Raw genomic sequence first — 98,304 nt, forward strand, 5'->3', positions numbered from 1 at the left:
GCGCGCCGAGATCGAGGCCATGCCCACCCCCAACGAGCTCGTCCCCCAGCTGGAAAGACTCACCGCCGAACACCGCGGCACCACCGCGAACTGATCGGCGAGGCCCGCCCGGGGTCCCCGGAGGTCCATCGAGGGCGCACCGGAGGTTCCCGGCACCGGGGGTCCCTGGATGTCTGCCTGGGTCACAGCGGAGATCCGGCTCGGAGGTCCCCGGTGTCAGGGGTGCCCGGCTCGCGGCCGGGGACCCCTGACACCGGGGACAGGCGGGGGTCAGGCGGGGATCAGGTCCGGGCCACGTGCGGGCTGAGCGCCGAGGTGAGGCCGCGGACGCTCTTGAAGGCCCGGGGGTCGATCGTCTCGAACGCCACGTCGATCCCCATCTCGTCGCGGATGTGGCTCACCAGGAGCGCGGTGTTGAGCGAGTTGAGGATCCCCCACTCCAGCAGCGGCGAGTCCTCGCCGAGCTCCCCGCCGGGGTCGCCCGACAGGAACCGCTCCCGGATGAAGGCGAGCAGCCGATCCGATATCTCCCGCTCGGACAGGTCGGTGGTCACGATGGTCTTCTCCTTCACAGCTGGCCGTACGGCGTGGTCCCGGAGCCCAGCGCGGCCCGGTCGATCTTCCCGTTGCGGGTCCTGGGCAGCTCGTCCACGAAACGGATCTCGTCGGCGATCATGTAGGGCGGCAGCCGTTCCGCGCTGTGCCGCTTGAGTCCCAGCACGCCCGGCGTGGCGCCGGGCGCGGGCAGCACGAACGCGCGCAGCCGCGCGTCGGCGCCCTCGCCGCTCACGACCACGACGACGCCCGCCACCTGCGGGTGGCTGCCGAGGACGGCCTCGACCTCGCCGAGCTCCACCCGGTAGCCGCGCACCTTCACCATGTGGTCGCGGCGGCCGAGGTAGTCGAGCGACCCGCCGGGGAGCACCCGCACGACGTCCCCGGTGCGGTACGGGCCCTCCTGGGGCTCGCGTCCCCAGTAGCCGAGCATCACGGTGGGTCCCTCCACGACCAGCTCGCCCTCCTCGCCGACCCCGGCCTCCCGGCCGTCCTGCCGGATCACCCGTACCGTGTCGCCGCAGGCCGCGCGGCCGATCGGCACGGAGCGGTCGCGCGCCAGGTCGGCGGGGACGACCTCGTGGAAGGTGCAGACGTTGGTCTCCGTCGGGCCGTAGAGGTTGAGCAGGCGCGCGCCGGTCCAGGCGGCCAGGTCGCGGACCCCGGCGATCGGGAAGGGCTCGCCCGCGAAGAGCAGCGCCCGCAGCGAGGCGGGCGCGGGCGCGTCGAGCAGGCCGCCGTCGCGCATCATCAGGGTGAGCGCGGAAGGGACGGAGTACCAGACGCTGACGCGCTCGCGGCGCAGGAACTCCACCATCCGGGCGGGCGCGTAGGCCAGCTCGGCAGGGACGGGGCAGACCGTCGCCCCGGCCGAGAACGCCGCGTACAGGTCCAGCACCGACAGGTCGAAGGTGAACGGCGCGTGGTTGGCGAACCGGTCGTCCGGCCGGGCGTCCAGCTCGGCCGCGGCCCAGTCCACGAAGGCGCGGGCGGCGCGGTGAGTGACGCTCACCCCCTTGGGGACGCCGGTCGAGCCCGAGGTGTAGAGCACGTACGCCAGGTCGCCGCCCCCGGCCGGGTGGTCGACCGGGGCGGGCCGCCCGCCGGGCGGGAGGTCCCGGTGCGCGTCGAGGTCCACGGCGCGCACGTCCGCCCCCAGACCCTCGGCGATCGACTCCAGCCGGTCGCCGGTGGCGCACACGGCGCGGGGACGGCAGTCGCGGACCAGGGCGGCCACCCGGGCCGCGGGCGCGGTCTCACCGGCCGGTACGTAGGCGGCGCCCAGGCGCAGCACGGCCTGCATCGCCACCACGGTGAGCGGCGACTTCCCCGCCCAGATCACCACGCGGTCGCCGGGGCGCACGCCCTCGCCCGACAGCGCGTGCGCGAGGGCGTCGGCGCGCCGGTCGAGCTCCCGGTAGGTCATCTCGCCGGTCGGCCCGGCGAGGGCGAGGTTCTCCGGGAAGCGGGCGGCGGCGTCGATGAGGAGCCGGTGCAGGCTCACAGGCCCGACCTTCCTGGGAGCCGGGCGTCGCGGAGGTGTGCCGAACGCAGGTTCACAGTCCTCTCGTGGCGAGGTCTTGGTGTGGGAGCCGGGCGTACCGGGTGCGGGTTCACAGGCCCAGCCCCCTCGCGACGAGTTCCCGCTGGATCTCCGTGGTGCCCGAGAAGATCGTGCTCGGCACCGCGTCGCGCAGCTGCCGCTCGACGCCCGCGGCGCCGAGGTAGCCGGTCGCGCCGAAGACCTGGATCGCGTCCAGGCTGTTGGCGACGGCCGCCTCCGAGACGGCGATCTTCGACAGCGCGGCGTCGGTGGCGGCGCCGGAGTGTCCCTCGTCCAGCGACCAGCACGCCCGGTAGAGCAGCAGCCGCGCGCCCTCCAGCCGCTGCTTCATCGTGACCAGCCGGTGCGAGACCGCCTGGAAGTCGCCCAGGGCGCGGCCGAACTGGCGGCGCTTCCGCGCGTGCTCCACCGCGTGCCGCAGCTGCTCCTCCATCATCCCGAGGTAGACGGCGGGCAGGCAGGCCCGCTCCCACGCCATCGAGCCCTGGAAGACGGCGCTGCCCCGGCCCTCGGCGCCGAGCCTGAACCGGGCGGGCACCCGGCACCCGGAGAACTCCACCCGGCCGGCCGGGCAGCCGTCGAGGCCCATCTTCGCCATCGGCTCGCCCACGCTCACGCCCGGCAGGTCGCGGGGCACCGCGAAGGCGGTGACCCCGAGGAAGCCGAGGCCGGGGTCGGTGGTGGCGTAGGCGACCAGGAGGTCGGCCGCGGGCGCGTTGCTGGCGAACGACTTGACGCCGTCGAGCACGTAGCAGTCGCCGTCGAGCCGGGCGGTGGTGGCGAGCCTGCTCACGTCGGAGCCCGCCTCGTCCTCGGTCATCGCGTTGGCCGCGACCAGCGCCCCGGAGGCCAGGCCGGGCAGCAGCTCCCCGCGCGCCGCGTCGCCCGCGTTGTCGCGGACGGCGACGCAGCACGCCAGCAGGTGCGCAGAGACCGCGAACGCCAGGCCGGTGTCGCCGCTGCCCCGGGAGAACGCCTCCAGGCACAGCGCGGTGTCCAGGGCGCCGAGGCCGCCGCCGCCGTACTCCCCGGGCAGGCACAGGCCGGTGACGCCCAGGTCGGCGGCGGCCCGCCAGCGTTCGCGGGTGAACGGCTCCCGCGGCGGTCCCGGCTCCTCGTGGAGGCGCTTGCGCGCGCCGTCGAACACCGCGTCGCGCCGCTCGCTCCGCGCGCCGCCGAGACCGAACTCCATGGGCCCGTGCCCCCTTTCCGAGTGATGTCCTAGACCCAGGAGGGGGTTTCGAGGATCTTCAGGACCGCGCACGAGATGGTGATGCCGGGACCGATGCCGCCCAGGAGCACGTGGTCGCCGGGACCGAGCTCCCCGGTGGACAGCAGGTGGTCCAGGGAGACCAGGTGGTCGCTGGCGCCGAGGTGGCCGACGGTCCTGGCGTAGTCCCAGCTGGACTTCGACATGGGCATGCGCAGCACCGACATCCACCGGTGCTCGACGGCCTCGGGGGAGAGGCTGGTGAAGATCGTGCGGCTGAGGTCCCCCACCTTGACGTCGGCCTCGGCCAGGGTCCGGCTGAGGACCTGCATCATCCGCTGTTGCACGATGACCCAGGCGAGCGCGAGGTCGCTGTCGGCAGAGCACATCCGGCCGAACTCCTCGGCCCGCGCGCCGAAGTCGACGGCCTCGCCGGTGGTGGCGCTCGGCGGGAAGAGCGGGGTGCCCGCGCGGTGCAGCTCCTCTGCCTCGGGTACGGAGATCGAGCTCACCGAGAGCAGCCGGGCGAAGCCGGGCTCGCGGCCGAGCACCACGGCGCTGCCCGCGTCGCCGAGCACGAAGTCGGGCCCCGAGCACCAGCGGTCCATCCGGGCGGTGCCGAAGTTGTCGGCCGTGACGATCAGCGCGTCCCGGCGGCGCGGATCGCCCGCCATGAACCCGCCGGCCAGCTCCAGGGCGCTCAGCACGCCGTTGCAGCCCTGGCGCATCTCCAGGGCGAGGAGGTCGCCGCCGACGAGGTGGCGCTGCAGGTAGTACTGCGGCGACCAGCCGTCGGGGCCCTGGTGCCAGACGTCGGCGTACAGCATCAGCCCCAGGGCGCCGGTGCCGCCCCCGCCGCGCGAGACGGCCTCCCGCGCGGCCCGCAGCGCCATCTCGGGGGCGGGGATGTCACCCGCCACCGCCGCTCCGAGCATGTCGTGGACCTTGGCGTGCTCGGCCGAGCACAGTCCTTCCGCGACGGCCGACTCCACGCTCACCGTCGGCGGGACGAACGTGCCGATCCCCCGGACGAAGATCTCTGGTGTGCGCACTGCCCTGCCTCTCTGCTCGCTCAGGCCCGGCCGGACGGGGAACCGGAGTGCTGAGAGTCCAGTGGCTCCGGGGTCCCGTTCCGCAGCTGGGAGGTCGCCTCCAGGTAGCGGTCGATCACGGTCCGGTGGTAGCCGGGGCCGAAGCCCATCTCGGTGACCGCGGGCACCAGCCGCCGGAGCTTCTCCACGGAGATGTGGTGGGACGTTCCCTCGTCGATGATCTGCCTGCGGGCCGTGACGCCCAGCCGCGCCTCAAGGTGGTCGACGATCAGCTTGACCGGTACGGACTCGCCGGTGGCCACGTTGACCACCTGCTGGGTGATCCCGGTGGCCAGCAGCAGGTCGATGACCCGCACCCAGTCGGTGATGTCGATGATGTCCCGGCGCGCGCTGCGGTACATCGTGAGATTGTCGGAGCGGATCTGCTCGATGAGCGAGGGGATCAACCGGTTCGCGGGCACGTGCGGGCCGACGACGTAGCCGAGCCGCAGGACGAGGTGTCGCACCCCGGAGTCCTGGATCCGTCCCTCCAGCGCGAGCTTGTGCCAGCCGTAGGGGGTGACGGGCTCCACGGGCTCGTCCTCGCGGCCCCGGCAGCCGGCGCCGCCGTACATGCTCATCGACGCGGTCGAAAGGAAAACGAGGATCCGGTCCTGGCGGCGGCTCTTTTCGATCGCCTCGTCGACCAGAGCGGTTTCCCGTTCGTAGTCGGAATCGGAATTCTTCCACAGGGACACACCGGCGGCGAGAATCGTCACCTCAGGATGCGCGTCGTCGATCGACCGCAGGTGCCTCGCGAGAAAGCCATTTCCGATGATCTCCATTCCCAGCACCGCTTTCCAGCTCTGGAGGTTAACGTATCGGTTCCGCTCGTCACCATATAGCGGAGCTCTGAATAAGAAAGCACCCGCCGCCCGCGGCCGGAAGACGGTTTGTCCCGCCAGCGAGACAGGTATGCGTTCTCCGGCACGGGCGGCCGTACGTTCTCGGGCGTTTTCTCCGGGAGGCGCCGGGAATTCCGGCGCCCGCGCCGCGCACGTCCGGGGGTGGCCGGGTCACGTGCCGGGCCCGGGGAGCGCGGGGGAGGGGGCCTGCCCCTTCTTCAGCGGCTCCCACCAGCTGCGGTTGTCGGCGTACCACCTGGCCGTCGCCGCCAGTCCGTCCGCGAACGGGGTGAGCGGCCGGTAGCCCAGCTCGGCCGTGATCTTGGAGCTGTCGACGGAGTAGCGGCGGTCGTGCCCCGGCCGGTCCTCCACCGGGACGACCATCGACCAGTCGGCCCCGGCGATGTCCAGCAGCGCCCCGGTCAGCTCACGGTTCGTCAGCTCGGCGTTGCCGCCGATGTTGTAGACCTCGCCCGGCCGGCCCCGCCAGGCGACCAGGGCGATGCCCCGGCAGTGGTCGTCGACGTGCGTCCACTCGCGTACGTGCAGGCCGTCGCCGTACAGCGGCACCGGCTCCCCGTCCAGCAGGTTGGTGACGAACAGCGGGATGACCTTCTCGGGGAACTGGTAGGGCCCGTAGTTGTTGGGGCACCGGGTGATCGAGACGGGGAAGCGGTAGGTGCGCGAGAACGCCCGCGCCAGCAGGTCGGCCGCGGCCTTGGAGGCCGAGTACGGGGAGTTGGGTTCGAGCGGGTGGCTCTCCACCCACGAGCCCGTCTCGATGGACCCGTAGACCTCGTCCGTGGAGACCAGCACGAACTTCCCGACGCCGCCGCGCAGCGAGGCCTCCAGCAGCGTCTGGGTGCCGACCACGTTGGTCGCGACGAAGTCGGCCCCGCTGTCGATCGACCGGTCGACGTGGGTCTCGGCCGCGAAGTGCACGACCAGGGAGACGCCCCTGGTCAGCCGCGACATCAGCGAGGCGTCGCAGATGTCGCCCTGGACGAACTCCAGCCGCGGGTCGTCGGCGACGGAGGCCAGGCTCTCCATGGTCCCGGCGTACGTCAGCTTGTCCACGACGACGACCCGGGCGTCCTCGAACCCCTCGTACGCGCCGGAGAGCGCGTGCCGCACGAAGTTCGAGCCGATGAACCCGGCACCGCCGGTGACCAGGATCCGCATGTGGATGCACCTTTGCTGTCAGTTACGCGAGTGATCGGGCGATGTCCATGACGTATTGGCCGTATGCCGACTGCCTCATCTCGGTGCCCCGGTGGTAGCAGGCCTCGGCGTCGATGAACCCCATGCGCAGGGCGATCTCCTCCAGGCAGGCGACCCGCACCCCCTGGCGGCGTTCGAGGATCTGCACGTACTGGCTCGCCTCCAGCAGGGACTGGTGCGTCCCGGCGTCCAGCCAGGTGAAGCCGCGTCCCAGCTGCACCAGGCTCGCCTTGCCCTGCTCCAGGTAGACCCGGTTGACGTCGGTGATCTCCAGCTCGCCCCGGCCCGAGGGCCGCTGCTCCCTGGCGATGTCCACGACCTGCTTGTCGTAGAAGTACAGGCCGGTGATGGCCTGGTCGGAGCGGGGGCGCTTCGGCTTCTCCTCGATGGAGACGAGCCGGCCGTCGGCGTCCAGCTCCCCGATGCCGTACCGCTCGGGATCGCTCACCGGGTAGCCGAACATGACGCACCCGTCCAGCTCGTCCTGGGCCCGGTGGAGCAGGTCGGGGAAGCCCGCGCCGTGGAAGAGGTTGTCGCCCAGCACCAGCGCGCAGGGGTCCCCGTCGATGTGCGAGTCACCCAGCAGGAACGCCTCCGCGATCCCGCGCGGCTCCGGCTGCGGCACGTAGCCGAAGTTCACGCCCACCTGGGAGCCGTCGCCAAGAAGCGCGCGCAGCGACGGAAGGGCGTCCGGCGTGGAAATGATGAGGATGTCGCGTATGCCGGCCAGCATCAGCACCGCGATGGGGTAGTAAATCATTGGCTTGTCGTAGATGGGAAGCAACTGCTTGGAGGTCGCGAGGGTCAGCGGATGCAAACGCGTCCCGTTTCCTCCGGCAAGGACGATGCCTTTCATCGGAGCTCCTGCGTTTTCGTCTGCGGCGGTGCCTGAGACTACTGTTCCGGCTCATCGGGAAATCAACCCCCGGCGTCCCGCGAAATGGTATTGCCTTTCCGCCGATCAAATGTGATAGGGCTTGAGACGCCTCCCGGCGGTGACCGGGGTACAGCCTTCGCCACTTCTGCCACTTCGCGTTCGCGCGCCCGGAAGGACGACCATGCGTATTCTGTTCGCTACCTATGCGGAGAAGTCACATTTCCTGGTCATGGTTCCGCTGGCGTGGGCGCTGCAGGCCGAGGGGCACGAGGTGCGGGTCGCCAGCCAGCCCAACCTGACCGACGTGATCACCCGGTCGGGGCTGACCGCGGTGCCGGTGGGCCGGGACCACGGCCTCTGGCGGGCCAACAGGGCGTTCGGCTTCTTCGACCCCCGCAAGCAGACGCTGCCCTTCTTCGACGTGGTGGGCGACGACCCCGGGCGGCTCACCTGGGACCACCTCAAACAGGGGTACGTCCAGTTCGTCCCCTGGTGGTGCCGCATGGTCAACGAGCCGATGATCGAGGGGCTGACCGAGTTCTGCCAGAAGTGGGAGCCCGACCTGGTCATCTGGGAGCCGGTCACCTACGCCGGGCCGATCGCGGCCAAGGCGTGCGGCGCGGTCCACGCGCGGTTCATGTGGAGCCTGGACCTGTTCGGCCGGATGCGCGGCCACTACCTGCGGGTGAAGGCGGAGCAGCCGCCGGACGACCGCGAGGACATGCTGCAGACGTGGATCACCGCGCACAGCCGCAGGTTCGGCGTGGAGTTCTCCGAGGAGATGACCACCGGCCAGTTCACCATCGACTACACGCCGCCCTCCCTGGAACTGCCGCCCGACCCGGCCTCGGGCCCGGAACCGCACCGCGTCCCGCTGCGGTTCATCCCGTACAACGACCGCGCGGTGATCCCGCCCTGGCTGCGCGCCGCCCCCGAGAAGCCGCGCGTCTGCCTGACGCTGGGGACCACCTCGGCGGAGAACCTCGACGGCTACCTGGTACCGGTCCAGGACATCCTCGACGGGCTCGCCGACCTCGACGTGGAGATCGTCGCCACGCTGCCCGAGAACCACCAGGCGGAGCTGGAACGGGTGCCGGACAACGTCAGGCTGGTCAGCTTCGTCCCCCTGCACGCGCTGCTGCCGACCTGCTCGGCGGTGATCGACCACGGCGGGAGCGGCACGTTCTTCACGACGCTGGCGAGCGGCGCGCCCCAGCTCGTGCTGCCCAACCTGTTCGACGAGCCGCTGCGGGCCCGCTACCTCGCCGAGCGGGGGGCGGGCCTGACGATGCACAGCAGCGAGGCCACCGGCGCCGGGGTGAGGCAGGCGCTCCTGCGGCTGCTTGAGGAGCCCTCCTTCGCCGAGGAGTCCCGCAGGATCCGCGACGAGATGAACGCCATGCCGACCCCCGCCGAGGTGGCGGCCCGCATGGGGGACCTCGTCGACACCTACCGCGCCGCCGCTCCGGCCGCCATCCCGGCCGCCGGCCACTGAGAGGGACGAGAGCATGTACGAGGCCGAGCTGGCGGACGTCTACGACGCGATCTACCGGGGGCGTGGCAAGGACTACGAGGCCGAGGCGGCGACCGTCGCGGAGCTGGTCCGCGAGCGGCTCCCCGGAGCCTCCTCCCTGCTGGACGTGGCGTGCGGGACCGGGTCGCACCTGAGGTTCTTCGCCGGGCTCTTCGACCACGTCGAGGGGCTGGAGCTGTCGGCGGACATGCTGGCCGTGGCGAGGACGCGGATGCCCGGGGTGCCCGCGCACGAGGGCGACATGCGCGACTTCGCGCTCGGCCGCGCCTTCGACGCGGTCACCTGCATGTTCAGCTCCATCGCCTACATGCGCGACGAGCGGGAGCTGGCGGCGGCGGTCGGGCGGATGGCCGCCCACCTGGTCCCCGGAGGGGTCCTCGTGATCGAGCCGTGGTGGTTCCCCGAGACGTTCCTCCCCGGCTACGTGGCCGGGGACGTGGTCACCGTGGAGGGCCGTACCCTCGCCAGGGTCTCGCGCTCGGTGCGGGAGGGCGACGCGAGCGTGATGGAGGTCCACTACGTGGTGGCCGACGCCGCCTCCCCCGCCAGGCACTTCACCGTCACCCACGTGAACACCCTGTTCACCCGGGAGCGGTACGAGGACGCCTTCACCGAGGCGAAACTGCGGGTGGACTATCTGGAGGGCGGCCCCTCCGGGCGCGGGCTGTTCGTCGGGACGCTGGGGTGACCCTCGGGGCGCGGGCCGTTCGTCGGGACGCCCGGATGACCCTCGGGCCGGGCGTACAGGAAGTTCTGGATGATGGGCGGGAGCCGCTCCCTGACCTGGGGCACGCCGTAGACCTGTGCCTGCCGCACGGCGACGGTCAGGTTGGGCAGCTCCGTCTCCAGCCAGGTCCTCGCCTGCTCGGGGCACTCGAAGCGGACGATCGGCACCCCATCGGGCGCGGGGAGCGGCGGGATGATGGGACAGCGCCTCGGGTGCAGCAGGCGCAGCGCGGTGTCCGCGGTCCGCACGTAGTGGCCGAGGACCCGTGAGACGGCCGCCCGCCTCGCCTGATACGGCATCTCGGCCACGGCGCGGTCCTTGGCGTACGCGCGCAGCATGCCGTCGTGGTACCGCAGCCGGTTGCCCGGCGTGACCCGCAGCAGGTGCCCGCTCAGCAGGTAGTCGACGGTCTGCCTCGCCCGCTCGCAACCGACGTCCGCCATGACCGCGGTCGCCGTCAGGTCGAAGGTCGAGCCGTCGTGCAGGCTCATGAGGCGGAACATCTCCGCGGCGTCGTTGGGCAGCGCCCGGTAGGAGGAGGAGAACACCGACCGCATGGACGACTGCTCGTCGGACTCGGTGTCGGGGCTCTCCAGCAGGTCGTCCCGCCCCGGCGGCGTCCGGCCGGCGCTGCTGAGCCCCACGTGGAAACGGCTCGTCATCCGCTCCGCCGCGATCCGCAGCGCGATCGGCAGGTAGTCGCCGACCTGGCAGAGCCCGTCGACGAGGTGGTGCTCGGCGTACCCGTTCGCCTGCCTGATGACGTGCCTGACCAGGGTGGCCGCGTCGTCCTTCGGCATGAGGTCCAGCGTCATCCGCAGGGCGCCGTCGCGGGTGGTGAGCCCCGACAGCCTGTTCCTGCTCGTGACCAGCACCAGGCACGACGGGTCGCCGGGAAGCAGCGGGCGCACCTGCTCCGCCGACCTGGCGTTGTCCAGCACGATGAGGATCCGCTTGCCCGCCACGAGGCTCCGGTAGCGGCTGGAGCGGACCTGGAGGTCCTCCGAGGGCTTGGGAGTGCTCCCCAGCCCGGCCAGCAGGTGGTCGAGCGCCTCGGCCGGCTTCATCGGCTGGCCCGCGTTGGAGAACCCCCGCAGGTCCAGGTGGAGGTGGCCCCCGTCGAAGCGCTCGGCGAGCCCGCGGGCGAAGCGCAGGGCGAGCGCCGACTTGCCCACCCCGGGAGCGCCGCTGATCAGGATGACCCCGGCCTCGTCCAGGATGTCGGCCGCGGAGACGAACCCCTCCAGCCTCTTCAGCTCGCGGAGCCGCCCGGTGAACCCCGGGACGTCGCGGGGGAGCTGGGCGGGGGGCGGCGCGACCGGCTGCGAGACGGCGGCGCCGCTGGAGGTCAGTGTCAGCGGGGAGTCGGATACCGGCATGGGCGAGCGGAGGGTGCCGTTCAGGATCTGGTCGTGGCACCGGCGCAGGTCCTCTCCCGGCTCGATGCCCAGCTCCTTGATGAGCAGGCGCCGCACGCTGTGGAACTGTTTCAGCGCGTCGGCGCGGCGCCCGCAGCGGTAGTGGGCGACCATGAGCAGGTAGTGGAGCCGTTCCCGCAGGGGATGGGTCCGGACGAGGCTGGACAGGTCGCCGATGATCTCGTTGGCGCGGTCGGCCTCCAGCAGGAGCTGCGCGCGGTCCTCGATGGCGGTGAAGCGCAGCTCGTCCAGGCGGATCCGCTCGGCGTCCGCCAGCGGGCCGACCGCGCCGCCGAACGCCGGTCCGCGCCACAGGGCCAGCGCCGTGTCCAGCTTCCGCACCGCCTCGGACCAGGTTCCCGAGCGCTGCAGCTCTCGTACGCTCTCCAGGTGCCTCTCGAAGACCTGGGCGTCTATCTTGCGGGGGTCGAGCTTGAGCAGGTAGCCGTTGCCGTCGGCCACCAGGAGCTCGGAGGGCGCCCTTCGCGGCCGTTTCGGCTCGAAACTACGCCGTAGTCGCGCTATGTAAGTGTAAATACTGCTTTCAACTGTCGTAGGTGGATTTGGGCCCCAGACGGCATTGATCAATTCCTGTCGGCTGAGTGTGGTTCTGGGGCGTGTGGCCAGTACGGCGAACAATGTCCGTTGCGTGGGGGAGCCCAGGTCGAGCTCATGATCGCCCCGCATCGCCCGTACCGGCCCGAGTAGATGTACCTGTAGCAGGTCGTTCAACGACGCTCTCCCAATCTCAGCCCGCCCGGAGATGCGATGGAAGGACTCCTGAGCGCACGCTCAGGACCAAACGCTCGGACCTACGCATATAGCCATATCTGGGGGAACGAAGCGTCGGCAAGGGAGGTTCCTTGGGTGACGTTATTGTTACCTGAGTCCCAGAAGTCACTTCGGAATCCCCGATCACTCCCGTAACAGATGTCTCGCTGGCGGGACATCGCGTTACGCCCTGGCGCCGGGGCGGGACTCCGGGCACCGGCGCGGCGGCCGTGAGGGGCACGGGTGTGGCCGGTCGGGACGCTCCCGGCACCGGGACCGGTCGCGCGGGAGGGTGCGGGACGGCGGGCGGTGAACCGGGTGGCGGCCCCGCTGCCGCCGGCCGGGAAAAAGCGCCCGGCCCTTGTGAAACACCGGCCCCGTGTAATAGAGGATTCGTTCCCGGCTCGTACGAGAAAAAGCGTATCCGAGGCGGTGACGAATCCACCGGCTCTCGGTTACCGTCGAGCCCGGCATCGGATTCCCGAACTTCCCGGTGAGGCGCTGGTGGTCATCGACGACATTCATTCTCCGCGAGGTGCTCCGCTCAAGAGGGTGGTCGTCACCGGTTACGGAGTCATTTCCCCGTTCGGGGTCGGCTGGGAAACCGCGTGGTCGAATCTGATCCAGGGCGCGAGCGGTATTCGCGAGCTTTCCGGAATTGACACCTCCGGGCTTCCCGTGAGCATCGGCGGCCAGATCGTGGACTTCGACCCCGGTGTGTGGCTGCCGGCCTCGCTGGTGCGCCGCACCACGAGACCGGCGCACCTCGCCCTGGTGGCCGCCACGCTCGCGCTGCGGGACGCCAAGCTCGACGTCGACGCCGGGCTCGCGCCGAGACTCGGGGTGACGGTGGGCACGGCCTGCGGCGCGAGCAGCGCCCTCGTCGACGCCGGGGCCGCGTTCGCCGAACGCGGCTTCATGGCGCTGAGCCCGTACACCTTCACCTCCACGGGCGTCGTCACGGTCGCCTCGGAGGTGGCCCTGCACGTCGGCGCGCAGGGACCCACGGCCTGCACGGCGACCGCCTGCGCGACCGGGGCGACCTGCGTCGGCGAGGCGATGCGGCTGATCCAGCTCGGCAAGGCGGACGTCGTCCTGGCCGGCGGCGCCGACGACACCATCACCCCCTTCGACATCGCCGCCGCGGCGAGGGCGAGGGCGCTGTCCCGCCGCCGGGGGGACCCGCGTGCCGCCAGCAGGCCGTTCGACACCGGCCGCGACGGGTTCGTGATGAGCGCGGGGGCCGGGATCCTGGTGCTGGAGAGCGAGGAACACGCCCTCGCGCGCCAGGCCGGCGTGTACGGCGAGGTGGCGGGCTACGCCGCCACCACGGACGCCTACAACCTGACCAGCCCGCACCCGGAGGGGACGGCCGTCGAGAGGGCGGTGCGCCTCGCCCTGGAGGACGCGGGCGTCACCCCCGACGAGGTCGGCTACGTCAACGCGCACGGCACCGGCACCCGGATGAACGACAGCGCCGAGCTCAAGGTGATCCGCCGGGTGTTCGGCGAGCGGGCCACGTCCGTGCCGGTGAGCTCGACGAAGAGCATGACGGGCCACATGCTGGGGGCGGCCGGCGCCGTCGAGGCGATGATCGCGATGGAGGCCCTGCGCACCGGGATCGTCCCGCCCACCGTCAACTGCGACGACCCGGAAGACCCGGAGATGAACTTCGTCGCGCACCGGGCCCAGGAGCACGCGGCCGACGTGGCCGTCAGCAACTCCTTCGGATTCGGCGGCCACAACGCGGTTCTGGTCCTGCGCCGCCGGCGGGACTGATCACCCTGACCGGCAGGGAAAGTCGGAAAAGCCGCCCGGTGTGACCGTGAAGGGATTGCAGAGAATGTCTACGAAGCAACAGGAAATGCTCTCGACTTTGGCCGGGATAGTGGAGAGGGTGGCGGGCGTCCCCGCGGAGAGGGTGCAGCCGGACAAGTCGTTCACCGACGACCTCGCGCTCGATTCCCTCGCCGTCGTGGAGGTCGCCTTCTCCATGCAGGAGGAGACCGGGGTGGAAATTCCGGAAGAGGATCTGGCGCGCATAAGAACGGTCCAGGACTTCCTCGATTTCGTCGAACTCTCCGCGGAGCCGAATTGACCGCCCAGCGAGTTCCGGAACGCGGCGGCGTCGCGCCCGCCGTCACCTACGACGAGGTGACCCCCGCCGAGCTGCTCGGCTCCGGCTTCGCGGCGCCGCGGATCAACGAGAGTCCCTGGCTGGTCCGCTGGGACCTGCTCGGCGACGGCCCGGACGCCGACAGGTTCGTCCTGGACGCGCTGGCGGAGACCGTGGACCTGGAGACCTCGGGCAGCACCGGCCCGAGCCGGTGCTGGCGGCGGACGCGCGAGCAGATGTGGTCGGAGGCGGGCCTGCTGGCCGGCCTGATCGAGCGCGACCGCCCGGGCGCCATCCTCTCCTTCGCGCCGCCCAGGCACGTGTACGGCGCGCTCGCGAGCGTGCTCGTCCCGGCCAGGCTGCGCCTGCCCGCCTGGTACCGCCCGCAGTACTTCGGCGCCATGCCGCCCCCGGAGTCCCTGCGCTGGGCCGTGGTGGCCGTCCCCTGGACCTTCTCCATCCTGCGCAGGCACGTGGCCTGGGTGCGGCGGACGGAGCACCTGACCGTGCTGCACAGCACGGCGACGCTCCCGGCGGCGGCCGAGGCCGTCGTCAGGGAGGCGGGGACGAGGCGGATGCGCGTCGTGGAGGTCTTCGGCTCGACGGAGGCGGGCGGCATCGCCTCGCGCACCTGGACCCCGGACGGGCCGCCGTGGGAGCTCTTCGACGACGTGGAGTTCGCCCACCCCGTCGGCGCGACCGGCGACGCCGCCGACACCTCGTCCGGGGAGCGGCCCGTCGGCGCGACCGGCGACGCCCCGTCCGGGGAGCGGCCCGGTGATCCGTACGAGTCCGGCGACCCGTACGAGTCCGGCGACCCGTACGGGGAGGAGACGCCGCTGGTGGTCCGGAGCCCCCGGCTGGCCTTCCGGCCGGGCGAGGCGCCCGCGGACGTCTGGCGGACCGACGACTACGTGCGGCGGCTCGACGAGCGCAGGTTCCGCTTCGACGGACGGCGCGACCGGCTCGTGAAGATCAACGGCCGCAGGATCGACCTCGACAGGCTGGAGGAGTCGGTGAGATCGGTGCTCCGCTGCGCCGATCTGGCCTTCCTCCCCGTGGCCGACGCCCTCACCGGCGAGAACTTCGACCTGCTCGTGGTGCCGGAGGGCGGGGAACCGCTGTCCGTCACGGAGGTGCGCGCGGCGGCGGGGCGGTTCGACGCCCGGCCGCGCCAGGTGCGCCTGGTCGATCGGATCGACCGCTCCGACACGGGCAAGCTCCGGCGACTACAGCGACCTTCCCTTTCCGACGCGGGAGCAGACACGTGACAGCACTGATCGACGGACGTTCCACCGAGAGCCTGGCCTCGATCGTCCGCAGCACGCACTGGGACGCCCGGGTGGAACCGTGCGATCACGAGGACGCCCACCGCATGCGGGCCAGCGTGGACCTGCTCGCAGAGCGGCTCTCCGGCTCCGACTCCGTGTACGGGGTCACCCACGGGTTCGGCCCCCTGGTGGCGTTCTCCGCGGCCGACTCCCCCATGGAGCAGGGCGCGGGCCTCATCGCCCACCTGGGCTCGGCCCAGGGCAGGCCGCTGGACCCCGAGGTGTCCCGCCTCATCGTCTGGCTACGCCTCAGCAGCATGCGCAAGGGCCACTCGGCCGTGTCGCCCGACTTCTGGCAGACCCTGGCCGACCTGTGGAACGCGGGCTTCACCCCGTCGATCCCGCGTGACGGTACGGTGAGCGCCAGCGGGGACCTGCAGCCGCTCGCCCACGCGGCGATGGCCCACGCGGGCACCGGGGAGGCGTGGGTGCGCGGCGACGGCGGCTGGTCGGTCGTGCCCGCCGCGCAGGCCCTCGCCGACATGGACGCCAAACCGGTCGAGTGGTCGGCCCGCGAGGCGCTGGCCTTCGTCAACGGGACCAGCGTCAGCCTGGCGGTGTGCATCGTGAACCACCAGGCGGTGCTGAGGCTGGTCAGGGCCGTCGGGATACTGACGGCGAGGATCGCCGACATCCTGGGCTCCAACCCGGAGGCCTACCACGCGGGCATCGGCCGGGTCAGGGGGCAGACGGGGCAGCTGACCGTGGCCCGGTGGATCCGCGAGGACCTTCCTCCCGGCATGGAGCGCAACCCGCTCCGGCCGCTGCAGGAGCCCTACAGCCTCAGGTGCGCCCCCCAGGTGCTGGGCGCGGTGCTCGACCAGCTGTACGGGGCCGAGGAGATCCTCGTCCGCGAGGCCATGGGCTGCACGGACAACCCGATCTTCTACGAGGGCGAGCTGCTGCACGGCGGCAACTTCCACGCCATGCCGATCGGCCTGTGCTCCGACCAGATCGGCCTCTGCCTGCAGCAGGTGGCCTTCCTCGCCGAACGGCAGCTCGCCCTGCTGTGCGACCCGTCGTACAACGGCGGGGTGCCGCCGATGCTCACCCCCCGTCCCGGGGCGGGCAGCGGCCTGGCCGGGGTGCAGCTGAGCGCCACCTCCTTCGTCTCCAGGATCAGGCAGCTGGCCTACCCCGCCTCCCTCACCGCGCTGCCGACGAACGGCGGCAACCAGGACCACGTGCCGATGGCGCTCAACGGGGCCAACTCGGTGGCCGAGGCCGTGGAGCTGGCGTGGCTGGTCGTCGGCTCCCTCGCGGTCGGCGTGGCCCAGCGGGGCGCGCTCGCCGGGCGGAACGAGACGGCCGGCGGCCTGTGGGCCGACCTGGCCAGGCTCTCCCCGCCGCTGCAGGCCGACCGGCCGCTCGCGGCCGAGGTGCGCGCCGCGAGCCGCCTGCTGCAGGAGGCCGCGGAGGGACTGCTCTCCAGCGAGGACTGAGGCCACGGGAGCCCGGGTCCCCGCGAGAACCGCGATTCCCCGGGGCTCGCGACCCCACGAGGACCGGGTTCCCGCGAGACCGCGATTCCGTGAGAGCCGCGAATGCACAGGGGTCGCGATTTCGTGAGAACCGCGAATCCGCAAGGGTCGCGGTTCCGTGAGAATCACGAATCCGCAAGGGGCGCGACTCCGCGAGGGCCGCTAATCTCACGAATCTCGTGAATCCCGCGAGAAACGAAACGCCGGGGGCGATGTCCCCGGCGGCGGAAAAGCGTTCCTCCCCCCGGAGGGACGCTCATGCGAATATGAATGTGAATGCGAAAGGTCTGGTAACGACGGTGGCCAAGGCAACACGCCGTGGATTTCTGGGAGCGATGGCCGTCGCGGGAGGGGCGGCCGCGGGGCTGGCCGCCGGTGAGCCGGCGGCGAGCGCGACGACCACGGGCCGGGCGCGTTCCGACTGCGCCCCCCCGCCGGGCGCGGCGACGATAAAGCCGGACGACCCGAGATACGCGGAACTCACCACCAGGGGGTACAACTCCCGCTTCCTCGCGCAGCCGGAGTCGGTCCGTCTCGTCCATTCCGCCGAGCAGATCGTGCAGGTGGTCAACGAGGCCGTACGCGCCGGCAAGAAGATCGTCGTGCGCAGCGGCGGCCACTGCTTCGAGAACTTCGTGGACGACCCCGCCACGTCGATCGTCGTCGACATCTCGGAGATGAACGACGTCTACTTCGACACCGCCCACAAGGCGTTCGCGATCGAGGCCGGTGCCACGCTCGGGAAGGCCTACCGCTCGCTCTACCTCGGCTGGGGCGTCACGATCCCGGCCGGCGGCTGCCCGAGCGTGGGGGCCGGGGGCCACATCGCCGGCGGCGGCTACGGTCCCCAGTCGCGCAGGCACGGGCTCGTGATCGACCACCTCTACGGCGTGGAGGTCGTCGTCGTCGACCGCTCCGGCCGGGCGAAGATCGTCGTCGCCACCCGTGAGGCCCGCGACCCCAACCGGGACCTGTGGTGGGCGCACGCCGGCGGCGGCGGCGGGAACTTCGGGATCGTCACCCGCTACCTGATGCGCTCCCCGTCCGCCCGGGGCAACGACCCCGCGACCCTGCTGCCCAGGCCGCCCGCGCAGCAGCTCGTGGTCTCGGCCAGCTGGAGCTGGGAGGGCATCACCGAGGAGTCGCTCTCCCGGCTGGCCGACAACTACGCCCGCTGGCAGCAGCAGAACCACGCCGACCCCGCGTTCGAGAGCATCGACAGCTCGCTCACCATGTACCACCGCTCCAGCGGGCGGATCGAGCTGTTCGCGGCGATGGACGGCGGCGTGCCCGGCGCGGACGGCATCCTGTGGACCCTGGTGCAGACCGTCGGCGAGGGCGTCGGCGTCGAGCCCACCTTCGACTACTTCAGCACGGCGCCGTGGCTGCGGGTCACCCTCTCCTACGACTCCGGCGCCGGCGCCTACGCGCTCAGGTTCAAGTCGAAGGCCGGTTACCTGAAGAAGCCCTGGACGCCGGCGCAGCTCAAGGTCGTCTACCGGTTCCTGACGGAGGGCGAGGCGGACACCGGGGCCTCGGTCTACCTGATGTCGCTCGGCGGGAGGATCAACGCGGTGGACCCGGCGGCCACGGCCAACCCGCACAGGACCGCGCCGCTCATCGGCTTCTTCGACATCGGCTGGTGGGACCCGGCCGAGGACGAGAGGTGGCTGACGTCGATCCGTGACGCCTACCGGGAGATGCACGCGGACACCGGCGGCGTGCCCGTCCCCGGCGAGGCCTACGACGGCGCGTACATCAACTACCCCGACAACGACCTCGCCGATCCCGCGCTGAACACCTCGGGAGTGCCCTGGCACAGGCTGTACTACAAGGACAACTATCCGAGGTTGCAGCAGGTCAAGGCGAAGTGGGACCCCCGCAACGTGTTCAACCACGCGTTGTCGGTCCGGCTGCCCGGGGCCTCGGACGCGCTGCCCCCGCAGGCCGCTCCCGGGACCGCGCGCAGAGCTGCGGCGGAGCCCAGGAAATACCCCCAGAGGGTGTCTCCGAGGCACGCGAACAACCTGCGCTCGCTCGGTCAGCCCGGCTGAGCGAAGATGCCCCCGCCGGTCCGGCGGGGGCACCTTCGCCGTACCCCTAGAGCGGCGTCAGGAAGACGATCCCGAGGTTGCGCCGCCTGATCGCCTCCGCGAGCTCCGCGCGGGTCGGCGGCCGGTCGACGTGGACGACGATGCCGAGCCGCTGCCGCGCCTCCTTGAGCCCGATCCTCTTGATCAGGTCCTCCATCTCGCCGGCCATGGTGTCGGGATCGTCCATCAGCTCGGCGCGCATGGGGGTGCGCACCCCCATGTCCGTCACCTCGACATCGGCGCCGCCGCGCAGGTTCACCTTCCATCCGGCCTCGGTGTAGACGCACAGCCTGCCGTTCTCGCTCTGCTTCATGACGGGAATCTCGTATCTCTTACCGGTCTTTCTTCCGGTGAAGTGGAGAAGTATCACCCCGGCCACGGAGCGTGCCTTTCCCCTGCGCACCTGCTTACGCATCAGAGGGTTGAAGAGGCGCATCATGAATTTCATCACGATGGGCGTTTCCTTGATGGTCACCGCATGAGATGTGTTTTCCGCCATGACCCATTGTTTCATCTTCGCGGGGATTTAAAGAGGGGTCGCGGCCGATTCGTCGAACGGCGGGCGGTCAGGCCAGACGCCTGCTCTCCGCGTCGGCGGCGTTCACGGCGTTCACGGCGTTCGCGGGATTCGCGCCGTTCGTGGTGTCGCCGGCGTCCGCGGTCTCGTCCAGGCGCCAGCGCGCCCGGCCGCCCACGAAGGTGGCCACGCACCGGCCGGGCCCCTCGTGCAGCAGGAGGGTGTAGGCGTCCCGCTCCCCGGCCTTCCCCGCCTCCCCGGCCTCCCCGGTCTCCACGGCGAAGACGGCGAAGTCCGCGCGGACGCCCCGTTCCAGGGAGCCCAGGCGGCCGGGACCCTCGGCCATGCCCAGCGCCCGCGCGCCGCCCAGCGTCAACGCCTCGACGAGGAGCCGGTCGTGTCCCGGCGCGTGGGAGAGCGCGCGGGCGACCGACAGCGGGTCGCCGCCCGTACGGGTGCCGACGGCGATCGCGCTCCCGCCGTCGAGGAGACCCTCGGCGGCGAACGGCGACGAGATGGCGATCACCGTGCCGCGGACCCCGAGGAGCTTGCGGTCGGCCTCGTCCAGCGGGCCGGAGATCGCGACGTGGCAGCCCGCGCCGAGCACCCCCACCTCGTCGAGGAACCCGACCGGGTGGCGGCCGGGCTCGGCGTGCAGCCGGAGCCCGAACGTCCGCGACAGGACGGCGAGGTCCTCCATGACGTGCGGGTCGGGGGAGTGGGCGGCGATGCCGATGACGCCCGGGTGGTCGACCTCGCGGATCGCGGTGATCAGCCGGTCGCGGCCCTCGTCCTCCCAGCGCTCCTCGTTCTCGCAGCGGGTCTCCAGGTAGGTCACGCCGTCCAGCCCGGTCTCGCCGAGGACGGAGGCGGCGTCGAGGTCCGCGGCGACGCCTCCCGCCGCGGTGACGCCGTGCGCGGACGGCGCGCCTGACACCCTGTCGAGCCGGAGGTGCGCGTCGATCAGCCCAGGAACGATCATGCCCGGCCACTGGACAGGTGACAGGAGGGGGTGGGCGGCCTCGATCTCGGCGCGCGGCCCGACCCGGACGATCCGGTCGCCCCTGACGACGATGGCCCCGTCCCTGATGGGAGGGCTCGCGACGGGCAGGACCAGGGGGGCGCAGTGGACGGAGACGGTACCCCTGGTGCGCGTGCCGATGAGTCGCCCGGCACGCGTCGACATAGGCACTCCTGTAAGTTCGTCCCCTTTGGAGAGGTTAAGGGGCGCGACGTTAGATCTCAAATGCATCTCCGGTAAACGTCTTCCCGCCTTCCTGACAGAAGATTGTTGATCTATCTGAAAACGGTCGATACCGTCTTTTAGCGTGATACGACCCCCCAGGTTGCTGAAAGTGCTGCTCGCCGCGATCGTGTTGATCCCCGTCGGTCTCACCTCCGTCCCCGCCTCCGCCGACCCCGTTCCCGAGCCCGAACACCCCTGGCGCCTGGACCACTGGCCACGGACCCAGCCCTGGCAGCAGGACGCCCCCGAGGCCGCGACCGCGCGCCGGGCCGACCCCGCGAGCCCGGCGGCGATCGACCCGCAGAACTGGAAGAACCCGGACCACATGACGTGGGCCGACTACCGCAAGCCCCCCGGCACCAACTGGGCCGACCCCGCGGCCAAGGGGTCCAAGCGGACCTTCCGCGGCGCGCTCGTGCTGGCCGACTATCCCAACCAGCCGTTCGTGGTCACCCAGCCCCAGGGGTCGACCGTCTTCAGGAACCCCAGCGCCGAGGCCCACGACATCCCCCGCGACCAGGTCGCCACGTTCTACCGGGACTTCCTCAACACCCCCAACGCGCTCAACCGGGGCCACACCATCCACGAGTACTGGATGGAGGACTCGGGAGGCCGCTACGGAGTGGAGCTGACCTCGTTCGGCCCGTACCAGATGCCGGGCAAGTCGCACGAGTACGCCATGGAGTTCCAGGGTGGCACGGCCTGCCCGGCCGGTGACACCTGCAACCGGAACATCAGGACCGACGCGCGGGCGGCGTGGGTCGGCTCCGTCGGCCAGGAGATCCCGGCCGGCTTCGACTTCGTCTTCTACCTGAGCGCGGGCCAGGACGAGTCGGCCACCTGGCAGGAGTTCGGCCCGATCAAGTTCCCGGCCAAGGAGGCGGTGACCGACGACTTCGGCCCGCCCGACCCGGCCCTGCCCAACTGGGCCAGGACCCGCTACGTGGAGTGGACGTCCTGGGCCTCGGCCTCGTCCATCTGGCCCAACGCCGGGGGCGGATCCTCCACCCAGGCCGAGAGCTCCGGGCAGGGCGTCTACGCCCACGAGCTCAGTCACATCCTCGGCATCGGCGACAATTACAACAACCCGTTCGGGGTGCCGCCGCGCCGGGCGTACACCGGCATCTGGGAGATGCTCAGCCGGGGCAGCTTCAACGGCCCCGGCGGCCCGCACAGCCGCTGGCTCATCCCGCCCACCTCGGGCGGCTCGATGGGCGCCCAGCACATGCTCCGCAACAAGATCAAGCTGGAGATGGTGGACGAGGCCAACGTGCTGCGCCTGTCCAGGGAGGCGCTGGCCGAGTCGGGGCTCGTCGTGGCCAAGGTGACGGCCCGGGTGGCCCAGCCGGGGCCCACCGGCCTGTCGGGGGTGAACATCGCCTTCGGCGACGGCGACCGCAGCCCGGCCTGTGACACGAACACCGACCCGTTCTGCGACGGCGGCGGCTACAACAACTACACCGTCGAGGTCGTGGACAGGATGGGCGCCGACTCCTTCACCCCCGACTCCGGCGTGCTGCTGGCCAAGACCAAGAACGAGGACCGGGCGCCGTTCGAGTGGGTCGTCGACGCCAACCCGCAGGACATCGGCATGACCGACTACGTGCTGCCGGACGGCACCGCCGTGCCCATCACGGTCGGCGACTATCGCCAGCTGTCGGACGCGTTGTTCCACGCGGGCACCGGCTCTGGCTCGGAGTTCGAGTACGTGGACCAGGCCAACCGGCTCCACTTCTACGTCCTCGACCTCAAGCGCGACCGCAAGGGCATCCTGTCGTACACGGTGGCGATCCGCTCCCTGGACGGCGCCGGGCCGAACAGGCGCGGCGTGAAGCTGCTCCCGTCCGTCGGCGTCCCGTCGGGCAAGGAGCTGACGTCCTGCCGCTTCCCGCTGTTCAACACCGGGAAGGCCGCGCGGGCGCGGGGACAGCACCCCGAGGACGTGAGCGCCTACCTCAAGGGTGACGTCTACCGGCTGACGGCGACCGTCGACGGCCGCGGCTGGACGGCCTCGCTGCCCAACGAGCTCGCGACCGCCGACTCCGGCGAGAGCACCGTGGTCTCCGTCGACGCCCGGCGCGGGGCGGGCGGCGCCCACCTCGCCAAGGTGACCCTGACCGCCACCTCGGAGAGCGACCCGTCCAAGACCGCCAAGGCGACCTGCCTCGCGCTGGGCCGGTAGCGCGGAGCGCCGGACGCGTCACCCGGGCGCCGTGAAAGGGCCCGGGTGACGCGGAGGCACCCGTGCGAGGCCGGGAGAGACGAGTTCACCCGCCGGTGGCCGCGGAGACACGCGGTCACCGGCATTGCGTCTGGTTGAATCAATCATGAGAGAACGCGCCGGCCGGTACGGGGACCGCGGCGTGCCGTGGTCTTCGCCGAGGGGTGTGGATGGCCGGGCCGTCGAACGTACCTGACCAGCATGGTTCGAGACCGCCGAGACCGCCGAAGCCGCCGAGACGCAGGATCCCGCTGGCCGCGCCCGCCGCGGCCGGTCTCACCGCGGCCGTGGCCAGCGTCCTGGCGACCTCGCTGGACGTGTGGGAGCTGCCCACCGAGGCGAAGGTCGGCGTCACCGCGGTCGCCGGTCTCCTGGTCGGCCTGCTCACCTGGGCCACGGCCGGCTCGCGGTCCGGGGAGCGCGACGCCGGTGTCGCCGGGACGTCGTGGCGCCCGCCCGACCAGTGGCCGCCGGTCTCCGCGCACTTCACCGGCCGTACCGAGTCGCTGGCCGAGCTGCGCGAGGTCTTCGCCGAGCGCCGCCGCGCCCGCGACCACGCGGGGAGCGCCTCGCCGCTGGTCGTCTCGGTCTACGGCAGGGGCGGGGTGGGCAAGTCCATGCTCATCGCCAGGTTCGGGCACGAGATCGCCGGCAGCTTCCCCGACGGACGCCTCTACGCCGACCTGCGCGGCGAGGTGGAGGCCCCGGTCGTCCCCGAGGAGGTGCTGATCGGCTTCCTGCGCGCGCTCGGCGTGCGGCTCACCACCGACCCGGGCGGCCTGGCCGAGCTGCGCACGCTCTGGCTGACCTGGACCAGGGGCAGGCGCGTCCTGATCTGCCTGGACAACGCCCACGACGGCGACCAGGTCAAGGACCTGATCCCGGCCGAGGCCGGCTGCGCGGTCATGGTCACGTCGCGGCAGCCGCTGTTCCTGCTCAACACCTACGACAAGCGGCTGTCGGTGTTCAGCGAGGCGCAGGGCGTCGAGCTGCTGGCCCGGCTCGCCGGGGACGACAGGGTCGCCGCCGACCTGGAGTCGGCCCAGGAGATCGTACGGATGTGCGACCACCTGCCGCTGGCCATCGGCATCTGCGGCGGGCGCCTCGCCACCCGGGAGAACTGGACCCTGCGCCGCCTCGCCGACCGGCTGAGGGACGAGCGCAGCCGCCTCGGCCAGCTGGAGATCGGCCGCGGGCTCGACAAGAGCGTGCGCGCCTCCCTGCAGCTGAGCTACGACGACTGCACCGGGCTCCAGCGCCGCCTGCTGCGGCTGCTCAGCATGGTCAGCGCCCCCGACGTGCCCGGCTGGGTGGCGGGGGAGCTGCTCGCCACCTCCGAGCCCGAGGGCGCCGACCAGCTGGAGGCGCTCATCGACGCCCAGCTCGCCGAGTGCTCGGGCATCGACCTGTCCGGGGTGATGCGCTACCGGCTGCACGACCTCGTCAAGATCTTCGCCCGCGAGCTGGCGCTCTCCGACGACGACGAGAACCACCGCAGGGCGGCCGTCGAGCGGGTCCTGTCCGGCTACCGCCGCCGCGCGGAGACCGCGGCCGTGGCCCGCTGGCCCCAGGACTGGGGGCGCAGGGCCAGGCCCACCGGCTCGGAGCCCGCCCCGGCGGCGACGCGGGAGCAGACCTCGGCGGCCGACTGGCTCAACGCCGAGCGGCTCACCCTGGTCGCCGCGATCGGCCAGGCCAGGAACATGGAGATGTGGGAGCTGGCCTGGGGCCTCGGCCGGGCCTTCTGCTCGCTCTGCCACTCCCTGCGGGCCTACTGGTCCGACTGGCGGGCGGTCGCCGAGATCCTGTGCGAGGCCGCGGACCACATGGGCGACCCCCGGGCGGTGGGCATCGCGCTGCTGGACCGGTCGGCGGTGGCGGGCGGTCAGGGCGGTCACCGCAGCGCCATGACGGACGCCGAGCGGGCACTGGAGATCTTCACCGACCTCGGCGAGACCTGGTGGGCGGCGCGGGCGATGCGCGCGGTCGGCATGGCCCTGTTCAACGACGGCCACCTCGACCGGGGGCAGGGCCACCTGATCGGCGCCATCACCGCCTTCAAGGGCGAGGACGACCGCTGGTGGGTGGCGAGGACCCAGCGCAACCTCGCCGAGCTCCGGCTCGCCCAGCGCAGGCCGGAGGAGGCGCGGGAGCTGCTGGAGGACGCCCTGGCGGTGTTCGAGCGCGACCGCAACCGCTACTCCGAGGCGCAGACGCTGCGCGCGTACGGCGAGGTGCTCGGCGCGACGGCGAGGGGACTGCACGCCGCCGGTGACACCCGCGCCGCGGGCGAGGACTTCGCGAGGGCCGGGTTCAGCCTGGACCGGGCCGCCGAGATGTTCCGGCTGCGCGGGGAGCTGTGGGAGGAGGCCAGGTGCCTGCGCGCGGCCGGGGAGGTCGGCAACCCGGCCAACGCGCTGCGCGAGCTCACCTACGTGCGCCGGGCCACCGAGATGCTCACCGCGCTCGGCGACTCGTGGGGCGTCGCCAGGTCCGAGCTGTCGGCGGGACGCGCCCACGGGCGGCTCGGCCGCACGCGCGAGGCGCGGGAGTCGCTCCTGCGGGCGGTGCGCGCCTTCGGGGAACTGGGCGACCGCTGGTGGATGGCGAGGAGCCTGCGCTACCTGGGGGAGACCCACCTGGAGGCGGGGGACCGGCGGGCCGCGGTCTCCGTCCTGCAACAGGCCCGGGGCATCTACCGCAGCCTCGGCAACCAGGCGGGGATGGACCGCACCCTGGAACTCCTGCGCCGCGCGGACGGCTGAGATCGTACGGACGGGAACGGACTGTCTCCTGGAACCCTCCGCTTGTTGAGATCGTACGGGGGAACGAACCGTCCTCCGGAACCCTCCGCACCGCGCGGACGGCCGAGCGCGTACGCCGCGAACCGGGGGTGTCTCAGGACTCGGCGGATGTCAGCAGGTGCCTGGCGGCGTCGCGCGCCTCGTCGATGCTCTCGTGGAACAGCCTCCTGACCTGCTGGGCCTGCTCGGTGAGGTGCTCCAGCCCGGGGAGGGTGAGCGCGTCCTCCGCGGTCTCGGCGACCAGCGCCTCGTACTGCGGGGTCCGCTCGGCGAGCACCTGGAGCTGCTGGTAGGCGCGGTAGACGCCGTCGGCCTTGCGGACCTGCCTGGCGTACTCCTCCAGCGCGCGGACCCGCCTGGTCAGCGAGAGCTCGGCGGTCTCCAGTGCCCTGACGTAGGGGGTGAAGGCCTCGGCCACCTCGGGCGGGGGCGCGCCCGGTACGAGCCGGGCGTGCTCTGCCTTCATCTCCGACAGCCGTACCAGCTTTCTCGCGATCTGCCAGGTCTGGTCGGGCAGGGTCACCGCGTTGTCGATCGTGTCGAGCAGGCGCACCCGGTTGATCTCGGAGGCGAGGACCGACTCCGTGGCGTCCTGGGTGCGGCGCAGCAGGTCACCGCAGTCGTTGTCGAGGTCCTCCGGCAGGATGAACCGGTCCCTGTGCTCCATCGCCACCCGGACGCGCCGCCGCTCCCGCCGGTTCTCGGGATCGTCGCTCAGGCCGCGCAGCGCGGAGAAGGAGATCAGGACGAGGGCGGCGATGAAGCCTCCGGTGGCACTCAGGCTCGCCATGAGCAGCAGGAGCCCGGCGATCGCGATGACCTTGACGGGGTCGGGCCCGCGTCGGCGGGGGAACCGTCCCAGCCGGGCCGCGCGCAGTGCCTGCGGGCTGGCGCGTAAGACCGAGGAGATCGGCTCGGGCAGGGCCGGATCGATCAGCAGGTGCGGGGGGCGTCTCCTGGGATCCACGCGACCTCCTCGTGACGGGATGCGGGCGGGATCCTTCCACTGTCCCTCATGGACGGAGGTATGGCGCATTTACGGATGTCATATGGGGACATCGGTAATTACGGAAACCGGCACCGGACGTTAACTGCCCGCGCGTAAAGCGACGTATAAACTCGAAGGTGATGAACGACTTCACGCGTTGGATCGATCTTGAAGGTGCCGCCAACGTCCGCGACCTCGGCGGGCTCGCCACGGTCGACGGCGGGACCACACGCTTCGGCCGGGTCTACCGGTCCGACAACCTGCAGGGACTGACCGGACGGGACGTCCGGCAACTCGTCGGCGACCTGAAGCTCCGCAACGTCGTCGACCTGCGCTCGGGTGCCGAGGTGCGCCTGGAGGGGCCGGGGCCGCTCACCGAGGTGCCGGAGGTGAGCATCCACCACCACACCCTGTTCGCCGAGGGCGGCGTGTACACCGACGTCGAGGCCGACACCATCGAGGGCGACAAGGTGCTGCCCTGGACCGAGCGGGTCGAGGAGGACCTCGCCGAGCTCAAGGTGACCGGGTTCTACTACGCCTACCTCCGCGACCGCCCCGACTCGGTGCTGGCCGCGCTGCGCGCCATGGCCCTCGACGACGGGGCCGCCATCGTCCACTGCGCGGCGGGCAAGGACCGCACCGGCGTCCTCTGCGCCCTCGCCCTTGAGGTCGCCGGGGCCACCCGCGAGGCGATCGTCGCCGACTACGTCGCCACGGCCGACCGCATCGAGGGCATCCTGGCGCGGCTGCGCGCCAGCGACACCTACCGCGACGACCTCGACACCCGCCCGCCCGACGACCACCGCCCGAGGGCCGAGTACATCGAGCAGTTCCTGCGCGTCCTCGACGAGCGTTTCGGCGGCCCGCTGGAGTGGCTCGCCTCGCACGGCTGGAGCGAGGCCGACTCGCGGACCCTCCGCGCCCGCCTGCGCGACTAGCGCTTCTCCAGGACGAGCCCGCCGCGCTCTCCAGGACGAGCCCGCCGCGCTCTCCAGGACGAGCCCGCCGCGCTCTCCAGGACGAGCCCGCCGCGCTCTCCAGGACGAGCCCGCCGCGCTCTCCAGGACGAGCCCGCCCGCGTTCTCCGAGGCGAGTTCGCTGGAAGCTAGAAGAGGGTGCAGACGACGGGGGCGACCAGGACGGTCAGGGGTCCGCTGAGCAGTCCGGCCGCGGCGCTGTAGGCCGCGAGGGCCGTCCCCCGGTCCGGGGCGGTCGCGTCGGTCAGGAGCCGCCCGAGGCGTTGGGCGACGTCCACCTGGGCCAGGGCCAGGGTGTGGGCCGGTCGTCGCTCGCCGGGTGTGACCATCCGGACGATGGCCTGGGCGAGCACCAGGTCGCCGTGGTGCCGGCGTGCCTGGTCGTCGGCGAGCATCTCCAGCAGCGCCGACACCGCCCGCACGGCCGTTCGCGGGGCGCCGAGCATCGGGAACGCCCGCGCCAGCGCGGCGAAGGGCAGCAGGACCAGGTCGTGACGGCCGCGGGCGTGCGCGCGTTCGTGGGCCAGGACGGCGTGCACGTGGCGAGGGCTCAGCCGCTCCAGGGCGCCCCGGCTGACCACGACGCGGGCCCGTCGCCTGCCGCGCCCGGGTACGCAGTAGGCGACGGGCCGGGCCTCGGGCAGGACGTAGGCGCCGTAGCCGCGGTCGAGGTCGGCGACCAGGTCGATCAGCAGGCGCTGGCGTCGCCGGCCGGCGGCCGTCGTGATGAGGGTGCGCGCGGTGTGGGCCAGCAGCCAGGCCGGCAGCGACAGCGACCACAGCAGCGCGGCGACGTGACCCCAGCCCAGGCCGGACAGGCCCCGTCCGTCGGCGATCTGGTCGCCGAGGGTGTGCGCGCCGTGCGGGAAGGCCGCCGCGAGCGGTGCGACCGCGGCGATCAGGCCCAGCCCGAAGGCGCCCAGGCCGGCGGACAGGCCGATGGCCTGCCACAGCACCAGCGCGGCACGCGGCTGGCGGCTCGTCCACGCGGCCGAGGCCAGCCGCGCGGTCACCCGCCCGCCGAGCAGGAGGGGGAGCAGCGCGATGCCGGCGGCGAGCATCCACGCCGTCACGGCGCCCGCCCCTCTCGCCGCCGCCGCTCGTCGTGCTCGGTTTCCCGGTGCAGCAGGGCCAGGCGCAGGGCGGCGGCGACCTCGGGGGAGACGGTCCCGACGAAGCGCTGGACCACGGCGTCGACGTTGCCCGCCTCGCTGAGGGCTTCCTGCATGACCTCGGCGACGAAGGCGTCCTTGCCGGCACTGGCCCGGTAGCGGTGCGCCCGGCCGACGCGTTCCCGGGTGACCAGGCCCTTGTGCGACAGGCGCAGCAGCACGGTCAGCACGGTCGTCACCGCGGGCCGGGACGGCAGGGAGTCGGCGAGGTGCTGGGCGAGCATCCCGTGCGGGTGCTGCCACAGGGCCTCCATGATCGAGCGCTCCAGATGGCCGAGCCGCACTGGTGCCCCCTCTCCTCGTGATCGCTTCACCGTGGGCAGAAGGGTACGCCAGTGCCCCGGAGTGCTCTCGGCCGAGGCGGTGCGGACAGTTTTACGCGAATCTTCTACGCCGTGTAGAAGTATGGGGGCGGCCGCCAGGCCCCGGTCACCAGGCCGGGGCGTCTCCGCGCGGCAGCCAGAGGCTTGAGGAGCGTAGGTGTCGCAGCAACACGACCGGACCACAGGCGGGCGCGACAAGATCGCGGCGATGCGTGCCGCGGACGCCCGGCAGTCCGCCCGCAAGAGGAACCTCTCCGTGACCGCGGCCGTGGTGGGCGCGGTGGTCGTGGTGCTGGCCGCCTTCGTCCTCATCGGCAGGATCGGCGGCGGTGACGGGGGTACGACCGGCGCCGTGGCCGCCGGGGAGTCGCGGCTGGTGCGGGCCGACAGCCACACGGTGCAGAGCGCCGCCGACGGCAGGGTGACCCTGGTGGAGTTCCTCGACTTCGAGTGCGAGGCCTGCCGGGCCTTCTTCCCGGTGGTGGAGGAGCTGCGCGGGCAGTACGCGGGCAAGGTCACGTTCGTGGTCCGCTACTTCCCGCTGCCCGGCCACTTCAACGCCGAGCGCGCCGCCCGCGCGGTGGAGGCCGCCGCCCGGCAGGGCAGGTTCGAGGCGATGTACCAGCGGATGTACGAGACGCAGGCCCAGTGGGGGGAGAAGCGGGTCCCGGCCGACACGGTCTTCCGCGGTTTCGCCCAGGGCCTCGGCCTGGACATGGCCGCCTGGGACAAGGCCTACGACGACCCGGCCACCCTGGCGCGGGTGAACAAGGACGTCGCCGACGGCCAGGCCCTCGGCGTGAGCGGTACGCCCACGTTCTTCCTCAACGGCACCAAGATCCAGCCCCAGTCCCGTGACGAGTTCAAGGCGGCCATCGATGCAGCACTCGCCGGCTGAACCCGCCCCGGCCGAACACGTCGGCCACCAGGCGGGCGGTGAGGAGATGAGCGAACGGTGGCCCGAGGAGCCGTTCCCCCGCCTGCTGTCCTGGCTGCTGGTGATCGGCGGCGCGGTCGGACTGCTCGCGGCGTTCGTCCTGACCGTCGAGAAGATCGCCCTGTTGAAGGACCCGGACTACGTGCCCAGCTGCAGCGTCAACCCGGTGCTGTCGTGCGGGTCGATCATGACGACCCCGCAGGCCGAGCTGTTCGGCTTCCCCAACCCGCTGCTGGGGGTCGCCGGTTTCGCCGTCGTCGTGACGGCCGGCGCCGCGCTGCTGGCCGGGGCCGCCTTCGGCCGGTGGTTCTGGCTGGGCCTGCAGGCGGGGGTCACCTGCGGTGCGGTCCTCGTGCACTGGCTGATCCTCCAGAGCCTCTACGTCATCGGCGCGTTGTGCCCGTACTGCATGATCGTGTGGGCGGTGACGATCCCGCTGTTCTGGTACGTCACCGTGCACAACCTCGTGCGGGGCCACCTGCCGGGCGGTGCCCCCGGTGCCCCCGGTGCCCCCGGTGCCGCCGGGGGCACGCCCGCTCGCGGAGCCCGCGTCGTGGAGTTCCTGAGGAACTACCACTCGGTCGCGATCGCGTTGTGGTTCGCCGCGGTCGTCGCGCTGATCGCGGTGCGCTTCTGGTCGTTCTGGATCACCCTCGTCTGATCCCGAGAGTACAGGGTTACCTGAATTCAGGTAACCCTGTACTCTCGTTGATATGTTGACGATCGCCTCCGAGATCGAGGTCCTGACGCGTTTCGGCCGCGCGCTGGCCGACCCGATCCGCTGCCGGATCCTGCTCGCGCTGCGCGAGGCCCCCGCCCACCCCGCCGACCTGGCCGATCTCCTGGGCGTCTCCCGCACCCGGCTGAGCAACCACCTGGCCTGCCTGCGCGACTGCGGCCTGGTCGTCGCCGTCCCGGTCGGCCGCCGCACCCGCTACGAACTGGCCGACCCCAGGCTCGGCCACGCCCTCGCCGACCTGAGCACCGCCGTCATCACGGTCGCCGCCGACGCCGAGCGCACCTGCGCCGACGCCGAGGAGAAGGGCTGCTGCTGATGGCCGCCGTCACTCTCGGCCCCACCCCGGCCCGGCGGGCCGCGCTGGCGCGCCGCATCCGGCTGCTGGTGGCCGCGACCATCGCCTACAACGTCGTCGAAGCCGCCGTCGCCGTCACCGCCGGCACCGCCGCCTCCTCGGCCGCCCTGACCGGCTTCGGCCTGGACTCCGTCGTCGAGGTCGCCTCCGCCGCCGCGGTCGCCTGGCAGTTCTCCGCCACCGACCACGAACGCCGGGAACGGGCCGCGCTGCGGGTCATCGCGCTGTCGTTCTTCGCGCTGGCCGCCTACGTCACCTTCGACGCCGTCCGCGCGCTGCTCGGCACCGGCGAGGCCGAACACTCCACCCCCGGCCTGATCCTGGCCGCCCTGAGCCTGGCCGTCATGCCGTTCCTGTCGGCCGCCCAGCGCCGCGCCGGCCGCGAACTCGGCTCCGCCTCCGCGGTCGCCGACTCCAAGCAGACCCTGCTGTGCACCTACCTGTCCGGCGTACTGCTGGTGGGCCTGGCGCTCAACAGCCTGTTCGGCTGGTCCTGGGCCGACCCGATCGCCGCCCTGGTCATCGCCGCCGTCGCGGTCAGGGAAGGCCGCGAGGCCTGGCGCGGCGACACCTGCTGCGCGGCCCCGGCCGCCACCCCGTCCGGAAGTACGGTGCCGGAGGCGGGTGGCTGCGCGGACGGCTGCTGCTCACCCGTCCGGGACACGTGACGATCGGCCGGTCGCACGACACCAAACAGTGATCGAGTACGCCCCCGCTCCGGTCGAGAGCATGTTCTCGGAGCACTCCCTCACGCGAGGGGCCTTCGCCCGGCCGCGCGTCCGGCGCCGGCCGGGCCCCGCCGCAGTGCGAACATCACCCTTCGCCGTCACCGCGCGGTCGACCGGAACATCTCCCGGCGCGATATGCCGGGTGCCCGGCGCCGGAGGAGAAACCCCGTCACGAAACGACCGGGCTGCGGCGCTCGATCAGCACGACGTCGCGCCAGAGGCCGTGGTGACGGCCGATCCGTTCCCGGGTGCCGATCACCCGGAATCCGGCGCGTGCGTGCAGGGCGAGGCTGGCGGTGTTCTCGGGGAAGACGCCGGCCTGGATCGTCCAGATCCCGGCGGCCTCGGTGGAGGCGATCAGGGCCGCGAGCAGCGCGAAGCCGACGCCGCGGCCCCGGGCGGCGGGGTGGACGTAGACCGAGTGCTCCACTACCCCGGCGTAGGCGCACCGGTCGGAGACCGTGGCCGCCGCGACCCAGCCCAGCACCCGGCCACCGTCCCGGTCGACGGCGACGTGGCGGTGGGCGGGCAGCTTGGCCGCCGTGAAGTGCTTCCAGGCCGGGGCGGTGGTCTCGAAGGTGGCCTGGCCCTCGTCGATGCCGAGCCGGTAGATGTCCAGCACCTGGGCGGCGTGCTCGGAAGTCATCGCCGTGACGCGCGGCCCCGAGGCGGGAGTGAGCTCGGTGAGCGGCGCGCGCACACGGGCGTCGATGTCATCGCGGACGGGGTGTACCGGCTCGACGTCCTGGCCGGCCGGCCACCGGTCCTCGTCGCGCCCGCCGGGGCGCGTCACGCCGTCGCCGTGGCGCGTGGTCCCAGGATCGCCGACAGCCGCTCCAGCACGCCGGGGTTGACCCAGTAGTAGACCCAGGTTCCGCGCCGTTCGCAGTCGATCAGCCCGGCGGTGCGCAGCACCTTCAGGTGGTGGCTGATGGTCGGGCCGGTCAGCTCGAAGGCGCCGGTCAGGTCGCACACGCACGCCTCGCCGCCCTCGTGGCAGGCGATCAGCGACAGCAGGCGCAGCCGTACCGGATCGGCGATCGCCTTGAACAGTGGCGCCAGCTCCTCGGCCTCGGCCGCGTTCAGCGGCTCGCACACCAGCGGCGCGCAGCATGCCTGCCCCGTCTGATCGGCCTCGCCGGTCCCGGCCAGGTCCACGATCGGCAACGCTTGTTTTGACATATATCTAAGTTGACAGATCTCTAAGCGACATCGCAAGCTGAGGGCGTCCGCTATCTAGATGTTCATCTAAACAATGGGCGGGGGTGGTGACGGTCACCGTCCCGCCGTCGATCGTGGAGGATCACCATGTCCCGTGTTCAGCTCGCCCTGCGCGTCTCCGACCTGGAGGGCTCGATCGCCTTCTACTCCAGGCTGTTCGGCGTCGAGCCCGCCAAGCGCCGCCCCGGCTACGCCGACTTCGCCATCGCCGAGCCGCCGCTCAAGCTCGTCCTGCTGGAGGGCGAGGAAGGCCACGACACCCGTCTGGACCACCTGGGCGTCGAGGTCGCCGACACCGCACAGGTGGAGGCGGCCACCCGGCGGCTCAAGGACGCCGGGCTGGCCACCTTCGAGGAGAACGACACCTCCTGCTGCTACGCCCTGCAGGACAAGGTGTGGGTGACCGGCCCCGGCGCCGAACCGTGGGAGGTGTACGTCGTCAAGGCCGACGCCGACGTCCTGGGCGAGTCCGCGAGCACCACCCGGGACCCCGCGGCCCCGTGTGCCTGCGGCCCGGGCGCGGAGAGGACCGGCGAGCGGCCCCGGACGGCCGGCGCGGCGGCGAGCGGCGGCTGCTGCTGAGAGACCGGCCACCGGCCGCTCTCGGAGCCGGGCCGCCGACAGCTCGCGGCGGAACCCGCTGACACGCTCGCGGCAGTCGGCAGTCGGCAGTCGGCAGTCGGTAAGCGGTTCGGTGAGGCGGGCCCGGCCGCCCGCTCGCTCGCGCAGGATTCCGCGGAGCGGGCCGTCTAGGCGTCCCGGTGGTTTCCCAGGACGACGACCCGGCGCTCGGCGGCCGAGCGGCGGGCGGCCTCCAGCACGGTGAGGGCCTCGGCGACCTCCTCAGGGGCGACCGGTGGCGGGGCGCCCCGCGCGAGGCACGCCAGCACCGCCCGGTAGAAGCCGGCGTAGGCGCCCGGCTCCGTGGGGACGGCGCGGACGTCGTCGGGGCCGCCTTCCGCGCCGAGGGTGCCCCACCGCTCGGACGGCTCCTCGCCGAAGCCGGGGGAGGCCGGGGTCAGACCGGCGCGCAGCTGCTCCTCCTGCACGTCCAGGCCGTACTTCACATAGCCCGCCCGCGAGCCGAGCACCCGGAAGCGGGGCCCCAGCCGGGGGGTGACCGCGCCGGCCCACAGGTGCGAGCGGGCCCCGCTCGCGTGGGAGAGGGCGATGAAGGTGTCGTCGTCGGCGTTCACCCCGGAGCGGCGCACGTCCGACTCGGCGTAGACGTCGACGGCCGGGCCGAGCAGCCGCAGGGCCTGGTCGACCAGGTGGCTGCCCAGGTCGTACAGCAGCCCGGCGACCTCCTCGGTCCCGCCCGTCTCGCGCCAGCCGCCCTTCGGCACCGGCCGCCAGCGCTCGAAGCGCGACTCGAACCGGGTGACCTCGCCCAGCTCGCCCGCCGCGACCAGGCGCCCGAGCGTGAGGAAGTCGCCGTCCCAGCGCCGGTTCTGGAACACGGTCAGCATCAGGCCGAGATCGCGTGCCAGCCCCGCCAGGCCGCGCGCCTCGGCGGCGGTCGCGGCCAGCGGCTTGTCGACCACGACCGGCAGGCCGGCCTTCAGCGCGGCCTCCGCCAGCGGGACGTGCGTACGGTTGGGGGAGGCGATCACGACCAGGTCGACGGAGTCCCACAGCTCGGCAGCGTCACGGACCGCCCGCGCGCCGTACTTCCCCGACACCTCGGCGGCCCGCTCCGGGTTACCGGTGACCACCGCCGACAGCGTCAGGCCGGGCGTCGCGGAGATCAGCGGGGCGTGGAAGAACGCCCCCGCCACGCCGTACCCGACGAGGCCCACGCGCAGGTCGGTCATCGCGTGCCCAGGGTGTCGTACGCGTGCCCGGTCCTGTCGTACGGACGCCAGGCCCGGAGATCAGTCACCGCGCTGCTCGTCACGTTCGGCCAGGAACGCCTCGAACTGGGCGGCGAGCTCGTCGCCGGTCGGCATCTCCGAGGGCTCCGCCATCAGGCTCTCGCGCTCGGAGCCCGCCGCGAACGCGTCGTACTGCTGCTCCAGGCCGGTGATCGCGGTGGACAGCTCCTGGGAGGCCTGGATCTGCTCGGCGATCTCGGCGTCGGTCTTCTCGGCGGCCTCGCGCAGGCTCTCCAGCGGGAACACCAGGCCGGTGCTCCTGGTCACCGCCTCCAGCGCGGTCACCGCGGCCGACGGGTATTCGGCCTGGGCCAGGTAGTGCGGGACGTGCACGGCGTAGCCGAGGGCGTCGTGCCCCTCGGCGCCGAGCCGGAACTCGATCAGCGACGCCACGCTGCCGGGCACCTGGACCTTGCCGAAGGCGCTGGTCTGGCCGGTGACCAGCTCGGGGCGGCTGGCGTGGCCGGTGACGCCGAGCGGGCGGGTGTGCGGGACGGCCATCGGGATGCCGTGGGTGGTCACCAGCCTGCCGACGTTCAGCCTGGTGGCGAGCGTGCCGACGGCGGCGGTGAACAGCTCCCACTCCCGGTCGGGCTCGGGGCCGCTGAGCAGCAGGAACGGGGTCCCGGTGGTGTCGTGGACCAGGTGCAGCGAGAGCTCGGGGCTCTCCAGGTCCACCCAGTGGTCGGTGTCGAAGGTCATGGTGGGCCGCCGGGAGCGGTAGTCCAGCAGACGGTCGACGTCAAAGGTCGCCACGACCCGGTGCTCCAGCTCGTCGAGCAGGTGGGCGATGGCGAGCCGTCCGGCGCCACCCGCGTCCACGAACCCGTCGAAGTGGTAGAGCAGCACCGGATCGGTCAGCTCAGGGACGTCTCCGCTGAGCCGGTAGAGATCCGTCGGGTCGAACACCGTTTTCCAGCCTTTCGTCGGTCGTCTCTTCAGCTCAACCCGTGGGGGGGCCGCTGAATTCCGCCTACCCTCGGCGATCACACGGCACCCTACCGGGGCACAATGGGTCGCATGCAGTCTGACCCTGAGCTTGAGGAGTTCGCGACCCGTCTGTTCGACCTGGCGAGGGCCGGCGAGACGGAGCGGCTCCGAGCCTACGTCGGAGCGGGGGTCCCGGTCGATCTCACCAACGGCAGGGGAGACACCCTTCTGATGCTCGCCGCCTACCACGGCCACGCCGGCACGGTACGGGCGCTGGCGGAGCTGGGCGCCGACCCCGGCAGGGCCAACGACCGGGGGCAGACGCCGCTGGCGGGCGCGGTGTTCAAGAAGGAACCCGCTGTGATCAGGGCACTTCTGGACGCCGGGGCCGATCCGCACGCCGGGACCCCCTCCGCGGCGGACGCGGCCCGGATGTTCGGCCAGGACGAATACCTGGAATGGTTCGGGCAGTAAGTCAGAAACCACGATATCCAGGTGTTTCCTGACGTATAGGAAAACGGGCGTCCTTCGGCCATCCTTGGGGAGTGGGAACTACTACTGAGCGTAGGTCAGGCCTGTCTCTCCGCATCCCCCCGTTACCCTGTCCCTTCCCCAGCGAGGTCAACCCCCATGTCGAGAGGGTCAACGCCGAGACCCTCGACTGGCTGGTGGATACGGGCATCCTGGAGGACCCGGAAACCGTCGAGCGCTACCGCCAGGCCAAGTACGGCTGGCTGGGAGCCCGCACGTACCCCTATGCCGAACACCACACGCTCCGCCTGGCGACCGACTGGTGCGTGTGGCTGTTCGCCTTCGACGACGCCTTCTGCGAGTCGGGCCGCGGCGCCGGTGAGATGACCCGCGCCCTGCCCCGGCTCTTCACCGTCCTCGACGACCTGGAGGCCGGGCAGGAGGTCGACGACGTCTTCGCCAGGACGCTCCTGGAGATCAAGACCAGGATCTCCACGTACGGCGACGACGACCAGCTCGACCGCTGGCGCACCGTCACGAAGGACTACCTGTTCGCCCAGGTGTGGGAGGCCGCCAACCGCGAGGCGGACGTCGTGCCGAAGGTGGACGACTACATCTTCATGCGGCGGCGCACCGGCGCCATGCTCACCGTCTTCGCCCTCATCGACGTCGCCAGCGGATACAGCCTCACCCCCGAGGAGTGGCGCCACCCCGACGTCAAGGCGATCACCGAGAGCGCCAACGACGTCGTCGTCTGGGACAACGACCTCATCTCGTACGCCAAGGAGAGCGACGGCGCCAACTCCCGCAACAACCTGGTGAGCGTGCTCGCCAGGCACCGTGGCTACTCGCGGCAGCAGGCGATGGAGGCGATCGGCGCCATGCGCAACCGGGCCATCGCCGACATGGTGGCGCTGCGCCCCTCGCTGGAGGCGCTCGGCTCCGAGGCGGTGCTCGCCTACGTGCGCGGCCTGGAGTTCTGGATCAGCGGCAGCGTCGACTACTCGCTGACCAGCTCCCGCTACACGGCCGCCTGGCAGCGGGAGGCGCACACGCCTCCCGCGGGATGACTCACCCCTGGACGACCTGACCGTCCTCGTGGTCTCCGAGCGCGAGGACGATCAGCTCCTCCAGGTTCAGCTTCCTGCCCTGGGCGAAGGCCTTCTCGTGAGCCTCCTCGCCGAGGACCCGCTTGCACTCCTTGACGCAGCGGTCGTGCTCGGAGTTGAAGAAAGGGGAGCCCAGCTGCGGCATCCCGAAGGTCCGCCAGTTGGCCTGGCCGCCGCCCATCAGCCGGGCCGCGAGCGCCGCCTGGCCGTCCTCCAGCGCCTGCTTGGCCACCACCTCGATCGCGAGGCCGATCCCGAGCACGTCGTGGAAGTAACGCTTGAGCCGGAGCGCCTCGCGCGCGTTCGACATGGCCTCGGGGGAGCGGCCCATCGCCTGGCAGACGCTGGCGAGCGCGTAGATGGCGTACGAGCGCAGCCACAACTCGCCGCGCTGGGTGCAGACCGCGATGCAGTCGCGCAGCAGCACCTCGGCCTCGGCCGGTTCGTTCTGGATGAGCAGGACCATGGACAGCTCGACGATCGACGGCAGCAGGCCCGGGTTGAGCTCGCGGCCGCTCTTGTGGAACTCGATCGCCACCCCCAGCAGCGCGCTCGCCTTCTGCAGGTCGTTCTGCAGGAACGCGGCCGTGCCGAGCATCTTGGTGGCGAGGATGACCGCGCCCGAGTCGCCGACCCTGACGGCGTCGGAGCTGCACTGCTCCGCGGCCTCGATGGCGCCGGCGATGTTTCCCTGCGCGCTGTTGATGTACGACAGCACCCACAGCGCCTTGCACCGGTCGGGGCTCGGCTGGCGCGCCAGCTCCAGCGTCTTCTCCAGGTAGAGCCTGCCCTCGCGGGCCAGCCCGCAGGCCACCCACATGAACCACAGGGAGGAGAGCAGCTTCAGCCCCGCCTGCACCTCGCCGGGGGTGCGCAGGCAGTGGTCGAGCGCGACGCGGATGTTGTCGTGCTCGTGGCGCATCCTGACGTACCAGTAGACCTGACGGGCGCCCGACCAGGCGTCCTCGCTCCGCTTGGCCAGCTGCAGGTAGTAGTCGCGGTGCTTCCGCCTGATCCCCGCGGTCTCGCCGAGCTTGTCCAGCCACTCCTCGCCGTACTGCCGCAGGGTGTCGATCAGCCGGTAGCGGTGCCCCGAGGGCGTGCCGTCGCTCAGCAGGATCGACTTCTCCACCAGGCTGGAGATGAGCTCCATGATGTCCTCGGAAGGGAGGCTCTCGCCCGAGCAGACGTAGCGGGCGGCGTCGAGCTCGAAGTCCCCGGCGAAGACCGACAGCCGCGCCCACAGCAGCCGCTCGGCCGGCTCGCACAGCTCGTGGCTCCAGCCGATCGCGGCCCGCAGCGTCTGGTGCCTGGGCAGCGCCGTGCGGCTCGCCCCCGCGAGCAGGCTGAACCGGTCGGCCAGCAGGCCGAGGATCTGCTCCACCGACAGGGCGCGCATCCGGACCGCGGCCAGCTCGATGGCGAGCGGGATGCCGTCGAGGCGGCGGCAGAGCTCGGCCACCGGGCCGATGTTGTGCTCGTCCAGCATGAAGTTGGGGACCACCGCGCTCGCCCGCGCGACGAAGAGCTGCACCGCCTCGTTGCTGAAGACGTCCTCGCCGGGGGAGTCGCCGGGAACGGTCAGCGGCGGGATGGTGACCGTGTGCTCGCCCCTGGCGTTCAGCGACTGGCGGCTGGTCGCCAGGATGGTGAGCCCCCCGGCGTTGCCGAGCAGGTCCTCGAAGAGGGCGCCGCACGCGTCGACCAGGTGCTCGCACGTGTCGATGATCAGGAGGATCTCGCGGTCGCCCAGCCACTCGACCAGCGTCTCGTCCGCCGAGCGGGCGGACTGGTCGGCGATGCCGAGGGCCGAGGTGATCGTGTGGCGGACCATCCCCGAGTCCTGGAGGCGGGCCAGGTCGGCGAACCAGACGCCGTCCTTGAAGTCGGCCCGCATCTGGTGCGCGATCCGCAGGGCGGTGCGGGACTTGCCGACGCCCCCGATGCCGGTCACCGTGACCAGGCGGTGCTCGCCCAGCCGCTGCCGGAGTGTGGTGAGCAACCTGGTGCGCCCCACGAAGCTGGTCAGCTCGTTGGGCAGATTGCCGTCTCGCCGCCATCCTGCTGGCGTTGTCATGGCGCCTCACGGGGGGATAGCCGGAACCTGCCACCGCATCGTACCGTCTGGGCCACCGCCTGTCCCCGGCGTCACAGGGAGCGGGGAAACGGCTTTCCGCACAGGACTTCCCCGCGGGGAACGGGCTTTTCCCCCGAGGGATGGGAGGGGTTCCACCCGGTCTTGGAGGGCGGGAAGGGCTTTTCCCAGGAGCCGGGGACGACCTTCGTCCGGGCGGTTTCGTACGGGAGGCCAGGGGGCTTCGACCGGCAGGCGGGGCGAGGCCTCGTACGGGAGGCCGAGGGGGCCTTTGACCGGGACCTTCGACCGGTACGGGGAGGCGCGGACCGCGAGGGTGGCTAGCATGGAACGCGTGACAGCGCCCGAACCCGATGACCTGCGTCCCGTCGACCTCGCCGACGACGGGCTGCCGATCCTGCCCGACCAGACCGCCGACGACACCGATCTCGGCTGGAGCGAGTGGCGCGAGGCCGACGACGACGCCCGCCTGATCGAGGACCGCCCTCCCCACTGGTGACGCCCCCGCCGGGGTGACACCGCGGGCGGTGTCCCCCGCAGGACCCCGCCGCGGGAAGACCACACGCCGTGGAACCTCGCGGTAGGACCCCGCGCCCTGGGCCCGCCGTGTGGCCTCCCGAGCCCTGAACCCCACCGCAGGACGCCCCGCGCTGTGGGATACCGCCGTAGGACACCTCGCCGGGAGCTCCGGTGCCGGAAGCTCCGATACGGGAGCCTCGATACCGGGAGCCCCGCTAGGAGACCACGTCCTTGACGCGGAAGCGGCGGAAGGCGAACGCGATCAGGATCGCCGAGTAGGTGACGGAGACGGCCACCCCCTTGAGCATGCCGTCGTACTCCGGCTGTGGGGCCAGGGCGTCCAGCCACGCGGTGTTCCAGAACGTCGGCAGGAACTCCCTGAGCCAGCCGAGCGCCTCGACCGCCTGCAGGATGTTGCTGACGATCACCAGGCCGACCGCCCCGCCGACCGCTCCCAGCGGGGAGTCGGTGCTGACGGAGAGCAGGAAGGCCAGGGCCGCGACCACGAACTGGCTGACCAGGGCGTAGCCGATCACCACCCCGAACCGGGGCAGCACGTCCAGGGCGGCGATCGTCTCACCGGTCCCCGGCACCCTGACGTCGTTCCACCCGAACGCGAGGGTCCCGGCCAGCAGGGCCATCACCGGCAGGCAGATCACCGCCGCCGCCGAGTAGCCCATCGCGACGACCAGCTTCTGCCGCAGCAGGCGGTCGCGCGGGATCGGGGCGGCGAGCAGATAGCGCAGCGACGACCAGCTGGCCTCGCTGGCCACGGTGTCGCCGCAGAACAGCGCCACCGCGACGACCAGCAGGAAGCTCGCCGACACCGACAGGGCGAACGCCGCGAAGTTCAGCCCGCCCTCGGTGGCCAGGTCGGAGATGCGCAGCGTGGTGGTCGGCTGCCCGGACCCGGCGCCGACCTTGAAGGCGATCACCAGGATCCACGGCAGCGCGAGCAGCAGGCCGAACATCACCAGCGTGCGGCGCCGCTTGAACTGCCGGACGATCTCCACGGCGAGCGGCAGCGTGCGCCCCGGCGCGTATCCGCGCGCCGAACCGTTCTCCGCGACCCCGTTCTCCGCGACCCCGTTCTCCGCGACCCCGTTCTCCGCGACCCTGCTCTCCGCGCCCCCTTTCTCCGGGGCCCCGCTCTCCGGGACTCGGCCGCTGCGCGCGGGGCCGTCGCCCGTCGCGCCGGTCTTGGTGCCACGGGCACCGTCGGTGTCGCTCACGCCTTCTCTCCGATCAGGTCCAGGAAGACGTCTTCCAGGCGGGTGCCGGAGCCGTTGACCGGGGTGCGGCTGCTCAGCAGCTCGGCCACGGTTCCGGCCGTGACGAGGCGCCCGCGGTGCATGACCACCACGTGACTGCAGGTCTGTTCCACCTCGGCGAGCAGGTGGCTGGAGACGATGACCGTACGGCCTCCCCTGGCGTAGCGGATCAGGACCTCGCGCATCTCGCGGATCTGGGGCGGGTCGAGACCGTTGGTGGGTTCGTCCAGGACGAGCAGGTCGGGCAGGCCGAGCATGGCCTGCGCGATGGCCAGGCGCTGGCGCATGCCCTGCGAGTAGGTGCGGACGGCGCGGTCCAGGGCCTTGCCGAGACCGGCGATCTCCAGGGCCTCGGCGAACCGGGCGTCCTCGGTGGGCCTGCCGGTCGCCTTCCAGTACAGCTCCAGGTTGTCGCGGCCGTTGAGGTGCGGCAGGAAACCCGGGCCCTCGACGAACGAGCCGAGCCTGGACAGGACCGGGGCGCCGGGCGTCACCCGGTGCCCGAAGATCCGCACCTCGCCGCCGTCGGGTTTGATCAGGCCCATCAGCATGCGCAGGGTGGTGGTCTTGCCCGCCCCGTTGGGGCCGAGCAGGCCGAGCACCTGGCCGTGCTCGACGGTGAACGACAGGTCGTTCACCGCGAGCTCGCCGTTCCGGTACGCCTTCGTCAGCCCCTGGATCCGCAGCGGTACGGCGTCCAGCTCCGGGTCGTGCTCGTCGGCGGCGCGGCGGCGTCCGGCGAGCAGCAGGGCCGTCGCGACGGCGAGGGAGAGCAGCGGCAGTGCCCAGATCCACCAGGCGGGGCCGGTCGAGGGGGTGCGCAGGGTGGCGTAGGTGGGTACGCTCACGGCCGGTGCGGCGAGGGCGACCTTGTAGACGGCCGGGGTCGCGGGGGTGCTGTAGCCCAGGTCGGTGGTGGTGAACGCGACGCGCAGCCGGTGCCCGACCTCGAACCTGTGGTCGACGGCCGGCAGGGTCACGGTGGCCTCGCCGGCGCCGCCCTCGGGGATCGCGATCCTGACCGGCGCGACGAGCCCCTCGGGCAGGATCGGCGCCTGCGTCGCGCCCGCGATGTCGTAGAGCTTGGCGAACAGCGTCACCTCGCCCGCCGCCGCTCCCGTCTTGCCGCCGTCCGAGCCGGTGTCCGAGCCGCTGTCCGAGCCGGTGTTCGCGGTGTCACCCGCCGCGGTGTCGCCCGACGCGGGGGACCCGGACGGTTCGGGCGTCACCCGGACCCGTACGGTCGAGCTGCCGGTGACCTGGAGCGGGGCGGTCAGCGGGGCGGAGTCGAAGGTGGCGCTCTGGCCCGCCATGTCGATCGAGAGGTTCGCGGTGGCGCCTCCGCCGAGGCCGCCGAAGCCGGGGACCGCGGAGATCGAGGAGGGGGACCCGCCGGGCGGGTTGGCCACCCGCTGGTCGGGCCCGCTGAGCGGTACGGAGGTCTGGCCGGTGCCGGACAGCCCCGGGTAGCCGCCGGCGACGGCGTGCAGCTGGACCGGGCGCCGGGTGCCGGGGTCGCGCCCGCCGTCGCGGGTGACGGTGAAGGCGCCGCCCCCCTGCCAGGCCCCCGCGTCCCCCTTCAGGTGGCGGTCGAACCAGCCGAGCGTTCTGTCGTGCAGCCAGTCGACCTCGCCGTTGCCGCCGTCGTGGCCGCCGTCGAACCAGGCGACCTCCACCGGGGCGCCGGTGGCGGCGATCGCCTTCGCGTTGGCGTCCGCCTGGCCCAGGGTGAACAGTGAGTCGCGCTGTCCCTGGAGCAGCAGCGTCGGCACCTTGATCCTGCCGGGCACCGAGATCGGGCTGGACCTGCGCAGCGTCTCCACCGCGTCCGCGGTCGCCCGGCCGCTCTCGGCCACCTTCTGGTACATGTCACAGATCTCCGGCAGGAACCGGCCGCACCGGACCTCCTCCGCGGTGAGCGGCCGGGGCTGGACAGGCGGGGACTCGTCCTCGCCCTCCGCGCCCCTGCCGAGGGCGGCGAGACCGGCCGCGCCCGGCGTGGGACCGCCCCGGCTGAAGAACAGCCCGGCCCACATGCGCTTGAACACCCCGCTCTCCGGGCCCTGCCCGGTGGCGTTCGGGAACAGCGCGTCGGCCAGGTCGTACCAGGTGATCTGCGGGACGATCGCGTCGATCCTGGGGTCGTGGGCGGCGGCCATCAGCGAGATGGCCCCGCCGTAGGAGCCGCCCGCGACGCCCACCCGCGGGTCGCCCGCCGCGTCGAGCCGGACCTCGGGCCGCCTGGCGACCCAGTCGACCAGCTGGCGCACGTCCTTGACCTCGTAGTCGGGGGAGTTCAGCGCGATCTGCCCCGAGGAGCGGCCGAAGCCGCGCGCGGACCAGGTCAGCACGGCGTAACCGTCACGCGCCAGCCGTACGGCGGCGTCCCGCACGCTCTGCTTGCTGCCGCCGAAACCGTGCGCGAGCAGCACGGCGGGAGCCCTGCCGCCTCCGGCCGGGGGGAAGAAGCTCGTGTCCAGCGTGACCCGCTGGTCGTCGCCCGGCCCGTCGACCACCGTGATCATCTGGTTCTGGGCCCGTACGTCCGCCTCGGACGGCCACACCAGCCAGGCCGCGACACCGACGACCAGCACGGCGACCACCGCGACCCAGACGGTCCGTTTTCCCCCACGTTGCATGACGAGAGCCTACTGATTGGAGCTGAGAGCCTCCTGAGACCGTTCTCAGGAGCGTTCCCGCCGGTCAACCGCCGATCGGTGGCCGATCGGCCACCGATCGGCCACCGCCGCCGAACGCCAGTGATCGTCCATGGGGAGGAAAGGAGGAGGTGGCCCCGGCGCTCAGGGTTATCCCCGATTGCGGAGCGAGGTAAAGGAGCGGCATCATTTCGACGCGTGAAGCCAGTAGAGAGCCTTCGAAGAAGAGCCACTCCCGTCATCGAGTGGGCTCTGCCGTATTGGACGCGCGGGAAGGCCGGCAGGGAGACCCCGGAGGATCTGTTCAGGCTCCTTTACCTCGGGTGGCTGGTGGCTTTCTCGTTCAAGGTGCTCGGGGCGTCCTGGGACGTCTCCTGGCACTTCAAGTGGCTCCGCGACGACCTCGCCCCGCCGCACCTCCTCAACAGCGTCGGCACCGCCATCGCCCTCGCGCTCACGATCATCCACGTCTACACCGGTTACGGCGTGGACAGGCTCGCGCAGCGCCTCATCACCTGGGGCACGGGCGTCTTCCTGGTCGCGGTCCCGCTGGACCTGATCAACCACCGGGTCAACGGGCTCGACATCACCTCGTGGAGCCCGTCGCACCTGATGCTCTACATCGGCACGCTCTTCATGGTCTGCGGCGTGATCCGGGGCTGGTTCGTCCGGGCGGTCCCGGGGCGGACGCGCACGCTGGTCCTCGGCGGGCTCTTCGTGTTCCTCTTCGAGAACGTCTGGTTCCCGGCCCAGCACCAGGAGTACGGCGTGTACAGCATCGCCGCCTGGGACCGGGGGACACCGGAGGCCGAGCCGATCCTGATCAGGTTCGCCGCCGACCAGATCGGCCTGCCGGTGGACGACAGGGCGGTGGCGCTCCACTTCGCGCTGCCCGTGCCCGACCAGCTCTACCCGCTCTACGCGGTGATGGCCGGCGTCATGGTGGCCGTCTACGCCCGCGCGATGATCGGCCGGATGTTCTCCGCCACCGCCGTGGTCGGCGCCTACGTCGTCTTCCGGGCCCTGATCTGGCCGCTCCTCGCCGTGGCCGACTTCCCGCGCTCGGCGATCCCGGTCTTCGTGATCGCCGGGGCGCTCGCCGTCGACCTGGCGTTCCTGATCAGGATGCCCGTGGTCAGGGCGCTGGCCGGCTCCGCCGCCGCGACCCTCCTCGTCGACCAGGCGCTGCGCCTGCAGCACTCGACGTTCATGGCGCCCCCGCTGGTGCCCCCCACGGCCATGCTGGCCGGGGGGGCCGGGCTCGCCGTCCTGTGGCTCGCCGCCGAATGGTCGTTCGGCCGTCACACGCTGCGGGCTCAGGAGAGGGAGGCGCTGGTCAGCGCGACCGCGACCCCGTAGGCGAGTCCCATCACGGCGATCTCGGCCGCCGCCCACCCGACGACCGCCGTCGCCCGCCGCTCGGCCATGTGCGGCAGCAGGCGGAAGCGGATGTGGGCGGCGAACGGGACCAGCAGCGCCACGCACGCGACCTTGGCCACGACCAGCAGCCCGTACTCGTTGGTCAGCAGGGCCCCCGGCAGCTCCACCCCCGGGGTGAGGGCCATCGTGGCCAGGCCGTTCACCAGGCCCGAGAGGCCGACCACGATCAGCGCCAGGGTCGCGAGCCTGGAGAACGCCGGAAGCACCCGGGCCAGCAGCTCCCGGTCACCGGCGACCAGCAGGACGATCGTGAGCAGGCCGCCGGTCCACGCCGCCGCGCCCATCACGTGCAGCTCCATCGAGATCATGATGGGGTCGTGCCAGACCGAGTCGACCGCGTGGCCGGTGACCGGGATCGGCAGCAGCCCGAAGAAGGCGATCACGATCCGCAGCTCGGCCGGGACCTTCTCGCCGTACCGCACGGCGAGCAGCCCGATCCCGGCGTAGGACAGCGCGCAGGCGGCGCTGAAGAGCATGCCCTGCCCGGCGCCGACGCCGTCGACGTACTCGGCGATCATCCCGGGGGTGGGGACCAGCCCGGGGTTCAGCTCGGCCGTCTGGAACACGATGACGACCAGCGCCAGCAGCGCCCACGCCCACGCGAAGGTCACGGCCATCGGCCGGGCCCGGCGCATCACCGGCTCGGTGCGCTCCGGGTCGTCGAACCCGAGCAGCTTCGGCAGCAGGCTGAGCCCGACCACCGCCACCGCCGCCAGGTCGAGCAGCACCCGCAGCACCGGCAGCCCGTACTCCACCAGTGGCCCGGGGATGGCGATCCCCGGCACCGCCTCCTGGCGGGAGAGCGCCGTCGCGACCAGCACGGCCACCAGGGCCGCGGACACGAACCCGCCGATCACCAGTCTCCTGGCGGTGCCCGCCTCGGCGGCCCGCTCGGCGGTCACGGTCATCCCGTGCCTCCCTGCTCCCTCGTACGGCGCATCGCCACGACGGTCGCCCCGCCCAGCAGGACGATGGAGCCCGCGATCCACAGCACGGCCATCCCGGCCCCGCCGTTCTGCGCGGCCTCGGCGGCCTGGGCGCCCAGGTCGGGTGCCTGCGGCGCGGCGGCGGAGGCCACGGGGGCGGACGTGGCGGGCGCCTGTGCGGAGCCGCCCTGGCCGGGGGCGGTCAGGGTGAAGGTGATCTTGCTGGAGACCGGGTGGCCGTCGGAGGAGAGGATCCGGTAGCCCACCGCGTACACCCCGGCGGGGCCGAGGGGCTTCACGCCGATGCTGACCTTCGCCCTGTCGACGGTGGTCTTCCCGTCCTCCCACCGCGTGCCGTCCGGGCCGATCACGCTGATCTGCGCGAAGCCCTGCCGGACGGGCTGGTCGAAGGTGAGTGTGATCCTCTCGGGGCCGGTGGCCAGCTCCGTACCGTCCCTGGGGTCGCTGCTGATCAGCACGTTGTGGGCCTGCGCCGGGGCGACCGCGCCGAGCAGCGCGGCGGACGCGAGCAGCAGGACCGTGAGTAGCCGCCTCACCGGTCGTGGCCTTCCTTTGGGGTCGTCATGACGAATGACATGCTCCCACCCCGGCCTCCCGCCCGGGAATCGCGCTCGCGAGAGGCCGTCCGCGCCTCGCCCGGTCCGGCGCTCCGCGCGGTGAAGCCCGGGGGGCCGGGAGGCCGGGGAAGTGAAGTCGATGACTAAGAGGATGACAAACATTCAAAAAATGAAGAATAAGACGATTTATCCGATAAAAGCCCTCGAAGGATAGTTTGTTTGTGTTTATCGGGCTGGAAAACAACCGCGAAACCTTGACGAATTTGGCGCGTGATCCTTAGCCTCGCTTCGGGCGACGCCACCGACTCGCCGCGCTCGCGCGTGGCGGAGAAGTCGCGGCGGAGAAGTCACCGCGCCCTCGCGCGGTGTGCGGGCGGGCGTGTGGTCGGGACACGTCGTACCCGGGCATCCGCGTCTCGCGGCACCGGAGCCGTTCCGCGCCGCGTACGTCCTCGACGTCGTCGGATTCGCACGTCCCCCCAGGGCCGCGCCGATCCGGCCGGTGTCATGGGATCACCCGTCCGGGCGATCCCTCTCAGCCGTAAGGGAACGCGCCCGGGTTCCCCTCCCGACAGTACGGAGGCGTCGTGACGCGAACCGGCCTCACCGGCCTCTCACCGGCCGGGAGAAGTCAGCACAAGCAGCCGCGGGGCCCGTTCGAGGCCACCGCGACGGGCCGGACGGAAGGCACCTGAGATGTCGCTGGTACACGGCTGGGAACGGGCGTCCCGCGAGGGCGTCGCCGAAGAGAGCGCGGGAGAGAGCGGCGGAGAGATCGGCCGGACCCGATGACGGCCGGTCCCGCGCGGGTCGGCGCGGCGTCCGTGGAGTTCGCCGGGGCGCGGGGCGGCGAGTCGCCGCTCAGCTGGGGCCAGCTGGCCATCTGGCGGCTCACCCGGTGGCTGGACGACGACGACCCGTACTTCAACATGCCCTGGGTGCTGCCCGTCTACGGCAGGCGCGACCTCGACACCGTCCTGCGGGCACTGCGCGTGCTCGTCGAGCGGCACGAGACGCTGCGGACGACGTACGAGGAGACGCCCGGCGGGCTGGTCCAGCGCGTGGCGCGCGAGGGCCGGTTCGCCGTCGAGGTGTACGACGCGGGGGAGGCCAGGCCGCTCGCCGCCGCGAGGGAGCTCTCCGTCCGGCTGGCCGCCACCGCGTTCGACTACGCGGCCGACCTGCCGTTCCGCTGCGCCGTCGTGACCGTCGACGGCCGTCCGAGGACGGTGGCCCTCACCCTGTCCCACCTGGCCGTGGACGGCGGGAGCCTGGAGGTGCTGGCGCGCGACTGGCGGGACCTGCTCGCCGGTGCCGAGATGGCCGCCCCCGCCTGGCAGCCGATGGACCAGGCCGCCTTCGAGCGCGAGGGGGCGGGCGCCGCCCGCGGCGAGCGGACGCTGCGCCACTGGCGCGCGATCCTGGAACGGGCGCCGCTGAGCATGTTCGACTTCCCCCGTACGACGCCGGAGGAGCCGAGGTTCGTCAAGGTCGGCATGGAGTCGGCCGCCACCGCGGCGGCGGCCGAGGCGCTGGCGGCGCGCTGGGCGGTCAGCACGGCCAGCGTGCTGACCGCGGCGAGCGCGGTGCTGCTGAGCGCGCTCACCGGCCACCGGGAGATGGTCATGCAGCTCGTCGCGGCCAACCGGCACGACCCCCGGGTCGCCGCCATGGCGGGCAGCGCCGTACAGGACGGGATCTTCGTCTTCGACCTGCCGGACGGTACGTTCGCCGACGCCGCCCGCGCCGCTCACCGGCAGGCGCTGACCGCCTACCGGAACGCGCACTACGACCCGTACCGGATGATGGCGCTGCGCGAGGAGATCGGCCGCGGGCGCGGGCGGCCCGTGGACCTGTCGGCCTACTTCAACGACACGAGGACCGTCGGCCACTGGCCCCACCTGCCCGCCGTCGAGCCCGCGGGCGACCCCGCCGCGATCGCCGCGCTCACCGGGCGGACCAGGACCTTCCACGTCGGATCCTGGGCCGAGGTGGACGCCACGGCCCTGTTCGCCACCGGCACCGCCACCGACACCTGCGAGCTGTACCTGATGGCCGACACCGCCTACCTGCCGCGTCCCACGGCCTACGCGCTGCTGCGCGGGCTGGAGACCCTGCTGGTCGCCTCGGTGGCCGGGGACGTCCCGCTCGGCGAGGTCGCCGGGCTGTGCGGCATCGTCCCGGTCGAGCGCCCCGCCGCCCGGCCGGACCCCGAGCCCGCCGGTGCGCCCGGGGCGCCGGGGCGGAGAGAGGTGGCCGGTGACCATGTCTGACCCGCGGGCGGCGCTCGCCGAGCCGACACGCAGGGTGGGGCCCTGGTGGGTGGCCGGCATCTCGCTGGCCAACCTGGCGCTCTGGATGGCCTACTTCGGGCCGCTCCAGGTGCTGCTGCCCTCTCAGGTGGCGTCGATCGACCCGGTGGGCAAGGAGGGGTCGCTGGCGCTGGTGACCGGGGTGGGGGCCGCCGTCGCGATGCTGTTCAACCCGGTCGCCGGGGCGTTGTCCGACCGTACGGCCGGACGGTTCGGGCGCAGGCACCCGTGGTCGCTGGGCGGTGCGCTGGTCGGCGCCGGGGCACTGGTCCTGCTGGCGGGCCAGGGCTCGATCCTCGGCGTGGCGGCCGGATGGTGTCTCGCGCAGGCCGGGCTCAACGCGATGCAGGCCGCGCTCAGCGCGGGGGTGCCCGACCACGTCCCGGTCGGCCAGCGGGGTGAGGTCTCGGGCTGGATCGGGATTCCCCAGTCGCTCGGGGTGGTGCTCGCCGTGGTCCTGGTCACCATGGTCGCCGCCACCACCGAATCCGGATATTTCTTGATAGCGGTGCTGATTCCGCTCTGCGTGCTCCCGTTCGTCCTCACCACCCACGACCCCCGCCTGGTGACCAGGCCGCCCTTCGAGCTCCGGGCCTTCCTGAGGGGGTTCTGGATCAGCCCCCGCAGCCACCCCGACTTCTTCTGGGCCTGGCTGACGCGCTTCCTGATGCAGCTGGGCAACGCCGTCGCCACGCTCTACCTGCTGTACTTCCTCACCGACGCGGTCGGCTACGAGCGGATCTTCCCCGGGGAGAAGGCCGAGGACGGCCTGCTCGTGCTGATCCTGATCTACACCGCGACCGTCGTGCTCACCACCGTCGTCGCGGGTGTCGTCTCCGACAGGATCGGCCGCCGCAGGGCGCTCGTCACGGTCTCCGGCCTGATCAGCGTGGTCCCCGCGGTGATGCTCGCGTTCTGGCCGCAGTGGCCGGTGGCGACGGTCGGCGCCGCGATCATGGGCGTCGGCTTCGGCATCTACCTCTCGGTCGACAACGCCCTGGTCACCCAGGTACTGCCCGCCGCCGAGGGACGCGCGAAGGACCTCGGCGTCATCAACATCGCCAACTCCGGCCCCCAGGTGCTCGGCCCCGTCATCGCCGGTCCCATCGTGGCCGGTCTCGGCGGTTACCCCGTCCTCTACCTGACCTCGGCCGTCCTCGTCCTCCTGGGCGCCGTCCTCGTCTGGAGGATCCGCTCGGTCCCCTGAGCACCGGCCCCCGACCCTGGGTGTCCTCACCACACGGAAGGGCCGGAGGAAAGGCCGGTGAAGGTATGAGGTCCCTCTTGCCGGTGTGGCGTCCTTCACTCAGGGTTGTATCCATGCCACTCCCGATCCGGTCGGTGACCGTTCGGTCGCTGCGGGTGATGGAACCCTTCGGGTATGGCAGTGGTAGCTCCCCGGCCCGTCCTGGGAATCGTGCTCCTGATCTTCGTCAGCGCCGCATGGGGATCGGCTTTCCCGCTGATGAAGGACCTCATCGTCCGCATGCCCGTGGCGGACCTTCTCACCGAGAGGTACGGCATCGCCACACTCGTACTGCTCGCTCTCCGCCCGGGAAGCCTGCGGGGGCTGTCGGAGAGCACCTGGCTGACCGGCATCCTGCTCGGCCTGCTGTTCGGCGTGGGCCAGACGGCCCAGGCGGTCTCGCTGCACGATCTGCCCTCGTCGGTCTCGGGGTTCACGGTCGGCTCGTACGTGGTGATCACCCCGGTCCTCGGGCTGTTGCTGCTCGGGGCCAGGACCCCGGCCCGCGTCTGGGCCGCGGTGGTGCTGGCCATGGCCGCGATGACCGCGTTCACCCTGATGCGAGACTCGGAGGGGGACGTCGCCATGCCCGCGCTGGCCGCCACCCTGCTGTCGGCGGTCCTGTACGCGGCCCACACGCTGGTGCTCGGCAACTCCGCCGAGGCGCGGCAGAACGCCTACGCCGTCACGGTGATCCAGCTCGGCACCATCGCCGTCATGACGGGGGTCCTCGCCGCGCCCGACGGCCTCACCCTGCCCTCCGCGCCGGGTGACTGGGCGATCCTCGGCCACCTGTCGATCGTGGCCTGCGCCCTGGGGTTCCTGGCCCGCTCCTGGGGGCAGGTCCACGTCCCGGCGGTGCCCGCCGCGGTGATCCTGTCGGCCCAGCCGCTCTGGGTGACCGCCCTCGCCGTGGCGTTGTACGGGGAGCCGCTCACCACCGGCGTGTACCTGGGCGGGGGGCTGATCGCCCTCGCCATGCTCCTGGTCGTGCTGCCCAAGGGGCTGTTCAGCTCAGGTCGGCGGGGGAGAGACCCAGTTCCGCCGCCGCGGCCGTCCGGATGAACTCGGTCATCCGCGCCCGCGAGAGCACCCGCCGGTGCACCGTCACCTGCGTGGACAGGCCGTCGATGAGGGACATGACCCGCCAGGTCGCGCCCTCGGGGTCCGCGCAGGTGAAGATCCCCGCCGCCACTCCGTCGTCGACGATCGCGCGGAGGGCGGCCTTCCACCGCAGGTCGATCCTGCGGGACATCTCCTCAAGCTCGGCGTTGCGCATCGACTCCGCCCAGGCGTCGATCCACAGGGCCCACGACTTGGACTTCCCGCTGGGCGGATAGAACCTGAGCAGGGCGCGCAGCCGGTCGAGGGGGGAGCCGCCCGACTCCTCCACCTTGACGAGCGCGTCCAGGTCGAGCTGGGCGGCGTAGGAGAAGGCCTGGGCGAACAGCTTCTCCTTGGTCTCGAAATGGTAGAAGAGCAGCGCCTGGCTGACACCGGCCGCCTGGGCGATGTCCGCGGTCCGCGTGTGACCGAACCCCTGGGCCGCGATGACGTCGCACGCGGTCCGGAGCAGATCTTCACGACGTAATCGCCCAAATCCCCTTGCCACAAGGGAACACTAGCGGGTCACGATCCGCGGTCAGGGGCAGGGGGCGGAGGAGGTGGGGTGCGGTCAGGGGTGGGTGGGGGAGGGTGGGGTGCGCCGTCCGGGCCGGGGTGCGGAGGGACGCGCAGCACGAAGCGGGCTCCCCGCGCGCTGTCCTCCAGCCTCAGGAGACCGCCGTGCGTGCGGGCGATCTCCCTGGCGATGGGAAGCCCCAGTCCCGTGCCTCCGGCGTCCCGGTCGCGGGAGGCGTCCAGCCGGGTGAAACGCTGGAAGACCAGCTCCCGCTGCGCGGGCGCGATCCCGGCGCCGTCGTCGGACACCTCCATGACGGCCGTTCCGCCGTCCAGGCTCACGCGTACCGAGACCTGGGAGACGGCGTGCCGTTCCGCGTTGTCCAGCAGGTTCGTGAGCAGCCTGGCGAGCCGGAGCCGGTTGCCGATGATCGCCACCCCGGGCCTGAGGTCCCTGACGACCGGGACGCGGCGCTCGCGCCTGTCCAGCTCGTCGCCGACCAGCGTGCCCAGGTCGATCCGCTCGTAGCGGGCCGGGACGCCGGAGTCGAGCCTGGCGAGCACCAGCAGGTCGGAGACGATCGCCTGGAGCCGGTCCAGGCTGCCGAGCATCGCGCGGGTCTTCGCCTTCCAGTCGACGTCGTCGGGATAGTGCAGCGCCTCCTCCACCTGGGCGCGCATGGCGGTGAGCGGGCTGCGCAGGTCGTGGGAGGCGTCGCAGGTGAACCTGCGCTGCTGCTCGGCCGACGCCTCCAGCCTGTCCAGCGTCTGGTTGATCGTCTCGGCCAGCCCCCTGATCTCGTCCCGCGCGGCCGGGACCGGCACCCGGCGGCCGATGTCGGTCGCGGTGATCTCCTCCAGCTCGCGTCTGATCGCCTTCACCGGTACGAGCGCGCTGGTCACCGTCCGGTAGGTGCCGGCCGCCGTTATCGCCACGATCGTCAGGGAGCCGCCGACGATGAGGGCGAACAGCTCGGGACGGACGTACCAGGGAACCTGGTCGGCGGCGGCGTAGAGTACCCAGTCCCCCTCGTCCTGGTAGATCCGGAAGGCCACGACGTCCATGCACCTGCCGGGATACCGGGGGATGTCGCAGACCTCCCTGTCCTGCCTGACGCTCGTCGCGGGAGGGGCGAAGTTCGCCATCCGGGGGGCGCCGACCAGGTTGGGCGTCGACGCCATGATCTTGCCCTTCGCGTTCAGCAGCTGCATGCCGTCGGTTTTGCCCAGCGGCACCACCGGGGGCAGTTGCCCCCGTTTGGCCAGATGGACGCTCTGCAGCGCGGCGCCCGCCGCCTCCTCAATCTTGAAGCTGCCCGCCAGCCCCTGGACGGAGAACGTGGCGATCGCGATGAGGGCGATTCCCGACACGATGGTCATGAAGACGGCGATCAGCGTCAGCCTGAGCCGTACGGACCACCCGCTCCCCGTGAACACGTCGCTCTCCAGTCATTCGAGAAAGACATTAGGCAGATTGATTACCGTTTCAAGGTGATTAATCGCCAAGGGGCCGCAAACATCCTTATACCTACTTGAGTAGGTCCTGATTTGAATGAATAAGGCATTTTATGGATGCTGGTGTTGGCCGGGATCCCATGGCGGAGCCCGCTGTGCCGGTACGCGAGAAGGCGGGCCGCGTCTCGTGACCCGCTCTCAACCGCCGCTGTTCAAGGGCTGGAGGGCGATCCACTCGGTGGAGGTGGTGACCTCGTCGAGGAGGGCGGGGACGGGATCGACGCCGATGCCGGGGGCGGTGGGGACGGTGAGGTGGCCGTCGTGGAGTTCGAAGGGCGGGGTGAGGTCGGTGGTGTAGTAGCGGCGGGAGGCGGAGGTGTCGCCGGGCAGGGTGAAGCCGGGCAGGGCGGCGAGGGCGACGTTGGCGGCGCGGCCGATGCCGGTCTCCAGCATGCCGCCGCACCAGACGGCGAGGCCGTGGGCGCGGGCGAGGTCGTGGATGCGCCGGGCTTCGAGGTAGCCGCCGACGCGGCCGGGCTTGATGTTGATGATGGAGCAGGCGCCCAGGGTGATGGCGGCGGCGGCGTGGGCGGCCGATTCGATGGACTCGTCCAGGCAGATGGGGGTGGTGATCCTGGTGGCGAGGCGGGCGTGCTGGAGGAGGTCGTCGTGGGCGAGGGGCTGCTCGATGAGCAGCAGGTCCAGGGGGTCGAGTTTGGCCAGGTGGGGGGCGTCGTTGAGGGTGTAGGCGGCGTTGGCGTCGACCTGGAGGAGCAGGTCGGGGCCGAAGTGCTCGCGCACCGCGCGGGTCGGGGCGATGTCCCAGCCGGGGGCGATCTTGAGCTTGACGCGCCGGTAGCCCTCGTCGAGATAGCCGCCGACGGCCTCGACGAGCTCGGGGACGGAGCCCATGATGCCGACCGAGACACCGGCGGGGACGCGGTCGACGGCGGCGCCGAGGTAGGCGCCCAGGGACTGGCCGCCGGAGCGCAGCTGGGCGTCCAGGACGGCGGCCTCCAGGGCGGCCTTGGCCATGCGGTGGCCCTTGAAAGGGTGCAGGGCGCGGCCCACGCCGTGGGCGTCGGTATCGGTGGGCAGGGCGGGGATGAGGAAGCGGCGCAGCACGTCGGCGGCGGCGTCGACGTACTCGGGGGAGTAGAGGGGGTCGGACATGGCCACGCACTCGCCCCAGCCCTCGGCGTCGGGGGTGACGACACGCACCAGCAGCACGTCGCGTTCGGTCTCGGTGCCGAAGGAGGTGCGGAAGGGGGTGACCAGGGGCATGGCCACCCGCCGCAACTCGATACCAGTGATCCTCACGCGTCTCTCTTTCCTCCGCCGTACGAGATCCCGTCACGCCGGTCGCCGTGGTCGTGGTCGTGAGGGATTTCGTCGTTGTGCTGGGTGGCGCTTTTATATGAGATTTCGGTCTTATATGGATTTTTAGTGTTGTGTCGAGTGCTGGTACCGCAGTGCGGGGTTTCGGGGGTGTGCGGGGTGCTGTCGTCGTGTGGAGTGCCGGGGTTGTGCGGGGTGCTGTCGTCGTACGGAGTTCCGGGGGCGTGCCGGGGGCCGTCGGAGTGTGGGGTTTCGGTGTCCCGCCGACGGGGCCCTTCCGCCGGGTGGAGCCCGTCCCCGGGCCGCCGCTCGACGACGTAGCCCGTCTCGCGGTCGAATCCGATCACCCTGCCGCCCTCCTCCAGCAGGCCGCCCAGCACCTCGCGTACGGCCACCCGCCACGCCCCGGCCGCCCGGGGATCGGCGCGGCGCAGCGCCTCGACGTCCCGGGGCACGGCGACCAGCACCGTTCCCGCCCCGGCCGTCCCGGCCGCCCCGGCCGTGTCGGCCGGTCCCCGCACCGGCCCGCCGTCCCGCTCGCCCAGCCAGGCCACCGCGTCCGCCGGGATCACCGGCCGGTACGGCTCCCCCCGGACGGCGGCCAGGACGTGCGGCGCGGTCAGCCGCCAGACGGCGAGCACCCGGTCCGACTCGTCCCCGGCGTTGATCGCGTCGCTCATCACGCCGTAGAAGGACGGCAGGTACTCCTCCGGGCGGGCCCCCAGCTTGGCCAGGTTGAAGTGGGCGTTGCGCCGCACCAGCGGGTCGTAGGTCCAGGTGATCCGCTCCAGGCCGCGCTCCAGCGCCCAGTCACGCTGGTGCAGCTTCAGCGCGAACCCGATCCCGCGCCCGGCCAGGGCGCCGGTGACGTGCGAGTGCAGCACCTGCCCGGCCGGAGCGCCCAGGAAGCCGACCGACGCCCCCACCAGCCTGCCGCCCTCGTACGCTCCGGCCACGTAGTTGCCCGCGTGCGACAGCGCCCGCATCATCTCCACCGTGATCGGCGGGTTGGCGGGGTCGGGGCTCCAGATCCCGTCGAACAGCCGCTGGACGTCCTCGAACTCGCCGATCTCGGTCAGTTCCACGACGAGCAGCCCGCCGTCACGGGAATCACCCGCCATCCGCCCGCCGTCCCCCCTCGGGACGCCCTGCCCGGCGCCCGGATCGCCCGTCATCCGTCGTTCCGTTCCCCTCTGGGACGCGCCGCCCGATGCCGAGCCGTTGGTCACTCGTCGTTCCGTTCCCGTCCGGGATTCGCCGCTCGGTACCCGGGCCGCCCGTATCGGCCGAAATCGTCATCCGGTCCCCCTCCGGTGGTGCCCCGCGACGGGTTCGCTCAAGCGGGTCTGCCCAGCTGGGCCTGGAACAGCCGGTGCACGTTCCCCCCGATGATCTTCACGATCTCCTCGTCGGCGAAGCCGTGCTTGAGCAGGGCGTCGGTGACCAGGGGCAGCCCGCTCGGGCCCGACAGCCCCGGCAGGGCCGCGAGGGGGTCGACGCCGTAGTCGGTCTCGCAGCACGGGGGAGTCACGTCGTGCATGACCTCGCGGACGAAGTCGGGACCGAGTCCCACGTGGTCGATGCCGCCGACACTCGCGATGTGCGCGATGTGGTCCACCAGCCGGTCCACGGTGTACTCGGCCGGATCCTCCGAGAGGAAGGCCGCCAGGAAGTTGACGCACACCACGCCGCCGGTCGCGCCGACCGCGCGGATCTGCTCGTCGGTGAGGTTGCGGTGGTGGTCGCGCAGCGCGCGGGCCGAGGAGTGGGTGGCCATCACCGGCCGCGTCGCGAGCTCCAGCACATGCTCCACCCCGGAGGCGCCCAGGTGAGAGATGTCGAAGATCATGCCGAGCCGTTCCATCTCCCGCACCGTCTCCACCCCCGCCGCGGTGAGCCTGCTGCCGGTGGCGTCCTCGCCGCTGCCGTCGGCCAGCGCCGTACGGCCCCAGTGCGCGATCGAGGCGACCCGGACGCCGAGCCGGAGCAGCGTCGGCACCAGCTCGACGGCGGAGTCCAGGCCCGGCATGCTCTCCAGCGCCAGGACCAGGGCGATCCTGCCCTCGGCGAGCGCTTCGTCGATCTGCGCCCCGTCCAGGCAGAGGCGTACGGCGTCGGCGTTGCCCTCGGCCAGCACGTGCGCGCACTCGATCATGCGCAGGGTCTGCCGGAGCGCGCCCTCGGGGCGGTACCGGTCGTCGACGAAGACCGGCAGCACCTGGAGGTTCACCCCTCCCTCGCGCAGCTGCGGCAGCCAGCGGTCGCGGAAGAAGGAGGCCCACCGGTGAGGGGGCCTGGCGGTGACGGCCATCAGCAGGTCGTTGTGGGTATCGGCGACCACGGAGTCGCTGTGGAGGTCGGCGGACACGGGCGGGCCCTTCTGCGCGGACGGCTCTCGTTCGCCACGACGGTATCGGCACCCCGGCCCGTCCCGTACTTCCGCGCCCTCGCGATCGCTCGTTTCCGTACGAGGGCGTGGGCCCGCCCTTCCAAGGGGCGGCCTGACTTGCCGAAGGCGTCTCAGCGGTGGCGTCTGACCGGCGGCGTCTCAGCGACGGCGGCGGGTCAGCGACGGCGGCGGGTCAGCGCGCGAAGTGGAAGGACTCCGGGCGCGGGGTCCTGGTGATGCGGCGGTAGGTGGTCGTGGCGCCCGGCCAGTTGTTGGTGATCCGGCCGGTCGCGTTCTTGTACCAGCTCGTGCAGCCCGCCTGCCAGACCATGCCCTCCATGGCCCGGTCGAGGCTCCGCCGCCAGGTGGCCATCGCCTCCGGCCGGACCTCCATCGGCCCGCGCGAGGCCAAGTACGGCAGGCAGCCCATGACGTACCGGACCTGGCATTCGATCATGAAGACGATCGAGTTGTGGCCGAGGTTGGTGTTGGGCCCGTACAGCAGGAAGAGGTTGGGGAAGTGCGGCACGGCGATGCCCAGGTACGCCTCCGCGCCGTTCTTCCACTCCTTGGCCAGCTGCCGCCCCCCGCGCCCGGTGACCTGTATGGGGGCGAGGAAGTCGGAGGTCTCGAACCCGGTCGCGTACACGATGACGTCGGCCTCGCGGAGCCCGGCGGTGGTCTCCACGCCGCCCGGGACGATCCCGGTGATCCCGTCGGTGACGACGTCCACGTCGGGGCGGGTCAGCGCGGGATAGAAACCGCTGTCGATGACGACCCGCTTGCAGCCGACCGGGTAGTCGGGGGTCAGCTTGGCCCGCAGCAGCGGGTCGGGTACCTGCTCGCGCAGGTGCCCCAGGGCCCGCTCGCGCAGCAGGTCCGTGCTCCAGCCCCCGGCCAGGGCCGGGTGGAGGGTGTTCTCCGCGTACCGGTAGACCCACTCGCGGTAGGCGCGCTGCAGGAACGGCACGTGACGGAAGGCGGCCCGCGAGCGGGCGCCGAAGACGGCGTCCGGCTTGGGAATCACCCAGTTGGGGGTCCGCTGGAAGACGTCCAGGTGCCCGGCCACCTCGGCCACCCTCGGGATGAGCTGCGCCGCCGACGATCCGTTCCCGATCACGGCCACCCGCCTGCCCGCCAGGTCGATGGAGTGGTCCCAGCGCGCGGAGTGGAAGGCCGCCCCACTGAATGACGACATTCCCGGAATGTCGGGTAGATAGGGCCGGTTGAGCTGTCCCACGGCCGACACCACCACGTCGAACAGCTCGTCCCCGGCCGTGGTGCGGACCCGCCACCTGCCCAGCGACTCGTCGAAGGCGGCGGCGACGACCATGGTGTTCAGCCGGATGCGGGAACGCAGGCCGTACTTGTCGGCGCACCCCTCCAGATAGCGCAGGATCTCCGGCTGCCCGGGATAGCGGCGCGTCCAGCTGGAGTATCTCTCGAAGGAGAAGGAGTAGAGATGCGAGGGGATGTCGCAGCCCGCCCCCGGATAGGTGTTGTCGCGCCAGGTCCCTCCGACGTCGGCCCCCTTCTCGAAGACCGTGTACGAGCGGATCCCGGCCTTCTCCAGCTGGATGGCCATGCACAGCCCGCCGAATCCGGCACCGATGATCGCGACATTGGGCCTCATGCGCACGCCTCCGGAGGTCAGTGTCCACTTACGCTAGGCGATCCCCCCGCGCCGGGGAAGTAGCCGTGTCCGGTGGATCCGGGTGGGGATCCGGGCGGGGACCGTGGTGGGGGATCAGCGCATCGCGCTCACGGCACGTTCGATCTCCTCACCCGGGTACGGCGTCGTCCTGCTGGTGCCGTACACGTCCCAGTAGAAGTCGTTCACGGCCGCCGCGACGGGGGCGTACCGGCGGATCATCGCGGCCACGGCCGGCGGGGCACCGGCGGGGTCCGCGCCGGCCGCGCACGCGCGGACGTACGCGTTGCGCCGCGCCGGTCCGCCGTCCAGTGACGCCTTCTCCCCGCAGAAGCCGGTGACGAGCCAGTTGACCAGCCGCATCAGCGCGTACCCGAGGTCGTGGGTCCGGTGGCGCTCCAGGAATTCGATCTCCCCCTCGGACAGGTCGAACCGGGGGGAGGTCGCCAGCCCGAGGTCGGCGATGTACAGGCGTTCGCCGTCGGTGAGGATGTTGCCGAAGTGGCCGTCGAAGTGAGTCAGCCCCTGGCCGTTCATGAAGGCCACGTCGGTGAGCAGGCACGACTCGACCATGGCGGCCGCCGCCGTCGCGGCCTCCCGGCCGTCCGCGAGCCGGGCGGCGAGCCAGTCGTCGAGGGTGTGGGGGATGAACTCCTGGAACAGCACGATGCAGGCCGAGGCGCCGGCGAGGGCGTGGAGACGATCCCGTACCGCCGACGATCCGTCCCAGTAGCGCACGACCGCCTCGACGTCGGCGTGCTCATCGGCGGGTGGCGGCGCTCCCGGCAGCACCCGCCAGTGGTACAGCAGCGGGAAGGCCGCGCTGCGTCCGGCCAGGACCCAGTTGGTCGTCATGACGCTCGCCGCGAGTTCGCGCCACGCGCCGAAGCCGGGCCCGGCGACCTCGACGAGTCCGTACTGGCAGAACGGGGGCACCCCGAACAGGTTCGCGGTGGACATCACGTTGTCCGCGCGGCGTTCCGGATCGGTCAGCGGGATCCGCTTGGCGAAGACGGGCACGCCTCCGACGGACAGCAGGGCCGAGGTACCGCCGATCCCCGAGCCCAGGACCCGCGCCCGCTCCAGTGCCTCGCCGAGCTGCCGGTCACCGCGCAACGCCAGCGCGCTCGCGACCTCGCCGTATCTGCCGACACGCTCACCGTGAGACATGTCCAGCCGGGTGTCTCGCGTGTCTCGCAGGTTTCGCGTGTCTCGCAGGTCTCGCAGGTCCAATGGCGGGCATCCCTTTGATCGACTTCGCGCGTCAGACGCTACACCCGCCGGGGACGGGCCTTTCCGGGCTCGTTCCCCGGCGGGTGGCGGGAGTGCTCCGCGATCAGCGGGGGAAACCACCGCGGAGGTCGTCGAAGCCGCCGGAAGCCGGTGTTGAAGCCGGTGTGACGAGTCTGTCCGGGAGAGGCAGACAGCGGGAGAGGCCGATGGCGGGGGAGGCCGATAGTCTGCGCACGTGCCTACGCTTGCCGACATCGTCACAGAGCTGGAGTCCCGCTACGACCCGAGGTGGGCGGAGTCGTGGGACGCGGTCGGGCTCGTCTGCGGAGATCCCTCCGCGGAGGTACGCAAGATCCTGTTCGCGGTCGACCCGGTGGCCGTCGTCGCCGAGGAGGCCCTCGACTGGGGTGCGGATCTCATCGTCACCCACCACCCGCTCTACCTGCGCGGCACCACGAGCGTCGCGGCCACCACCTTCAAGGGCCGCCTGGTCCACACGCTGATCAAGAACGACATCGGGCTCTTCACCGCCCACACCAACGCCGACGTCGCCGACCCCGGCGTCTCCGACGCGCTCGCCCGCGCCGTCGGCCTGACCGGCCCGCTCGTCCCGCTCGGTCCCGCCGCCGACGACCCCCGGCGCGGCCTGGGCCGCGTCGGCTCGCTGCCCGCCCCCGTCCCCCTCGCCGAGTTCGCCCGGCAGGCCGCCAGGGGACTGCCCGCCACGGCGGGCGGCCTGCGGGTCGCCGGGGACCCCGGCCGTCCCGTCCAGCGGATCGCGGTCAGCGGGGGATCGGGAGACTCCCTCCTCGGGACGGCCCGTGCCGCCGGGGTGGACGTCTTCCTCACCGCCGATCTGCGCCACCACCCGGCCAGCGAGTTCATGGAGGCCCCGGACGGCCCCGCGCTGATCGACGCGGCCCACTGGGCCACCGAATGGCCCTGGCTCGCCGACGCGGCGCACCATCTCGCGTCCGCGTCGGCCGCCAGGGGGATTACTGTTGAGACGCGCGTATCCGAGACGGTCACGGACGCCTGGAACACAACAGCAAAGTGCGAGGATTTCACGTGAAAGCAGCCCCTGCGGCCCAGAAGCGTCTGCTTGACCTGGCCGAACTCGACTCCGCCATCGACCGGCTGGCCCATCGCCGCCGCACCCTGCCCGAGCTGGCCCAGATCGACGAGCTCTCCGGGCGCATCGCCCGCATCGCCACCCAGGTGATCGCCGCCGAGACCGAGTCCGGCGACCTCGCCCGTGAGCAGACCAAGGCCGAGGCCGACGTCGACTCGGTCCGCACCCGCGCCGAGCGCGACCAGAAGCGCCTCGACTCCGGCCAGGTGTCCTCTCCCAAGGACCTGGCCAGCCTCCAGTCCGAGATCGTCTCCCTGAAGCGCAGGCAGAGCGATCTGGAAGAGGTAGTGCTGGAGATCATGGAGCGCCGCGAGTCGGCCGACGAGCAGGTCACCAGGCTCGTGTCCGAGCGCGACGAACTCGCGGGCACCCGCGGCACCGCCGAGGACCGCAGGGACACGGCCTTCGCCGAGATCGACAAGGAGAGGGACGAGCTCCAGGGGAAGCGCACCGGGGTCGCCGAGGACATCCCGGCCGACCTGCTCACCCTCTACGGGAAGCTCAAGGAGCAGTTCGGGGTGGGCGCCGCGATGCTCCAGGGGGCCCGCTGCCTCGGCTGCCGCACGAGCCTGTCCATCGCCGAGATCAACCGCATCAAGGCCGCCTCCCACGACGAGGTCATCCGCTGCGAGGAGTGCCGCCGGATCCTCGTCCGTACCGCCGAGTCCGGTCTGTGAGCCCTGTGACTCCTGCGACCTCTGTGATCTCGTACGTCATCGAGGCCGACGGCGGCTCGCGGGGCAACCCGGGCCCGGCGGGCTACGGCGCCGTCGTCAAGGACGCCGCCGACGGCCAGGTGCTGGTCGAGACCGCCGCGTCGATCGGCACCCAGACCAACAACGTCGCCGAGTACCGCGGGCTCATCGCGGGCCTGACCTCCCTCCTCGCCCTCGCCGGCGACGGCGCGAAGGTCGAGGTCCGGATGGACTCCAAGCTGGTCGTCGAGCAGATGGCCGGCCGCTGGAAGATCAAGAACGAGGGCCTGCGCCCGCTCGCCCTGGAGGCCGCGACCCTCGCCAGGCGCCTCAAGGTGACCTGGCGCTGGATCCCCCGCGAGAAGAACAAGGACGCCGACCGCCTGGCCAACGAGGCCATGGACGCCGCCGCCAAGGGACGCGCCTGGACCCTCTCCGGCTCCGCCGCCCTGGAAACGCCCGGCGGCCGGTCTTCCGGGGCCGGCGCCTCCGGCAGCGGCACCCCCGGCGGCCGGTCTTCCGGAAGCGGCGCCCCCAAAAGCCGGGCCGCGGAGAGCCGAGCTTCGGAAAGCGGCACCTCAAAGAACCGGGCCTCGAAAGGCGGCGTCTCCGGAAGCCCAGAGGACCTTCTCCTCTTCGACACCGGCGACCTCGGCACCAGTGACCTCGGCACCAGTGACCTCGGCAACGGCGATCTCGGTAACGGTGCCCCTGACGCGGGCGACCTCGGCAACCGTGCCTCCGACGCCAGTGATCTCGGGGCAGGCGGCCTCGATGACTCCGGAGGCGGCGGCGGGACCACCAGTGGGACCACCACGCGTGAGCGAGCGGCCCGGACGGCCACCCCCACGAGTCCGGGCACCGGCTGGCGCCCGCCCACCTCCGTCGCGACCTCGCTGTACCTGCTCCGGCACGGTGAGACACCCCTCTCCGTCGAGCGCAGGTTCTCCGGGCTCGGCGACCCCGAGCTCACGCCCAACGGCCTCGCCCAGGCCGAGGCCGCCGCGGCCAAACTCGCCGGGAGGCCGTACGGCGTCCAGGTGATCGTCAGCTCGCCGCTCAGGCGCGCCCGCGCCACCGCGGAGATCGTCGCGGCCAGGGCCGGGCTTGAGGTCGTCGTCGAGGAGGGGCTGCGGGAGACCGACTTCGGCGACTGGGAAGGCCACACGTTCACGGAGATCCAGCGCCGCTGGCCCGACGAACTCGCCGCGTGGCTGGCGGACCCGTCCGCCGCGCCGCCGGGTGGGGAGAGTTTCGGGGAGGCGGCGCGGCGGGTCCAGGCGACCGGGGACCTGCTGATCGAGCGCTACGAGGGCAAGACGATCCTCGCCGTCTCCCACGTAACGCCGATCAAGATGCTGTTGCGGTTCGCGCTGCTCGCTCCCCTCGGCGCGCTGTACCGCATGCATCTCGACCTGTCAGCCCTGTCCCTGATCGAGTATTACGCCGACGGTCCCGCGGTGGTGAAGGCGTTCAACGACACCTCGCACCTGCGCTGAACCGGCGGTCTCACGTCCACGACAGACCACGGCCGCCGGGGCGGTGAGACACCCGTTCGCCACCGCGTACGTCATCGCGTCTTTCGCCGTGCCGTCGGCTGTGTCCTTCACGGCCTACGGGAGCGGCCGTCCCACCGGTCGTCTGTGCTCTCATCGGTTCCTCCCGGTGCTCGTCCGTCGTGTCCCGCTCGACACATATTCCAGCGCGGACGACTTGCCGCTCGGTTGGAGTCCACTTGGGAGCCGTTAGGCTTGGGACACGGCGGACGAGCCGGCCGGGCGGCCGCGTCGGGTCTCTTCCGAGACCCGCCGAGGAAGGTCCGGGCTCCACAGAGCAGGGTGGTCGGTAACGCCGACCCGGGGTGACCCGCGGGAAAGTGCCACAGAGAACAGACCGCCTCGTCGTGAGACGAGGTAAGGGTGAAACGGTGGTGTAAGAGACCACCAGCGCCCACGGTGACGTGGGCGGCTCGGTAAACCCCACCCGGAGCAAGGTCAAGAAGGGGCGCTCTCCGGAGCGTCCCGCGTGCGACGCTTGAGGGCTGCTCGCCCGAGCCGCACGGGTAGACCGCTTGAGGCCGTCGGCAACGTCGGCCCTAGATGGATGGTCGCCCCTTCACGCAAGTGAAGGACAAAACCCGGCCTACAGGCCGACTCGTCCGCCCTTAACCTTCTGACCTGGTGTGGAGCATCCGCCAGGCAAGATCAGAGCACATCTGGGGCACTTTAACCCGAGAGATCATGAAGACGCCCGCTGGCTCCGCTGGGTTCACAAGACCAACCCGTTTGGTCAAAGCGGAACCGTCAGCTACTCCACTGCGTCAGGGTGGCCTGGAACGGCTGGCGTCGGCTGCCGTCGAGGCGTAGTGTCGAGTCGAATATATGTTCGATGAAATGGGTACGCTTCGATCTCGGCCGGCTCTCCTCGTGAAATTGTCCACTTTTGGTCATCTTCTTTTTATGGGAGACGTCGGCGATCGCTGCTTTCCCTGGAGCCTCAAAAGGAAGCCGGATAATGGAGCAGGGAGACATGAAAGACGAATTCTTCCCACCCGGTTCTGTTTCTCATGATGACCCTGCGGTCGAACGGGCCATGGAGACGATTGATGGTCTGCGGCCCTCCGAGCAGAGGGAACTCCTGCGCAGCTCCTATCGTGCGGTCCTGGCCTACGAGCGGACCGAGGACGTTGACCACCTCGTGGATTTCGCAAAGAATCTTCTAGCGACCGTTCATTTGCGCGGCATCCCCGCATATGCGGAGGCGCTGGAAAACGCTAGAGGCCCTCGCGGATCGGGTGAGGCGCTGGATGTCGAAGAGGTGCTGAAGCGACTCATGGAGTGACTATGGCGGAGCTGCGGCTCCAACCGGAAAGCGAACCAATACTCGCGAAATGGTGGGAATCGGCCAAGCCTAGGGAAGGTGATCAACAACTTGTCTGCGAGGTTCTGCGCACGATCACCAATGGCACGTGGAGAACTAGGTGGTCCTGGACCCAAGACTTAGCCGATGACCAGCCTATTCTCCCCGTCGTAACGATCCGGCCGCGAGAGACCTTGATGGTTCTGGTTCGCTTCTGGCCGGCTGAAGAGCCTCCCGAGTTCCAACTGATCAACATCTTTGATACGGCCGACCTCCCGGACGAGGACTAGCATTCTCCGGCTGAATCAGCTCTTTTGGATCGCCCTGGCGAAAGCCGTGTCCATAGCCGTACGCGCCCGCTGGGAGGCTTCCGGGACGAGATGGCCATAGAGGTCCACGGTCGTGGTGATGGACTCGTGGCCGAGCCACCGGGACACCTTGGAGATGGGCACACCAGCGGCAAGAGCCGTGCTCGCGAAGGTGTGTCGCAGGTCGTGAAACGTGGTGTCTGGCTGAAGCTTGGCCGCCTTGGCCGCAGGCTTCCAGATATTGGTGTTGAAGTAGTCGCGCCGGATCGGGTTGCCGCGGGAGGTACGACACAGTACGTCGGTAGGGGACCGCTCGGTGATGCGGCTTTCGAGCGCTTCGGAGAGGAAGACCGGCAGAGGCACATCGCGGACCGAAGCCGGGCTCTTGGGGGTCGCGAGCACGGGACGCCGGTTGATCACCACAACCCGCTGCCTGACCACGATCATCCGTTCGTTGAAGTCCACCTGATCCACGGCGATGGCTCTCCCCTCGTACCGTGGAGATCTGGCTCTCCACGCTCACGTCGAAGGCATAGACTCCCCAACCCTTGCGTGAGACTCTTCGAAGATGGTTGGAGGCGGAGAGTGAACGAGACAGAGCGGCGGTTTCACCGCGCGATGGTCGATATTTATCAGACCGCCAAGCAGGATCTCAGCTACCCCGCGAACCGCTTCATCCAGATGGTGTCGGACCGCGGGGGACTAGCCGCTGCGAAGCAACTCCTATGGAGTGACCAGATCTCGGATGGGTTCGAGTTCCTGCGGAGTCATGGACGCCTCGATCTCACTGTGGAGGCACACGTGCTGAAAGAAGAGTTTGCGGAGCTCTTCACGGACGAGGACAGAGAGCGCGCACAGGGCAGGCTCGACTTGCTCCGTTGATCGGTGAGGCTCAACGGACAGGGCGCATTGAGGGCACATCGCGTCGGCAGGCATAGGCAAGCAGTGTCAAACAACGACAGCGTTTTCGCAGCTCAGAAGCCACATCTCCAGTTCCGGCGCAGGTCGCATTCCTGCGGGATTAGAACCCGGCCCACAGGCCGACTCGTCCGCCTTTCATGCCTTTGACCTGCATGGATGTGCCCTCATGGTGAGATCCAAAAGCCGGGAGGGTGCATTCCGGGCGTATCGCCGGTGGTCTGGGACGGCGGAAGCGGACTCGGGCGCGTGGCGCGTGGCGTGTTCGACCGGACGCCTCTTGACCGGAGTACGGGGGCAGAACGCCGGTCCCGGCAGCACGTGCCCGTGGCTTCGCATGTACGCGGCCGAAGACCCGGGCGGAGCGTGGTGCCCGTTCCCCCGGTGAACTGTCCCCGCGGATACCGCGTGCCGCACACCGGGAGGAACTCTTGGAGAGGTGCCCTCTCGGAAATTCGAAGAGATCATGAGTGAACGGCTGGACTACTGGGCTGTGCGGGCCTTGGCCCGGTAGTACTTCTCGGCGGACGAAGAGATCGAGTTGATGATCCAGACGTTGACGCCCGCGCCGATAAGTGCACCGACGATGGGAATCGCCTTTCCGGCGGTTCCGCCGGCCAGAACGGCGGCGGCCTTGGGGCTCAGCTTGGCCACGATCTTGTTGGCGAGATTGGTGGCCGCGGGGCCCGCCAGTTTTCCGGCGACCTTTCCCATTCCCTTGGCCACTCCCTTGCTGACCCCCATCTCCGCCAGAATCGCCGCCACCGAGGCGCCGGCAATCTTGGACGCGATTGAGGCCATGAAAACTGCCGGCCCCGTGACCATTATCCCCTTGACGAGAACCCCCGCGCCGGCCGCGATGACCGCCGCGGCGATCATGTCATCGGTTACCACCCCCGACCAGATTCCCAGGGTGAGGGCGAGGTCCAGTTTCCCCTCCAGGTCGGCGCCGACCAGCTGCCCCACTCCCCACGTGGTCCACCCCATCTTGTGGAGGACCATGGTCAGGTCCACGCCCATCCCGAGGATGTGCACCCCCGGCACGATAAGCGCCCCCGCGCCCACCAGCGCGGTCTGCGTGGCCTGTGAAGCCGTCCAGGTCGACACCGAAGAATAGTTTCGAGCCGCGTTGCGCGCCATATCGGGATCGATGGCGACGGCGGTGAAGGCGTTGAGGAAGAGTTGAGCCGCGGACATGGGGCACCGTCCAGAGCTTGGGGATTTTTTTCCCAGTATGCGGCCGGGCTACGTGATATGAGCGTGTTCTCCTATTTCGTTAGCAAGTGGTGTCCGCACGTGCTGATCTTCGACGTCGCCGAAGAACTGTTACGGGTGCAGGGAATAGGTGTTTTGTGGCGTCTTGCGTGGGGTGACCTGGTTGAGCGGTGTAGCGAATGCGACTTATATCCCAAGGAGAACTAATTGTGCGCTTTAAAGTCTTTGGCGGCATATACATTATTTGTCTCTTAATAGTTTTTTGTGCTGCTTTGCCCTCCCGTACTGCTCGTCCGCGGAACCAATGGCCGTGGTCGTTCGGTCACGGTCTCTCGAACGCTCGTCCGGTTGGCCACGGCAGACTCACGTCCCGCCGACGGAACACGAAACCGCCCGCTACGTTCAACGCCGGCCCAGCCGCCAGATCGCTCCGCTCGCCCCGGGGTTCGTCGGCGCGACGAGTGGAGCCGAAGTGGTCGGCATCGGCCTTCTCCTCGAAGTCGCGCTTCCGCTGCCGGCCCTTCTCATCGCGGTCGGCCCCGTCGGCGTGCCCCTGACCGCGCGCACGTCAGCGGGTCAGGGGCCGGGGCCGGTTCCACCAGAGGGAGAGGGACAGGGCGGCGGTGACGAGGAGGGCGCCGGTGGCGGCGAAGGCCGAGGCAGTGTCGATCCGCTGGTGGATGACGGTGAAGCTTCCGGGGAGGGCGTCGAGGGCGCTCTGGAGCTGGTCGGCGTTCTCGGCGCGGTGGTAGGAACCACCGGTGGTCTGGGCTATCCGCTTGAGCGCGGGCTCGTCGATGGTGCGAGGGTTGCGGCCCCTGTCGAATCCGCCACGGCCACCGCCGCCACCGCCCCAGCCGCCGAATCCGCGGCCGTCGAACTGGGAGTTGTCGCAGACCATCGGGGCCGGGTTCGTGGTGCCGAAGCCGATGGGGAAGACGCGGACGCGGCGCAGGGCCGCCTCCTGGGCGGCGAGCTGCGGGTCGACGCCCTGGGTGTTGGCGCCGTCGGTGAGCACGACGATCGCGGCACCGGCGTAGCCCGACCCACCGGCGCCCGGATCCGCCCCGGTGGAGGCGACCGACGGGTCGACCTCCGCGATCGCGTCGATCGAGGCGAGTACGGCCTGCCCGATCGCGGTGCCGCGGGACACGGTGAGGCCGTCCAGCGCCTCGATCAGCGAGTCGGTGTCGTCGGTGGGCGGTACGAGCAGGCCCGCGGTGCCCGCGAAGGTGACCAGGCCGATGCGCGGCCCGCCCCGCTGCGACTCGATGAACTCGGCGGCGGCCTTCCTCGCGGCGGTGAGGCGGTTGGGGTCGACGTCCGTGGAGCACATGGAGCCGGAGGTGTCGAGCGCGAGCAGGATCGTCACCGACGTCTGCGGCACCGGGACCGACGCCTGCGGTCGCGCGGCCCCGACCGCGAGCAGCGCGAGCCCGGCCACGAACAGTGCCACGGGGATCCTCCGCGTCCAGCGCGTACGGCCGGGCAGGGCGCTGCGGACGAGCGCGATCGAGGTGACGCGCACGGCGGCCCGCCGACGGCGGCGGCGCGCCCACTCGCGGATGGCGAAGATCAGCGGGATGACCAGGATGGACAGCAGTGCCCACGGCCATGAGAACGACATTCAGATCACCCGTCCAGACCGGAGCACAGTGAGCGCCGCCCCTGCGGTGAGCAGCGCGAGGGCGAGCCCGATCAGCCCGCCGGCGAGGGGCAGCGGCTCGTCGGAGACGGTGAGCCGCAGGTCGATCGTGTCGGCGATCCCGTCGAGCCGCGCGGTGTCGGAGGCGGGGTGGTAGGCGCCGCCGGTGGTCTGCGCGATCGAGGTGAGGGTGTCCTCTTCGAGCGAGGTCCGCAGGTGGTAGCCGTCGACCTTCACCGTCGCCCCGGCCGTGGTGCCTACCCCGACGGTGTGGATGTGGACGCCCGCCCCCTGGGCCACGGTGGCGGCCCGTTCGACGTCCGCGCCCTGGTTCTGCCCGTCGGAGAACATCACGACCGTCGCCGACGGCCAGTAACCGATGTCGGGCGCGGTGCCCTCGCGGCCGAGGGCCACCTGCTTGCCGGTGATCGCCGACAGGGAGGCCGTGATGGCCGTCCCCAGCGAGGTACCGCCGGTGATCTTCAACCGGTCGATGGCCTTGAGCGCGACGGAGTGGTCGGCGTCGGGCCGCGCGGTGGTGAGCGCCCCCCGCTCGAACGCGACGACCCCGATGTCGACGCTGTCTGGCTGCGCCGCCACGAACGCGCGGGCCGCCCGCTGCGCGGCCGCCAGCCGGGTGGGGGCGACGTCGTCGGCACCCATGCTGTTGGAGACGTCGATGGCGAGGATGACGGTGCCCGCGGTGCGGGGGACCGGCACCATGGCCGTCGGCCCGGCGGCGGCGACCGCGAGCACCCCGACGCCGGCGATCGTCAGGCCGGTTCCGAGGTACGCCCGGCGACCGCCCGGCACGGCGACCCCGGCCGCGGTCAGGGCGGCCGTCCTACGACGCGCCGAGACGACGGCCGCCCAGGCGAGCGCCGCCGTGACGAGCAGTCCGATGACCAGCAGCGGCGAGGAGGACAGGGTCATGAGTCCTCCTTCGCGGGCCTCGTGCGTTCGTTGACGACCGTGGGCTTCGTGCGTTCGTTGATGACCGCGGGCCCCGTGCGTCCGTCGGCGACCGTCGGCCTCGTGCGTTTGTCGACGACCTCGGCGGGGCCGGTCATGGCGACCGGTCCCCGGTGCGGGCGACGACCCCGACGAGTGCCTCGGCCAGGTCGCGGTCGGTGTCGACGCGGTGGACGGGCACCCCGGCCCGGCGCATGCCCGCTTCGAGCCGGGCGTCGCGGGCGTCGACGGCGGCGCGGAAGCGGACCCGCAACAGCGGGTCGGCGGAGTCGACGACGAGCTGCTCGCCGGTCTCCGCGTCCTCGACCACGATCAGCCCGGCTTCGGGCAGTACGTCGTCGGCCGTGTCCACGATCCGCAGCGCGACCACCTCGTGCCGCCGGGCCAGGCGCTGGAGTGAGCGCTCCCAGTCGCCCTCGCCGATGAAGTCCGACAGCACGACGACGAGCGCGCGGCGGCGCGCGAGCCGTCCGGCCGCGTCGAGCATCTCCGCCAGGTCGGTGGTGGTGCCGCCGCGTGTCTCGGAGGTGCGTTCCAGTTCGGCGCCGATCCGCAGCGCGTGCCGCCGGGAGGTGCCGGGCGGCACGACGCGCAGCGTCCCGGTGTCGAACAGCAGGGCGCCGACGCGGTTGCCGCCCCGGCCGAACAGCCGGGCGAGGACGAGCGCGAGCTCGGCGAGTACGTCGTGCTTGCCGCGTCCCGGCCGGCCTGCCGCCATCGACGCCGACCGGTCGAGGACGAGCCACACCGTCAGCTCGCGATCCTCGGTGAACACGCGCAGGTGCGGCTCGTCCAGCCGTGCGGTGACGTTCCAGTCGATGTGCCGGGCGTCGTCGCCGTCGCCGTAGGGGCGCAACCCGGTGAAGTCGATCCCGGAGCCGCGGTGCGCGGTGCGGTGGGCGCCCTGGAGTCGGCCGTCGAGCCTGCGGACGACCTTCCACTCCAGGCGGAGCAGGAGCCTCTCGGGGGCGGTGGCCATGCCGGCTCAGCGGTTCTGCAGGACGACGTCGGGCGCCCGGACGGCCCCGAGCACCCTGGTGACGATCGTGTCGGCGTCGACGTCGTCCGCGAGGGCCTCGTAGGACAGCACGAGGCGGTGGCGCAGCACGTCGAGGGCGAGTTCGGACAGGTCGTGCGGCAGGACGTAGGTGCGGCCGCGCAGGAACGCCAGCACCCGGGCGCCAGTGACGAGCGCGATGGACGCCCTCGGGCTCGCCCCGTAGGTGACGTACCGTTCCAGCTCGCCGAGCCCGGCCGTCGCGGGGGAACGCGTCACGGAGACCAGGCGTACCGCGTAGTCGACGATCGCCGGATCGACGTACACCTGCCGGGCGCGGGCCCGCATCGCGACCAGGTCCTCGGCCGTCACCATCGGCCGCGGCGGCTCGGGCGGACGCAGCGCCCGTGCGACGATCGCCTGCTCCTCCGCCTGCGTCGGATAGTCGACGACCACCTTCATCATGAAACGGTCGACCTGCGCCTCGGGGAGCGGGTAGGTGCCCTCCGACTCGATCGGGTTCTCCGTCGCCATGACCAGGAACGGCTCGGGCACCCGGAACGTCTCGCGGCCGATCGTCACCTGGTGCTCCTGCATCACCTCCAGCAGGGCGCTCTGCACCTTGGCGGGGGCGCGGTTGATCTCGTCGGCCAGGAGCAGGTTCGCGAAGACCGGGCCGAGCTCGGTCTTGAACTCCCCGGAGTGCTGGTGGTAGACCCGCGTGCCCACGAGGTCGGCCGGCACCAGGTCGGGGGTGAACTGGACGCGCTGGAAACTCCCGGCGATCGCGGCGGCGAGCGACCTCACCGCGAGCGTCTTGGCCAGGCCCGGTACGCCCTCGACGAGCAGGTGGCCGTCGGCGATCAGCGCGACGGCCATGCGCTCCAGCAGGAGGTCCTGCCCGACGATCGTGCGTTTGACCTCGAACAGCACATGTTCGAGCGGATGGGCCGACTCGGAGGACTTTGTCGAGGTCATATGATGTTCCTTCTCGTGACGCCTCGTGGCGCTTCGTGACGCTCCGGTCAGATCTGGGGCCCGCCCGGTGGCCCTTCGCCCTCACCGCCGCCCAGGGCCGCGCCGATCGGCACCGCGAACGCGATGCCGGCGAACGCCTCGTCGCCTCCCGGGTCGGCGATCGAGACGACGATCCCGATGACCAGGCCGCGGGCGTCCAGGAGGGGACCGCCGGAGCTGCCCGGGTTCGCGGAGGCGTCGAACTGGATGAGCCCGTTCAGGTCGCCGTCCTTGGCGGTCCGGTTCAGGCCCGACACGACGCCGGTGGAGACGCTGTAGGTCAGGCCCAGCGGATTGCCGATCGCCACGACGGGCGCGCCCACGGTCGCGCCGCCGCCGAGTGTCGCCGGGACGACGATCTCCGGCAGCCTCGCGGGCCTGAGGGTCGCGACGTCGAGCTCGGGATCCGACGACGCGACGACGGCCTTCGTCCTGGTGCCGTCGGCGAACGTCACGGTGACGTCCTCGGGGTCTCTGCTCGAAGTGTCCTTGTCCGAGCCGCCTTTGCCCGCGCCGCCCTTGTCCGAGGCGCCTTCGACGACGTGGTACGCCGTCAGGATCGTCCCGTCCTCGGCCGCGATCACCCCGGTCCCGAGCGACTTCCCGGCTTGGATGACCACCACCGACGGCCCGACCCGCTTGAAGACGTCGGGCACCGTGAGCGTCGCGCTGGGCGTCGGCGTCGCGCTCGGCCGGGACGCGGCCTCCTCGCCGTTCCCGCCGCCGCTGCCCAGCCAGTACGCGAGCAGGGCCACGACGACGAGCGCGCCACCCCCGGCGGCGAATCGCCAGGCCTTCCCGGCCGGGGCTACCCGAGCCTCGGCCGCGTCGGCCTCCTGCGGCGCACGCTCCATTGCCCCATAGTCATAAATTTAAGTTGAAAGTGCTACAAACTCCGCCTGAAAACTCCCTGAGAACCGGTCCCCGTAGCCCCACCCACGTTGCCTGTGGTAGAGAACCCGCCGGTGCGCGCCCCGCCCGTGCCCGGCGGCTCGCACCTCTTGACCTGGGGCTCGACTCGCCCTTTCCCAACGGTCACACGCGGTCGTAGGTCACGGGACACGTGCGGGACGCCCCCGAAGATGTTTCGCCCACTTCGCCCACTTCGCCCACTTCGCGCACTTCGCCAATTAGCCACTTCGTCCACCGGTGCCCCGGCCATCGGCGGCACAGGCCGGTGCCTTCCGGTGCCTTCCGGTGCCTCCCAGGGCCTTCCGGTGCGGCCCACCGATGGGCGGTACGGCCGAAAACCGCTTGCCCTCGCGTGGCGGGCTCGGGGAACGTGGTGTCCATGACGCTCTGACGGACAGCACCCCGCCACCCCGAGATGCCACGGCGCCGGCGCGCCCCGTAACGCTGTCAGCCCATTCCCCTTTGGGAGAGCCTCTTTGTCCCAGCACCACTCCCCGCCGTCGCCCACCGCGGCCACGGGCCCGGCCACCGTCGCCGTGTTCGCCTCGCCCGCGAGCTGGATCGAGTCCGACGCCCTCGCGCAGTGCCACCAGGTGGCCGCACTTGAGGGCATGACGCACGTCGCGGCCATGCCCGACCTGCACCCCGGCAAGGGCGCCCCCATCGGCGCCGCGATGGCCTCGACCGTGCTGTATCCCTTCCTGGTGGGCTCCGACATCGGGTGCGGCATAGCGGTGTTCCCCATGAGGCTCAAGCGCGCCGTGCCCGAGAAGCTCGCCGCCCGCTTCCCCGACCTCGACCGCGCGCTGGACCCCGAGCGGGACGGCGACGACCCGGCCTGGGCCGTGCTGAAGGGCGACATCCCCGCCGGTCACACCGAGGGCCTCGGGACGGTCGGCCGGGGCAACCACTTCGTCGAGCTGGCGCGGATCGGGACCGTCTTCGAGCCGGGCCACGCGAGCCGCCTCGGACTCGCCGAGGGCGACCTGGTCCTCATCGTGCACAGCGGTTCCCGGGGTCTGGGTGAGCGGATCCTGCGGGCGCACACCGAGGTCCACGGCGCGGGTCCCGCCCCCGATCCCGGCGCCTACCTGGCGATGCACGACGACGCCGTACGCTGGGGATCGCTCAACCGCAGGTTGATGGCCGCCCGGGTCGCCCACGCGCTGGGGGCCGAGCCCGCCGAGCCGCTCGTCGACCAGTGCCACAACCTGGTCGAGGTCCGCGACGGGCTCTACCTGCACCGCAAGGGGGCGGCGCCCGGCGACGGCGACGATGTGCTCATCGCCGGTACGCGAGGCACCCCCTCGTACCTGGTGGCCGCCCACGCCGGGCCGGACGCCGGTCATTCCGTCGCGCACGGCGCGGGCCGCAAGATGTCGCGCGCGGACGCCCTGCGCCGGGGCAGGGCCAAGCACACGGTCGAGGAGCTGCGCCGCACGCCGGTGGGGTCGCTGGTGGTGTGCGGAGACCGCCAGCTGCTCTTCGAGGAGGCGCCGACGGCCTACAAGCGCATCGAGCAGGTGATCTCCGACCTCGTCGACCACGGCCTGGCCACGCCGGTGGCCACCACGGTCCCTCTGGTCACCTACAAGACAGCCGACCTCGGGTCCGCGTCCCAGCGGGACAGGCGCCGCAAGCGGGGCCGTTCGTGAGCGGGCGAACGGGGCCGGTCGCGGGCGCGCGAGCGAGGTCGGCGGTGGACGTTCACCTGCTGCTGTCGGCCGGGCGTGGCCCGCAGGAGTGCGCCTGGGCGCTGGCCCGGCTGCTGCGACAGCGCGTCGAGCACGGCGACGAGGAGGAGGGCGCGCCGCCGTCAGCGCCCGCCGGCGCGTCCACGACGAGCTCGTACGCGGCGACCCCGTCCGTGTCGAACGCCCGGAGACGCCGGACTGACTCCCGCCCAAGACGTGCGGGCGTTCGGCTCGTGGGGCGAGGTCCGCGATCTCGATAGTGTTCCCGCACGCGGGCGAACCTCCGGGGTCCGAGGTGGGGTAGACAGGGGCCGTGGCCCTCCGAGATCGTTTGTGTGTTCGAATCCGGACGCGATCCATGTTCGTGCCGGAACATGAGCCGGCACACGAGGAGGACACTGTGGGCATGATCCACATCGATCTGTTCGCGACGCTCGACCTGGTCGGCCAGGCGCCGGGTGATCCCGAGGAGGACCCCGAGGGCTTCCCGTTCGGGGGGTGGCAGGCGCCCCTGTTCGACGAGACGGTCGGCCGGCACGTCGGTGCCGGGATGGAGGGCATGGACGCCCTGCTGCTCGGCCGCAGGACCTACGACATCTTCGCCGCGTTCTGGCCGAACCAGGTCGACGGCGTCGACGGCGGGATCGCGACGCTGTTCAACGGCATCCCGAAGTACGTCGCCTCGCGAGGCACCCCGGACCTGGACTGGGCGGGCTCGACGCGGCTGGGCCCCGACCTGGTGGGCGCCGTACGCGAGCTGCGTGACAAGCACGAGCACGTCCACGTGATCGGAAGCCTGAACCTGGTGCAGACCCTCCTGCGCGAGCGCCTCTTCGACCGGCTCGACCTGTGGCTCTTCCCCATCGTGCTCGGCGTCGGCAAGAAGGTCTTCGACGGCGGCGCGGTGCCCGCCAACCTGGAGCTTCTGGAGCCGCCCGTCACGTCGTCCAAGGGCGCCGTGCTCCTGCGCTACGGCCTCGGTACGGGGAATCCCGTCGCCGGGGACATGCGGCGAGAGGACCGCGGCGTCGGGGCGGGCTGAACAGCGGCCGTATCGGTGACGATCACGCCGTCCCCGTACCCGGCGGCCCTGTGCCGGCGGGTGCCGATCTCGAACGTGGGGCCGTCCCCGGTCCTGGTCCCGGCGCGGGGGACGGCGGGTCCGGCCGGGCCGCGGGGCGGGAAGCGCGGTTCCGGCGGATCTTGCCGCTCCCCGGCGTTTCGCGTATGTCGGCGGTCGCGCGGATGACAAGCGCAGGCCAGAGGGTTTCGTGGGTCCATGGGCCGCTGGAGGGGCGGCGGTGTCATCGCTGATTCGCACGCGGACTCACGGGAGGCGGCGTGTCCACGTATCGAGTTCGTCACTCGGGTGGTCCACGAGATGAACGCACGGTGACGGTGACAACGAGGGAGTGCCGGACGCAGGTCTCGCGCTGGAAGATCTTGCCGAGGGCCTCAAGGTGGCCCGGTGTCCATCCGGTACGGGCTGACAGCGGGGAGTGGCGCCGATGCCGGTAGACCCCCACCCCCCTCGTGGAGCCGGGTGGCCCGTGTGGTCCACTGGCCAGGGGGAACCGGAGGATGAGAACAGGACGGCCGATCTCGATCACAGCCCGCATCACTCTGTTCACTGGTGTGGTGGCGCTTTTGCTGTGCTCGCTGGTGGCCGCGATGGTCATGTTCTCGATCAACCGTTTCGTCACCAATTCTCTCATCGAGGAGATCACCGCCGCCGGTGGCCGGGTGGCCGTGCAACTGGAGCGGAACCACCTGGAATACCCCCTGGCGCAGCGCAAGTCCCGCAACCTCCAGGTCGTCGACCCGCAGGGCAAGGTCATCGCCTCGACCCCGAGGCTGGACGGCAAACCGCCCATGGCGACGTTCACCCCCGACGGCACGAACGTCACCACCGCGGTCGTGTGCGGCGGCGACTTCCTTCTCGGCGAATGCGACCTCGTGGTCGCGCAGTGGGCCCATCGGGGGGGAACGAGGTGGGTCGTCTACAGCGCCTCCCCCACGATCCCTCCGCTGGTCGATTCGAGGCTGGCCACGGCGGTCATCGGGGGCATGGCGGTACTCGCCGGCGTCATCACCTACATCGGCTACCGGATCGTCACCGTGTCCCTCAGGCCGGTGAACGCCGTTCGGGCCGAGCTCGACGAGATCAACGCGAGCTCCCTCGACCGCCGGGTGCCCGTATCACCCGGGGACGACGAGATCCACGAGCTGGCCGACAGCGTCAACCGCACGCTGGCCCGCCTGGAGGGCGCGATGGAACGCCAGCGGCAGTTCACCGCCGACGCCTCCCACGAACTGCGAACCCCTCTGGCCGGGCTGCGCGCCCAGCTGGAGGAGGCTCAGCTGCACCCCGACGAGACCGATCTGAGCGATCTGCTCGCGCACTCGCTGTCCGATCTCGACCGGCTGCAGTCGATCATCGCCGACCTGCTCCTGCTGGCCAAACTTGAGAGCAACCCGTCCAAGCTCCGGGAAAGGATCGATCTGGCGACGCTGGTACGGGCGGAGATCTCGCGGCGGGCGGATCCGCGGAAGGTACGGCTCGTCCTCGCCTCGGAGGTGCCCGTCGACGCCGTGCACAGCCAGATCGGCCGCGCCGTCACCAACCTGCTGGACAATGCCGAGCGGCACGCCAGGGAGTCGGTGCTCGTCGAGGTGCGGGCGAACGGCGACGGCGCCGAGGTCATCGTCGACGACGACGGGGAAGGCGTCGCCGAGGCCGACCGGGGACGGATCTTCGAACGGTTCGCCCGGCTGGACGCGGCCCGCAGCCGCGACCGGGGAGGCACGGGCCTCGGCCTGGCCATCGCCCGTGGCATCGCCCAGGCCCACGACGGGACGCTCCGGGTCGGAACCGCCCCCTCCGGCGGCGCACGTTTCGTCCTGCGCCTCCCGGTGGCCCCACCGGGCGACAACGGTAAGGAACAGGCCCGTATCCCCTGAAGGCTGAGATGGCGGAGATGGCCGAGGTTATGGAGATGGCCGAGGTGGCAGGGGCGACCGGGGTTATCTGATCCGTTCGCGTTCGTTCCGCCGAGCCGGCCCGCGCCGCCGGGGTCTCGGCCGAGATGGGTGCCACATGAGCGATGCGCGAGGGGCACCGGGCGAACCGTTGGATGTGCTCGTCTTGTCACGCCCTCTGTCGCCGAGCGTGAGCGACCGTGAAACGAGAGTAATCGTAGAGCGAGAGTAGTTGCGAAGCACAAGCAGCCGTAGGCGTGAGCGGCCGTCGAACGTGAGCGGCTGTAGGACATGAGCGGTCGTAGGGCATTAGCGGTCGTAGGGCATTAGCGGTCGTCGAACGTGAGCGGCTGTAGGACATGGGTGGCCGTCGAATGTGAGCGGTCGTAGGACGTGAGTGGCCGTGAAACGTGAGCGGTTCGTCGAATGCGGGCGGAAGGCGTCTCCCGCCCGTTCCCCGTGGCGGTTGGAACATCACACAAACTCCGGCGTCGGTGATTGCCGCGATTGCGCAGAGACGGCCGTCGATTCCTCCTTCAGTATGTGCGATCAAACAAGGTGTGAGCCGGACGAAACATCCGGTTCACCGTGGCGTCAGGAGTTCGCCGTGCTGTGGAGAAAACTGCTCGTCCCGCTGACCTCGATCGTCCTCGTCCTGTCCGCCCCGGCCGGCGTGAACGCCGCCTCGGCGTCCATAACCGCCCCCGCCACCGTGTCGGCCGCCGACTTCGGCGCCCCCGGCCCCTACGCCACCACCGTGGAGGTCGGGGCGGTGACCACCCTGTACTACCCGCGTGACATCGCGCGGAGCGACCGCCGCCATCCGGTGATCGTGTGGGGCAACGGCACCTTCGCCTTCCCGGTCGTCTACCGGGACCTGCTGCTGCACTGGGCCAGTCACGGCTTCGTCGTCGCCGCCGCCAACACCCCGCAGTCCAACCTCGGCGTCTCCATGCGCGCCGGTATCGACCTGCTCACCCGCAGGAACGCTGACCCGGGCAGCGTCTTCCACGACCGCGTCGACCTGGAGCGCGTCGGCGCGTCGGGCCACTCCCAGGGCGGCGCGGCCGCCATCGTCGTCGGCGCGGACCCGCGCGTGGACACCATCCTGCCCATCCAGCCAGGACCGCTGGCCAACATCAACGCCGTACACGGCCCGGCGCTCCTGCTGGCCGGTCAGCGTGACAGCATCGTCTTCCCCGCGCTGGTGAGGGCCTTCTACAACGCCGCCGGCCACATCCCGGCCATCTACGGCGAGCTGCGCGGGGCCGACCACTTCACCGTGGTGGGCGGGGCCGGGCCGTTCGCCGCGCCGACGACCGCCTGGTTCCGGCTGCACCTCATGGGCGACCAGACGGCCCGCGCCCAGTTCTTCGGCCCCGCCTGCGGCATCTGCGCCGACACCCGCACCTGGTCCGACGTCCGCCGCAACACCCGGGCCACCCAGATCCCCGCCGCCACTCCCTGACCCGGCCCGGGAGATCGTTCCCGCCGTGACCCGCGGCCTCCCGATCTCCTTCGCACCCGCCCCCGGCCCCGCCACGGCCGGGGGCGGCCTGCCGGCCACCCATCGAAAGGACCGAGATGGACATCATCGCGACCACCCGGCACGGCAAGGTCCGGGGCCGCGTCCAGGACGGGATCGCGACCTTCCTCGGCGTCCCCTACGCCGCCCCGCCCTTCGGCGCCCACCGCTTCCGCGCCCCGGCCCCCGTCGAGCCCTGGGAGGGGGTGCGTGACGCGCTGGAGTACGGGCCGACCGCTCCCAAGAGGCCCTACCGGCCGCCCCTCGACCGGCTGATCCCCGATCCGGACATCCCCGGCGACGAGTGTCTCAACCTCAACGTCTGGGCCCCGGCCGCCGGTGAGGACCGGCTGCCGGTGATGGTCTGGATCCACGGCGGCTCGATGCGCAACGGCTCGGCGAGCCTGCCGCTCTACGACGGGCGGGCCTTCGCACGCGACGGCGTGGTCCTCGTCTCGATCAACTACCGGCTCGGGGCCGAGGGGTTCGACGTCTTCCCCGACGCGCCGGACAATCGCGGCCTGCTCGACCAGATCGCGGCCCTGACCTGGGTCGGGAAGAACATCGACGCCTTCGGCGGGGACCCGCGCAACGTCACCGTGTGCGGGGAGTCCGCCGGAGCCATCTGCGTCGCGGCCCTGATGACCAGTCCCCGCGCGGCGGGCCTGTTCCACCGGGCGATCCTGCAGAGCGGCCCGCCGCACACGGTGCCGCGCGGCGAGGGCGCGAAGGTCGTGAGATCGATGGCGAAGGCACTGCGGGTACCGGCCACGGCCGAGGCGTTCGCGGCGGTGGATCGCGAGCGACTGCTGGACGTACAGGCCATGGTGGTCGGCAGGGCCGACCCCATCGGCGGCGGGCCAGGCTTCCACATCGTGGCCGACGGCGACGTGGTGCCCGCCGACCCCCCGCCTCCCGAGGTGGACCTGCTGCTGGGCTCCAACCGGGAGGAGTACCGGTTGTGGTTCGCACCGACCGGGACGGTGGACCGGATCAGCGGTCTCACCCTGCGGCTGGCGCTGCTGAGGTTCCGGATCCCGGGGCGGGTGGCGCGGCTGTACCGGGCCACCCGGCCGGGGGCCAAACCCGGGGAGATCCTCGGCGAGATGGCCGCCGACCTGCTGCTGCGCGGGCCCCTCAACCGGCTCGCCGACTCCCGGCCGTCGCGGACGTTCGTCTACGAGTTCGTCTGGCGCTCGCCCGTCATGGGGCTCGGCGCGTGCCACGCGCTGGAGATCGGTTTCGTCTTCGACACCCTGCGCGCCGGCGAGGAACTGACCGGGCCCGGCGCCCCCCAGCCGCTGGCCGACGCCATGCACCGCGTCTGGGTGGCCTTCGCCACCTCGGGAGACCCCGGCTGGGCCGCCTGGGACGCGCGCCGGCCCGTCATGGTCTTCGACCATCCCGGCACGGACCTGGTCCTCGCGCCGAGGGAGGAGGAACTGAACGTGTGGCTCCAGGCCTCCAGGCCTCCAGGCCTCCAGCCGCGCCGTGCGAACCATGCGAACAGGGCGAGCCAGGCGGGCTGGACGGGCTGGACGGGTTGTGCGAGCTGGGCGAACCGGATGAGCTGGGTGAGCTAGGCGAGATCCCTGGAGGTGAGCGCCGCCTGCAGCAGCCGGGCCTCGGCGGGGACCGCGAGGTCCAGCCCGGTCAGCGCGCGAACCCGGTGCAACCGGTAGTCCAGGGTGAGCCGGTGGCGCGACAGCACCGTGACACGGCGCCGGTCGCTCAATCCCGTGCTCGCCGCCGCCGTGGTGGCGACGGCGCTGTTCGTGACGCTGAAGCCGGTGATGATCGCCGGTGTCGCGGTGAGCGGCCTGACACCGGTGATGCACGTCGCGCTCGCCGCCGTCCCGCTGGCGTACGCGGGCGGTCTCCTGCGGCGGCGCGCCGACCGGGGCGGGGTCGCCGAGCTGGTCGTCCACCTCCGAGGCGGCTCGCGGCCGGTGAGCATCCAGCGGGCCCTGGCCGGGGTTCTCCACGATCCGACCCTGCGGGTCGGGTACTGGATGCCGGAGTCGAGCCGGTACGTGGACGTCGACGGCCTTGTCGTGCCCCCGCCGGACGGCGGCGACCGCGTGGCGACACGCATCGACCACGACGGTGCTCCGCTCGCGCTGCTGGTGCACGATCCGGCGTTGCTGGACAACCCCGAGCTGGTCGAGGCCACCTGCGCCGCCGCCGCGCTGGCCCTGGCGAACGAGCGGCTGACCGCCGAGCTGAGGGCGCGGCTGCACCAGCTCGCCGAGTCGCGCGGCCAGGTTCTGCGCGCGGCCGAGACGGAACGCCGGCGGCTGGAACGCGACCTGCACGACGGCGTGCAGCAACGGCTCCTGTCCATCCCCATGACGCTCAGCCTGGCGGAGTCGAGGCTCGGCACCAGTCCCGACCAGGCGCGGGCGCTCGTCGGCGAGGCGAAGACCACCACGCTGGCCGTTCTCGGCGAGTTGCGGGCCCTGTCGCAGGGCATCCACCCGCCGGTGCTGACCGAACGCGGCCTGCCCGGTGCCGTACGGGAACTGGCCGCGCTCGCCCCGGTGCCCCTGCGGCTGTCGTTCGAGCTCCCGGCGCCGTTGCCGGTGGAGGTCGAGACGACGGCGTACTACGTGGTCGCCGAGGCGGTGGCCAACATCACCAAGCACGCCGGCGCGCGGGAGGCGCGGGTGCGCGCCGAGCACCGGGACGGGCGGTTGCTGGTCGAGATATCCGACGACGGCCGAGGGGGAGCGGACCCGGCCCGGGGGTCCGGGTTGCGCGGGCTCGCCGGCCGGGTGGCGGCCACCGGGGGAACCCTCAGGGTGGACAGCCCCGCCGGTGACGGCACCCTGGTCCAGGCGGTGCTGCCGTGCGGGTAGTCATCGCCGAGGACAACATGCTGCTGCGCGAGGGGATCGCCCGGCTGCTCGCCGAGGCCGGCCTCGACGTCGTGTCGGCCGTCGGCGACCCCGCCGCGCTGCTGGCCGAGGTGGCCCGGCACCGCCCGGACGTGGCCGTCGTCGACATCCGCCTGCCGCCCACCCAGACCGACGAGGGACTGCGGGCGGCCCGGGAGATCCGCCGGCGCCATCCCGGCACCGGGGTGCTCGTCCTGTCGCAGTACGTCCGGGTCAGCTACACCGTCGAACTGCTCGACGACGGCGCACGCGGCGTCGGTTACCTGCTCAAGGACAGGGTGTCCGACCTGGCGGGGTTCGCGGCGGCGGTCCGGCAGGTGGGCGGCGGCGGTTCGGCGTTCGACCCGATCGTCATCGACCAGCTGGTCGGCCGCCACGACCGCGCCGACGACCCGTTGCGCGCGCTCACCGGCCGCGAGCGCGAGGTCCTCGCGCTGATGGCCGAGGGCCGCACCAACCAGGCCGTCGCGGAACGGATCGGCATCGCCGAGCGGACCGTCGAGAAGCACTGCACGAGCATCTTCGCCAAGCTCGGGCTGCGGGCGAGCGCCGACGACCACCGCCGGGTCCTCGCGGTCCTGCGCTACCTCGACACCTGACGCGCCTCCCGGCCCGGAGGCCGGAGCACCGCCCCGCGTCACCGGCGGCCGGTCGCCGTCCATGAAGGACGGTTAACCGTCCCCCACGAGTGCGGCGGGCACGGCCCCGGGTGGGTGCTGCCCGGCTTCCGGCGCCGCCGTCGCCGTCGCACACTTCGAACGTCAGGCGAGACGACGTCTGATCGAACGGAGAACCGGAGGGCGATGCCCGCTATGACGACCGGAAACGCGATGACGATCGCCCGGTGGACGATCGGCGTGCTGACGACGGTGATGATCTACTACTTCGTCACCTCGGACGCGATACGTGCCGGGAACCCGTTCCTGGTGCCCGATCTCGTGCTCACCGTGCTTCTGCCGGTCTCGGCGACCCCGCGGGGGCGGCTCGCCGTGCCGGCGATGGTATTCGCCCTGGCCTGGGCGGCGGCCGTCTGGACGGTGTCGCTCTGCACGTACATCACGCGCGGAGCCTTCGCGGACGGGGCGAACCATATTCCCCTGATCCTTTCCAGCGTCGTGGCCGCGGGGCTGCTCGCGATCAGCGTGAACCCCCGGACGCGCGCCCCCGAGGGGACCCGGGCGGAGGGCCGGACCGGCGGGTGAGTTCGCGGGACACCTGCGAGGAGAGGGGGGCGTCAGGCGCACCGCATGGCGCTGACCAGGGTCGGCCCCTGGGCCAGCAGTTGCTCGCAGAAGTGTTCGCCCGCGTGGTAGCCCGACGAGACGACGATGGTGACCGGGCTCTCCTGCCCGCTGCCCGTGCACCCGGTCGCCAGGACGTGGAAACCGAGCATCGGCGAGACCTGGAACCTGGTCCCGTCCTCGCAGACGTAGTGGCTGTCCGCGTGGGCCGCGACCGGGAGGAGCAGGGGCACGGCGAGGGCCGCGAGGAGGGTGGCGACGCGGGCGACGGTCATGCGGGGGGATGCCATAGGAGCCCTTTCATGGGGGTTTGTGGAGCATGCCACGGCGTCGTACCCAGGGTGATCGGTCAGCAACCCTGTGTGTCCGTTGCCGGACATTCGCGGAGGGGCGAGATGCGCGACGTCGCGCCCGCCTCTCCCGTGGTCGCGCGTGCGGCCCGTCCGGTCCTGTGGTGCTGCCGGTCGGGCCCGGTCGGGCGCTGTCCGGGGTGGAGTCAGGGCTCGTGATCTTCGGTGGCCTTGCGGGCCGTGCTTCACTTCGTATTGCGGCAGGTCGTGCGTTGCGAAACACCGCAATGACTCATGACAAGCGCTGCAAGAACCTAAGAGGTAACCGCAGCTATAGAGCAAGATTACGAAACTATTTCGCAGGAGCCTTGTGGAACGAGGCATCGGAGTCCTACTGTCACCTCACCCTCGTGGCGTTCGCTCCGCCCCGAGCGCCTTCAGGTGTTCACCCCCCGAGAGAAACGAGCATCCGATGTCACGGAGCATCACAGGAGCTGTGGCGAGATGGACCGGCAGGCCACCGCGAAGGGCATCGGCGGGGATCGGGGCGGTGATCGCGCTCTCCGTCGGCCTCGGCCTCGTCCCCGGCGCCCCGGCCCTCGCGGGTACGGGCGGGGCGGCGGCTCCCGTGGTGACACGCGCCGCCCTCGACCCGTCACTCGTCGCGGGCCGGGGCGCCAGTGTCGCCTTCGCCGAGCAGGAGGCGGAGAACGCCACGACGAACGGCACGGCCATCGGCCCGGACCGCGCCGCGTACACGCTGGCGGGAGAGGCGTCCGGCCGCAAGGCGGTCAGGCTCACGCCGGGACAGCACGTCGAGTTCACGCTGCCGAAGACGGCCAACGCGATCACCGTGCGCTACAGCATCCCGGACGCCCCCAACGGGGGCGGCATCACCGCGCCGCTCGACGTCACGGTGAACGGTGCGGGCAAGAAGGTACTGACCCTCACGTCGCAGTACTCGTGGCTGTACAACCAGTATCCGTTCACGAACGACCCGAACGCCGACCTGCTGCACCCCGACTGGTGGATCACCGAGTGCGCCTGCGTGCCCAGCGCCACGACGCCCACCCCGACGATCACGAAGCCGTTCCGCCCGACGCACTTCTACGACGAGCAGCGTCTCCTGCTCGGCAGGACGTACCGCGCGGGTGACAAGGTGCGGCTCACGGTCCCGGCCGGGAGCAACGCGGCGTGGACGATCATCGACCTGCTCGACTCCGAGCTCGTCGGCGCGCCGCACGTCAGGCTCGTCGCGGCGAACGTGCTGGCGTTCGGCGCCGACCCGCTCGGCAGGCGCGACTCCGCCGACGCGATCGACAGGGCGATCGCGTTCGCCAAGCGCAACCGCCTCAAGGTCTACATCCCGCCGGGCGTCTACCAGGTGAACCGCCACATCATCGTCGACAACGTGACGATCGAGGGCGCCGGCAACTGGTACACGATCATCAAGGGCAAGGAGGTCACCCTCCCCGCCCCGGCCCCCGACGGCTCGGTGCACACCGGCGTCGGCTTCTACGGCAAGTACGCGGCGGACGGCGGCAGCAGGAACGTGCACCTGTCCGGCTTCGCGATCGAGGGTGACGTCCGCGAGCGCGTCGACACCGACCAGGTGAACGGCATCGGCGGCGCGCTGAGCGACTCGACCGTCGACGGCCTCTACATCCACCGCACCAAGGTGGGCATGTGGTTCGACGGGCCGATGCGGAACCTGAAGATCACGAACAACATCATCGTCGACCAGATCGCCGACGCCCTCAACTTCCACGGCGGTGTCACGGACTCGGTCGTGTCGAACAACTTCACCCGCAACACCGGTGACGACGGCCTCGCCCTGTGGTCCGAGAAGATCGCCAACGCCCGCAACACGTTCGACCACAACACCGTGCAGACGCCGACCCTCGCGAACGGCATCGCCGTCTACGGCGGCACGGACAACACCATCTCGAACAACCTCGTCGCCGACCCGATCCGCGAGGGCAGCGGCATCCACGTCGGCTCCCGCTTCGGCGCCGAGGCGTTCGCCGGGAAACTGTCGATCAAGGACAACACCACGGTCCGGGCCGGCACGTACGAGCTGAACTGGAACATCGGCCTGGGGGCCATCTGGCTCTACGCGCTCGACAAGAACATCGAGGCGGACATCCAGGTGGTCGGGAACCACTTCCTCGACAACACCTACAACGCGATCATGCTGGTCAGCGACTGGGGTGTGAAGGACCTCTACTCGATCACGAACGTCCACTTCAAGGACATCAGGGTCGACGGCACCGGCACCTCGGTGGTCAGCGCCCGGGTGAAGGGGTCCGCCTCCTTCGAGAACGTGGACGCCCGCAACGTCGGCGCGGTCGGCGTCAACAACTGCGGCTCGTTCAACTTCCCGCCCACCGGTTCGGAGTTCTCGCTGACGGACCTCGGCGGCAACGACGGCGGCGGCACCACCGGAGCCTGGCTCGCCCCGTGGATGCTGCCCAACACCATCACCTGTGACGACCGCCCGCCGGTCGTCGCGCCGCCGGCGCCGTCCCCGTGGTGATCCTCCGCCACGACGCGTCTCCGGTGTCACCGATCTGAGCTGATCCGATCTGAACGACCGGCCGTCCGGGATTTCCCGGGCGGCCGGTCGTTCTCCGTGCCCGCTCCCGTACCCGCCGAGGCGCGCCCCCGCGCCGGGCGCATCGATGCCCTCCGGGCCGGGAATTCCGGCCGTACGGCGATCCCGGAGCACGATCTCCCCGAAGGCGTCAGACGCCGCGGCGCATCGCCCTGGTGCCGACCACCAGGCCCACCGCGGCGACGGCGCAGGCGCAGAGCGTCCCGTACAGCACCGACACGTCCGTGAAACGGCCGGAGAACAGCGCCCGCTCCGCCTCGACGACGTAGGAGACCGGGTTCAGCGTGGCGACGGCCTGGAGCCACCCCGGGCCCGAGTCCATCGGCAGCAGTACGCCCGACAGCAGCATCAGCGGGAACATCACCAGCTGGGTGACCCCGTAGAACAGATCACCGCCCGGACTGGACGCGATCGCGAGGGCGAAGGAGAGCGCGCCCAGGCCGACCCCGAACACGATCAGCACCGCCAGGCCGGCCAGCACGCCCGTGAGATGCGGGCGGAAGCCCAGCGGCACCGCGAGGACGATGATCAGCACGGCCTGGGCCAGCAGGATGGCGAACTCCTTCATCGTCCGGCCGACCAGCATCGCCGTGCGGTTCAGCGGGGTGACCAGCATGCGCTCCATCGAGCCGCCGATCAGATCGATCAGCAGGGAGTATCCGGCCATCATCGGCCCGGACAGGCACATCATGATCAGGATGCCGGGCACGAACCACTGCCACGGCGAGCCCTCGAAGCCCCCCACCTCTCCGAGCAACGGGCCGAACAGGAACAGGAAGAGCAGCGGCTGGCCCATGGTGAAGAGGAGCCCGAGGGGTTCGCGCACCACGGGGGCGAACTCGCGGGAGAAGACGGTTCCGGTGTCACGGAGGAACTGCACGCTCACGGTGTGGCCTTTCTGACCGGTGGGGGAGGGGACGGGGATCACCGGGGACGCCGGGATCGCCGAGAACGCCTGGGGACGCCGAGGACGACCGGGATCGCCGAGGACGGCGGGGACGCCTAGGGGCGTCGAGGGGCGTCGAGGGACGCCGGGATCGGGGGACTGTGGGGACGGCGGGACGGCGGGGACGGCGGGGACCGGGGGGACCGGGGACGGTCAGACACCGCTCGTGTCGTGCGAGGGTTCGCCGGTCTCGTTCGAGGGGCCGCCGGTCTCGTCCGGGAGCTCATCCGTCCTGTCGCTCTCGCGCAGGCTGCGGCCGGTCAGCGCGAGGAACACGTCGTCCAGCGTGGGGCGGGTGGTCTCGGCGGTGCCGACCTTCACCCCGGACGACTCCAGCGACCGGAGATACTCCGGCAGCGCCGCGCCCGCGTGGGGCACCCGCAGCCGCACCGTCGTCCCGTCGACGGTGACCGCGCCGGGACCGGCGATCCGCTCGGCGATCCCGGCGGCCCTCGCCGCCCCCGGCTCGTCGTGGACGGTGATCGTGACGCGGTCACCGGCCAGGTCGCCCTTCAGCCGTTCGGCCGTCCCGTCGGCGATGATCCGGCCGTGGTCGATGATCACCACTCGTTCGGCCATGCTGTCGGCCTCCTCCAGGTAGTGGGTGGTGAGGAAGAGGGTCGTGCCGTGCAGCTCGCGCAGCCGCAGGATGTGCTCCCAGATGTTGGCGCGGCTCTGCGGGTCGAGACCGGTCGAGGGCTCGTCCAGGAACAGCAGTTCGGGCCGGTGGATGAGCCCCAGCGCGATGTCGAGGCGGCGGCGCTGGCCGCCCGACAGGGTGCCGGGCTTGCGGGTGGCCAGCGACTCCAGGTCCAGCAGGCCGAGGATCTCGTCGGCCCGCCGGTGCGCCTCCGGCCGGCGGAGGCCGTAGCAGCGCGCCTGGGTCACCAGCTCGTCGCGGACGCGGAAGTTCTCGCCGGAGCCGTTCTTCTGGCCGACGTACCCGATGCGGGCGCGGACCCCCGCCGGGTCCGACACGACGTCGCGGCCCGCGACGATCGCGGTTCCCGACGTCGGCGGGAGCAGGGAGGTCAGCATGCGCAGGCTGGTGGACTTCCCGGCGCCGTTGGGGCCGAGGAAGGCCACCAGCTGGCCCGCCTCCACATCGATGTCGAGGCCGCGTACGGCGTCGACGCTTCCCTTCCTGACCTTGAATCGCCGGGTCAGCCCTCGGGCATGGATCATCGTCCCCTCCTCGGGGTGGGCGTGGGCGTTGGGTGGCATGCCAAATGAACCCCTGGCCGGGGGCTTGATTGGAGATGCCTCATCCTTGACCACGCGATCCGGGTTTGGCAAACGTGAAACGTACATTCATGTTCTGCCTGACCTGCGGAAACGTGCTCTCGTGCGCCGTGCCGTACGGCATCGCCGATCTTCGCTCCGAGCCGGTCCACCCGCGCTGACGTGGGCTTTTCGCGCATCCCGTGGAGAAGATGAAAAAAGTGCGGATTTTCCGCCGTACGGTGGCCGGACCCCGGTGGCGGGTGGTCAGTTTCCCCCGGAACGCACGGGGACCTGGGCGGGGCCGGGCTTCGCGGAGTCGTCCCGCCGGCGCGGGAGCAGGCTGTCGAGCGCCCACGGGCCCGCGCCCAGTACGGCGATGAGCAGGAACGACCAGCAGAACATCGCCGACGGCTCACCCCCGTTGCGCAACGGCAGGAGCTCCTGCGGCAGGTGCACCACGAAGAACGCGTACGCCATCGAGCCGGACGCGAGGATCGCGGCGGGGCGGGTGAGGAGTCCGGCGAGGACGAGCCCGCCGCAGAGCACCTGGACGAGCGCGGCCCACCAGCCGGGCCAGACCGCGAAATCGACGGCGCGGCCGGTGGCGGGGTTGCCGCCGAACACGCCGAACATCGACGCCACGCCGTGGCAGAGGAAGAGGAAGCCCGTCACCATGCGGAAGAGCGAGAGCACCGGTCCGCCGAATCGGTCGATCTTCATCGAATCACCCCTGTTCTCGCGACGCGAGGCCGGTCCTCGTCCCAGCCTCGCACCGCCGCCGCCCGTGGACGCGCCCACGCGCGCGTCCTGGTGATCCCCTGTCAAGATTTGGCGTCGCCCAGAGAGCCCGGCGCGGTGGGTGTGGCGTGGCACGTGCGGGCCGATGGTCTTTTTCGTGGTACGCACGGGATGCGTGGGTCAGAGGTTTTCCGGCAAAGGGTGAGCCCGGGTCAGATCCAAGGGGACACGCGGGGGGCGTCCTTCCAAGGGGTCACGCGGGGGGGCGGCTTTCCAAGGGGTCACGCGGGGCGCGGCGCCTGTGTCGCCTCGAAGGACTGCACATGATCGATGGCGGCGGTCAGGGCGTCGCGCAGCGGGGTGACGTCGCGGGCGATCTGGGCGAGCAGCATGCCCCCCTGCATGGCGGCCAGCAGCAGGTTCGCCAGCCGCGCGGGGTCGGCGTCGAGGCGAAGCAGACCGCGATCGCGCATGCGATCGAGTCCGGCACGCAGCACGTCCTTCCAGCGGTCGAAGTCGGCGGCGAGCCGGTCGCGGACATCGAGATCGGCCTTCACGATCTCGGCCGCGAGGGAGCCCAGCGTGCAGCCCTCCAGGCACACACGCTCATGGGAGACGTAGAACGCGGCCCACTCCCGCAGGGCGCCGATGGTGTCGAACCCCGCGAAGCTCGACCCGGCGTGCAGATCGAGGATCCTCTCCGTCTGCCACTCGATCACCGCGAGCACGAGACTTTCCTTGTCCGGGAAGTAGTGGGTGAGCTGTGATCCGCTGATGCCCGACGCCTTGCGCAGCGACTCGTTGCTCGTGCCGTGCACGCCCTGGGCGTAGATCAACTCCGCCGCGTGCTCGATGATGCGCGCCCTGGCCGCGAGCCCCTTGGCCGTGAACTTCGCATCGGCCCTCTTAACGCCCATGACACAGAGCGTACTCCAGGATTGGGTTTGACAGCCCAATCTGTGTCCGATTTACTGGGCTATGCAGCCCAGAAAATTGGAAGGCCGTCCTCCTGACCTGCGGAAACGCTGAGCGATTCCAAGGGGCGGTGACGGTCGGCACGACACCATCCATTTCGAGAGGACAGAGCCATGTCCGGTACCACCTCACGCGAGCGCTATGAAGCCTTCGCCGCCCTGCACGAGCAGAACGACGTCTTCGTCATGCCCAACGCCTTCGACGGATTGTCGGCCGCGGTGTTCGCCGAGGCGGGCTTCAAGGCCGTCGCCACCTCCTCGGCCGCGTTCGCCGCCACCCTCGGCCGCCTCGACGGCCGTCACGCGGTCAGCCGCGACGAACACCTCGCGCACGCCCAGCTGCTCGGCCGGACCAGCGGGCTCCCCGTCAACGGCGACTTCGAGGACGGCTACGGCGACACCCCCGGCGACGTCGCCGACACCGTCGAGGCCGCCATCGCCGCGGGCCTGTCCGGCATCGGCGTCGAGGACACCTCCGCCGACCCCGGCCACCCCATCCGCGACTTCGACGAGGCCGTGGAGCGCGTCCGCCACGCCGCCACCGCGGCCCGGGGACGGATCGTGCTGACCGGCCGCACCGACAACTTCATCCAGGGCCGGCCGGATCTCGACGACACCGTCCGTCGCCTGACCGCCTTCGCCGAGGCCGGCGCGGACGTGCTCTTCGCCCCCTACCTGCCCGATCTGGACGCCATCGCCACCGTCGTCAAGGCGGTCGCGCCCAAGCCCGTCAACGTACTCCTGGGATGGTCGTCCGGCGCCTTCACCGTCGGCGACATCCAGCGGGCCGGCGCCCGCCGCATCAGCCTGGGTGTCGATCCCTACCTGCACAGCCTGAGCGCCCTGCGCACGGCCGCCGGCAAGCTCGCCGGAGGCGACCTCGCGGCCTTCCCCACCACGATGGGCCTGGAACTGCTCCACTCGCTGTAGTCCGGCCCGGCGGGCGAGCCTTCCCGGACGAGTCGCGGCTCGCCGACTCGTCCGGTGCCGGTGCGACGATCGCGTCCGGCTCTCCGAGGTGACGCCGCGTCTGCCGCGCACGGGATTCTCACCCACCGGGAGGACGTGGCGGAGCGGGACGCGCGCCGTGGCCGGGCCGACGGAAAGCGGAGACGAGAGGCGTCATGACTTCCCGAAGAAAGAGCACGTCTCCGGCGACGGGCCCACGCCGACGCGGTGGGGCCGTCGGCGCGGCGACGCTGTGGGCGAGGCCGCGCCGCCGGGCCTTCCTGTCCGCCGACCATCGGCGGGGAAGCCATGAGTGATCAAGGACTGGCGGACGTCCTCGCCGAAGAGCTGAGCGTCGTCTTCATCGGCATCAATCCCGCACCGCGCTCCGTCGCGGCCGGGCACAGCTTCGCGACCCCGGGAAACCGGTTCTGGCCGGCCCTGCACGCCTCCGGCTTCACCCCCGCCGTCCTGCGCCCGCGACAGGAACGAGACCTGCTGGACCTGGGGCTGGGCATCACGGGCATCGTGCGCCGGCCCACCTCCCGGGCCGACCAGCTGACGCCGCAAGAACTGGCCGACGGCGGACGCGACCTGACGCGGCGCCTGCGCGCCCTCTCTCCCCGCTGGGCGGCGTTTCTCGGGGTGAGCGGATACCGCGTCGCGTTCGGCGCGCCCCAGGCCCGCATCGGAGCCCAGACCGAGACGATCGGCGGGACCCGGGTATGGATACTGCCCAACCCCAGCGGACGCAACGCTCACTTCCCGCCCGCCGCCCTGGCGGCGGAGTTCACCCGGCTGCGCCACGCGGCAGGACTGCCCGACCGATCCGCGCGCCCCTGACAGCACGGGGGCCCCACCGTGAACACCTGTGGGGGCGATCACCGGGGCGATCACCCCGGACGGCGCCCGCGCCCACGTCGTCAACCGCTCCGACGTCACCGCCTCGGTGATCGGCGCCGCCATCGCCATCGCCACCGTCATCGCCACCCCCGTCCTGGCCGGAATCGCCCCCGCCGACGTGGCGCTCGTTTCACCGGCCGCCCGGTCGTGGCGTCGTCCGCCACCTCCTCGGGCCGTCGTTTCCGTACAAGACGGTCGAAGTGGCGCTTCCTAGCATGGGTGTGGGCACTTCGCCGCGGTGCGTCGGCGGGCACCACCATCCGCCTGTCGATCTACCTGGCGGTCTTGTCGCCCGGTAATGAGTCACCCGGTAATGAGGAGAACAGCACATGCGTGATCTGGTCTACACCGCGTTCGTTTCGCTGGACGGCGTCGTGGACTCCCCGGGCGGTGGGCCGGGCGAGGACCACCGCAGCGGCGGCTGGGTGGTCAAGGACGTCGAGTTCCTGCCCGAGGCGTTCTCACTCAAGGGCGAGGAACTGGAGGACACGACGGCGCTGATGTTCGGCCGCCGCAGCTACGAGGTGTTCGCACCGGTGTGGCGCGACTCGGAGGACCACGCCGCCTACAGGGAACTGCCCAAGTACGTGGTCTCGACCACACTGCCCGACGACGCCCTAGTCGAGGGGTGGGGTCCGACGACGATCCTGCGCTCGGCCGAGGACGTCGCCGGGCTCAAGGAGAGCGAGGGGGGCGCGATCTTCATCCACGGGAGCGCGGAGCTCGCTCGGCGCCTGTCGGACGCGGGCCTGGTCGACCGGTACAACCTGCTCGTCTTCCCGGTGCTGCTCGGAGCCGGGAAGAGCCTGTTCAGCGGCACGGACAAGGACAAGCAGGCACTGAGGCTCCGGGAGTCCGCGGCCTACCCGAACGGTGTCGTCAAGTTGATCTACGACGTCGTCGGCTGATCCAGATCCAGATCCATATCCAGGGCGAGGGCGCCGCCGGTGCCCTCGCGGAGTTGCCGCGCCGTACGCCCGACGTACCGGCGCAGCGCACGGGCCAGGTGCGGCTCGTCGAAGTACTCGAACTTGGTGACGACATCGGCGACCTGGGCGCCAGCGGCCAGCAGCGCCGAGGCCTTGCGGACACGTTCGATCTGCCGTACGGCGCCCTGGGTGAGCCCGGTCGCCGTGCGGAACCGGCGTTCGACGGTGCGTTCCGAGAGCACCGGACGGTGGCCTCGGCGAACCTCGGAGACGAGCGGGTCGCGGACCACGGCTCCGGCGCGCACGAGGCGGTCGACCAGGGCCTCGGCGTCGTCGGGGCCGGGCCTCTCCCAGCGGAGACCGTCCAGCCGGAAGGTCCTGCGCGTGGTGCCGGGGAGTTCGACGCCACGGTCGACCAGGGCCGGCGTGGGCACGGCCCGGAGCCAGGTCCCCACCGCGAACTCGATGCCGACGAAGGTCGCGCCCTCCGGCACCGGCGCGGTGCCGGTGCCGGTCTCAGGGCCGGAGACGCCCGCGTACGCCGTGCCGTCGAGCTCCCAGAACACCAGACCCCAGCACACCGTCGCCACCGAGGTCATCTCCGCGACCCGTTCGCTCGTGCAGGTCCACACGGTGTCGACCCAGGGGGAGTCGGACGCGCGAGTCTCGAACCGCAGTGCCACGGGAGAAGGATAGGCGCAGTTCGCCGCACACCCGATCGGGCCGCCGTCGTGCCGGACAACGGCCAGGACCCGGCCCGCGGGCCGGACGCGGACACGGCCGGTTGACATGATCGCGAGCGTGCTCGGTTCCGGATGGCCCTTGACCAGGCTGGAAGCCGCTTGTCGCCGGGCCTGTACCCGCCGGTGAGGCGATCCAGGCGGCCGGCGCACACCGGCCCTGACCTGGCCCTACGATCCATGATCGTCCGCCGTCCCCGTCCGGGGTTGCCGTCACCCGGCCGATCGTCCCGCCGATCACCCGGCCGATCTCCCGCCGATCACCCGGAATCGGGGCTCCCCGGAATCGGGGCTCTCGGAATGCGGCGAGGCTCGACCGGCCGGGCTTCGCGGCCTGCGCCGTGCCCGGCGTCTTCGTTCCCGCCCGCCTCCTGTGCCCCGCCTCGGGCCGTGACGAGGACGCCGGGTCACAGCCGGACCAGACCGATCACGAACACGCATGTGCTCCTGGTCACCGAAGGGCACCCCGCAAGACTTTAACCAGTCAACATTTTAAATTATTCACGTTATGAAGGTATATTTGGGCTATGACCGCATCCCAGCCCCCGACCACCGCCGAGGAGCTGCGAGGTGCCGGCCTACGGGTGACGGCGGCCCGTGTCGCACTGCTCGAAACCGTCAGAAACGGTGACCATCTCGATGTCGAGGCGCTCACCTCGGGAGTACGTGACCGTATCGGCCAGGTCTCCCTCCAAGCCGTGTACGAGGGCCTCCACGCGCTCACCACCGCGGGGCTCGTCCGCCGTATAGAACCGCCGGGCAGCCCGGCCCTGTTCGAGGGGCGGGTCGGCGACAATCACCACCACATCGTGTGCCGATCGTGCGGCGTCGTCGCCGACGTCGACTGCGCGGTCGGTGAGGCGCCCTGCCTGACCGCGTCCAACGATCACGGCTTCGTGATCGACGAGGCCGAGATCATTTACTGGGGCGTGTGCCTCAACTGTTCCACCGCCAGCTGATCCGGAAGGATTTCCATGACCGAGAACCACGACGCGATCGTCAACGGCCCGAAGAGCGGGGGTGAGGCAGGCGGCTGTCCGATCGCGCACGACTCCGTGACCGCGCGGGGCAGCGAGAGCGAGAACCCGGCCATCGACTCGCCGACCCCGAAGACCGGCGGTCGTCCGCACACGAACCGGGACTGGTGGCCCAACCAGCTCGACCTCTCGATACTGCGCGCGCACTCCTCCAAGGGCAACCCGCTGGCGGAGGACTTCAGCTACGCCAAGGAGCTCGAACAGCTCGACGTCGAGGCCCTCAAGCAGGACATCGTCGAGGTGCTCACCACCTCGCAGGACTGGTGGCCGGCCGACTTCGGCCACTACGGCGGCCTGATGATCCGGATGAGCTGGCACGCCGCGGGCACCTACCGCACCCACGACGGCCGCGGCGGTGCCGGCGACGGCTCCCAGCGGTTCGCCCCGCTCAACAGCTGGCCCGACAACGCCAACCTCGACAAGGCCCGCCGGCTGCTGTGGCCGGTCAAGCAGAAGTACGGCCAGAAGATCTCGTGGGCCGACCTGCTCGTGCTCGCCGGCAACGTCGCCCTGGAGTCCATGGGGTTCAAGACCTTCGGCTTCGGTTTCGGCCGCGAGGACATCTGGGAGCCCGAGGAGATCATCTGGGGCCTGGAGGACGCCTGGCTCGGCGACGCGCGCTACGTCACCGAGAACGAGATGGCGCCGGACGTCGGCGCGACCGAGATGGGTCTCATCTACGTCAACCCGGAGGGTCCCCGCGGCAACGCGAACCCGGCCGCGGCGGCGCACTTCATCCGCGAGACCTTCGGGCGGATGGCGATGAACGACGAGGAGACCGTCGCCCTCATCGCCGGCGGCCACACGTTCGGCAAGACCCACGGCGCCGGGATCGCGGACGACCACGTGGGCCCGGAGCCCGAGGGCGCGCCGCTGGAGTCGCAGGGCCTGGGCTGGCTGAGCACCTACGGCAGCGGCAAGGCCGGGGACACGATCACCAGCGGTCTTGAGGTGACGTGGACCGACGTGCCGACGCAGTGGAGCAACCGTTTCTTCGAGATCCTCTTCGGCTACGAGTGGGAGCTCACCACGAGCCCCGGCGGCGCGAAGCAGTGGGTCGCGAAGGACGCCGAGGCGATCATCCCCGACGCCCACGACCCGTCGAGGAAGCACAAGCCGACGATGCTCACGACGGACCTGTCGCTGCGCGTCGACCCGGCGTACGAGAAGATCTCCCGCCGCTTCCTGGAGCACCCCGACGAGTTCGCGCTGGCCTTCGCCAAGGCCTGGTACAAGCTGCTGCACCGCGACATGGGTCCGGTCAGCCGCTTCCTCGGGCCGTGGGTCGCCGAGCCCCAGCTGTGGCAGGACCCGGTGCCGGCCGTCGAGCACGAACTGGTGGGTGAGGGCGACGTCGCCTCCCTGAAGGCCAAGGTCCTGGAGTCCGGCCTCACGACCGCCCAGCTGGTCTCCACCGCCTGGGCCTCCGCCGCGAGTTTCCGGTCCACCGACAAGCGCGGCGGCGCCAACGGCGCCAGGCTCCGCCTGGAGCCGCAGCGGAGCTGGGAGGTCAACCAGCCCGAGCGGCTCGCGACGGTCCTGGACACCCTTGAGGGCGTCCGGAGTGAGTTCAACGAGGCCGGTGGCGCGAAGATCTCGCTCGCCGACCTGATCGTGCTGGCCGGCTCGGCCGCCGTCGAGAGGGCGGCACGCGAGGCCGGCGTGACGGTGACGGTACCGTTCCGCCCGGGCCGCACCGACGCCACCCAGGAGCAGACCGACGTCGAGTCCTTCGGGGTTCTCGAACCCCGCGCCGACGGGTTCCGCAACTACCTGTCCTCCGGGGAGAAGACCCCGCCGGAGGTGCTGCTCGTCGACCGTGCCTACATGCTCAGCCTGACCCCGCCCCAGCTGACCGTCCTCGTCGGCGGCCTGCGCTCTCTCGGGGCCAACGTCGGCGGCACCCGGCACGGCGTCCTCACCGACCGGCCCGGCGTGCTCACCAACGACTTCTTCACCAACCTGCTCTCCGCGGGCACCCGGTGGAAGGCCTCGGAGTCCGAGGAGCACGTGTACGAGATCCGCGACGTGAGCACCGACGAGGTGAAGTGGACCGCCACCGCGGTCGACCTCGTCTTCGGCTCCAACTCCCAGCTCCGGGCCCTCGCGGAGGTCTACGCCGGACAGGGCGCCTCCGACAGGTTCGTGGCCGACTTCGTCGCGGCCTGGACCAAGGTCATGGAACTCGACCGGTTCGACCTCACCTGATCCGTTTCCACCTGACGAGCCCGGTCGAGCCACCATGATCGACCGGGCTCGTCCGCTGCCGGGCCCGGCCATGGTCACGGACCGTCTTCCTCGCGAAGGGGCCGGGTATCGAGTCTCGCTTTCCACGACGGGCCGGGCGCGGCTCAGAGGTCTTTCCAGGACAGGGCGAGCGTGGTGTGGCGCTTGCGGATGAGGAGCCCGCCGTCTGGCGGGTCGCCTCGGTAGGCGTCGATGCGCAGCCCCGACGTCATGGGCCTGTCCGCCATGTCCCAGGCCTGGATGTGGGCGACCATCTCACTCGCCAGCCGTACCCTGTCAGGCCCGTGGCCGCGTGCGATCAGTGTCCCGTCCGGCGACGGCTCCAGCAGGCAGAGATTGTCGCGCTCGACGATGCCGACGGCCATCCGGAAGCCCGTCGTGTCGAGCGGGGGCGCGGCCAGCCACCCGGGCCGCGCCTCCGAGATCGTGCACCAGCGGGGCTCGTGCACCGCGAGCCACAGGCTCAGCCCGTCGAGGAGCTGGGAGAGGCTGGTGCTGATCTCGGTGGACAGCTCGACCACGGGCCCGTCGAGCGCCCCCAGGACGTCGCCGATCTCGCTCGCCTCGGGCAGTGAGATCGACAGGTCGGACTCCCGGTCCAGCATCAGCGTCGTCTCCGGACCCGCGAAGGGGCCGCGCATCCGCATGAACCCGCAGGGCAGCACCGAGCGGCTCGTCCAGTGCCCGTTGTCCCGTTCCATCGCCACCGAGCGTTGTACCCCCCGCAGGTCCAGCGGGGCGACGAGGCGCCCGCCGGGGGCGAGCTGCTCCAGCCACGCCGGGGCGAGGTCCCACACGCCGACGGTGGCGATCACCCGGTCGTAGGGCGCCTCGGGGGGAAACCCCTCGGCGCCGTCGCCGCCCACCAGCCTCACCTCGGGGTGACCCGCGACCGCCAGGTGCTCCCCGGCCAGCTCCACCAGGTCAGGGTCGATGTCGACGCTCACGACCAGGCCCTCGGGTCCCACCAGGTGGGCGAGCAGTGCGGCGTTGTAGCCCGTCCCCGTCCCGATCTCCAGCACCCGCTGTCCCGGCTCCACGTCGAGCTGGTCGAGCATCAGGGCCATGATCGCCGGCTGGGAGGAGGAACTGATCGGCCGGCCCTCCAGGTCGCGCTTGGTCACGATCGCGTCGTCCTGGTAGACGGCCTCCGCCGCGAGCTCCGGCAGGAACACGTGGCGTGGCACCACCCGCAACGCGTCGACCACGACCTCGCTGATGCCCCGCGCGCTCACCCGCGAGACCAGCTCTTCCCGTAACGCGTGCCACTCAGTCATCGCCGACCTCCGTGCCGTATGCGTAGTGCCCTGAGTTATATGCCCCCGCACATGTCGAACGTCCCCGTGACGCGCCGTCTCCCGACGCCCCGTGCCGGGATCGGGCGGGAAAGCGCGGGTCCCGCGGGCCGTGACGGTACCCCTCATACGGTTAGCGCGCAACGCCTGCCGGGGCGGGAGGGAAGGGCCCGCCGGTCCGAGGCGCCGGCGGGCGGCTCTCGCCCTCCGGCCGACGGGAGCGGGCCCGGGGGGTCA

At 71.4% G+C, this 98,304-nt stretch carries 87 protein-coding genes and 1 other RNA gene; 44 read left to right on the top strand and 44 right to left on the bottom strand.

Translation table 11 applies throughout. From position 1 onward, the window contains the following. Positions 1-281: 281 nt before the first annotated feature. From ACSC1Q_RS37135 to rfbA, 7 genes are all read right to left on the bottom strand, one after another. The gene (locus ACSC1Q_RS37135; protein ID WP_436763409.1) at positions 282-554 is read right to left on the bottom strand and encodes a phosphopantetheine-binding protein; all 273 of its coding nucleotides are present in this window, start codon (positions 552-554) and stop codon (positions 282-284) included. A 14-nt stretch (positions 555-568) separates the two neighbouring features. Next, entirely contained in the window at positions 569-2,059 is a 1,491-nt protein-coding gene (locus tag ACSC1Q_RS37140) for an amino acid adenylation domain-containing protein (protein WP_436763410.1), read from the bottom strand. 109 nt (positions 2,060-2,168) lie between these two features. After that, positions 2,169-3,311: an acyl-CoA dehydrogenase family protein gene (locus ACSC1Q_RS37145; protein WP_436763411.1), complete on the bottom strand. Its 1,143-nt coding sequence runs from the start codon at positions 3,309-3,311 to the stop codon at positions 2,169-2,171. A 29-nt stretch (positions 3,312-3,340) separates the two neighbouring features. Continuing rightward, positions 3,341-4,381, bottom strand: a complete 1,041-nt coding sequence (locus ACSC1Q_RS37150; protein WP_436763412.1) for a ketoacyl-ACP synthase III family protein — start codon at positions 4,379-4,381, stop codon at positions 3,341-3,343. Between the two features lie 20 nt (positions 4,382-4,401). Further along, on the bottom strand, positions 4,402-5,205 hold the full coding sequence (locus ACSC1Q_RS37155) for an NAD-dependent epimerase/dehydratase family protein (protein ID WP_436763413.1): 804 nt from the start codon (positions 5,203-5,205) through the stop codon (positions 4,402-4,404). 231 nt (positions 5,206-5,436) lie between these two features. Next, positions 5,437-6,447 (bottom strand): dTDP-glucose 4,6-dehydratase, encoded by a 1,011-nt coding sequence (rfbB, locus tag ACSC1Q_RS37160; RefSeq protein ID WP_436763414.1) that lies wholly within the window; start codon positions 6,445-6,447, stop codon positions 5,437-5,439. Positions 6,448-6,469: 22 nt separating this feature from the next. Then, positions 6,470-7,342, bottom strand: a complete 873-nt coding sequence (gene rfbA / locus ACSC1Q_RS37165; RefSeq protein ID WP_436763415.1) for a glucose-1-phosphate thymidylyltransferase RfbA — start codon at positions 7,340-7,342, stop codon at positions 6,470-6,472. 202 nt (positions 7,343-7,544) lie between these two features. On the opposite strand from rfbA, the gene ACSC1Q_RS37170 reads away from it, so the two are divergent. Next, positions 7,545-8,858: an activator-dependent family glycosyltransferase gene (locus ACSC1Q_RS37170; RefSeq protein ID WP_436763416.1), complete on the top strand. Its 1,314-nt coding sequence runs from the start codon at positions 7,545-7,547 to the stop codon at positions 8,856-8,858. Positions 8,859-8,871: 13 nt separating this feature from the next. Then, a complete protein-coding gene (locus ACSC1Q_RS37175) occupies positions 8,872-9,585 on the top strand; it encodes a class I SAM-dependent DNA methyltransferase (RefSeq protein ID WP_436763417.1) in 714 nt (237 codons plus the stop codon). Here the strand turns inward: ACSC1Q_RS37175 and ACSC1Q_RS37180 are convergent. After that, entirely contained in the window at positions 9,531-11,729 is a 2,199-nt protein-coding gene (locus tag ACSC1Q_RS37180; RefSeq protein WP_436763493.1) for an AfsR/SARP family transcriptional regulator, read from the bottom strand. The genes ACSC1Q_RS37175 and ACSC1Q_RS37180 overlap by 55 nt on opposite strands. A gap of 636 nt (positions 11,730-12,365) precedes the next feature. On the opposite strand from ACSC1Q_RS37180, the gene ACSC1Q_RS37185 reads away from it, so the two are divergent. The 5 genes from ACSC1Q_RS37185 to ACSC1Q_RS37205 all read left to right on the top strand — a co-directional run bounded on the left by ACSC1Q_RS37185 (position 12,366) and on the right by ACSC1Q_RS37205 (position 18,795). Then, positions 12,366-13,592, top strand: a complete 1,227-nt coding sequence (locus tag ACSC1Q_RS37185; RefSeq protein WP_436763418.1) for a beta-ketoacyl-[acyl-carrier-protein] synthase family protein — start codon at positions 12,366-12,368, stop codon at positions 13,590-13,592. A 64-nt stretch (positions 13,593-13,656) separates the two neighbouring features. Next, complete coding sequence (locus tag ACSC1Q_RS37190) at positions 13,657-13,911, top strand: acyl carrier protein (protein WP_436763419.1); 255 nt, start codon at positions 13,657-13,659, stop codon at positions 13,909-13,911. After that, a complete protein-coding gene (locus ACSC1Q_RS37195) occupies positions 13,908-15,200 on the top strand; it encodes a class I adenylate-forming enzyme family protein (RefSeq protein ID WP_436763420.1) in 1,293 nt (430 codons plus the stop codon). Before ACSC1Q_RS37190 ends, ACSC1Q_RS37195 begins: the two co-directional genes overlap by 4 nt. After that, complete coding sequence (locus ACSC1Q_RS37200; RefSeq protein ID WP_436763421.1) at positions 15,197-16,702, top strand: aromatic amino acid lyase; 1,506 nt, start codon at positions 15,197-15,199, stop codon at positions 16,700-16,702. The genes ACSC1Q_RS37195 and ACSC1Q_RS37200 overlap by 4 nt, the downstream gene beginning before the upstream one ends. 374 nt (positions 16,703-17,076) lie before the next feature. Beyond that, positions 17,077-18,795, top strand: coding sequence for an FAD-binding oxidoreductase (locus ACSC1Q_RS37205; RefSeq protein ID WP_436763422.1), 1,719 nt, complete (start codon positions 17,077-17,079; stop codon positions 18,793-18,795). Between the two features lie 46 nt (positions 18,796-18,841). Here the strand turns inward: ACSC1Q_RS37205 and ACSC1Q_RS37210 are convergent, their stop codons facing one another. Together ACSC1Q_RS37210 and ACSC1Q_RS37215 are read right to left on the bottom strand one after the other, a co-directional pair. Further along, a complete protein-coding gene (locus ACSC1Q_RS37210) occupies positions 18,842-19,348 on the bottom strand; it encodes a nitroreductase/quinone reductase family protein (protein WP_436763423.1) in 507 nt (168 codons plus the stop codon). A gap of 52 nt (positions 19,349-19,400) precedes the next feature. Further along, entirely contained in the window at positions 19,401-20,537 is a 1,137-nt protein-coding gene (locus ACSC1Q_RS37215) for an amidohydrolase family protein (protein ID WP_436763424.1), read from the bottom strand. Positions 20,538-20,679: 142 nt separating this feature from the next. Between ACSC1Q_RS37215 and ACSC1Q_RS37220 the strand changes: the two genes are divergently transcribed. Further along, positions 20,680-22,779 carry a M6 family metalloprotease domain-containing protein gene (locus ACSC1Q_RS37220; RefSeq protein ID WP_436763425.1) on the top strand — a complete coding sequence of 700 codons (2,100 nt, stop codon included), beginning with the start codon at positions 20,680-20,682 and terminating at the stop codon, positions 22,777-22,779. A 326-nt stretch (positions 22,780-23,105) separates the two neighbouring features. Beyond that, a complete protein-coding gene (locus ACSC1Q_RS37225; RefSeq protein ID WP_436763426.1) occupies positions 23,106-25,583 on the top strand; it encodes a tetratricopeptide repeat protein in 2,478 nt (825 codons plus the stop codon). A gap of 133 nt (positions 25,584-25,716) precedes the next feature. Here the strand turns inward: ACSC1Q_RS37225 and ACSC1Q_RS37230 are convergent, their stop codons facing one another. Further along, positions 25,717-26,589: a hypothetical protein gene (locus tag ACSC1Q_RS37230; protein WP_436763427.1), complete on the bottom strand. Its 873-nt coding sequence runs from the start codon at positions 26,587-26,589 to the stop codon at positions 25,717-25,719. A gap of 161 nt (positions 26,590-26,750) precedes the next feature. Between ACSC1Q_RS37230 and ACSC1Q_RS37235 the strand changes: the two genes are divergently transcribed. Continuing rightward, entirely contained in the window at positions 26,751-27,548 is a 798-nt protein-coding gene (locus ACSC1Q_RS37235; RefSeq protein ID WP_436763428.1) for a tyrosine-protein phosphatase, read from the top strand. A 167-nt stretch (positions 27,549-27,715) separates the two neighbouring features. Here ACSC1Q_RS37235 and ACSC1Q_RS37240 read toward each other — a convergent pair whose 3' ends face one another. Both ACSC1Q_RS37240 and ACSC1Q_RS37245 read right to left on the bottom strand, forming a co-directional pair. After that, entirely contained in the window at positions 27,716-28,660 is a 945-nt protein-coding gene (locus tag ACSC1Q_RS37240; RefSeq protein ID WP_436763429.1) for a M56 family metallopeptidase, read from the bottom strand. Then, entirely contained in the window at positions 28,657-29,043 is a 387-nt protein-coding gene (locus ACSC1Q_RS37245; RefSeq protein ID WP_436763430.1) for a BlaI/MecI/CopY family transcriptional regulator, read from the bottom strand. The genes ACSC1Q_RS37240 and ACSC1Q_RS37245 overlap by 4 nt, the downstream gene beginning before the upstream one ends. A gap of 196 nt (positions 29,044-29,239) precedes the next feature. Between ACSC1Q_RS37245 and ACSC1Q_RS37250 the strand changes: the two genes are divergently transcribed. From ACSC1Q_RS37250 to ACSC1Q_RS37265, 4 genes are read left to right on the top strand one after another with little or no spacing between them, the layout of a single operon-like run. Then, the gene (locus tag ACSC1Q_RS37250) at positions 29,240-29,980 is read left to right on the top strand and encodes a DsbA family protein (RefSeq protein ID WP_436763431.1); all 741 of its coding nucleotides are present in this window, start codon (positions 29,240-29,242) and stop codon (positions 29,978-29,980) included. Between the two features lie 46 nt (positions 29,981-30,026). Further along, complete coding sequence (locus tag ACSC1Q_RS37255; protein ID WP_436763494.1) at positions 30,027-30,680, top strand: vitamin K epoxide reductase family protein; 654 nt, start codon at positions 30,027-30,029, stop codon at positions 30,678-30,680. A 52-nt stretch (positions 30,681-30,732) separates the two neighbouring features. Then, positions 30,733-31,074, top strand: a complete 342-nt coding sequence (locus ACSC1Q_RS37260; protein WP_436763432.1) for an ArsR/SmtB family transcription factor — start codon at positions 30,733-30,735, stop codon at positions 31,072-31,074. Next, positions 31,074-31,781, top strand: a complete 708-nt coding sequence (locus tag ACSC1Q_RS37265) for a cation efflux transmembrane domain-containing protein (RefSeq protein ID WP_436763433.1) — start codon at positions 31,074-31,076, stop codon at positions 31,779-31,781. Before ACSC1Q_RS37260 ends, ACSC1Q_RS37265 begins: the two co-directional genes overlap by 1 nt. A gap of 229 nt (positions 31,782-32,010) precedes the next feature. On the opposite strand, the gene ACSC1Q_RS37270 is transcribed toward ACSC1Q_RS37265, so the two are convergent. Next, positions 32,011-32,634, bottom strand: a complete 624-nt coding sequence (locus ACSC1Q_RS37270) for a GNAT family N-acetyltransferase (RefSeq protein ID WP_436763434.1) — start codon at positions 32,632-32,634, stop codon at positions 32,011-32,013. After that, on the bottom strand, positions 32,631-33,023 hold the full coding sequence (locus tag ACSC1Q_RS37275; RefSeq protein WP_436763435.1) for a metalloregulator ArsR/SmtB family transcription factor: 393 nt from the start codon (positions 33,021-33,023) through the stop codon (positions 32,631-32,633). The genes ACSC1Q_RS37270 and ACSC1Q_RS37275 overlap by 4 nt, the downstream gene beginning before the upstream one ends. A gap of 126 nt (positions 33,024-33,149) precedes the next feature. Here ACSC1Q_RS37275 and ACSC1Q_RS37280 point away from each other — a divergent pair, with 126 nt between their 5' ends. After that, complete coding sequence (locus ACSC1Q_RS37280) at positions 33,150-33,644, top strand: ArsI/CadI family heavy metal resistance metalloenzyme (protein WP_436763436.1); 495 nt, start codon at positions 33,150-33,152, stop codon at positions 33,642-33,644. Positions 33,645-33,811: 167 nt separating this feature from the next. Here the strand turns inward: ACSC1Q_RS37280 and ACSC1Q_RS37285 are convergent, their stop codons facing one another. Then, positions 33,812-34,876 carry a Gfo/Idh/MocA family oxidoreductase gene (locus tag ACSC1Q_RS37285; RefSeq protein ID WP_436763437.1) on the bottom strand — a complete coding sequence of 355 codons (1,065 nt, stop codon included), beginning with the start codon at positions 34,874-34,876 and terminating at the stop codon, positions 33,812-33,814. Between the two features lie 60 nt (positions 34,877-34,936). Continuing rightward, entirely contained in the window at positions 34,937-35,845 is a 909-nt protein-coding gene (locus ACSC1Q_RS37290) for a proteasome assembly chaperone family protein (RefSeq protein ID WP_436763438.1), read from the bottom strand. Between the two features lie 102 nt (positions 35,846-35,947). Between ACSC1Q_RS37290 and ACSC1Q_RS37295 the strand changes: the two genes are divergently transcribed. Together ACSC1Q_RS37295 and ACSC1Q_RS37300 are read left to right on the top strand one after the other, a co-directional pair. Beyond that, positions 35,948-36,340, top strand: a complete 393-nt coding sequence (locus ACSC1Q_RS37295) for an ankyrin repeat domain-containing protein (RefSeq protein ID WP_436763439.1) — start codon at positions 35,948-35,950, stop codon at positions 36,338-36,340. A gap of 71 nt (positions 36,341-36,411) precedes the next feature. After that, on the top strand, positions 36,412-37,407 hold the full coding sequence (locus ACSC1Q_RS37300; protein WP_436763440.1) for a 4-epi-cubebol synthase: 996 nt from the start codon (positions 36,412-36,414) through the stop codon (positions 37,405-37,407). A 1-nt stretch (position 37,408) separates the two neighbouring features. On the opposite strand, the gene ACSC1Q_RS37305 is transcribed toward ACSC1Q_RS37300, so the two are convergent. Beyond that, complete coding sequence (locus tag ACSC1Q_RS37305) at positions 37,409-39,523, bottom strand: ATP-binding protein (protein WP_436763441.1); 2,115 nt, start codon at positions 39,521-39,523, stop codon at positions 37,409-37,411. Between the two features lie 352 nt (positions 39,524-39,875). Here ACSC1Q_RS37305 and ACSC1Q_RS37310 point away from each other — a divergent pair, with 352 nt between their 5' ends. Then, positions 39,876-40,040 (top strand): hypothetical protein, encoded by a 165-nt coding sequence (locus tag ACSC1Q_RS37310; protein WP_436763442.1) that lies wholly within the window; start codon positions 39,876-39,878, stop codon positions 40,038-40,040. A 235-nt stretch (positions 40,041-40,275) separates the two neighbouring features. Here ACSC1Q_RS37310 and ACSC1Q_RS37315 read toward each other — a convergent pair whose 3' ends face one another. Together ACSC1Q_RS37315 and ACSC1Q_RS37320 are read right to left on the bottom strand one after the other, a co-directional pair. Continuing rightward, positions 40,276-41,292 (bottom strand): ABC transporter permease, encoded by a 1,017-nt coding sequence (locus tag ACSC1Q_RS37315; protein ID WP_436763443.1) that lies wholly within the window; start codon positions 41,290-41,292, stop codon positions 40,276-40,278. Then, positions 41,289-43,970 (bottom strand): CocE/NonD family hydrolase, encoded by a 2,682-nt coding sequence (locus tag ACSC1Q_RS37320; protein ID WP_436763444.1) that lies wholly within the window; start codon positions 43,968-43,970, stop codon positions 41,289-41,291. The genes ACSC1Q_RS37315 and ACSC1Q_RS37320 overlap by 4 nt, the downstream gene beginning before the upstream one ends. 348 nt (positions 43,971-44,318) lie before the next feature. On the opposite strand from ACSC1Q_RS37320, the gene ACSC1Q_RS37325 reads away from it, so the two are divergent. Next, positions 44,319-45,347, top strand: a complete 1,029-nt coding sequence (locus ACSC1Q_RS37325) for a hypothetical protein (RefSeq protein WP_436763445.1) — start codon at positions 44,319-44,321, stop codon at positions 45,345-45,347. Here the strand turns inward: ACSC1Q_RS37325 and ACSC1Q_RS37330 are convergent. Both ACSC1Q_RS37330 and ACSC1Q_RS37335 read right to left on the bottom strand, forming a co-directional pair. Next, on the bottom strand, positions 45,305-46,336 hold the full coding sequence (locus ACSC1Q_RS37330; RefSeq protein ID WP_436763446.1) for a copper resistance D family protein: 1,032 nt from the start codon (positions 46,334-46,336) through the stop codon (positions 45,305-45,307). The genes ACSC1Q_RS37325 and ACSC1Q_RS37330 overlap by 43 nt on opposite strands. Continuing rightward, positions 46,333-46,911, bottom strand: a complete 579-nt coding sequence (locus tag ACSC1Q_RS37335) for a copper resistance CopC family protein (protein ID WP_436763447.1) — start codon at positions 46,909-46,911, stop codon at positions 46,333-46,335. The genes ACSC1Q_RS37330 and ACSC1Q_RS37335 overlap by 4 nt, the downstream gene beginning before the upstream one ends. A gap of 809 nt (positions 46,912-47,720) precedes the next feature. Between ACSC1Q_RS37335 and ACSC1Q_RS37340 the strand changes: the two genes are divergently transcribed. The 3 genes from ACSC1Q_RS37340 to ACSC1Q_RS37350 all read left to right on the top strand — a co-directional run bounded on the left by ACSC1Q_RS37340 (position 47,721) and on the right by ACSC1Q_RS37350 (position 51,555). Further along, the gene (locus tag ACSC1Q_RS37340; RefSeq protein ID WP_436763448.1) at positions 47,721-49,205 is read left to right on the top strand and encodes a condensation domain-containing protein; all 1,485 of its coding nucleotides are present in this window, start codon (positions 47,721-47,723) and stop codon (positions 49,203-49,205) included. Then, a complete protein-coding gene (locus ACSC1Q_RS37345; protein ID WP_436763449.1) occupies positions 49,198-50,451 on the top strand; it encodes an MFS transporter in 1,254 nt (417 codons plus the stop codon). Before ACSC1Q_RS37340 ends, ACSC1Q_RS37345 begins: the two co-directional genes overlap by 8 nt. 174 nt (positions 50,452-50,625) lie before the next feature. Continuing rightward, positions 50,626-51,555 (top strand): DMT family transporter, encoded by a 930-nt coding sequence (locus ACSC1Q_RS37350; protein ID WP_436763450.1) that lies wholly within the window; start codon positions 50,626-50,628, stop codon positions 51,553-51,555. Here the strand turns inward: ACSC1Q_RS37350 and ACSC1Q_RS37355 are convergent. The 7 genes from ACSC1Q_RS37355 to ACSC1Q_RS37385 form a co-directional block, all read right to left on the bottom strand. Then, positions 51,500-52,102, bottom strand: a complete 603-nt coding sequence (locus tag ACSC1Q_RS37355) for a TetR/AcrR family transcriptional regulator (protein ID WP_436763451.1) — start codon at positions 52,100-52,102, stop codon at positions 51,500-51,502. The genes ACSC1Q_RS37350 and ACSC1Q_RS37355 overlap by 56 nt on opposite strands. Positions 52,103-52,119: 17 nt before the next feature. Beyond that, complete coding sequence (locus ACSC1Q_RS37360; RefSeq protein WP_436763452.1) at positions 52,120-53,547, bottom strand: sensor histidine kinase; 1,428 nt, start codon at positions 53,545-53,547, stop codon at positions 52,120-52,122. 216 nt (positions 53,548-53,763) lie between these two features. Then, entirely contained in the window at positions 53,764-54,885 is a 1,122-nt protein-coding gene (gene menC / locus ACSC1Q_RS37365; protein ID WP_436763453.1) for an o-succinylbenzoate synthase, read from the bottom strand. After that, a complete protein-coding gene (locus ACSC1Q_RS37370; protein WP_436763454.1) occupies positions 54,882-56,078 on the bottom strand; it encodes a hypothetical protein in 1,197 nt (398 codons plus the stop codon). Before ACSC1Q_RS37370 ends, menC begins: the two co-directional genes overlap by 4 nt. A gap of 161 nt (positions 56,079-56,239) precedes the next feature. Continuing rightward, a complete protein-coding gene (locus ACSC1Q_RS37375) occupies positions 56,240-57,271 on the bottom strand; it encodes a dipeptidase (RefSeq protein WP_436763455.1) in 1,032 nt (343 codons plus the stop codon). A gap of 214 nt (positions 57,272-57,485) precedes the next feature. Beyond that, positions 57,486-58,925, bottom strand: a complete 1,440-nt coding sequence (locus ACSC1Q_RS37380; protein ID WP_436763456.1) for a flavin-containing monooxygenase — start codon at positions 58,923-58,925, stop codon at positions 57,486-57,488. A gap of 114 nt (positions 58,926-59,039) precedes the next feature. Beyond that, entirely contained in the window at positions 59,040-60,113 is a 1,074-nt protein-coding gene (locus ACSC1Q_RS37385; RefSeq protein ID WP_436763457.1) for a serine/threonine protein phosphatase, read from the bottom strand. Between the two features lie 298 nt (positions 60,114-60,411). Here ACSC1Q_RS37385 and ACSC1Q_RS37390 point away from each other — a divergent pair, with 298 nt between their 5' ends. From ACSC1Q_RS37390 to ACSC1Q_RS37415, 6 genes are all read left to right on the top strand, one after another. Then, positions 60,412-61,248 carry a Nif3-like dinuclear metal center hexameric protein gene (locus tag ACSC1Q_RS37390; RefSeq protein WP_436763458.1) on the top strand — a complete coding sequence of 279 codons (837 nt, stop codon included), beginning with the start codon at positions 60,412-60,414 and terminating at the stop codon, positions 61,246-61,248. Further along, a complete protein-coding gene (locus ACSC1Q_RS37395) occupies positions 61,245-61,985 on the top strand; it encodes a zinc ribbon domain-containing protein (protein ID WP_436763459.1) in 741 nt (246 codons plus the stop codon). The genes ACSC1Q_RS37390 and ACSC1Q_RS37395 overlap by 4 nt, the downstream gene beginning before the upstream one ends. Before the next feature lie 5 nt (positions 61,986-61,990). Then, positions 61,991-63,502, top strand: coding sequence for a histidine phosphatase family protein (locus ACSC1Q_RS37400; protein WP_436763460.1), 1,512 nt, complete (start codon positions 61,991-61,993; stop codon positions 63,500-63,502). Between the two features lie 267 nt (positions 63,503-63,769). Beyond that, positions 63,770-64,164, top strand: an RNA gene (gene rnpB, locus ACSC1Q_RS37405) — RNase P RNA component class A. A gap of 353 nt (positions 64,165-64,517) precedes the next feature. Further along, positions 64,518-64,844: a hypothetical protein gene (locus tag ACSC1Q_RS37410; protein WP_436763461.1), complete on the top strand. Its 327-nt coding sequence runs from the start codon at positions 64,518-64,520 to the stop codon at positions 64,842-64,844. A 2-nt stretch (positions 64,845-64,846) separates the two neighbouring features. After that, complete coding sequence (locus ACSC1Q_RS37415) at positions 64,847-65,152, top strand: hypothetical protein (protein ID WP_436763462.1); 306 nt, start codon at positions 64,847-64,849, stop codon at positions 65,150-65,152. A 15-nt stretch (positions 65,153-65,167) separates the two neighbouring features. On the opposite strand, the gene ACSC1Q_RS37420 is transcribed toward ACSC1Q_RS37415, so the two are convergent. Then, positions 65,168-65,650 (bottom strand): tyrosine-type recombinase/integrase, encoded by a 483-nt coding sequence (locus ACSC1Q_RS37420; protein WP_436763495.1) that lies wholly within the window; start codon positions 65,648-65,650, stop codon positions 65,168-65,170. A gap of 105 nt (positions 65,651-65,755) precedes the next feature. Here ACSC1Q_RS37420 and ACSC1Q_RS37425 point away from each other — a divergent pair, with 105 nt between their 5' ends. Then, complete coding sequence (locus tag ACSC1Q_RS37425) at positions 65,756-66,052, top strand: hypothetical protein (protein WP_436763463.1); 297 nt, start codon at positions 65,756-65,758, stop codon at positions 66,050-66,052. Between the two features lie 519 nt (positions 66,053-66,571). Here the strand turns inward: ACSC1Q_RS37425 and ACSC1Q_RS37430 are convergent. The 6 genes from ACSC1Q_RS37430 to ACSC1Q_RS37455 form a co-directional block, all read right to left on the bottom strand. Next, positions 66,572-67,285 (bottom strand): hypothetical protein, encoded by a 714-nt coding sequence (locus ACSC1Q_RS37430; protein ID WP_436763464.1) that lies wholly within the window; start codon positions 67,283-67,285, stop codon positions 66,572-66,574. Between the two features lie 586 nt (positions 67,286-67,871). Next, a complete protein-coding gene (locus ACSC1Q_RS37435) occupies positions 67,872-68,930 on the bottom strand; it encodes a VWA domain-containing protein (protein ID WP_436763465.1) in 1,059 nt (352 codons plus the stop codon). Continuing rightward, on the bottom strand, positions 68,931-69,881 hold the full coding sequence (locus ACSC1Q_RS37440) for a VWA domain-containing protein (RefSeq protein ID WP_436763466.1): 951 nt from the start codon (positions 69,879-69,881) through the stop codon (positions 68,931-68,933). It lies immediately after the preceding gene. A 133-nt stretch (positions 69,882-70,014) separates the two neighbouring features. After that, positions 70,015-70,899 (bottom strand): DUF58 domain-containing protein, encoded by an 885-nt coding sequence (locus ACSC1Q_RS37445; protein WP_436763467.1) that lies wholly within the window; start codon positions 70,897-70,899, stop codon positions 70,015-70,017. A gap of 6 nt (positions 70,900-70,905) precedes the next feature. Then, entirely contained in the window at positions 70,906-71,895 is a 990-nt protein-coding gene (locus ACSC1Q_RS37450; RefSeq protein WP_436763468.1) for an AAA family ATPase, read from the bottom strand. A gap of 47 nt (positions 71,896-71,942) precedes the next feature. Continuing rightward, positions 71,943-72,788 carry a S1C family serine protease gene (locus ACSC1Q_RS37455; RefSeq protein ID WP_436763469.1) on the bottom strand — a complete coding sequence of 282 codons (846 nt, stop codon included), beginning with the start codon at positions 72,786-72,788 and terminating at the stop codon, positions 71,943-71,945. 534 nt (positions 72,789-73,322) lie between these two features. Here ACSC1Q_RS37455 and ACSC1Q_RS37460 point away from each other — a divergent pair. The 5 genes from ACSC1Q_RS37460 (at position 73,323) to ACSC1Q_RS37480 (ending at position 80,627) form a co-directional block, all read left to right on the top strand. Further along, positions 73,323-74,501, top strand: coding sequence for an RNA ligase RtcB family protein (locus ACSC1Q_RS37460; protein ID WP_436763470.1), 1,179 nt, complete (start codon positions 73,323-73,325; stop codon positions 74,499-74,501). 445 nt (positions 74,502-74,946) lie between these two features. Then, on the top strand, positions 74,947-75,582 hold the full coding sequence (locus ACSC1Q_RS37465; protein WP_436763471.1) for a dihydrofolate reductase family protein: 636 nt from the start codon (positions 74,947-74,949) through the stop codon (positions 75,580-75,582). A 596-nt stretch (positions 75,583-76,178) separates the two neighbouring features. Beyond that, positions 76,179-77,501, top strand: a complete 1,323-nt coding sequence (locus tag ACSC1Q_RS37470; RefSeq protein ID WP_436763472.1) for a sensor histidine kinase — start codon at positions 76,179-76,181, stop codon at positions 77,499-77,501. 625 nt (positions 77,502-78,126) lie between these two features. Beyond that, a complete protein-coding gene (locus ACSC1Q_RS37475; protein WP_436763473.1) occupies positions 78,127-78,987 on the top strand; it encodes an alpha/beta hydrolase family protein in 861 nt (286 codons plus the stop codon). A 116-nt stretch (positions 78,988-79,103) separates the two neighbouring features. Then, positions 79,104-80,627 carry a carboxylesterase/lipase family protein gene (locus tag ACSC1Q_RS37480; protein WP_436763474.1) on the top strand — a complete coding sequence of 508 codons (1,524 nt, stop codon included), beginning with the start codon at positions 79,104-79,106 and terminating at the stop codon, positions 80,625-80,627. Here ACSC1Q_RS37480 and ACSC1Q_RS37485 read toward each other — a convergent pair. Then, a complete protein-coding gene (locus ACSC1Q_RS37485) occupies positions 80,624-80,755 on the bottom strand; it encodes a helix-turn-helix domain-containing protein (RefSeq protein WP_436763475.1) in 132 nt (43 codons plus the stop codon). The two genes, ACSC1Q_RS37480 and ACSC1Q_RS37485, sit on opposite strands and share 4 nt — an antisense overlap. Before the next feature lies 1 nt (position 80,756). On the opposite strand from ACSC1Q_RS37485, the gene ACSC1Q_RS37490 reads away from it, so the two are divergent. From ACSC1Q_RS37490 to ACSC1Q_RS37500, 3 genes are all read left to right on the top strand, one after another. Continuing rightward, entirely contained in the window at positions 80,757-81,902 is a 1,146-nt protein-coding gene (locus ACSC1Q_RS37490; protein WP_436763476.1) for a sensor histidine kinase, read from the top strand. After that, a complete protein-coding gene (locus ACSC1Q_RS37495) occupies positions 81,893-82,540 on the top strand; it encodes a response regulator transcription factor (RefSeq protein WP_436763477.1) in 648 nt (215 codons plus the stop codon). The genes ACSC1Q_RS37490 and ACSC1Q_RS37495 overlap by 10 nt, the downstream gene beginning before the upstream one ends. 213 nt (positions 82,541-82,753) lie before the next feature. Beyond that, positions 82,754-83,143 carry a hypothetical protein gene (locus ACSC1Q_RS37500; RefSeq protein WP_436763478.1) on the top strand — a complete coding sequence of 130 codons (390 nt, stop codon included), beginning with the start codon at positions 82,754-82,756 and terminating at the stop codon, positions 83,141-83,143. A 32-nt stretch (positions 83,144-83,175) separates the two neighbouring features. On the opposite strand, the gene ACSC1Q_RS37505 is transcribed toward ACSC1Q_RS37500, so the two are convergent. Next, positions 83,176-83,472: a hypothetical protein gene (locus ACSC1Q_RS37505; protein ID WP_436763479.1), complete on the bottom strand. Its 297-nt coding sequence runs from the start codon at positions 83,470-83,472 to the stop codon at positions 83,176-83,178. 550 nt (positions 83,473-84,022) lie between these two features. Here ACSC1Q_RS37505 and ACSC1Q_RS37510 point away from each other — a divergent pair. Then, entirely contained in the window at positions 84,023-86,008 is a 1,986-nt protein-coding gene (locus ACSC1Q_RS37510; RefSeq protein WP_436763480.1) for a glycosyl hydrolase family 28-related protein, read from the top strand. Between the two features lie 208 nt (positions 86,009-86,216). On the opposite strand, the gene ACSC1Q_RS37515 is transcribed toward ACSC1Q_RS37510, so the two are convergent. From ACSC1Q_RS37515 to ACSC1Q_RS37530, 4 genes are all read right to left on the bottom strand, one after another. Next, positions 86,217-86,972, bottom strand: coding sequence for an ABC transporter permease (locus ACSC1Q_RS37515; RefSeq protein ID WP_436763481.1), 756 nt, complete (start codon positions 86,970-86,972; stop codon positions 86,217-86,219). Between the two features lie 213 nt (positions 86,973-87,185). Next, entirely contained in the window at positions 87,186-88,217 is a 1,032-nt protein-coding gene (locus ACSC1Q_RS37520) for an ATP-binding cassette domain-containing protein (protein WP_436763482.1), read from the bottom strand. A 303-nt stretch (positions 88,218-88,520) separates the two neighbouring features. Then, complete coding sequence (locus ACSC1Q_RS37525; protein WP_436763483.1) at positions 88,521-88,976, bottom strand: DoxX family protein; 456 nt, start codon at positions 88,974-88,976, stop codon at positions 88,521-88,523. 299 nt (positions 88,977-89,275) lie between these two features. Further along, complete coding sequence (locus ACSC1Q_RS37530) at positions 89,276-89,911, bottom strand: TetR/AcrR family transcriptional regulator (RefSeq protein WP_436763484.1); 636 nt, start codon at positions 89,909-89,911, stop codon at positions 89,276-89,278. 171 nt (positions 89,912-90,082) lie between these two features. On the opposite strand from ACSC1Q_RS37530, the gene ACSC1Q_RS37535 reads away from it, so the two are divergent. From ACSC1Q_RS37535 to ACSC1Q_RS37550, 4 genes are all read left to right on the top strand, one after another. Beyond that, entirely contained in the window at positions 90,083-90,898 is an 816-nt protein-coding gene (locus tag ACSC1Q_RS37535; protein WP_436763485.1) for an isocitrate lyase/PEP mutase family protein, read from the top strand. A 327-nt stretch (positions 90,899-91,225) separates the two neighbouring features. Further along, complete coding sequence (gene mug / locus ACSC1Q_RS37540) at positions 91,226-91,759, top strand: G/U mismatch-specific DNA glycosylase (RefSeq protein ID WP_436763486.1); 534 nt, start codon at positions 91,226-91,228, stop codon at positions 91,757-91,759. A gap of 28 nt (positions 91,760-91,787) precedes the next feature. After that, the gene (locus ACSC1Q_RS37545) at positions 91,788-92,033 is read left to right on the top strand and encodes a hypothetical protein (RefSeq protein ID WP_436763487.1); all 246 of its coding nucleotides are present in this window, start codon (positions 91,788-91,790) and stop codon (positions 92,031-92,033) included. Between the two features lie 115 nt (positions 92,034-92,148). After that, a complete protein-coding gene (locus ACSC1Q_RS37550; protein ID WP_436763488.1) occupies positions 92,149-92,727 on the top strand; it encodes a dihydrofolate reductase family protein in 579 nt (192 codons plus the stop codon). On the opposite strand, the gene ACSC1Q_RS37555 is transcribed toward ACSC1Q_RS37550, so the two are convergent. Next, positions 92,709-93,431, bottom strand: coding sequence for a helix-turn-helix domain-containing protein (locus ACSC1Q_RS37555; RefSeq protein ID WP_436763489.1), 723 nt, complete (start codon positions 93,429-93,431; stop codon positions 92,709-92,711). The two genes, ACSC1Q_RS37550 and ACSC1Q_RS37555, sit on opposite strands and share 19 nt — an antisense overlap. A gap of 584 nt (positions 93,432-94,015) precedes the next feature. Here ACSC1Q_RS37555 and ACSC1Q_RS37560 point away from each other — a divergent pair. Continuing rightward, positions 94,016-94,447: a Fur family transcriptional regulator gene (locus tag ACSC1Q_RS37560; protein ID WP_436763490.1), complete on the top strand. Its 432-nt coding sequence runs from the start codon at positions 94,016-94,018 to the stop codon at positions 94,445-94,447. A gap of 15 nt (positions 94,448-94,462) precedes the next feature. Beyond that, complete coding sequence (gene katG, locus ACSC1Q_RS37565) at positions 94,463-96,733, top strand: catalase/peroxidase HPI (RefSeq protein ID WP_436763491.1); 2,271 nt, start codon at positions 94,463-94,465, stop codon at positions 96,731-96,733. Between the two features lie 143 nt (positions 96,734-96,876). Here the strand turns inward: katG and fxlM are convergent, their stop codons facing one another. Next, positions 96,877-98,049 carry a methyltransferase, FxLD system gene (gene fxlM / locus ACSC1Q_RS37570; protein WP_436763492.1) on the bottom strand — a complete coding sequence of 391 codons (1,173 nt, stop codon included), beginning with the start codon at positions 98,047-98,049 and terminating at the stop codon, positions 96,877-96,879. Positions 98,050-98,304 lie beyond the last annotated feature (255 nt).

Source organism: Streptosporangium heterodermiicola, assembly GCF_051390675.1.
Lineage (GTDB): Bacteria > Actinomycetota > Actinomycetes > Streptosporangiales > Streptosporangiaceae > Streptosporangium.

What these genes read in the sequence shown, in the direction of transcription:
- ACSC1Q_RS37145 (WP_436763411.1), bottom strand. Translation starts at nt 3,311, where the DNA reads ATGGAGTTCGGTCTCGGCGGCGCGCGGAGCGAGCGGCGCGACGCGGTG.
- ACSC1Q_RS37155 (WP_436763413.1), bottom strand. Translation starts at nt 5,205, where the DNA reads ATGGAGATCATCGGAAATGGCTTTCTCGCGAGGCACCTGCGGTCGATC.
- rfbB (WP_436763414.1), bottom strand. Translation starts at nt 6,447, where the DNA reads ATGCGGATCCTGGTCACCGGCGGTGCCGGGTTCATCGGCTCGAACTTC.
- rfbA (WP_436763415.1), bottom strand. Translation starts at nt 7,342, where the DNA reads ATGAAAGGCATCGTCCTTGCCGGAGGAAACGGGACGCGTTTGCATCCG.
- ACSC1Q_RS37170 (WP_436763416.1), top strand. Translation starts at nt 7,545, where the DNA reads ATGCGTATTCTGTTCGCTACCTATGCGGAGAAGTCACATTTCCTGGTC.
- ACSC1Q_RS37175 (WP_436763417.1), top strand. Translation starts at nt 8,872, where the DNA reads ATGTACGAGGCCGAGCTGGCGGACGTCTACGACGCGATCTACCGGGGG.
- ACSC1Q_RS37180 (WP_436763493.1), bottom strand. Translation starts at nt 11,729, where the DNA reads ATGCGGGGCGATCATGAGCTCGACCTGGGCTCCCCCACGCAACGGACA.
- ACSC1Q_RS37190 (WP_436763419.1), top strand. Translation starts at nt 13,657, where the DNA reads ATGTCTACGAAGCAACAGGAAATGCTCTCGACTTTGGCCGGGATAGTG.
- ACSC1Q_RS37205 (WP_436763422.1), top strand. Translation starts at nt 17,077, where the DNA reads ATGGCCGTCGCGGGAGGGGCGGCCGCGGGGCTGGCCGCCGGTGAGCCG.
- ACSC1Q_RS37210 (WP_436763423.1), bottom strand. Translation starts at nt 19,348, where the DNA reads ATGAAACAATGGGTCATGGCGGAAAACACATCTCATGCGGTGACCATC.
- ACSC1Q_RS37215 (WP_436763424.1), bottom strand. Translation starts at nt 20,537, where the DNA reads ATGTCGACGCGTGCCGGGCGACTCATCGGCACGCGCACCAGGGGTACC.
- ACSC1Q_RS37235 (WP_436763428.1), top strand. Translation starts at nt 26,751, where the DNA reads ATGAACGACTTCACGCGTTGGATCGATCTTGAAGGTGCCGCCAACGTC.
- ACSC1Q_RS37255 (WP_436763494.1), top strand. Translation starts at nt 30,027, where the DNA reads ATGAGCGAACGGTGGCCCGAGGAGCCGTTCCCCCGCCTGCTGTCCTGG.
- ACSC1Q_RS37260 (WP_436763432.1), top strand. Translation starts at nt 30,733, where the DNA reads ATGTTGACGATCGCCTCCGAGATCGAGGTCCTGACGCGTTTCGGCCGC.
- ACSC1Q_RS37265 (WP_436763433.1), top strand. Translation starts at nt 31,074, where the DNA reads ATGGCCGCCGTCACTCTCGGCCCCACCCCGGCCCGGCGGGCCGCGCTG.
- ACSC1Q_RS37275 (WP_436763435.1), bottom strand. Translation starts at nt 33,023, where the DNA reads ATGTCAAAACAAGCGTTGCCGATCGTGGACCTGGCCGGGACCGGCGAG.
- ACSC1Q_RS37280 (WP_436763436.1), top strand. Translation starts at nt 33,150, where the DNA reads ATGTCCCGTGTTCAGCTCGCCCTGCGCGTCTCCGACCTGGAGGGCTCG.
- ACSC1Q_RS37285 (WP_436763437.1), bottom strand. Translation starts at nt 34,876, where the DNA reads ATGACCGACCTGCGCGTGGGCCTCGTCGGGTACGGCGTGGCGGGGGCG.
- ACSC1Q_RS37295 (WP_436763439.1), top strand. Translation starts at nt 35,948, where the DNA reads ATGGGTCGCATGCAGTCTGACCCTGAGCTTGAGGAGTTCGCGACCCGT.
- ACSC1Q_RS37305 (WP_436763441.1), bottom strand. Translation starts at nt 39,523, where the DNA reads ATGACAACGCCAGCAGGATGGCGGCGAGACGGCAATCTGCCCAACGAG.
- ACSC1Q_RS37320 (WP_436763444.1), bottom strand. Translation starts at nt 43,970, where the DNA reads ATGCAACGTGGGGGAAAACGGACCGTCTGGGTCGCGGTGGTCGCCGTG.
- ACSC1Q_RS37330 (WP_436763446.1), bottom strand. Translation starts at nt 46,336, where the DNA reads ATGACCGTGACCGCCGAGCGGGCCGCCGAGGCGGGCACCGCCAGGAGA.
- ACSC1Q_RS37340 (WP_436763448.1), top strand. Translation starts at nt 47,721, where the DNA reads ATGACGGCCGGTCCCGCGCGGGTCGGCGCGGCGTCCGTGGAGTTCGCC.
- ACSC1Q_RS37345 (WP_436763449.1), top strand. Translation starts at nt 49,198, where the DNA reads ATGTCTGACCCGCGGGCGGCGCTCGCCGAGCCGACACGCAGGGTGGGG.
- ACSC1Q_RS37350 (WP_436763450.1), top strand. Translation starts at nt 50,626, where the DNA reads ATGGCAGTGGTAGCTCCCCGGCCCGTCCTGGGAATCGTGCTCCTGATC.
- ACSC1Q_RS37370 (WP_436763454.1), bottom strand. Translation starts at nt 56,078, where the DNA reads ATGACGGGCGATCCGGGCGCCGGGCAGGGCGTCCCGAGGGGGGACGGC.
- ACSC1Q_RS37380 (WP_436763456.1), bottom strand. Translation starts at nt 58,925, where the DNA reads ATGAGGCCCAATGTCGCGATCATCGGTGCCGGATTCGGCGGGCTGTGC.
- ACSC1Q_RS37385 (WP_436763457.1), bottom strand. Translation starts at nt 60,113, where the DNA reads ATGTCTCACGGTGAGCGTGTCGGCAGATACGGCGAGGTCGCGAGCGCG.
- ACSC1Q_RS37410 (WP_436763461.1), top strand. Translation starts at nt 64,518, where the DNA reads ATGGAGCAGGGAGACATGAAAGACGAATTCTTCCCACCCGGTTCTGTT.
- ACSC1Q_RS37415 (WP_436763462.1), top strand. Translation starts at nt 64,847, where the DNA reads ATGGCGGAGCTGCGGCTCCAACCGGAAAGCGAACCAATACTCGCGAAA.
- ACSC1Q_RS37430 (WP_436763464.1), bottom strand. Translation starts at nt 67,285, where the DNA reads ATGTCCGCGGCTCAACTCTTCCTCAACGCCTTCACCGCCGTCGCCATC.
- ACSC1Q_RS37435 (WP_436763465.1), bottom strand. Translation starts at nt 68,930, where the DNA reads ATGTCGTTCTCATGGCCGTGGGCACTGCTGTCCATCCTGGTCATCCCG.
- ACSC1Q_RS37440 (WP_436763466.1), bottom strand. Translation starts at nt 69,881, where the DNA reads ATGACCCTGTCCTCCTCGCCGCTGCTGGTCATCGGACTGCTCGTCACG.
- ACSC1Q_RS37445 (WP_436763467.1), bottom strand. Translation starts at nt 70,899, where the DNA reads ATGGCCACCGCCCCCGAGAGGCTCCTGCTCCGCCTGGAGTGGAAGGTC.
- ACSC1Q_RS37450 (WP_436763468.1), bottom strand. Translation starts at nt 71,895, where the DNA reads ATGACCTCGACAAAGTCCTCCGAGTCGGCCCATCCGCTCGAACATGTG.
- ACSC1Q_RS37455 (WP_436763469.1), bottom strand. Translation starts at nt 72,788, where the DNA reads ATGGAGCGTGCGCCGCAGGAGGCCGACGCGGCCGAGGCTCGGGTAGCC.
- ACSC1Q_RS37465 (WP_436763471.1), top strand. Translation starts at nt 74,947, where the DNA reads ATGATCCACATCGATCTGTTCGCGACGCTCGACCTGGTCGGCCAGGCG.
- ACSC1Q_RS37480 (WP_436763474.1), top strand. Translation starts at nt 79,104, where the DNA reads ATGGACATCATCGCGACCACCCGGCACGGCAAGGTCCGGGGCCGCGTC.
- ACSC1Q_RS37500 (WP_436763478.1), top strand. Translation starts at nt 82,754, where the DNA reads ATGACGACCGGAAACGCGATGACGATCGCCCGGTGGACGATCGGCGTG.
- ACSC1Q_RS37505 (WP_436763479.1), bottom strand. Translation starts at nt 83,472, where the DNA reads ATGGCATCCCCCCGCATGACCGTCGCCCGCGTCGCCACCCTCCTCGCG.
- ACSC1Q_RS37520 (WP_436763482.1), bottom strand. Translation starts at nt 88,217, where the DNA reads ATGATCCATGCCCGAGGGCTGACCCGGCGATTCAAGGTCAGGAAGGGA.
- ACSC1Q_RS37525 (WP_436763483.1), bottom strand. Translation starts at nt 88,976, where the DNA reads ATGAAGATCGACCGATTCGGCGGACCGGTGCTCTCGCTCTTCCGCATG.
- ACSC1Q_RS37530 (WP_436763484.1), bottom strand. Translation starts at nt 89,911, where the DNA reads ATGGGCGTTAAGAGGGCCGATGCGAAGTTCACGGCCAAGGGGCTCGCG.
- ACSC1Q_RS37535 (WP_436763485.1), top strand. Translation starts at nt 90,083, where the DNA reads ATGTCCGGTACCACCTCACGCGAGCGCTATGAAGCCTTCGCCGCCCTG.
- mug (WP_436763486.1), top strand. Translation starts at nt 91,226, where the DNA reads ATGAGTGATCAAGGACTGGCGGACGTCCTCGCCGAAGAGCTGAGCGTC.
- ACSC1Q_RS37550 (WP_436763488.1), top strand. Translation starts at nt 92,149, where the DNA reads ATGCGTGATCTGGTCTACACCGCGTTCGTTTCGCTGGACGGCGTCGTG.
- ACSC1Q_RS37560 (WP_436763490.1), top strand. Translation starts at nt 94,016, where the DNA reads ATGACCGCATCCCAGCCCCCGACCACCGCCGAGGAGCTGCGAGGTGCC.
- katG (WP_436763491.1), top strand. Translation starts at nt 94,463, where the DNA reads ATGACCGAGAACCACGACGCGATCGTCAACGGCCCGAAGAGCGGGGGT.
- fxlM (WP_436763492.1), bottom strand. Translation starts at nt 98,049, where the DNA reads ATGACTGAGTGGCACGCGTTACGGGAAGAGCTGGTCTCGCGGGTGAGC.